Raw genomic sequence first — 115,343 nt, 5'->3', positions numbered from 1 at the left:
CGCATTAACCGCCTGTAAGGGAAGCAGTTGAAGACACGGAGAACCGGGTAAACGGTAAAAGAAAAAAACTTATATGAGCAAAGAGATTACAGCCCGGTCGGCAGACTATGCGCAATGGTACAATGACCTCGTTTTGAAAGGCGGACTGGCGGACTATTCCGCCGTGCGCGGCTGCATGGTGATCAAGCCCTATGGCTTTGCCCTCTGGGAGAACATGCGCGATGTGCTGGACAGGATGTTTAAGGATACAGGCCACCAGAACGCGTATTTCCCGCTTTTCATCCCCAAGAGCTTTCTCAGCAAAGAAGCCGCCCACGTGGAAGGTTTTGCCAAGGAATGCGCCGTGGTAACCCATTACCGCCTCAAGAACGACCCCAATGGCGGCGGCGTGATCGTAGACCCCGAGGCCAAACTGGAAGAAGAGCTGATCGTACGCCCCACTTCTGAAACAATTATCTGGAATACGTATAAAGACTGGATACAGTCTTACCGGGACCTGCCCCTGCTCGTAAACCAGTGGGCCAATGTGGTGCGCTGGGAAATGCGCACCCGCCTCTTTCTCCGCACCGCGGAATTTCTCTGGCAGGAAGGGCACACCGCCCACGCCACGCCAGACGAGGCCGTGGAGGAAACCCGCCGCATGCTGGACGTGTACGCCGATTTTGTGGAGAATTATATGGCCCTGCCCGTGGTGAAAGGGGTGAAATCCGCCTCCGAACGCTTTGCCGGCGCTGTAGACACCTATTGCATTGAAGCGCTCATGCAGGATGGCAAGGCCCTGCAGGCCGGTACCTCCCACTTCCTGGGGCAGAATTTTGCCAAAGCCTTTGATGTTCAGTTCTCTAACAAGGATAATAAACTTGAATATGTATGGGCTACCTCCTGGGGCGTGTCTACCCGCCTGATAGGCGCCCTCGTTATGGCGCACAGTGACGACGACGGTTTGATACTACCGCCCCGCATTGCGCCGTTACAGGTGGTAATTGTGCCCATTTACAAGGGAGCGGACCAGAAAGCTCCCATAGATGAGAAAGTGAACGCCATTGTGAAAGAGCTGAAAGCGGCCGGTGTAAGGGTGAAGTATGACGATTCGGACAATGCCCGCCCCGGCTGGAAGTTTGCCGAATATGAAATGAAAGGCGTGCCCGTACGCATCGCCATCGGCTCCCGGGACCTGGAGAATAATGTGGCGGAAGTAGCCCGGCGGGACACCCGGACCAAAGAAAGCATGTCGCTGGACGGCCTGGCTGCCAATGTGACAGCCCTGCTGGAAGAAATCCAGCAAAACCTTTACAATAAAGCCCTGGCGTACAGGAACGAACATATTACCCCGGCAGGCACCTGGGAAGACTTTGAGCGGCTGCTGGATGAAAAAGGCGGGTTTGTTTCGGCCCACTGGGACGGTACCCCCGAAACAGAGGCTGCCATCAAGGAAAAGACAAAGGCCACTATTCGCTGTATCCCTTTGAACAATCCGCAGGAGGCAGGCGTTTGCATACTTACAGGCAAACCCTCCAGAGAAAGGGTATTGTTTGCAAGGGCTTATTGATTTAAAGCATAACTACAGACATGCACCGTTGATGCGAGCCATCCGTTACATAATATTCCTGCTCCTGGGCCTTGGAGCGTACGGTACCGTGCGCGCGCAAGGCCTGGTGATCCGCAATTATAATGTAAAGGATGGGCTTGCCAACGCTACCGTATACGGCGCCGTGCAAGACCCGGAAGGCTTCATCTGGTTTGCCACTCCCACCGGCGTGAGCAAGTTTGACGGCCGGCGCTTCCGCAACTACACCAAAAAAGACGGCCTTACAGACAATGACGTGATCAAGCTGGCCGCAGACTCCCGCGGCAGGGTGTGGTTCTTCACCAACAACGGCAAACCTTCCTTCTACTACCGGCATACGCTGCATAACGAAGACAATGATACCAGCCTGCGGTTCAACAGCCGCAGCCATTACATGCAGTACGCCTTTGAAGACAGGGCGCGCGCCGTATGGTTCCTCAACACCGCCGGCCGCATTGTACAGTATAACAGCCGCCAGCTCATTTATGACAAGCTGGGCGCCAAACAGGCCGATGTGCTCTGGCTGCTGAGTAAAGACAGCATCTTCAGGCCCCTGCAGCGGTATTTTAACCTGCAGGGCATCAAAGACAGCAATAACCGTAACCAGAAGATCTTCCTCACGCCGCCCTACCCGGTCTCTGACCCGGAGTTTGCGGACCGTATCCGCAAATATCCCATACTGCTCAGTGAGAACGTGGCTTATTCCTATACCTCCGGAGAGGTCATTCCCTTTCTCAAGGGCGCGGAATGGGGCATCCATGAGGAAATGAGCAGCATCTGCACAGACCGTAACAACCTCTGGATAGGCACCCAGCGTGCCCTCTATTACATCCGTGACTATTTCAAAGGAGAGCGGAAAGTTAGTAAATTGCTTGATAACCACTACATTACGGGCATCCTGAACGACCGGGACGGCAATATCTGGATCACCACCTACGGTGACGGGGTATACCACATCCCGTTCAAGCATTTTTATTTCGGCTACCTGGACAATACCAACGGCCTCTATTCCCACTCCGTGTACAGCGTGTTCAAAGACCGGCGCAACGGCCTGCTCTACATCGGGGAAAACGCCGGTATGCTCAATACCATGGACCGCAACGGCGCTATCTCCCGCCTTTCGATGGATTCCACCATTGGCCGCAACAGCGTGTTCGGCATTTTGCCGCTGCCCAAAGGGGAAGAGGTAGTGATCGGCACAGAAAACGGCGTTTACGAATATGTTCCCGGCACCCGCCGGCTGCGCCTGCTCTACACCATGCGCGGTATCAAAGACATGGACATTACCCCTTCGGGCAAGGTGCTGGTGGTGAGCCGCAACCGGCTGCTCAACGGGCTGGAAGGGAAGAACGTAACAGACCTCAGCGGCCTGGAAACCCTGGTGTCTTCCGTATCCTGCATCGGGGACTCGGCGTATTACCTGGGTACCGGCGGTGGACTGTATTTCAGCAAAGACGGGGGGCCGCCCGAGCCGGTTTTGGGAGACCCACGGCTGGGCCTGAGCATCAAAGACCTGCAGTGGATCAACGGCTACCTGTGGGTAGGCACCAGCGATGAGGGCATTCTTGTATTGAAAGACAACCAGGTAGTGCGGCATTTCCGCACCACCGACAACCTGGTGAGCGATATCTGCCAGCAGTTGTACTACGACGGCAAAGACCGGCTGTATGTAGCCACTAACCGGGGCATGTCTGTTATAGACGCCCGGGAAAAAGTGCTGGTACGCAACATCACCTCTAATGACGGGCTGATGAGTGACGACATCCGGGGCCTCTGCCATTACGGGGATACCCTGTACGTAGCCACCTCCAACGGCCTCTGTTATTTTTCCGGGGACCACATCCCCGTAGATACCGTGCCGCCCACGGTATACCTCAACGCCATCCGCTACGCAGACAGCACGTTCCCGCCCAAATCGTACTTTTCCCATCTTTACCAGCGCCGGGGCGCGCTGGAGGTGGAGTTTGGCGCCATTGCCTTTGACCTGCCGGAACTGGTGGAGTACCAGTACAATTTTTCGGGAGACACTACCTCCGGCTGGGTAACCACCATGAGCAACATAGTGCCGTACCCCCGCCTGCTGCCGGGAGACTATACCCTGCTGTTCAGGGCACGCAAGTACAAAAGTGGCTGGAGCGCCCCCGTATCCCTGCGCATTTCCATCTTGCCGCAATGGTACCAGGAGTGGTGGGCGCGTGGCATCCTGGTATTGCTGGGGCTACTGGCTATATTGTTGATACTCAGGTATATAGTAGGCCGTATCAAGGGCGGGGAAAAACGGAAAACGGAATATAACCGCCGTATTGCTGAGCTGGAGGCCAAGGCCCTCACCAACCAGATGAACCCGCATTTCATTTTCAACTCCCTCAACTCCGTACAGCACCTGATACTGGAAAAGGAGGAAAAGCAGGCCCTCAACTTCCTGGCGGACTTTGCCACCCTGATGCGGCAGATGCTGAACAACTCCCGGAAGTCATATATTTCGCTGGAAGACGAGATCGCTTTCCTGACGCGGTACCTGGAGCTGGAAAAGATACGTTTTGCCAATTCTTTCGTATACAAGTTCGATCTGAGTACGGAATTGAAAGAATATACCGTTTACATTCCCCCCATGCTCATACAGCCCATTCTTGAAAATGCGGTGAAACACGGCCTGGCGCCCAAAAACGGCAGCGGGCACCTGCTGGTGCGGCTGGAAATGCATGGGGACCTGCTGTACTGCGCGGTAGATGATGACGGAATAGGCTGGGAACATGCCAACAACATCAAGAGCGGGAAGCTGGCCAAGCACGAATCAACGGCCCTTAGTGTTATTAAGGAAAGGCTCCAGATTATCAAATCTTTTAATGGAAGCGTTGGAAAGTTGGAAATTATTGATAAATTTAAGTCTGGATTCGGCAACAAGGAAGGAACCTTGGTTGAAATCCTGATCCCGATTGTAAAGATGTTATGAGTAATATAAAAGCTGCCATTGTAGACGACGAGGTCCGCAACATTCATATCCTGCGAAACATACTGGAGAATTACTGCAAGGATGTAAAAGTGATAGGAGAAGCGCAAAATATCCATGAGGCCGCTGAAATGATCAAGAATAACCCTATTGATGTATTGTTTCTGGATATTGAGATGCCCCCACATAACGGTTTTCAGTTACTGGAAATGTTCCCTGTCCTTAACTTTGAAGTAATTTTCATTACAGCGTTTCAGGAATATGCGCTTCAGGCCATAAAATTTGCGGCGTTAGACTACCTGCTCAAACCTATCAAGGTGAGCGAGGTGGAAGATGCATTGGAGAAAGTGAAGCGCAGTAAAAAAGGCCGCCTCAACGAACTGGCCTCCATCCTGAAGGATTATGTAAAAAATAATGATAATGCGTTCTCCAAGATCGTAATACCGGTGAACGACGGGTATAATGTAATTGACCTGAAAGATATTATCTACTGCGAAGCGTTTGACAGTTATACCAAAATACAGTTGATCAATAATGTATCCCACCTCATTTCCAAATCCCTCAAGGAGTACGAGGAAATGCTGTCTGACAAGGGCTTTTACCGCGTACACAAATCGTTCCTGATCAACATCCACCACATTGTAAAGATCATCAAGGGATTAGGTACCGCCGTGATCATGAGCGACCAGAAGAACATCCCTATTTCGTCCCGCAAAAAAGACGAGTTTTTCACCCAGCTCAAGGGTGTGATCAACCTTTAGTTACTTGCCTTTCGTGCCCGCCCGGGGCGCCCGTTTTATTTTCACCTATCTTTTATTACCGTTAACGGACTATTTTCCTGCGTTCACCAAATGACAAATTGCAATACCGGTTATAATCCTACATTAGAGTAGGGTTTTCATAGGATATATGGTCATTCCTGTAAGCCTTTTACTGTAATGGCCATAAAAAAAGCCCTCCGCCAGGAGGGCTTTTTCAATATATGCCGGTGTTAAAACAGGAAGGCCACCCGAGAAGCGGGCGGCCTTCAATCCTAACCTATAAAACCTATATGAAAACACATGTTAAAAGTCAACGCTGGTATGGGCGCTGCTGAGGTCCAGGTCGTAATACAGGATATTACCGTACTGGTCATTGGCGTTGAAACCTTCCAGCCGTACCTTGTCTTTTCCTTCAAGGGCCTTTTTCAGCACGTCTACGTTGGTCACTTTGGTAGCGCCGGCTTTCAGTATCACAAAATACGGCCGCATGTTGGTCTGTTTCTTGATCAGCCCGCTGTTGATATTGGTGACAATGACGCCGCCTTCTATCCCCATTTCTTTTGCGTACTTCGTATTGAGTGTTGAAAACTCGGCCCCCAGGTAGTCGAGTACACTTGGCTTTACAATGTCCGTATTCCCGTCGAGGTTCTTCAGAATTGCGTTGGCCGTGTACTCTTTGTTGTTGCGTAAATAGTTCACGCTCACTTTATCACCTGGTTTGTACCGGCCGATCTGCTCCATCAATTCCGGAATTGAGGAGGTTCTCACACCGTTTATCTTTGTAATAATATCTCCTTCCCTGATGCCTGCCGCGGCGGCTGCGCCGGTGGTAGGCACGTTCATCACCTTGATGCCTGCCATGTCTCTCGTCATGCCGGCGTCTTTCAGTTCCTGGTCAGACATCACGTTCGGGTTCATGTACTCAATGCCCAGGTAGGCGCGTTGTACGTTGCCGAACTTCATGAGGTCGTTCACGATCTTTTTCACCAGGTTCACGGGGATGGCGTAGGAATAACCTGCGTATGCGCCCGTGGGGGAGGCAATGGCGGAGTTGATGCCTATCAGCTCGCCCGCTGTATTGATCAGCGCGCCTCCGCTGTTGCCCTGGTTCACCGCCGCGTCTGTCTGTATAAAAGACTCTATGGCGGAGCGGCGGTTGCGGGTGTTGATGCCGATGGCGCGGCTTTTGGCGCTCACAATACCGGCGGTAACGGTGGTTTCCAGGTTCAGGGGATAACCTACCGCCAGCACCCACTGGCCTACCTGTACATCGTCTGAGTTACCGTACAGCAGGTACGGCAGGCCTTTGGCGTCTATCTTGATCACGGCCAGGTCTGTGTTCGGATCGGTACCGATCACTTTGGCCGTATAGCTTCTGTTGCTGCTGAGGGTCACGGAAATTTCGTCTGCATCGTCTACCACGTGGTTATTGGTCACAATAAACCCGTCGTCAGAGATCAGCACGCCCGAGCCGGAGGCCATCTGGCCGGGAGAATAATACCGGCGGCGGCTTCCTTCGTCCTCAAACTGGTCCCCGAAAAATTCTTCCAGCAGGCTCCTTCTTTTCTGGATGTTGCTGGGCAACTGCTTCGGGTTGATCTTTGTTTTTATATGCACCACCCCCGGCGTGCCTATTTTGGCGGCTTCCGTAAAGTCTGTAGGCGGGGTCAGGTTGCTGTTACCCGCGGTGCCCGGCATGTAACTGGTGTAGTTCACCGGTACTGTCATGGAACCATTCTGGAACGTGCCCTCCTGCCTGTGTTGGGGCTGAAAATATTTGCTGTAAACAAATATGCTCCCGAAGGCGGTGGCCGCGCTGATCAGAACAGTGGCCGCAACTTGCCTGAATTTCATATTTGTGATGGTTTTAAAGGTTATCGGGTAAAAATTTATCCGGGTGTTCCAGATCAATTTGTATGCCTGTTACTTACAAATTTAACCGTGAAACGGGATTAGAAGTTATAACATCGAAGTATTTAACAGATTTTTATACCAATCGTTAAAGCCGCCTTAAATGGCCCTTATATAAACGGTACAGGCACTGCCAAAAGTATTGGCGGTGCCTGTCAAGATAACAAAGAGGAATGACATTTTGTTAAAGCGGGCCGCAAGCTGGTGGCACCCGGCGGGGCATCAAGGCAACCGCCTCCTGTTAAAGCGGGGAGCAAGCTGGTGGCACCCGGCGGGGTATCAAGGCAACCGCCTCGTGTTAAAGCGAAGCGAAGAACGCCGCCGTATCTGCCCCGTCCGCATAATCTGTCAGCGAAGGCCGCTGCGCCTGCCCGAAAGGGATGGCGTCTGCGGCCACAAGGCATTGCAGGTAAGGGTTGGCCTTCAGCTGCTCCTCCAGCTCGCCGCGGTGGCGGTAGAAACCGTAATGCAGCACGCTGAGCGGGGAGAACAGGGATTCGCTCTCGTGCAGCAGCAGGCTGTTGTTGGTAAGATAGGGGGAGGAGTTGAGGAGGTAAAGGGCCAGGTTGTAATCGTAATTGTTCTTGTACTTGTGGTGCTCTGCCAGGTAGTCGTATTTTTCCAGCGCTTGTAGCAGCGGCGCAAAATCATACCCTTCCGGCACGTATACCTTGGTAACGTTGCGGCAGCCCAGCCCGAAGTAAAGCATCACATCATCTGCCAGCGCCTCCAGCTGCTGCGGCGTTTCGCTGCCGGTGAGCACGGCGGCGGAGGTACGGTTGCGGCGGATGATGTGGGGGTATTTGGCGAAGTAATAGGAAAAATACCGGGCGGAATTGTTGCTGCCGGTGGCAATATAGGCATCACAGTCTTTCAGTATTTCCTGCACGCTGGTGATCTCCGCCGCCTCCGGCGCCCATTCCGCCACTTTTTGCAGCAGGTGGGGCAGCAGTATATTGTCTTTCGAGGAAAGTTTGATCCGGATGGCATGGCCGCTGAGAAAACCCGTCAGCCAGTCGTGAAAGCCTACCAGCGGAATATTGCCGGCGGCCACAATGCCCACTTTTTTGGGAGCGGCCGGCTGCCCGAAGCCGGGGTATTGCGCCAGCCACTGCTCCAGCGCGGGGCGGCTGAGAAAGTACGTGCGGATGTTGTGGATGGCCAGGTTGATGAACCCGGGCGTGAACCAGCCGTTATGCTGGTACGCCAGTTGTTTGACCGTTTCCAGGCTTTCTCGCTCTTCTTCCGTGCCCCCGCCGCCCAGGTAAGCGCCCAGGCGCTCCAGTACGGCTATTTTCTGTGATATGTCTGTTTGCATGATGTTTGTCTTTTCCCGGCCCATTTTCACATTCAGAATGCTCCCGAAAATTATTTGAGTATTTAAATTGAAGATATTCTATTTTTGAAGCAAAATTAATGGCTTACATCCTAAACAAAAAGTTTACAACATGGCAATTAAGATAACAGACGAATGTATTAACTGCGGCGCGTGTGAACCGGAATGCCCGAACAATGCCATTTATGAAGGCGGTGTGGAATGGGCAATGGCGGACGGGACAACCGTAAAAGGCTCCTATACCCTGATGGACGGCTCTGAACTGGACGCTGACCAGCGGAACGCGCCCATAGCTGTGGATACTTATTATATTGTACCGAATAAATGCACGGAATGCCAGGGTTTTCATGAAGAACCGCAATGTGCGGCCGTATGCCCGGTAGATTGCTGCGTGCCTGACGAAATGTACCAGGAAACGGTAGACGAGCTGATGGCCAAGAAAGCCAAGCTGCACCTGTAATCCTCATAAAAAGTTAAAAATTGCTATAAGTGAAAAGGAAGGGCCGGCAATTGTTGGCTCTTCCTTTTTAATTTTTTACTTTTCCGGTCATTTTATAAACCCTTATGAAGAAAAACATTGCCCTGGTAGCCGGCGGTTATTCCGGCGAGTACGTGATCTCGGTGCAAAGTGCCGCCGTGATCGAAAAAAACATCGACCCTGCCCTGTACAACGTGTACAAGATCGTCATTACCAGGGAAAACTGGCAGTATACCGCGCCGGACGGCGGGGTACATGAAGTAGATAAAAACGACTTCAGCCTGCTCCTGGACGGCAAAAAGGTAACGTTCAACGCCGTTTTTATCGGTATTCACGGTACGCCGGGAGAAGACGGGCGCCTGCAGGGCTATTTTGAAATGCTGGGCATCCCCTATACCAGCTGCGGCATGGTCACCTCCGCGCTTACCTTCAACAAAAGCTATTGCAACAAGGTGGTGGCCGCCCTTAACGTGGTGAACGTGAGCCGTTCCGCGCATATCTTCCGGGACAAGCCCTACGATGTTAAAGACATCCTGCAGCAGCTGCGCCTGCCGGTATTTGTGAAACCGGCGGAAGGGGGCAGCAGCATCGGCATGAGCAAGGTGAACAAGCCGGAAGAGCTGCAGCCGGCCATTGAAAAGGCGTTTAAGGAAGATAACCAGATACTCATAGAAGAGTTCATCAAAGGCACGGAAGTGACCTGCGGCATGTTTTACGCCGGGGGTAAACTGAACGTGCTGCCGCTCACGGAGATCCGCAGCACCAAGGAGTTTTTTGACTATGAGGCCAAATATACCCCGGGCATTACCAACGAGGTAACCCCGGCGGAGATACCCGAAGCTGCCGCCGCGCAGATACGCGCCGCCGGGCAGGAGCTGTACGTACGGCTCAACTGCCGGGGCATTGTGCGGGCAGACTTTATACTGGAAGAGGGCACGGGCCAGGTGTATTTCCTGGAAGTGAACACCATGCCGGGCCAGAGCGAGAGCAGCCTGGTGCCCCAGCAGGTGCGCGCGGCCGGTTTAACCCTGCAGGCGTTTTACGGCATGCTTCTTGAAGAATGCCTCAGCAAAAATTAAAAGGAATTATTATACATGAAACTATTCCAGAACATCACAAAACGCTCCTTCGGGTTTAACCTGCTTTTCATCCTGGGCGCGGTTGTGCTCGTATTTATCATCTTTTTCAGCTCGCTCGGTTTCCTGACCCGCCACGGGGAAGAGGTAACCGTGCCCGACGTAAGGGGCAAAACCATCGAGGACGCCTCCACGGCGCTGAAAAAGCTGGGTTTTGAAGTGGAAGTGCGGGACTCTATCTATATAGATACCATGCCTGCCCTGCTGATATATGAGCAAACCCCCGAGCGCGGCGATGTGGTGAAAGTGAACCGCACTATTTACCTCACGGTCAACAAAGTAGTACCGCCTATGGTGCCCATGCCTGACCTGGAGGGCCTGACCTACCGTTCCGCGGAAATGACGCTGCGGGCGCGCCGGCTCAACATAGGGGATACGATCTACAAGCCTGATTTTGCCACCAATACCGTACTGGAACAATTGCTGAACGGCAAGCCCATCAAACCCGGCAAGGAAATACCGGAGGGCAGCAACATTACGCTGGTATTGAGCAGCGGTACGGGCAGCATGGAGAACCCGGTGCCTGACCTGATCGGCGCCACCTATTTTGAGGCCCGTGAGATACTGGCGGCCAGCAACCTGAACGTGGGCACGGTGCTGATAGACGGCGGCGTCACAGATACTCTGGGCGCTTTCATCTTCAAACAAACGCCGGCCCGCCGCAATGCGCTGGGCGAGCTGAACCTGATACGCGCGGGAGAAAGCGTGGACCTCTGGCTAACGGCCACCAGACCGGTCAAAGACAGTACGGCCCTACCCCCGCCGGCGGCCCCTGTGCAGCCTGCGCCGGCAGAATAATTAATACTAACTTTGTAAAAATATTCGCAACATGGAAAATATCACTGCGGAAGAAGTTAAACAACGGCTGGACAAGGGCGAAGCCCTCCACCTGGTAGACGTGCGCGAACCGCACGAGAACGCCGAATTTAATATCGGCGGCATTCTGCTGCCCCTCGGAGACATCCGCGCCATGCAGACAGACGCAATTGAGGACCTGAAAGACGAAGAGGTGATCGTGTACTGCAAAAGCGGCAACCGCAGCGGGCAGGCCGCCATGCTGCTGGAGACCTACGGTTTTCAGAACGTGAAGAACCTTACCGGCGGCATGATGGGCTGGCAGCAGCAGTTTGGCCAGTAAGCCGTGGCGTATAAAACATTGGAAGGGCCGCTCCGGTTGGGGCGGCTTTTTTGTGCGCATAGGCGCCCATGGTGGAAGAGGCTGTATTAAACTCCGGCAAGCGGTGTTCCTGTGCCCGCCGTTACCCCTTCAGCGCCGGCACCACGGCTGTGGCCTCAATTTCCACCAGCAGCTTCGGGTCAATGAGGCGGCTCACCTCCACCATGGTGGTGGCGGGGCGGATGGCCTGGAAAAACTCCCCATGGGCGCGGCCGATCTCTTCCCATTTGGAAATATCGGTCACATACATGCGGGTGCGCACCACATCGTGCAGGGAAGCGCCGGCCTTTACCAGCACGGCCTCAATTTTGGCCAGGATGTGTTTCGTTTGTTCATAGGCGTTACCGGGGCCTATCACTTTCTCGCCATCTACCGAAACGGTGCCGGAAACCTCCACCACATTGCCAATGCGCACGGCCCTGGAATAGCCCACTTTGGATTCCCAGGGGGCGCCGGAACTGATGTTTAAGCGTTGCATATATTTCGGGTTGTTTATTCAAAGAAACAACTGCTGCCGCCCACCCAGTCCATATCACGGTTAAAGTTCACGCCTATCATCTTTCCCTTGCTCAACCGGGCCAGGTTATGCGCCAGTATGGGCGCGGGCGCATCATCCGGCCAGCAGTACATCAGCCTGATCTCGCATTTGGCCAGGCCGGTAGGGGTCTCTATGACGGGGGCGTAGTCTACTTTCTGTTGCAGTATCCAGTTTTCCGGGTCGGCAATGCGGTCAACGTCTTCCGGCGTGGGATCTATGATAACGCCCTGGCCCGCAAAAGAAAACAGGGGTTTGAGCACGTAGTGGTGGAGGTCTTGCGGCAGCACGGGTATTTCATGCAGGAACCAGGCCTTGGGGGCAAACGGCCCCTGGATGTGCGGCAGCAGGAACTTGCTGATGCGGTAATACCAGTTGGGATGGGTGGCCCATTCCACGTCCAGCTCATGCTGGAAGTTGACCATATCTCCCAGCAGGGCGCGGTTTTTCTCTATGTCTTCCGCTATCATGCGGTTATAGATGCGGCGTACGGGCAGCAGCTGGCCGTTGCGGCGGTAAAAGAGCTTTTTGCCGTCCTGCACCAGGTCTGATACGCAAACGGTGGGGATGCCCAGCATTTTTTCCGTGCATACAAAGTCTATGAGCGTTTTTTGCTGCTCGGGCAGCACTTCCAGCAATATGACGGAGGCGGGGTCGTGCCCGGCCAGGATGGTGCGGCGCAGCAGTGCCGTGTAGCCCTGCGTGTCCAGGCCGCTGCCAAAGTTGTTCATATCGGGCGGAACGTCCATATACCGGCGGTAGTGGCGGGCCAGCAGCTCCTGGAAGCCGAAGAGGCTGGGAAAGCCCTGCAGCTCAATGAGGCGGGGCGCCAGCTCGCCGTTCTCGTTGCGGGTAACGGCAAAATCTGTGATGATGAAATTGGGATGCGCATCTTCCCGCGGTACCAGCTGGTGTTTAGGGATAGCCGCTTCCGTTAGTTCCCGGAAGCCGGGCCGGGCAATGAGCGCGTTGATGGCGTTGCCCGCATCCAGCAGCTGCCGGTGAAGGGCCGCGGGTACGAACACCGGCGTTTCCGCCACCCTGAAATCCGGCGTAATGCCGGTTTCACCGGCGAGGCCCTGGAGCAGGGCGTTGTACCGTGCGGTGGAAAACTGTTTGTTATATGCCTGGCGTATGGAGGGAACCATAGAATATTTAGAATTAGGTGTACTGATATTCCCGCTGGTGCTGCAGGGCATCTTGCAGGAAGTTGGGCAGCAGCGTGTTGTGCGTGAGCGGTATTTTATCCGCCTCCATCAGCAGTTCCAGCATGCTGTTGTATTTTTCGGCGCCATGCTCCGCAATGACCCGCTGTTTTTTGGCCGGCAGCAGCAGGTGCTTGCGCATGCCCGGTGCGTCTGCCTCCGGGTGAAACTGGGTACCTATCATATAATCATTGAACCGGATGGCCATGGTGGCGCGCTCCAGCGGTACATGCGGCCGTTCCTTTTCTATAGCCAGTATGCTGGCGCCCATGGCGGCCAGCTTGTTTTCGTTGGGCTGCACTACCTGCCAGTTGCGGCTGTCTACAATATAAAACGGGTCAGGCAGGCCGTTGAAGAGCGGCTCTTCCATGCCTTCGGCCGTTTTGTGTACGGGAAACACGCCAAAAGCGGCGGATTTGCGGCGGCATACCTGGCCCAGCTCAAAATGCCGGCATACTACCTGGAAGGAATGGCAGATGAGGAACACATATTTTTTGCGTTTGCCGGGCGCTTCGTTCCAGGCCAGCACGCTGTTGAGCCATTGGAAATAGGCCGCTTCCCAGGCGCTGCCCGCACTGTCTACCGGGCTGCCGGGGCCGCCGGAGGAGATGTACACGTCGTAAGACAGGTCTGGCACCTTCTGCAGCCGGCGCACGTCAAACTCATTCATTTGCAGCGGTATCTGCTCTGTTTCCGCAAACTGTATCAGCAATTCGCGGATGCAGCGCATCCCTTCGTTCTGCACGCCTTCGTATAGGTCTAATACGGCTACCTTCATACTGCAAAATTACGCCAGAAACCGGGATTGTATGAAATCAGTTACGGAAACAAGGTCGGCCGTGTCTTCAAACACCTTCAGTTGCTTGTCTGCCCCGGTGCCTTCGGCCAGTATGCGGTGGGTACCGTCTACCGCGGCGGAGCGGGAGCCGAGGTCGTCCAGCACATCGTCCACAAAGTCCAGCAGCTCGTACACAAGGGCGCGGGTGTTCACTTCCATTTCTTTCCCGAAGTCTATCAGGTTGCCGTCTATACCGTACCGGGAGGCGCGCCATTTGTTTTCGTTCACCAGCGCGCGGTTGTAGATAATGAAGTTGAGGTTTTGCATGCGCAGCTTGTATATTTTGGCGCATACCGCCTGGAAAAGGGCGGCCAGGGTGATGGTTTCCTGTACGGTGAGGGGCACATCGCAAATGCGGAACTCTACCGTGTCAAAGAAGGGATGCACCCGGAGGTCCCACCATATTTTTTTGGCATTGTCTATACAATTGGTTTTTACCAGCAGTTTGATGTAGTTGTCATATTCTTCTATGCTGGCAAAATAGTCCGGTATGCCGGTACGGGGAAATTTGTCGAACACCTTGGTGCGGAAAGACTTGAAGCCGGTGTTGCGGCCTTCCCAGAAGGGGGAGTTGGTGCTGAGGGCAAAGATGTGGGGAAGGAAGTACCGTACGCTGTTGGCAATGTGCAGGGCCATTTCGCGGTTTTCCATGCCTACATGCACATGCAGCCCGAAGATGAGGTTGGAGCGGGCGGCGTCCTGCATTTCGTTCACCAGCTCAAAGTAGCGTGGGTGGTCTGTAATGAGCTGTTTTTCCCATTTGGAGAAGGGGTGGGTACCGGCGGCGCCTATACTGAAACCCAGGTCTCCCGCGATCTGGGTGATGGTTTTACGCAGCAGCAGCACGTCTGCCTGTGCTTCTTCAATGTTGGCGCAGATCTGGGTGCCTACTTCCACTACGGCCTGGTGCATTTCGGCCTTTACTTTGTCTTTGATCACTTTTTGCGCCTGCTCTACAATTTTCTGCTCGTGGGAGCGCAGCTCGCGGGTCTGGGGGTCCAGTACCATGTATTCTTCTTCAATTCCGAGGGTAAACGCTGAGAAATTCATGCAAGATCGTTTATGAAGGGCCTGTTTTTTCCTGTTTTTGAACGGTGAAGGTCGTATTTATTTACAAGTTTGGATGCGGTGCCTGTGTTGCCCGCGCCGTTTACCGTTGCCTGTGAAGTTCGCATTTATTTTGGTCTAAAGGTAGCGGGCAGCTGCGTAGCCTATTTGCGTGGCCGAACCGCACGTTTTCTGGCGCCCTTGCTAACAAATGTTCCCCAGGTAAGGTTGTCCCGCCCGAAGCGCTGGGTATGCGCGCGTTCTATGGCGTAGCGGGCCATGGTGTCTACCACCCATTCAAAATTTTCCTGGCCAACGGAGGCCGCGTCCGCATCCGGGGCGGGGTTGCAGAAGTCGATGGCATAGGGGGTGCCGTTGCGCACGGCCAGTTCTACCGTATTAAAATCATAGCCCAGCGCCCGGTTAAGGGTGAGGATGGAATGCTCCATAGCCGCCAGCAGCGCCGGAGAGGGGCGGAAGCCCGCGTTGTACCGCTCCGCGGGCGGGTTGCGGGGCTCGTAGGGCATAATATGCACATGCTGGCCGCCAATGCAGTAGCAGCGGTAGTATTCGTCAAACACAATTTCTTCCTGCAACATCATGGTTTCCCGGCCGGTTTGGGCGTGCTTGGCAAAAAAGTCTTCTTTGTCCGTTACGCGGTACACGTCTTTCCAGCCGCCGCCGGCGTAGGGTTTCATGTAAGCGGGGAAGCCGGTGAACTCGAAAATGGCATCCCAGTTCATGGGGTAGCGCAGGTTGCGGAAGGAGCGCCCGCTGGTATCTGGCGGCAGCTCAAAGCTGGGCAGCAGGGCGGTTTTGGGCACGGGCACGTCCAGGCTGAGGGCCAGGGCGTTGTTGAAGAACTTTTCGTCCGCGCTCCACCAGAAGGGGTTGTTGATCACGGCGGTGCCGGTGAGGGCGGCGTTTTTGAGCCAGGCGCGGTAAAAAGGCACATCGTGCGAGATCCTGTCTACGATCACGGCATATTCTCCCGGCTGGCCCTGGAGGGCCTGGTCTATCATTACAAATTCCGCGCAAACGCCGGGGCCGCAAAGGTGGTTGACCCGGTCTGTGAAGGCCTGGGGGAAGGAGTTTTCCTGTCCGAACAAAATTCCGATCTTTTTCATCCGGGTGAATGGTTGAAGGTGAAAAGGAATACGTTTAGTCAGTGTTATAGTGGCCGCGCAGTGTTCCGGCTGCGCCGGTGGCGCCTGCGTTGCAGTTAGCTGGTTTTGCGGCTTTGGCAGCGCCCTGTTCACGCGGCGGTGTGGCCATGTGGTGCGCGCCGCGCCTGCCTCACGGCTTCAGCAGCGACAAATAATGCGGCAGCATTTCCCGCCATACGGGCCAGTCGTGTACCGCATTGGGCCGCACGTCCAGCCAGTGTTGTATGCTTTTCTGGTGCAGAATGCCGGAAAACTGCTCGTTCTGCCCTCTGCTCACGTCTGTTTCGGCCGCGCCCAATACAATGCCCATGCGCCAAAGGTCGGGGTGGGCATTGTCCGGCATATAATCCATCGGGTTGTTGAAATACACGTTATCGTCATAATGACCGTCTGTACGGGAGCGAATGTCGAAGAGGCCGCTCATGGAAAAGAGGTAGGCCACCAGCTCAGGGTGGCGGAAGGCGAAGTTGGCGGCATGGTAGCCGCCGAAGCTGCACCCCGCCACGGCTACCCGCTGGTAACCCGTTTCGGCCACGGCGCGGGGCAACACTTCCTCCCGGATCAGTTCATCGTACAAAATATGATTGTGCGCCCTTTCAGCGGGATGTGCGTTTTTGTTGTACCAGGTGAGAATGTCCAGCCCGTCAGGACAATAGACCTTTACGAGCCCGTTGCGCACAAACCAGCCAACCGCCTCAATGAGGCCGCGGTCCTTACTTTCGTAATAACGGCCCATGGACGTGGGGAACAGGATGAGCGGAAAGCCGCCCTCGCCGAACACCAGCATTTCAAAATCGCGGCCTATGCGCGGGGAATGCCATTTATAGTAGTTTTCAGTCAACGGACAGGTTTTAGGTGATTGCTTTCCAGGTCCAGGATATGCTACGAATTTCATGAAAAAATACGGGTTGGCAAAAAAGTAAAAGAGCGATAGCCTGTTTGGCAGCGGCATGTCTGGCGGCGCTTTCCGGCGCTCCATATTCCGGCGGTACCTGTGCCCATGGCAACTTGCATGCCTGCTGGCGCGGGAGTATCCATACCGGCAATGCTGTTGTTCCGGGCCCCCGCGGCGCCATTACTCCAGCGGCGGCAGGGGAGCGTTGCCGGCCAGCACGGGGTACAGGTACTTTTGGTACACGTCCCACTCCGCATCCGCCCGCATGTGTACCTGCCAGGCGTATTGCGGGAAGTTTTGCCGGTAAAAGGTTTCCAGCACCGTCCGTACATCCGCCGTATCGCGCAGGTAATAGTAGCTCCGTTGATTGCAGTTATAGGTAAAACCGGCCGCTTTCACGGCTATGCCCAGCAGTTCCAGCTGGCGGGTGGTGGCGTCATCTATGGTTTGCAGGGTTTCCCGGAAGCCTTTTTTGGGCAGGCCCTTGCCGTCACATTCCGGGAAGGTGATGCCGGTGATCAGCAGAAAGGTTTTCCCCGCATCGGGGGCGGTAGCTTTCAGGGAACCATCCAGGTACATCAGGCCTGTTTTACCGTTGTATTTCCTGGTATGGACGGAAGGCCCCTGCGCCATGGCATGGCCTGCCAGCAGTAACATCATCAAAAGCGGCTGCATCATTTTCATCTTCGTAATTTAACAATTATTCACGGCAACTCTGGCGCTATTTTTTTAACTTTAGCTACAACCCGTCTGCTTATGTTTCCCAGAAAAGAATCTTATGGACAGTACTCGCTTTTCCTGCAAAGGGAAGTGACGTTTGACGTGTACCAGCCCGCCAACACGCGGGACACGCCGCACCTGCTGCTGCTGAATGACGGGCAGGACCTTGACGGTATGGGTTTCCCTTCCATGCTGGAGCATTTGCACAACACCAGCCATCCATCCCTGTGGGTGGTGGCCATTCACGCCGGCCCGCAGCGCCTGCAGGAGTATGGCACCGCGCGGCATATGGACTACCAGGGCCGTGGCTGCAAGGCCGGGCTGTACACCCGTTTCATTTTACGCGAGCTGCTGCCTTTCCTGGAAAGCCGCTATCACCGGCAGTTCCCTGACAAAACGTTTGCCGGTTTTTCCATGGGCGGCCTTTCCGCGCTGGATATTGTGTGGAACCACCCGAAGGAGTTCCACAAGGCCGGCGTGTTCTCCGGTTCCCTCTGGTGGCGCTCCGCCAATGATGTGCCGCAGCAGCGCCGCATCATGCACCGGCAGGTGAAAGAAGGGCGTTTTCACCCTGACCTGCGTTTCTTTTTTGAGGCCGGTACGGAAGATGAAAAGGAAGACAGGAACGTGAACGGGGTGATAGACGCGGTAGATGATACGGAAGAGCTGATGGAGCTGCTGGAAGAAAAAGGCTATGAAAAAGGCAAACATATCCATTATACCCTCGTAAAAGGCGGCCGCCACGATGTTGCCACCTGGGCCGGCGTAATGCCGGAGTTCCTGGACTGGGTGGTGAAAGCGTAAAAAAGGCCGCCATGGCGGCGGCCCTTTACAACAGATGATAATATTGGTTTAAAAACTGTACCGGATGCCTAACTGGCCTCTCCAGCGGGAGGTGAAGTTATTGATGAAGTATGCCGTTTGGGTACCGTCAGAGTCATTCAGCCTTCTCCTGTCATACTGGAACAGGGGGCCGGCGCCTTCATTCCTGCGGAAGGTAATGGGCGTGGCCACGTTGTTGCTGATGAAGTGGGTGCGGCCCCATTTATGGTTCAGCAGGTTGCCCACGTTCATCACATCAAAGGTCAGTTCTATTTTATGGCCTTTGATGATGGGGATGACCTGCATCAGTTTGAAATCGAACACGTTCTCAAAGGGTGTGCGGGCATCATATTTTTCAGCGCGCTGGCCGCGGTGTTTGGAGAGATAGCTGTCTGTGCTCATCAGCTCTTCAAAATCCGCCCGTTGTTCTGCTTCGGAGCGGGTGTAGATGATAGCGCCGGTGGCGGCGTCCCTGCTGGTGATGGGGTCAAAGCGCATGGTGGCTACCTCCGCGGTAGTGGGAATGTACAGCAGGTCGTTGTTGCCGCTGCCGCCGCGGTCGTCCCCGGTGGGGTCTACCGAGTTGAAGTATACCCAGGTGTATGGCGTACCGGACTGGCCGTTGTAGAACAGGCTCACGGTGGTGGCCCATTTCTTGTCGCTGCCGCCGTAGCGGAAGGTTTTGGCAATGGCTGCCAGTATGCGGTGGCCCATGCGGAACTTGGAATAACCCAGGTCCAGCTCGTTCAGGCCATTCACGTTGGGCGGAAAACGCCAGTTGGAACCGGCGGTAGAAGAAGCGCCGTCATTCAGGGAATAGGATTCGCCGAAGGAGTAGCCTATTTTGGCAAAGAGCCCGTCTGCCGTGCTCTTGGTAAACTCGGCGGAGAGGTTGTAGGTGTACCCTTCGTTGGTATTTTCCAGCAGCAGCACCTGGTCATAGTTGCGGTACACGGTATCCCATACCGGGCGCGCATCGTTACCGCCCAGGGTGATGGTGTTATTGGTACGTTCTACGTTCAGGTTGGTCCAGATAACGTTGTTGATGGTTTTGGAGTAATTCAGCTCCAGGGTGCTGATGATGCCCCAGGGGAGCTGCTGGTCCCAGGCCAGGTTGGTCTTGAACACCTGCGGGAACTTGAAGTCACGCGCTGTGATGTTGATATTGGTAGGCCTTGACACGTTGGCGCCCATGGCGGCCAGGTTGGCCGCGCTGTATTGGTCAAAGAAAGGCGCGTTCTTGTCAAACCGCATCCGGAAAGAGGCGGGCAGCGCATTGCCGGAGAGGTTCACGTTCGTATACAGGTTACCGGTAGTATTGTACTGGTTGGATATCCATACAAACGGCACGCGGCTGGTGAAGATGCCCACGCCGCCGCGGATCTGCGTTTTCCCGTTCTTCATCACGTCCCAGTTGAAACCTACGCGTGGCGCCCAGAGCGGTTTGGACTTGGGCAGCATAGAGGTGGAATAACCCGGGAAGTCTTTGCTGAACGCAGGGTTGTCAGGCGGGTTGGTGGGGAAGATGGGGAAGTCTACCCGCAGGCCGTAAGTGAGCCGGAAGTTGGAGACCACGTCCCACTCGTCTTGCGCGTACAGGCTCAACTGCGCGGCGGAGAATTTCACGCCGTCACGCGCCAGGGTATCGTTAGTGGTATAGTTGATCTGGTATTGGTTAGGTTTGGCATCGGTCAGGAAATCGTTCAGGGAGTTGAAGGTGTACGCCCCGAAATTGGCCTGGATGAAGTCGTTCTTCATGTTGTAGAAGTCGTTGCTGGTACCGATGGTAATGGTATGCTCGCCTCTGTACAGCGTGAAGTTGTCTGTAAGTGTAAAGATGTTCTGCTTCAGCCCGTTCACGGTAGAGGAGAACTCGCTGCCGATGTTGAAGGTGCGGCCGGCGTCATTGATCCTCACGTTGGTAAATGGCTCGCCTTTATAATTGCGGTTGTCTTTTACGATGTTCATCCCTATTCTCAGCTCGTTGCTCATTTTATTGGAGAAGAGCGAGTTCAGCTCAATGGTGGCCGAGTGGGTTTTGGACGGGAAGTCGTAGTAGCTGTTAAGGTAGTACGCCTGGTCCCGGGTGCGGCTGGTGCCCAGCATGTTGTTGCCGTCCAGGTAGCTGTAGCGCAGCGTCAGTTTGTGTACGCTGTTGATGTTCCAGTCTATGCGGCCGAGCAGGGAGGTAGACTCCTGCGTTTTGCTCTGGGCGGTGTAGGTGCCGAGGTCTACCTGGTAGTCTGCCATTACTTTATCATAAATGCTCTTCAGTTCGGCAGAGGTGTAGTTGGTAGCGCCGGTGCTGGGGTCATCAGGGTTAAAGTCTATGGGCGCGCTTCTTTTTGTTCTTTCCGCGTTCAGGTAGAAGAACAGCTTGTTCTTGATGATGGGGCCGCCAATGCCCACGCCGTAAATATCGTTGTTGAACTTGCCGTATTTGGCCTTCAGATCGTTGGGCGACTTGCCTACCAGGGCTTCGTTCTGGAAGTAATAATAGGCCGCGCCATGAAAATCGTTGGTGCCGCTTTTGGTGATGGCGTTCATGCCGCCGCCGGCAAAGCCGCTCTGTTTCACATCGTAAGGGTTGAGCACTACCTGTATCTGGTCAATGGCCTCAATGGAAATCGGGTTGGCGCCCGCCTGCCCGCCGTTGGTGCCGGATGCGGCCAGGCCAAACACGTCGTTGGCCATGGCGCCGTCTATGGCAAACTGGTTGTAGCGGTTGTTCTGCCCGCCGAAGGAAATGCCCAGGGGAGACCCGTCGCTGCCGTTGGAGAAGGTGCTGGCCTGTGCGCTGAGGCGTGCAAAGTCTTGCACGGAGCGGGTAACAGTGGGCAGGTTCTCTATCTGGTTACGGGAGATGTTCACCGCCGTACCGCTGTTGTTAGGGTTGATAATGCCCCCGCGGTTACCGGTTACGCTGATCTCTTTGAGCTGTTGGGCGCCGCTTTCGAGGGTAGCGTCCAGCTTGCGGGTGATACCCAGCTGCAGGTAGATATCGTTAAAAGTCTGGCCGGTGTACCCGATGAAGGTCACCTCTATTTTATAAGGGCCGCCAGCGCGCAGGTTGGGGAGGGTATAACGCCCGTCTTCCTGGGTGGTAACGCCGTATACTGTGCCGGTAGGCAGGTGGGTGGCCTTTACGGTAGCTCCCGGCAGGCCTTCCTGCTGGGCATCTTTTACAGTTCCGTTCAAGCCGCTGGTAGTCACCTGTGCAAACACGCCACTGACCCCCAGCATACATAAGCATGTAGTGAGTAACTTTTTAAATCCCATAACAACATATTTGATGATAGTGCAAAGATGAAGAAATATGCTATTCGAACTTTAACTTCAAATTAACAAATTGTTACAAGTTGCGTTTTTCAAAGAATTTGGCCCTGCTGATTTTGATCGAATAACTGTAGAACGGTTTTTAATAGGAAATTGTTCGGTCAGGGGGAGAGAATTTCCAAAATATCAAATGCAAATAAGTATAATATGGCAAGTTATGCACCCTGCGGGGGCAATACCCTCAAAGCTCGGTTTTATGTCATAACTTTGCACATTCTTTTATCTAACCGGAAAGACATTATGCTGGATACCATAGAGGCCGCCATTGAGGATATAAAACAGGGAAAACTCGTGATAGTGGTGGATGATGAAGACCGCGAGAACGAAGGGGATTTTATCACCGCCGCCCGGAACGTAACACCAGAGATCATTAATTTCATGAGCATGCACGGCCGCGGCCTCATTTGCGCCCCGCTGGTGGAAGAGCGTTGCGAGGAGCTGGGGCTGGAACTGATGGTAAGAGACAATACCGCACTGCACCAAACGCCCTTTACCGTGTCTGTAGACCTGCTGGGGCACGGCTGCACCACCGGTATTTCGGCGCATGACAGGGCCAAAACCATCCAGGCCCTGATAGACCCGGACACCCGCCCGGAAGAGCTGGGCAAACCCGGCCACATCTTTCCGCTCAGGGCCAAAAAAGGTGGTGTGCTGCGCCGCACCGGCCACACGGAAGCTACCATAGACCTGGCCCGCCTGGCCGGCTTTGAGCCCGCTGGCGTGCTGGTAGAGATCATGAATGAAGACGGCTCCATGGCCCGCCTGCCCGAACTGCGGGAAATAGCCAAAAAGTTCAACCTGAAGCTGATCTCCATCAAAGACCTGATAGAATACCGCCTCCGTACGGAAACCCTCATAGAAGAAGAAGTACGGGTGCAGATGCCCACCAAATACGGCAACTTTGAGCTGGTGGCGTTCAAACAGCTCAACTCCGGAGATATTCACATGGCCCTCAAGAAGGGAGACTGGGAAGCAGGGGAGCCGGTGCTCACCCGCGTACACTCCAGCTGCTTTACCGGAGACATTCTCCATTCCCTCCGCTGCGACTGCGGGGAGCAGTTACAGGCAGCCATGCAAATGGTGGAGAAAGAAGGTAAAGGCCTCATCCTGTACATGAACCAGGAAGGGCGCGGCATTGGCCTCATGAACAAACTGAAAGCCTACAAGCTGCAGGAGGAAGGCCGGGATACCGTAGAGGCCAACCTGGAGCTGGGCTTTGGCATGGACGAACGGGATTATGGCGTAGGCGCGCAGATACTCCGCCACCTGAACGTGACCAAGATCCGCCTCATCACCAACAACCCGCGCAAGCGCGCAGGCCTCAGCGGTTACGGGCTGGAAATTGTGGAGAACGTAGGCATCGAGATATGCCCTAACCCGCACAACGAATTTTATCTCAAGACCAAGCGAGACAAGCTGGGGCATGAGATCATGAAATAACTGCAAAAGGCCGGAGCGATCCGGCTTTTTTTATTCCCCCAACGCAAACGCCACATAACTATCCCCCGGCTTAGTGCCCAGCTTGCCGCCGCCGCAGGCAATTACAATATATTGTTTCCCGCCAGCCTCATATACCGCCGGTGTGGCAAAGCCCGGCGCGGGCAGCGTGGTTTCCCAGAGTAACGCCCCGTTGCGTTTGTTGAAGATGCGCAGCTGGCTGTCTGGCGTGGCGGCAATAATGAGCAGGCCGCCGGCCGTTACTACGGGCGCGCCGTAGTTTTCCGTGCCGGTGTTGCCGAGGGCGGACGTTCCCAGCGGTACCTTCCAGCGGTATTCTCCCGTGTTCAGGTCAATAGCGCTCAGGGTGCCCCAGGGCGGGGTAACGGCGGGATAACCTTCTTTGGTCTGGAATTTTTTATAACCCGCCATGTTGTAGGGCAGGTTGCGGAAGCTGTCTATAGGCGTGGAGGGGCCGGTATATGGGCCGGCGGCGGGCATGTTGAGGATGTATTGCGTTACGGCCTTCCGTTCTTCCGGGTGGAGGTAGCTGAACGCGGGCATCATGCGGCGGCCTGTTTGCAGCAGGTCCAGCACGGCCTGCGCCGTGTAGCGTTTTTCAGCATCCAGCAGGGAAGGGTAGTTGCCGCCGCCTTTCCTGTCCCCGCCGTGGCAGCTCATGCAATGTTGCTGGTACAAGCGCCGGCCCGCGGCCAGCATGGTCTCGCCGCCATGGCGTTTGGCGGTAACGTCTACCATTTGCAATATCCACGGCACTTCATTGGCGTTGATGTACAGCATGCCGGTGGCCGGGTCAAAGGCCGGGCCGCCCCATTCTCCGCCGCCGTCAAAGCCGGGGAACATGAGGGTGCCTTCTTTGGAGGGCGGTTCAAACATGTGGCTTTTGCGCAGGGCGGCAAAGCGGGTCTTGATATCCTGGTAAGAAGAGTCCGGTATCTGCGTGAGGAGATCTGCCTCCGTCATTCCCTGGCGCACAAAGGGCTTTGGATGCAATGCGTAGGGCTGTGTGGGCGAAAGTACTTCGCCGGGCAGGGGGCTTTGATGCGGTACGTCCTTTTCCACTACGGGGAAGAGGGGTTTGCCGCTTTCGCGGTCCAGGAGGAAGAGGAAACCCGTTTTGCTGGTTTGCGCCACGGCGTCTGTGGGTTTTCCTTCGTACGTAACCGTTACCAGGGCGGGAGGAGCGGGAAGGTCGCGGTCCCACACATCGTGATGGATGCCCTGGAAATGCCAGAGGCGCTGGCCGGTATTGGCATCCAGCGCCAGCAGGCAATTGGCGAAGAGGTTGGTGCCCAGGCGCCGCGCGCCGTAGAAGTCGAACGCGGCGGAACCTACGGGGGCAAAGAGGATACCGCGTTCTTCATCCAGGCTGAACCCGGCCCAGGCGTTGGCGCCGCCTATGTGGCGGTACGCCTGGGGGTCTTTCCAGGTCTCATGCCCGAACTCTCCCGGCTGCGGGATGGTATGGAATATCCATTGCATCTGGCCGGTATGCACGTTGTAACTGCGGATGTGGCCGGGAGCGGCGTCTGCGCCTTCAGATACGCGGGTGCCCACCATGATCTGGTCTTTATAGATCATGCCGGGAGAGGTGGAAGTGACGTACAGGTTTTTGGCGGCTTCCCCGAGATGATCGTGCAGGTCTATGCGGCCGTTGCTGCCGAAGGTTTGCACCGGCCGGCCGTTGGCCGCGTTGATGCAGTAGAGGAATGCCCCCGCCGTATAAAAGAGGCGGGCGCTGCTGTCTCCATCCGCATAATACGCCAGGCCGCGGGCGTTGTTCACATTGGCCGCCTCACTTTTCTCAAACGGGTCAAACACCCATTGGGGCGCGCCGGTGGCGGCCTGCAGCGCAAAGAGCTTCAGGCGGGGAGAGATGCCGTACAGCATGCCGTTCACCACCAGCGGGTTGCATTGTATCTGCGAGCCTTTGGCCGTGTCCGCATCTCCGGTGCGGTATTGCCAGGCTACCCGCAGGTGCCGCGCGTTGGCGGTGTCTATCTGTTTGAGCGTGGAATATTTTTGAGCTTTGTTGCCGCCGTTGTAGGCGGGCCATTCTGTGCTGCCCGTGGAATGGCAGGCGGCCAGTAACAAGATAAAGGGAACGATACTGTAGCGCATATACTTTAAATGTAAAAATTTTACGCAGTTTTTCATAAATCATTCCATGAGCATCGATCACCTGCAGGGCTGCTCCGGGCAGCATTGTGAAACCATTGCTACCGGCACGTTGTTGCCGCGGCATCGGCGGCCATGGGTTTGCCGGCGGGTGTGTAGAGAAGGGGCGTTTTACACCTGGCTATACCACATTTCCCCCACCGCTTAATATTACCGTAACATTGGAGCGTTTTATTTGTGGTATGATGTTGTTGTACCGCACCTTTCTGACGTTGCTGCTGGCCGGCTGCTGCGTTGCGCTCCGCGCGCAGGAAGAAAAAACGCTGATCATCCACCAGCCGGAGCAGGCCCGCCCGCCGGCAGACACCTCCTTCCTGGCCTGGAAAGACGCCAGTAACAAGGCCCTGGAACAAAAGGACTGGCTGCAGGCCGCCCGCTGCTTCCGCCAAATGGGGCGCATCTGTTATCACCGGGGGCATTACCCGCAGGCGCTGGACTATCACCTGCAGGCCGGCCGCCTTTTCCACCAGCAGGGAGAAACGTTGCTGGAAGCAGAGAACCTGAACGACATCGGCACCCTTTATTATTATAACCGCCAGCCCGCGCAGGCCCGCCGGGAGCACAATGAGGCCTTTGCCCTCTACAGCCGCCGCCAGCACCGGGCCGGCATGGCCTTCACCCACGGCAAAATAGGCCACCTCTACGAAAAGCAGCAGCAATATGACAGCGCCTTCTACTACCAGCGCCTGGCCCTTGATCAATACCTGCAGATAGATGACCGCCGCGGCATGGCAAAGATCTACGAGAACATTGGCAGTATCTATGAAGACCTGGCCCGCTATGATTCCGCCGCGCCTTACTTCCGCCGGGCCCTGGCGCTCAACGAACAAACCGGCGATTCACTGGCCTGCATAGAAGTGCTCAACAACCTGGGAGACGTGCTGCGCAAAACAGGCCGCTACGGCGCGGCCCTGCGGCAAACCCGCGCCGCCCTGGCCATGGCGCTGCGGCACAACGAGCAATACCAGGCGTGCAGCGCCTACCGGGATATTGCCAAAGCCTTCAACGGGCTGGGGCAGAACGACTCCGCCTACTATTACCTGGAGCTGAGCCGCCACCACCTGCTCCAGATCTATTCACAGGAAAACGGCCGGCAGGTAGCGCTGCTGCAGACCATGTACGATATAGAAAAGAAGAACAACGAAATAGGCCGCCTTCGTAATGCCCGCAACATTACGCTGGCGCTGGTGGTAGTGGGCCTGCTGCTGGTGGCGGTGGCCATGCTGGTTATCAGCCGCCAGCGCCTCAAGATCCGCAACGCGCAGTTGCTGAACGCGCAGGAAAAGCGGCATTACGAGATCGGGAAGGCCCTGATGGAATCGGAGATGGAACATAAAAAGCTGCAGGAGCATTCTCTCAAGCAGGAGCTGGAAGTGCGGTCAAAAGAACTGAGCACGCACACCCTGCACATCATCCAGAAGAACCAGCTGCTGGAAAACCTGCATGACCGGCTGGAGGAAATGGTGAAAGAAGACCGGCGTGACCAGAAGAAGCAGCTCAAACAGCTCCAGCTCCAGATCAACCGGAACTTTAACCAGGACCAGCATTGGGACGAGTTCAGGGGCATCTTTGAGCAGGTACACCAGTCTTTTTTCGACAAGCTGAAAAGCTGCTGCGAGCACCTTACGCCGGGAGACCTGCGGCTGATTGCCCTGCTGCGCATGAACCTGCCCTCCGGCGATATTGCCACCTTGCTGGGCATTTCGCAAGACAGCCTGCGGGTGCTCCGCTACCGCCTCCGCAAAAAACTGAACCTGCCGCAGGGGGAAAGCCTGGCGGTTTTTATACAGTCCCTCTAGTGGTAACGTTTTCTTAACAGGCATTTTGTAACGGATGCAACAACTGATAACCAGTAAGTTAATACCTGTTTGTTGCCCCTTTGTTCACGCTGCCGGAAAGGCCTGTAGCCTTTTTGTTCACGCCGGAAGTTTGCCAAACGGCCCTGCCGGGGCACAACTTTGTGCCGTCTGAAAAAAAGACGTACCGCATGAAAACACTTTTATCCTTTCTCGTTTTTTCCTGTTTAAGCATTGCCGCTTATGCGCAGGGCGCCGGCCTGGTTACCGGCCTGGTGATAGACAAAAACCAGCAATTGTCCCTCCCTGGCGCCACGCTGCGCCTGCGGCCGGGCAACCACTACACCGTGTCCAACCAGCAGGGCCGGTTTGAATTTCTCGGCGTGCCCGCGGGCAGGTATACGCTGGAAGTGACCTACATCGGTTACGAAAAAGCCGCTACCGACGTAGACGTAAACGCCGGGGCCAATACCGTTGCCAACTTTGGGCTGGAAGCCGGCGGCATCAGCGGCCGGGAAGTGCAGGTGCTGGGAGACCGGCTGCGCGGCCAGGCCAAGGCGCTCAACCAGCAAAAGAACAATCCCAACGTAACCAACATTGTATCCGCGGATCAGATAGGCCGTTTCCCGGATGCCAACATTGGCGATGCCATTAAACGCATACCCGGCATCACCATGCAGAACGACCAGGGCGAGGCCCGCAACATCATCATCCGCGGGCTGGCGCCGGAGCTGAATGCCGTAACGCTGAACGGAGACCGTATCCCTTCCGCGGAAGGAGACAACCGCCGGGTACAGATGGACCTCATTCCTTCAGACATGGTGCAGACCATTGAAGTGAACAAAACGCTCACGCCAGACATGGACGCAGACGCCATTGGCGGTTCCGTGAACCTGGTAACCCGCGCCGCGCCCAACGGCCCGCGCGTGTCCGCCACGCTCTCCGGCGGTTTTAACCCCATCCGCAACCGCCCGCTGTACAACGGGTCTCTGGTGCTGGGCAACCGTTTCTTCGGGCAGAAGCTGGGCGCCGTGGTGAGCGCATCTTACAACAACAACGACTACGGCTCTGACGATGTGGAAGCCGTATGGGCAATGGATGATAAAGACAGGGTGTTCACCGAAGAGCTGGAAATACGGAAATACTACGTGCAGCGCGTGCGCAGAAGCCTTTCCGCCGCGCTCGACTATAAGCTCAATTCCAAAAACACCCTGTACGCCAACGCCATGTACAACTGGCGGGACGACCGGGAGAACCGCTACCGTGTTGGCATCAAGGACATAGAACCGGAATATGACGGTAACGACAACCTCTCCGGTTACACCGGCACCATATCCCGCGAGACCAAGGGCGGCATAGACAACAGCCGCAATAAAAGCCGCCGGCTGGAAGACCAGCGCGTGCAGAACTACTCCCTGCGCGGAGAGCACCTGATAGGCAGCAAGGTAGACCTGGACTGGGCCGCCAGCTATTCTTCCGCCAGTGAAGACCGGCCTAACGAACGGTACATAGAATTTGAGCAGGAGGGCGTACCCGTTTCGCTCAACCTGGCCAACCCGCGCTTTCCCGTTGCTACCGTGCCCGGCAGCAGCAACGATGATCTTGCGTTCAACTCCCTCTCCGAAAACCACGATCATACCCGTGAAAACGAACTGGGCCTGAAGCTGAACTTCCGCTTTCCGCTGAGCGTGGTGCCCGGCCAGAAAGGCCGCCTGCGCGTGGGCAGCCGGCTTCGCCTGAAAGACAAAAAGCGCAACAATGATTTCTTTGCGTACGAGCCTGTTACGCCCTTCGGCAACCTGTCTGCCATTCCCCTGTACACCGCAGACGGAAAAGGCTTTCAGCCCGGTGAACAATACAACCCCGGCTCTTTCGTATCCAAACAGTTTTTAGGCAGCCAGGCGTTGAACAACAGCGCGCTGTTTGAACAGAACGCAGATCCGTCAGAGTACCTGGCCGTCAACTTCACGGCCAAAGAAACCATCACCGCCGGGTACATCCGCTGGGACCAGGACTTCTCTTCGCGCTTTTCCATGATAGCCGGTGTGCGCCTGGAAAATACGCAGATAGACTATGACGGGAACATAGTAGAGGAAGAAGAAGAGCTGACCGGTAAACGCAGTGTAAAGAGCAGTTACCTGAACGTGTTGCCGGGCCTTACTTTCAAGTACGATGTAAATCCTAACACCATCCTCCGCCTGGCCGCTACCACGGCTATTGCCCGCCCCAACTATTACGACATTGCGCCTTTCATCAGCAGTGTTGCGGACGATGAGGAGCTGGCAGCCGGTAACCCGCACCTGAAGGCCGCTTACGCATGGAATTTTGATTTCATGGCCGAACATTACTTCAAATCCGTAGGCATCCTCTCCGGCGGCGTGTTCTACAAGCACATCCGCGATTTCATCTACATGTACAACGACCAGCAGTACACCACGGAAAAATTCGCCGCCGAATACCCCGGCGAAAAAAATCCCGTACCGGCAGGTGAAAGCTGGACGTACAAGCAGGCCCGCAACGGCAACCAGGTGAAGGTATACGGTTTTGAGGTGGCCGTTCAGCGCCAGCTGGACTTTTTGCCCGGCGCCCTGAAAGGTTTGGGCGTTTACCTGAACTACACCTATACCAAATCATCCGCCGAAGGCGTGTACAATGGCGACGGCGAAAAACGCACCGGCGTAACCCTGCCCGGTACGGCGCCGCACATGTTCAACGCATCGCTTTCTTACGAAAACAAACGCTTCTCCGCCAGGCTTTCCGGCAACTATGCCGCCGCTTACCTGGATGAGCTGGGCGGTTCCGCGTTTGATGACCGGTACTATGACCGCCAGTTCTTCCTGGATGCCAACGCATCTTTCAAACTGACCCGCCAGCTGCGCATGTTCGGAGAGGCCAACAACCTCACCAACCAGCCGCTGCGTTATTACCAGGGCGTTGCAGACCGTACCATGCAGGCGGAGTTTTACCGTCCCCGCTACAATTTTGGATTTAAATTTGACTTATAACAATGACTGGAAAATACATGATATGCCTGGCCGCGGCTGCGTTGTGCAGCGCCTGCCAGCAGCCCGCAAAAGCGCCCGGCGCCCTGGAGCCCGCGGTGATCACCGAACAGGTAACACATGATACGGACGATCCCGCCATCTGGATCAACCCGGCAGATACGCTGCAAAGCCTCATCATCGGCACAGACAAGGATAGCAACGGCGCGCTCTACGCTTTTGACCTCAACGGCAAAATAGTACGTAAAACGGAGCGCCTGCAACGCCCCAACAATGTAGACATTGCGTGCGGCCTGCTGCTGGGCGGCCAGCGGGTAGACGTGGCCGTGGTCACTGAAAGGGAAACCAACATGCTGCGGGTGTTCAAACTGCCCGGCCTGGAGCCGGTAGACAACGGCGGCATCCCGGTATTTGAAGGCGAAACAGAACGCGCGCCCATGGGCATAGCGCTCTACACCCGCCCTGCGGATACCGCCATATTTGCCATTGCCGGCCGTAAAAACGGCCCGGTGAACAACTACCTCTGGCAATACCGCCTGCACGATAACGGGCAGGGCCAGGTAACCGGCACACTGGTGCGCAAATTTGGCCAATACAGCGGCAAAAAGGAGATTGAGGCCATAGCGGTAGACCATGCGCTGGGTTATGTATACTGTTCAGACGAAACCGTTGGCGTCCGGAAATACAACGCTAACCCTGATGATACCGCCGCGCCGGAGCTGGCCCTTTTTGGCACCACCGGTTTTGCGTCTGATCACGAAGGCATTTCTATTTATCCACTTACAGACAGCACCGGGTACATCCTGGTGTCTAACCAGCAGGCCAACACTTTTATGGTGTACCGGCGGGAGGGTGCGGCCGGCAACCCGCACCAGCATACGCTCGTAGCCGAAGTACCGGTGTCTACCATAGAAAGCGACGGGTCTGAGGTAACCGCCGTACCGCTGGGCAGCAGGTTCCCGAAAGGAATGCTGGTAGCCATGAGCAACGGGAAAGTGTTCCATTATTACTCATGGAGCGATATTGAGGCGAAGATCAGGCAGTAGGCGATTGTGTAGCATGATGGTGTATATACTATTGTGAAAGCCGCGCCCGTATTGAGGCCCCGCCTGATGGCGGGGCTTTTTTTGATAAATTATACTGTCAATCGAAGCCACTTTCGTGAACTTTTAAGAGGAGTGCATCTGCGTTTAGATATTATCTACCCGCGGCCGAAGCGCCTTTCGTAATTTTTAAATCCGCTTAACAACCGTAGTGCCCTGTTTCCCATAACTTTAGTAAAAACGATCTACTTATGGGCAAGCAAACAGGGCTTATTAAATTTACCGGCAGGGTAGGAGAGCTGATAGGCTACCGCGTAGGGAAGCAACACTACGTGCGCTCCATGCCCGCTGAAGTGCGGCAAAGCCCCCGCACAAAGATCAGCAGCCGGTACTTCGGGAAAGCCAGCACGCTGGGCGCCGCCATGCGGCATGCCGTGGGCGGCCTGCTGGACATCCGTTGCGAACGTGCCATGGGCAACCGCCTGAACAAAGCGCTGTTGAACGTGTTGCGGGAAGATGACCTGCACCGGCAAAAACGTTTTGTTCCCCGGCACTTCCGCGGGCTGGAGGGTTTTTCCCTGAACCAGCATGCAGACCTTTCCCGGGTGCTGACGGTAACGCCGTCCGTTTCGCGTAACTACCAGGGGAACATTGAAGTACATCTCCCCGCCATGGAGGTATACACCGCCAACCCGCTCGCCACCCACCTGAGTATTAAAGCAGTGGCCATCTGCGTACAGCCGGGCTTTACGGCGGCCACCGCCGTGGCCTCGGAGCCGGTGCTGATAGATGTCAGCCGGCCGTCTGCGGCGCTTACGCTGGCCATACCGGCGGAGAAAGGCGCATTGTACTGCGTGGTGCTGGAGGTGATGTGCTGCATAGCGCAAAGCGGGCGGATGCACCTGCTGTACAACCGCAGGTACTCCGCGGCAGACGTGGTGGCGGTGATGCCGGGGCAGGAAGAACGGGTGCCGAGGCCATACACGGTAGCTGTTACGGAAGAAGCCATTCCTTTTGTACCGGGGCTGGTGGTTAACTTTCATCAACGGGAATAGGGATGACGTTTTTTGTATGCCGTGTATTTTTTTAGTGTCAGTTTAATTGCGATCTTCCGGGTTGACGGGAACCTGTGCGTTGTTACCCCATTTTTGTGTTTGTTACGCCGTTCTTTCTCTTCTTTTTTCCTGTTTTTACAGTTGGGCGACTCAAAAAGTGTTATGCAACACCCGTTTACGGCATGTTCACACGCGGTACGGGGTATTTCCGGAGCAAGTCCACATACCGTAGTAGTTCCCTATAGTGTTCCTGGTATTGTCCAGGGAGTTTGCGGTATGGCAGGGGCCGTTCTACCGCCAATCCTCTTCTTCCAGCGTAAAGAGATCATCTGCCTTGCAATCCAGCACCCGGGCAATTTTAAAGGCCAATATGGTAGAGGGAACAAATTTGCCCGCTTCAATGGCTATGATAGTCTGCCGGGCCACTTTCACTTTTTCAGCCAGTTCCGCCTGCGTCAGGTTTTTTCTTGCCCGTTCCACTTTTATAAAGTTCTTCATTGCCCTTCATTGAATGTTATCTGGCGTTTCAGGTAATAAAAGTAGCCCGTAGCGATCAACAACGTTATGGCCAGGAACTGGTAGGCGGAGATAGACAGTATGACGTCATGCCCCCGCTCCAGGCGCCAGTTGAGAAAAACATAATTATAAAGATGGGTCAGCGAGAACGAGACGATCACGGCTACCGCCAATGCTTTGAACTTCAGGCTCCGGACCATTTCATCGTCCGTTCTTTCTTTTGAGAAGAAAATAAAAACAAGCCCCCAACTGAGGCCTACCGCCAATTCATTGAGATCATAGACCCCCTTTTTATAGTGTTGCTGGAAAAAGCTGAAAATACCGGCAAGGATCAGCAGTACCCCTAATATTTTGGCCCAGTAGGCGTATGGGAAAGGATTTTGGCTCATATGTGTAATGTTTTCATTACTAAATGTAATGTATACTTTACATTTTGCCAAATAAATAGGAGCTAATGCTGTTGCTCACCCTGCAGTTTGCCCGGTACCAAACGGCCGGGAATCAATACTTCCGTTAAATGTTCGATATAGTCCCGGTGATAGTTCCCGATCCGCTCCGGTGTACCGTTCTTTTCGAGATCGTGAAAATGGTACCCTGCTGTCATTTCCATTCCCACAAACTGGTTCATTTTATGAAAACCGAACAGTATGCCATCGTCCACCGGGGTTTGATCAAAAAATTCGCCCGGCAGTGTGAAGGCCGTGGCAGGAGCGTTCCAACTGGTAGTGACCATGTACTTTTTTCCCTGCATCAATCCACCTGTTCCGTAATTGACAGCCGGGTTGTTTCGGCTTCTTCCATCACTGGCATACATGCCATTCTGATGGCCGGCGGTAAACACCTCATCTATATATTTTTTCAAGCGGTTGGGCACCTGGAACCACCAGACAGGGGTGTGATAAATGACCATGTCCGCCCATTTGAAGTTTTCCACTTCAGCCTCCGCATCAAAATCGTTGTTAATATCCGTAACGCGGAACTCAAACCCTTTTCTTTCGAGGAAGCCGGTTGTCCAGCCCGTTAACAGCTCATTGAACTTGCCGCCCGCATGCGCAAAAACCTGTCCTCCGTTGATAATGAATACTTTCATTTCTATAAGTTTAATTATTGATACTGCAAATTTCTATCAGATTTTTATATTATTGTAATAATTTAAATTGTACATTTGTATCATAATAATTATAGTTATGTCATGGAATCTGGAGTGGCTCCGTACATTCAGGGCCATATACGAAACCGGCACACTGTCTGCCGCCGCGCAGGAGCTGTTTATTTCACAACCGGGGGTGAGTTTGCACCTGAACTCGCTGGAAGCATTTACAGGCTACCGGCTATTTGACCGCTCGGCCAGGAAAATGGTACCTACGGAAAAAGGGAAGATATTATACAACTACATACTGGAGCCTTTGCAAAAACTGGAAACAGGAGAGCAGCATTTTCATAAACGTTCACAAGATGAACGGGCAACGATCAGCGTAGGGATGTGTTTCGAGACTTTCCAGTATACTTTGGAAGAACATATTGCCGGTTTGCCGTTTAACCTCATTATCAAATTCGGCGAATACCCGCAAATGCAGCAGGACCTGGATAATGGTTTGCTAGACCTGATCATCACGCCACAGAAAGGCAGCCAGCAGAATTTGCAATATCAGCCGTTCTCCAAAGAGAAGCTGGTGCTGATAGCGGGCAGCCAAACAGATACCGCGGCGCTGGAAGCATTGCTGCGGCAAGACGATATCAGGGAAGCGGCTAATCTATTAAAACAGCAAATGTGGTACAGCACCGCCGCAGATATGGAGCACCTGAAGAATTTCTGGCTGAAGCACGTTGGAGAACATCCCGGTTTCAGCCCCAACTATATTGTCCCGAACATCAGCTCCATTATCCGGTGCCTCAGCCATGGCGCGGGATTTTCAGTAGTGCCCGACTTTCTTTGCGCCGAGGCGATTGCGTCCGGGAAAATAAAACTGGTATGGGAAGGGAAGACCCCGGTGGAAAACATACTTTATTTCGGCACCAGGAAAAAGACCATGTACCAGGAAGAGATCAGGCGGCTGGAGCAGTTGCTGAAAGAGAAATGGGAAACGGCCGCGGTATAGTTTTGTCCGGACCAGCCCGCGGTAAAGTCCAATTAGCCCCCTGTGAAGGACACCTTTAGGCCTTAATTTTGTTATGGCCGGTATGGCCATGGAATAATTAAAGCTAAAGAAAATGAACACAGCCAATTTCAGCACATCTTTTTTAGTAGACCAAACCCCTCAGGAAGTTTTCAATGCCATCAACAACGTACGCGGATGGTGGTCTGGCGAAATTGAAGGCGACACCGCCGCGGCCGGCGGCGAATTTACATACCGCGTGCCCGGCGCGCATTACTCCCGGCAAAAGATAACGGCCTTCATTCCGGGTCAAAAAGTAGCTTGGCATGTACTGGACGCCGAGCTGGCCTTTGTGCAGGATAAGCGCGAATGGAAAGGCACCGATATTATTTTCGAGATGGCGGAGAAGGGGCACCAAACGGAAGTTCGTTTTACACATATAGGCCTGGTGCCTGCGTTTGAGTGTTATGATAGCTGCTCGAACGCGTGGGGCATGCTGGTGAACGGCAACTTGCGGAATTTTATTGTTACGGGGGAAGAGCAGGGGAGCCCTTGGGGGTAGGGGGGCGGTACCCTGCCACGAACTCCGCATTTTTGAAACTTACACAGTTGATGAGATAGTCCCAACAGGAGCTGCTTTTACATGCATTGTATGTCGTTGTGACTTGCTTTCAATTATTGAGTACCTTAGGTCTTTCACAACATTATCAGGAAATGGACACAACTGCTTTAAAAAAAGGCCGGGTAATCACTCCCGGCCCCGTCATTGAAACAAGTCACAAAATGACTTATCATGCCAAAGGTACATAAAAAAAACAACCGAGGCGGCGCACGGCCAGGTGCTGGAAATAAACCCGGCCTCACCCGTGTAGAGGTAAGGCGCATTCAGAAGCCGCTTACCGTTCTTCCTGACATTTACGAAGCCTTCTATGCCCGCTATGGCCGCTCCTGGTCACGCCGGGTAGAGGAGTTGATGAAACAAGATTTAGAGCGCAAATAGCCTGCGCACTGCCTACCAATCTTCACACTGCGTTATCGATACGCAGCCGGCGGCGTATGAAGGTCCCGGCTCAAGCACCGTCCAGTAGGGCGGTTCTTTTTGGCTTGAAGCACTAAAAAATTTAGTAATTTGCCATCATGAGCCAGTGGGACGAGATACAATTTTGGGCCAGCTTCGGCCATGAGAGGAGTTGTGACTTGCTTTCAATTATTCAGTACCTTAGGTCTTTCACAACTGAAACATTCCAATAGTGAATGTGAATGCAGTTGTGACTTGCTTTCAATTATTTAGTACCTTAGGTCTTTCACAACAATTTGCCCTGGACAAATCCTACTACCAGGGTTGTGACTTGCTTTCAATTATTCAGTACCTTAGGTCTTTCACAACTAGTACGAAGTTTAACAATAGCGCCGGTGAGTTGTGACTTGCTTTCAATTATTCAGTACCTTAGGTCTTTCACAACAAAAATTTTTCTCATAGTTGAAAAAGGATTGTTGTGACTTGCTTTCAATTATTCAGTACCTTAGGTCTTTCACAACAATCAGGTATAAATGCCTCTACACCGGTAGGTTGTGACTTGCTTTCAATTATTCAGTACCTTAGGTCTTTCACAACGTAACGATCATCGTCAACACCTCCGTTTGGGTTGTGACTTGCTTTCAATTATTCAGTACCTTAGGTCTTTCACAACAGGTGCTAAAAAAGAAGCCGAAAAATGGCGGTTGTGACTTGCTTTCAATTATTCAGTACCTTAGGTCTTTCACAACCCCTGCCAGTCGTTCAGTATCGCCGGACTCGTTGTGACTTGCTTTCAATTATTCAGTACCTTAGGTCTTTCACAACGGCAACAGAGGTTTTTAACCGATATATCCGGTTGTGACTTGCTTTCAATTATTCAGTACCTTAGGTCTTTCACAACAAAGAAAAGATCAGCCACAGTGAAGCTGCGTTGTGACTTGCTTTCAATTATTCAGTACCTTAGGTCTTTCACAACGGAATTTTATCGTGAATTACAAAGAAAACGTTGTGACTTGCTTTCAATTATTCAGTACCTTAGGTCTTTCACAACAGTTAAAACCGCACCCGCTACGGACACGGGTTGTGACTTGCTTTCAATTATTCAGTACCTTAGGTCTTTCACAACAGGAACGAAGGGAAAACAGCGGTGATATGGTTGTGACTTGCTTTCAATTATTCAGTACCTTAGGTCTTTCACAACCTGCATTGAAAATGGCCCGTGGAATGGTAAGTTGTGACTTGCTTTCAATTATTCAGTACCTTAGGTCTTTCACAACCCCTTCAGCCCGCAGCGCTACAGTGACGCAGTTGTGACTTGCTTTCAATTATTCAGTACCTTAGGTCTTTCACAACGCAAAATGCTGGAAGCCTTCATCGTTCTCAGTTGTGACTTGCTTTCAATTATTCAGTACCTTAGGTCTTTCACAACTAAAGGTTTCACACTATAAATTTAAAAGGCGTTGTGACTTGCTTTCAATTATTCAGTACCTTAGGTCTTTCACAACATGTCCTGCATAGCCTTTTCTGAATTTTCGGTTGTGACTTGCTTTCAATTATTCAGTACCTTAGGTCTTTCACAACTGACCGATCGGGAACTTGATGCCGAAATAGTTGTGACTTGCTTTCAATTATTCAGTACCTTAGGTCTTTCACAACATTCAAAGATAGAAAAGCAAATAGCTGATTGTTGTGACTTGCTTTCAATTATTCAGTACCTTAGGTCTTTCACAACGCGGAGGCGAACGTTCCGATTGAGGTAACGGTTGTGACTTGCTTTCAATTATTCAGTACCTTAGGTCTTTCACAACACTGCGCTGAAGGTACCGCGTGACGCATGGGTTGTGACTTGCTTTCAATTATTCAGTACCTTAGGTCTTTCACAACTAAAGCGTAAGGGGCTGGCCGCACGTCCTTGTTGTGACTTGCTTTCAATTATTCAGTACCTTAGGTCTTTCACAACGGGCAGCACCCGAGTACTGCCACATGTCTGTTGTGACTTGCTTTCAATTATTCAGTACCTTAGGTCTTTCACAACAAGGTGTTAGAGCGTAAGCCGACAGCCACAGTTGTGACTTGCTTTCAATTATTCAGTACCTTAGGTCTTTCACAACCGCGCCGTAAGCAGGAGCAGGAAGCTGCAGGTTGTGACTTGCTTTCAATTATTCAGTACCTTAGGTCTTTCACAACTTCAGAAGGATGTGCTTATAGGCATCAGCAGTTGTGACTTGCTTTCAATTATTCAGTACCTTAGGTCTTTCACAACTACCTCCGTTCATTGACAATCACTATGTTGTTGTGACTTGCTTTCAATTATTCAGTACCTTAGGTCTTTCACAACACGACACTACCTTTTTTGTCAGGTCGTGTGGTTGTGACTTGCTTTCAATTATTCAGTACCTTAGGTCTTTCACAACGTTTTACCGCTACTCCTATCAGCGCCAGCAGTTGTGACTTGCTTTCAATTATTCAGTACCTTAGGTCTTTCACAACGGTACCGGTAGAAACCATTGTCAGCATCATGTTGTGACTTGCTTTCAATTATTCAGTACCTTAGGTCTTTCACAACAAAAGCATAGGGCTGGTTATGCGGTGGCCGGTTGTGACTTGCTTTCAATTATTCAGTACCTTAGGTCTTTCACAACTTAAACAACGCCCGCCCGGCGTAAAGGGGGTTGTGACTTGCTTTCAATTATTCAGTACCTTAGGTCTTTCACAACTGTTGGAGAAAGAACCACGCCGCCTACGTGTTGTGACTTGCTTTCAATTATTCAGTACCTTAGGTCTTTCACAACAGATTCCTCTGAAGTGAAGGCCTATGGCCTGCTTACTGAACTTTTTAGGAATAAAAAAAACAGGCAAATGTCCTGTTTTTTTTATTCCTATCAGAAGAGTTCCAGTTGTTGCGGAGGGGGTATTGCAACGGCTGGTTCCCTGCCATGGAATAGTTCTATCATCCCAAATTGTTTGTCTGTAACCGTCAATATGCCAACGTGACCCTTGGGTGGCAGGATCTTTTTCACCCTTTTGGTATGTACGTCAGCATTTTCCCTGCTGCTGCAATGACGCAGATAAATACTGAATTGGAACATTTGGAAACCGTCGGCCAGGATTTGCTTTCTGAATTGGGCATAGATCTTCCGGTCTTTTTTTGTTTCGGTGGGCAAATCGAAGAATACAAGTACCCACATAACCCGGTATGCGTTTAAACGGTTAAACATTAATGTGTAAGTTCGGGATACAGTATTTTCCGGGAACTACCTTCGAAGCATTTGGACAGAGAGGAGGTAGTCCGTTGTACTGCATTCATCAATGGACTTTTTTGACCATCTATTGTTACGTCCATGGCCGGGATGCTCAAAAGCTGCTTTTTGAGGGTTGGTCCTAAATCCAGGAAACGGCCATTTGCCCGGATAATATCGCACACTACTTTGTCAACAAACGGGCGGTAAGGTTCCATAATGTCGTCTGCCAAACAATATGCGTTATACTGATTCCGGTGAAATATACCGAGCGTAGGGAGGAGACCGCTTCCTACCAGGCTTCTTGCCACTATTGCTCTTAGAATGGCATATCCATAGTTTAGCAGGCTGTTAGGCGGATCACCCTCTCTGTCACGGCGAAACGTGAGGAAATCAGGGAATACCTTTTTCCAATAGTAGCTGGCGGCTTTGGCTTCGGCATTATCCGCATCACCGCTTTTAACGTTTTTTGCCAGGGTGTCCAGGTATTTGTAGTCTTCCCGCTGTGTGCGCAACAGCATAGATTGGTTCGATATTTTGGCGATGACGGTCTGCTGCCATAACTGTTTCTTGAGCGGCATTGATGCTTCTACCTGCGCTTTGAACTTCTGGCTTTGCAAGGTGTTGCCGTCAAGATTAAAGAACAGCCCTACCGGATGATGTGTATGGTCGCAGGTCACCAGCGCTACATTGTTTTCCATTAGTTTGGCCAGCAGGGCTTGCGTAACGGTTATCTGGGCATTGTCCAATACCAATAGCCCTATGTCTTCAATGGGGACTTGTTTCACTTTCTCATCACCGGGCAGTTCAGCCAATAGTTGTTCCTGTCTTGTTTTCAAATAGGCCGGGTTCCCAAAATAAAGAGTGCGCTTGATCATGGCTCAGGCGTTGTTTCCGGTTGGTGAGAGGGGTTTATTTCTTGATGATGAATTACTTTTCTCCCATTTGCTTCAATAATATTTCCTAACCTGTCAACCTTTATTTTGATGCATGTATTTTTAATCATTTGACCGTCCCAGGCCCTTTCAGATTTGTTGTTTGAGCCAAGTTCCCGGTTTTTGTCGTCAAGCGGCCGGGCAATATGATGTGGCACAAAATGACACTCTTGCTTGGTAAAGCTAACAACCTTGTATATCCTTTGTTGTATTTTGGTTAGATTTTCCCATGTGATGTTGCTCACATCTTCTCCAATCTCAGGTACATACACAAGATCATTGGGAGAAAGGATAATAGGTCTATGGCCTTCAAGGGCTTCCGCTACCGGCCATTTATTAGCGAGCCGTTCAATGGCTTCCATTAATGGGACTGTACTCTTTTTGGTAAGAACTCTCTGCCCGGTGGAAGTATTTTCATATATCACAAAAAACAGGTTGGTGCCCTTGTCTCCCTCCAGCAGCTTCCCATGCAAGTCTATTTTTTTACCTATTTCTTCATAAATAGTTACTTTGTGAATAGGTTTTCCGGCCTTTCTGTTAAGCAAATCAAGCGCTTCACCTTTAAAGGCTAGATTCGGGTCTCCTTGATATTCTTCCAGGTGCTGCAGCAACAAATTGGCGAGCCATGAATTTTTTGCATAAGGTATCTTGCCGATCTTGTCGGCCGTAAAGGAGCTATCCAGTGTTACCCGTTTTGCCGCGTAATTGTTAAACACCGTCACCCGAATTTTAGAAAGCGCTTTTCCATCGCCATCCAATAGCGGGTATTTCTTGAGGTGTTTTTCTGCTTCCTTCAGGTTGTATGCACAATTTTTCAGCAATTCATTCAATTGTTTACGTAGTGATGCGTCAGCCACCTGGGAGACCTGATCCCGTGTGGTGCCTTGCAGTGCTTTCAGTTGCGTATCAACCGCCTGCTTCAGGGTTACATCTTTATACTCCCTCAATGTAATTTTACCGAGGGGTTCTTTGAACATAGATTTCCTTATGGCGGTAAGCGGCCCTTTTTCCTGTTTTACCAGCTGTTTCTTCCATGTTCCTTCCGGTGTTTGCACCCATTTGGAATACCTGTTCACCGCTTTGCTTAAAAGACGGTTCCGGTTCTTGTGAGATACTATTACCTGTTGCAGCTTTTCGCGGGCTTCTTTGGTGAAACTTTCCCAGGGCAACACAAAATCGCTGTACCTGGATTTAACCAGGTATCTGTATTTACCTGCTTCATCTGTTGCGTTCAGAGAGTTAAGGTATTGTATATGCTGGCGTGTGGTGCAGGCAATAATCAGCGCGTCCAGGGCGTGGTGCCTGTGATCAATACGTTTATAATCTGTTTTGAAATGGATGTTGTTGTGGGCAGTATCAAGTTGAATTAACGGTTCACCCGTGATCTGCTCCAGTCTTTCAAAGCGAGGCAGCAATATCTCTTTCCACACGCGGTTTAGCCCCCATTTGTCTTTTAATTCGCTGGTAATCTGCCCTATGGTGAACACAATTCCCTCTTTTTCCCTGGCAACAGGATATAGCAGTTCTGCCAGTTTTCGTGTGATATACCGCGTGTCGTTGATCTGGCGCTGGATGAAGTCATTGGGAATGTCTTCCCTCATCAGGTTCCTGTATTTGCCGCCCTGAAAGGTTTGCTGGCAGTGTGCGTAGTATGCCATAGTGTCCATCAGCGTAAATGTATGGCCCTTGTGTGTAATGGTACGGCCTCCGTCTGTTTCGATCAGCTGCCTGGCTGTCCGGTTGCCTTTAAAGTCATTTACGCAGGTTTCGCAGATAGTTTTGTTGAGGAAAGAATCATCAAAGAAGCGGGACCGCGGTATGATGTGTTCCACCTCGTATTCAGGTGTAAAAAGTTTGCTAAGGGGAATTACTTTCCCGGTATAGGGAGAGATATGATTTTGTTCTCCCCATAGTTTATACCGTTCTATCTCGCTACGGGTAGGCTCCTTTGAAAACCGGACGGCGGTAGAACGGGCTGTTTCATTCCCGGTGTTTTCCCATAGCCTGATCCGCTCAATGTCAGCAGGAGAGTTGGGATTGGCATTTTGCAATTCCCGCAGTATAGCGCGGATCCTTTTCCTGTCGGCTTCGTTCTCACGGTTCTTTTTGTCGGCCTTTTCCCTTTCTTCAGCGGTCTTTTTCAGTTCCCGGGCCAGTTCGATATGAATTTCGGCGGGTTGTCCATATTGGGCCCAAACGTCTTTTACCAGGCTCAGGCATTCTTTTATTACCTGCTCCACAACCGGGTTGCGCAGGCTGTTGTTCGGGATAAGCAATGGAACATTAATGTCATCAGGCGCCTCGTACTTTCCACTATTTTCACGTTCTGAATGCCGGTTATAGGCTACGTAGCTGGCTTTCGGGACAGAGAGACCTTTGAAATCTGCGTTTTCGCGCAGGTTAAAGCTGGCTATTTTGTCGCGCGCGTCATCACTGATGCCGAGGGCGTACTCACCGGTAACAATATGGTCGATGCGGGTTTTTACTGACACAGGAATGTTATCCCAATTAAAATATTGTCCGCAACGCATCAACGGAAGCATTTTCCTGATGGCTTTGGAGGAAAAGGCCGCGTATTGTTTTGGCAGATCTGGCAGCTTTGAGAGATGGGCAATGACGGCTTCTGGTAGTCCAAATGCGTGTTTGGGATTGGAAAGCGCGCTGGCAATTTCCTTCCTGCTGTTGAGTGAATACAAGATATGCCACAGCCGGTAGAAGGTATCTGCATTGTCCAGTAATGCATTACCTGCATCAAAGGCATGTTTTTTAAAGACCTTTCGGAAAACAGCCTTTGTCTCGTTGCCCTGGAAGTCCCTGTCTGACGGATAATTAAGCCGGTACCCGGAAGTGTTGAGGCCTAATTCCTTCAATATGGCATGATGAGACACACTCTCCCGGCTGTCAAAGAGCGCAAAAAGCAGTGCTTTCTTTTCATCTGTCAGGTGTTGTTCTGTTGCATCCACATCCAGCAGCGGTTTGCCCTCTGTTTCAGCAGATAATTCCAGGGCCTTCAGGTTATGGATGGTTTGCCAGATACGAAATTCCTGGAACTCCGGGCTCGACTTTGGTGCTACCTTTATGCCGTACCCATTCCCTTTTTTCTCGAGGCTGCAATGGCCCACGCTATGCTTTTGCGAGCGCAGGGGGCGTTGATAGTAGATAATGTCCCTGGAAAAGAGGTAATATAGATCATTTGCACATAGTTCTTTTTGCTTGGCCGCATTGTTTTTGTAGAGCAGGTCTGCAATAGCTGGCAATTTGGAGGTGTCGGCCAGCTCTGGATGGAATGTTGCCTGCTTTTTCCAGATAGCCTCAAATTCTCTTTCGTAAAGCGATCTGTCTATGATATTCTGGCGGATGCGATAATTTGGGTCACTGATAAGATGGTGAAAAAAGTACTCGCCAGGGTGATGCCCGGATTTAAGAATGCTTTTTTCGAGCGCTGTTTTCTTTTTCTCCCAGTCAGTGGGATCAGGCATGGCGAATGTATAGGTAACTTCACCGGCTTTGGTAGTTTTCCGGGTCACTTCCAGTTCCATTTCCTGGCCAACCCAATCGGGAATAGCCCTGCGTTTTATTTGACCGGTGATGTCCCCGGCGGTTACATTAAGGGTTTTAATGCCTTTTTCTTCAGATACCTCGGTGATTTCCGATACGGTAAGTATTTGCACCCATTTTTCAAAGAGAGGATATTTGATCTCATCCTGTTCTTCATCTTTTTCATCTTTTCTTGAGCTTCTGAAGCCCCTGCGCTGGTTCATCATATAGAGGATGCGCACCAGGCCGGAAAGTGGTATCGGGTGTTCAAGTGCTTTGGTGCGGAGGTAATAAACTATCCAGTCTTCTGAAATACTTTTACTGCCGAAGGCTTCCTGCGCTTCTGCTATTATGGATGCATCAAACGGCAGATATTGGCGCATAGAGAAACTTTTGGCTTCCCTGAAAAGAACAGGAAAGCCGTCTGGCATCCACCCCAGTGTTTTAAGTGCCGTAATTAAACGTGTCCTTCTCAGGCGGAACCGCTGTTTTAACCTGCGGGCCATTCTGGCCATCCGGCGGTCTGCAGTTTTGGATACGGTAGCGCCAGACTCAAATTTCTGCATGGCATCTCCGTCCATAGGGATAATACGGCTGCCCAGGCCTAAAATGGCGCCTTCCTGGCCGAATTGGTTTAGGGAGATAACGGCCCAGCCAATGGAGTTGGTACCGACATCAAGTCCGAGGATTTTTTTCATAGCGTAAAATGACTATCTTTACATTGAAGCAAGTCACAATAAGGATTATTCCGTAGTGCAAACTTTCACAGTAGTCCCGCCCAGTGCGGGATTGTTGGTTTTTATAAGGCTCCTTCACAGCTATACAGGGATAACGTTCTTCATATCGCGGTTGCTTTTTTACGTCCTCATTTTACAGCAATTATTACCCTTTTTTTGTTAATGGTTGGTTAATGAGACCCGTAGTCTCATCAAAACCGTCAATCCACACAAACCGGCACCCTCACCGTTTGCCCCGTGCCATCAAAGTTCCCGACATACTGCGGCCGCCACTCAATTTTTTTGCAGCGGCGTTTTGTATTGCTTGTACCGGTGGCAATATCCCGCCGGAGCACATAACGAAAAGTAAACTTTGTTCCTGCGGGGAGGCCGTTCTCCGCTGCTTTCAGGGTTTTGATCTCGGTGAGCAGTTCAAGCCTGGTATCCGCAATTTTCCCGGAAAAGGTGAATTGCTGCGGATAGACCGTTCCGCTCCCGGCAATAGCGCCATTTTCTTTCACACTCAATTGTATGCTGTCTGACTGGCATTTCCAGCTCTTCTGCGTAGCAACACCGTCTACTGCAAATCCCGCATCGCCTTTTTTGTTGCCGATAGCGCCAAAAACGATCATCTTGACCTTTCCGTTATCAGCGCTGGTAAAATGTGCGCTGGCGTCCCCGAAATCTGTTTTGACGTGGGTGCCGTTGGGGCGGATGATATCTACCTGAACGGTTCCCATGTAGGGCGTGCCGCCGTAGGCTTTCAGGAAGGTGTTATTTTGCTGTTGGGTGCTGCTGGTTACAAGCATGGGTAAAAGAAGCAGGCAGGTTGTGGTGATGCGCGGGTTAAGCATGGTTTTGTTGTTTTCGATTCCAATATTCTATGTGCCCCTACCAAAATTACGATTAAATATGGGCTGATGTAAAGTGTGTATTGATTTCAAAATCTCCAATTATCTCCTAAAATTGTAAAAATTAGGAGTTTTTGACTGTTGTTTTGAGGATAGTCTTCCAAAACTCCCAATATCTCCTAATTTTGCATAAATTAGGAGATATTATGAGATTACCAGAACGTACTCCTGTGATACCCAGAGACTTTGATTTCTCTGCGATGCTGACAACGCTGATCGGCCTTGAGAAATTTGAAGAATTCAGGATCCTTTTGAACGCCAGGTATTACTACTACGATAAATGGAAGTACCGTGCATCCGAATGGGGTGTTGATCCGCAACTACTTTGGGCGACAGTTAAGACCTATCGCAAAATATCCAACAAGAAATTAATACTTTCAGGGCACCAGGCGCTTACATTTCTTATTGACTCTCCATCGATGGTGCAACAATATCTACATGAGTTTGACTTAAACCTCGGTGGATCCTTACAAGGTGAAACGATTATTCCTTCAGAAGACAGGGACAGGTATTTGATCAGTTCCTTGATGGAGGAAGCTATTGCATCAAGTCAATTGGAAGGAGCGGCCACCACTCGCAAAATCGCCAAGGAAATGTTGGAGAAAAACCGCAAGCCGAAGAACAACGCGGAGCAAATGATCGTGAATAACTACAACGCTATGCAGTGGATCGTAATGAACAAAAATGCAGCGATAACGTCAGACAACATTAAGCAGCTTCATTCGATCTTGACCAGGTCTACCATGTCAGATGAAGAAGTTGGAGAATTCAGAAAGGGCGATGATGTGAATGTGGTTGACGTACAAACTGGCATCAGCATATACACACCACCAAAAGCCGATCAACTACACCAGATGATGGAAGCGTTTTGTGCCTTTGCCAACGACAAGGATAAAACTAACTTTTTCCTACACCCTATTACAAAAGGCATAATATTACATTTTTTAGCAGGCTATATTCACCCATTTGCAGATGGTAACGGACGCACAGCTAGAACTTTATTCTACTGGTACTTATTAAAACATGGTTACTGGTTGATAGAGTTCATGTCTGTTTCAAGGAGCATTCTGTCTTCAAAAGGACAGTATACAAGGGCCTATCTGCATACAGAGCAGGATGAAAACGATCTAACCTATTTTGTTATTTATAACTTAAAGTGCATTCAGATGGCACTTGACGACTTAAAGTTCTACATCAGACGTAAATCAGACGAAAAACAGCGTGCAATGGAAATGTTACGGTCGACAACACTGAATGAACGCCAGATAGTATTGGTGCAGGAAGTACTGCGGGTGCCGGCAACAGTTTTTACGGTAAAGCAAGTGGAGACGAAGTTCGGCGTAAGTAATCAAACTGCCCGCAATGATTTAAATGGGCTTGTCGCAGAGGGTTTTTTTGAAGAGCGAAGGGCTGGCAAAAAAAGTCAGTACTTGCCTGTCAAAGATATTGATCGCAAGTTAGGACGTAAGATGCCTTAGGATCCAATATTTTTGAAGGTGCTACCCTGTTGTCGGCAAGGCCCGACAATGCTGAATTTCTGAACCAGCCGTTAATTTTGGAAATTCCTTCTTTCTTCTACAAATTTACCACATAACCGATTTGCACCCAGGTCATCAAGGGCTGGCCAAAATTGTTGTACATGGGCTGACCCCAATTATTTCGTGCCTGAACATATTGCATGATTTGACCAGTATGCGCTATTGAATAACGCATGTTGGCATTGGGTACCCAGTAGGAACAGGCTTCCTGGGGAAAAGCAGGGGGGAGAATGTACCCAATATGGTGCCAGGCACCGTCTGCAGGATTTACGACGACGATACGGCTATAATTGGTCACCAGGTACATTACAGGGTAGAGATCCTGGGGGAAAATGCATCGGGAAACATATACCTCTGGGTTTTGTTGAGCCAGCATCTGTGTGCTACCCTCTAGCGTCATGTCAAATGTTCGGGAAGTTATGTAGGAAGCTGAAAACTGTATATTGTCCCCTGTAACCTGATTGGCACGACTTTGCGCATCTTTTTCGATAACGCGGCCCAGGTCTTTAATGTAGTTATATGCAAACTGCTCTACGCCCATTTGCTCGTACTGCATAATGTGAAAAATCTCATGGGCCCAATGATTGAGGCTGGAGCTACCAGGGTCAGAATTAAAGACGATTACATCCATGACGGTAACTGCATAACCGTCATTGCCCATAAACTTCTGTCCCTGTCCGATAAAATTAGGCAAGGTAATTTGAACATTTCCGGTTGTATACCTGGCCTTAGCCAGGATTGTGGCCGGGATATAGTTGCCCAATGCAGATTTTATATGATCTGGTAAAGGCAAAGAGCCAGGGTAGTGCCTTTCCCTGGCAGCCCTGATGCCAGCCGCAAGGGGAGCACCAAACATATAAAATGGGTTTTGTCCCTGCAGGAAGTTACCGGTTGATAGGACGGCCGAGTATCCAAGTTCGGAGCTGTACCTTTGAAAAAACGTGCCAACATCAAAAATGAAAGTGCCGGCATCGCCGCCGGCAGCGCCTGCAAACTGTTGCGCCTTTTGCATCATATATTGATGAGGTGCGTTGATCAACTGGGCACTTTGATTGAGTGCATTTCCACTGGCTGACGCAGCATCCACATAAGGCTTGTAAATATCTTTGATGTTACCATTGCCAGTTGCTGCTTGAGCTGTCTTGGCCATAGCTTGATAGGGAGCGGTAGTTACCTTAACTGCGGCGCCCGCTAAGTCTCCTACGGTATTGGTTATTTTCTTTAGTAGTTGAGCCTGCGTTTGAATGGTAAGAAGCAGTGCACTGAAAAAAATAATTTTTCTGCCTAAGTGATTCAACGTGGCTGGACTTATAATACGCAATATAAACGGAGTATTGAGCGTGGGGAGGGGAATAATGTATTTCATACGAAAAAGGGGTTTTGACTTCTGTAAAGAATCTATCGTACGGGCGGTCTGTTATTGAGGCTAATCTACGGTACAGGAGTTCCTAAATTTAAGTAAAAAAATAACTCCGTGCGTTCGGGGGCTTCCGTTATACATGTTTATCTTCTTTGCCATGGGAGGTGGTTTCCTATTATCTCCTAAGATTGTAAAAATTAGGAGATATTAGGTGTCAAGGGACATACTAAATGTAAGATTTCCAAGGCTTACTCCCATTTTGTTAGGAATATTTCAAAAAGCCTAACAGAGTTGGATGGTATAATATAACATGAAAGATTCATATAAGTAGCAACCTGCAAATTCTCATCACCACCGTGAAATGCCCCTCACTCCACCGGAGCAGCCCTCTTCAACAAATAACCCACGGTCAGCCCAAGATAAGACCCGCTGACCCCATATTTCCCTGTGGCCACCGGCTTGTCTGGTATGGAGAGCCTGTAGGTGGCGGAGCCATAGTCCGTGAAGGAAAGCGATAGTTTCAGGTTCACCCTGAGCAGGTGCCCCCAACGGAGTTTCCAGGCGTAGCCCCCGGCAAGCTGGTAGTTGAACCAGGGCCTGCCATGATTGTTGTTGTTCTGCTCTACGCGCATGTATTCATATATTCTTCCGTCGTGGACCACCGTACCGATGCTGGTGACATCCATTGGCGGGGCAAACAGCAGGCTGGCGCCTATATTGGCATTCCACATGTTCCCCCTGGATGTTGTCCACCGCCTTTCCAGTTCCAGTGGTACTTTGAGGTATATAAGGTCTCTTGCACGGGAGGCTGCGCCGTTGTTGAACAGATAGATGGCGGGGGGATTGAATGCATCACCCGGCAGATAGTAGTCAAAATTGTATGCGGCCACACCTCCGCCCAGCCCTGTTACAAGCCAGTAGCCTTCATCAAGTTCACGGTACAGGTTCAATGTTCCTTCAAAAAGGAGTTGCGGGGCGCTGGCAAGCCCATAGTCAGTTTTGCCGTCCCCTTCAATGCTGGCTTTTGAGCTAAGGCCGGTGGTAAGGTTAATGCCGGTATGCAGCTTTTGCCGGTACTGCGCGGACGCCTGAACGCACAGGAACAGCAGGGGGATCATCATGCTTGCAGTGACGCCGCGCAACAGGTATTTTTTCATAGCGGATCTTAAGTTAGGTTGATAGTGTACCGGGTTAATGCTTCAATTTATATCGAATGCGCGGGAAAATGGTACCACATATGTGCCATCTTCTATTGACGGAGGGTGTCAGGGAGAGGGGTGTTCGTACTATCCCGCCGCATCATCACCGCTCTCCGCAAGCTATCCTGCCGCCTGCGCAGGAACCGGTCCCGGAAAAGCTCGTTCAACTGGTTGTAGTCACGTACGTAGGAGATGCCGAGGCCGCTCCGGATGCGGTTGTTGAGGTTGTAGGCGTCGTAATCCGTTTTGCTGAACGCGTTGATGCGCACGCGGCCGTCTGGCGTGAGCAGGTATTCCACGCGGAAGTCCCCGGCAAAGTTCTGGGACGATGCGGTGGAGGATACGCGGCCCCAGTCATAGTCTCCGCCTACGTACACGCGTATGCGGTTGTTGTAGAAGTTTTTGGTGATGCCGGTGCTCACCAGGTTACGGTCGTAAGAACTGCTGGAGCCGCCGCCCAGGGCATAGGCCGTATAGTTTACGTTGAAGCCGATGCCGGCGTTTTTCAGGAAGGTATTGGAGAAGTTGTTCAGGATAGCGGAGGCCTGTGCGCTCAAAGCCTGGCCCACGCTGTTTTTGCCGGTAACGCCAATGTTGGCGCTGCCGCCGTCTGGCGGCTGAAACTGGCCGGTGGCCAGCAGGAAAGATATCTGGTAGAGGGCCTGGTTCTGGTCCTGGTTGATTTCCTTGAGGCGGGAGGCAATGCCGCTTTCATAGGCGAGGGAGCCTACGTCCGGCAGGGTGATCTCGTACGTGATGTTGGGCTGCATCAGGGAGTTGCGGAGGTACAGCAGAATTTCCACGCGCTCGGAGCGGTTCAGGGCGTCTGATGTAGTGCCGGTGCCGCCCAGTTGCGCGGCGGTAGACAGGTTGTAGAGGCTCACCCTGGGCATGGAGTATTTGGCGGTGATGTTCACCTTGGCCTCCGCGGGGTCTCCGTTCCAGGTAATGGTGCTGCCTTTGTCTATGTCAAACTTCCAGGTGGCCACCCTTTCAAACGTAAAATTGTATTTACCCTCGTTGATCACGTAGTTGCCGTACATGGTGAAATCCCCGTCCAGGTTCACGTTGATGGTGAGGTTGCCGGTGCCGTTGGCGGTGATCACGTCGTTGGTGGTGGGGTCCAGTATCACGTCTATTTCCGCATCGGGGTTGGCTACAATGTCCATCTTCACGTTCAGCTTCACGTCGCTCTTTTTCTTCGGCTCTTCCTTGATCACACCGTATTGTTTGAATTGGATGAACTCATGTTTGCCGATGTCTTTGCTGTCTGAAATAGGCAGGTAGAAATGCGTGCCCCGCAGGGGACGGGCCAGTACGCGCAGCTGCAGGTCGTTCAATTTGCCGGTGAAGTACACGCGGCCGGCGGCCAGCACATCGCCATAGTAGAGGTCGTTATCCTGCGCGCCGGTGTTGAGGAAGAGGAACTTTTGGCTCTGCACGTCAAACTCGAAGTTCATGTCGTAAAAGTTCTGGTGGCTGATAAAGCCGTTCACCCGCGCCGTGTTGTTGAACTTGTCTATGAGGGTGAAGGGCTGCATCTCTATCAGGTTATCGTCCATGTTATGCACGTGCAGCAGCGGTATCTTGTAATAGGTGCCGAGGTAGTTCACCTTCATGCCAATGTTCTCCACTTTCACGGAGCCGCGGAAGGAGGGCTTGTCTGTGGTGCCGGTAACGGTCAGTTTGCCGGTGGCGGCGCCGGTGAGGTTGCTCACGTATTCGCCCAGGTATTTGTCCAGCAGGCTGATGGAGGTGTTGTTCATGTCCGCGGAGGCGTTCACGGTGCGGTTGCTGTCACTCACGCCTACGCTGCCTTTGGCCTGGAAGTTGGCCAGCGCGTTGTCTGACCTTACGTCAAAGCTCACCTGGCCCTGGCGCAGGTTATAGTCTCCGGCCAGTTGCAGCAGGCCAAGCGAGTCGTTATCTATGCGGAGCTGGCTGGCCTTGATGTCTGCGTCTACGGTCAGGTTGTTGAACGGGTCGTTTACGTTGATGTTGCCGTTGGCCAGGCCTTCTACCCTGATGTCTGTAAGGCCGCGGGGGATCACGTCTGCCAGGTTGAGGTCTTTCAGGGTGATCATGAACCGGGACTCATCAGGGTTGAACTCGTTGGTCTGGATGGTAACGCTCTGGTCGTTCCGGGAAATGCGCAGGTCCTGTACGGTGAGGAAGTGCTCGCTCCAGTATACTTCGTTGCCGGGCGTCATGCTCCACTGGCGGCCGTTTACGGTAAAGTTGCTGTTGAGGAAGTGTATTTTCACGCCGTCTCCCACGGTAATGAGGCGGGCGTAAAAACCGTCCAGGTCGGTGGTGTCTTCCGCTTTGAGGTCCAGTTTGAGGAAAGACGTATCCCGCCCGGAGCTGGCCAGCAGCAGGGGATTGGTGAAGATGGTGCTGTCTTTGTACAACACTTCGCTAATGCTGGTGCTCACGTTGATCTTGTTGAAATCCCCGTTGGCCTTCAGCAGCAGGTTGCGCGCCCCAAAACTGCTGTAGGCGCCGTAGGGCACGGCGGCATTGAGGTTCACCTCTCCGCTGAGGGTGTTGAGCGCGCCTGATACCTGGGTGCCGTTCAGCCCTTTAATATCGTCTGTAAAGGCGCGCAATACCTTGTCTACTTCCCCGAAATCGAAAGAGAACGTGAAATCCTGCCCGGCATTGGCGGCTGGCGGGGATTTGAAGTAGCTGGGGTAATATTTGTTGAGGAACAGCCGGAACGCATTGGGCAGCTCCATAAAGCTGTAAGAGCCCTGTACATAGCCATCTACCTCGTTGCCCTTGATGCGCAGGGTTTTCCGGTCTTTTTCAATGGAGGTGATGATGGAGAGGGAGTCAAACTCCACGCGACTTTTATTCTTGAACAGCGATACGTCGTAGAGGCGGGCGGTGCCGTCAAAGTCATCTATGTTGCTGCCGGCAAAATTGAGGTCTGCCTTGGCCTGCAGGGTGATGGAGTCTTCCGTGAGGTGGAGGGCCTTCAGATCGCTGTTGCGTATTTCGGAATAGAAATTGAAAATGGGCAGGCGGCTGTTGAAATCGATGGTACCGGTGAAGTCCATATCCAGATTGGGATCTGCCACGGCCAGGGAACCATTGAAGAAGCGTTTGTTCATGTCTCCTTCCACGGCCAGGTTCTGGTACTCGTAGCCGTACAGGCCTATTTTGGCAATATCCGCCTCCATAGATGCCTTGAGGTGCCGGAAGTTGAAACCTTCGCCCTTGATGTTGGCCTTGAAGGTGGCGGTGCTGACAATGGTATTGTCCAGCAGGGTGCCCAGCTGGAAGTTATCTGCCGTAAGGCGCCCGGAGTATACGGGCACGTCTTTGCTGGTTTTGAAGTTAAGGTCGGAATCCAGGTTGCCCAGGTTGGTCTGGAATTTACCGTATGCCACAAAGTCGTTCACGAAGCCGATGAACGAGCCCTGGAAAGCCAGGCGGGTAATGAGGTCTGTGCGAACGTTCTCAATGTCTTTGAGCATGGGGAAGAACTGGCGCACGTCTTGCCCGCTGGTGACCAGCTCATGGGCGGAGAAGTCTATGAAGGTCTCATTGATGTCAGGCAGGCCGCGCATGTCTATGCTGCCTTTCAGGCGGGTGTGATAGCCGCCTTTGAGGTCAAGGCTATCTCCGGAGAGGTTGCTCACCGGGCCGTATACCTTGCCGTTTACGGACAGTTCCGTTTTCCAGGTAGAGAGGGGCGGGGCAAAATAGGCAATATCGTCTGAAGAGAGGCGGGTATTGCGGAAGTTGGCGCGCATGGTGACCGCGTCTACATAGTCGTTCAGGTCGCTCAGGTCTTCATACTGCATGGTATAATAATCCCTGATGTGGCTGTTGTTGGTGATGAGGTCGAGGTCGTTGAACTCCATTTCCACGGGAGACATTTTGAATTTGCTCCGCAGGTCTTTCACTTCAAACCCGCTGCGCTCCCGGGTGGAGAGGCGGAGGTCCGCAAAAATGCTGTCTTTCACCAGCCGGCTGTTGGAAATGGAGAGGTTGATGTTGCCGAAGCGGATGTGGGAGGGGTCGAACTGGCCTTTGGTGGAAGGGATGGAATCCTGCAGGTTGTCTACCCCCAGCAGCCCTTCGCGGATGCGGAGAGACCTTACCACCAGTTTCCAGTTGGCCGCATTCCAGCGGAGGGGAATGGGGGTGAGCGTGTCCAGCGCGGGCGGGGTAGCGGTGGGCAGCGGCGTAACCCGGGGCCTTTTGGGGCGGGTGGCGGCGTAGCTCTGCACAATGAACTCCGGCTTGTCCAGCATCAGCTGGTTGATGAGCACATCGTGCGCCCGCAGGTCAAGCCGCTCCGCGTCCAGGTAGATGCGGTTGGCGGCCACGTGCATGTCTTCCCCTATCCAGCCGTCCGTAATGTTGAAGCGGACCCGCTTCAGGTCTACCTTTTTAAGGTCCAGCGAGATGCCGGTCTGTTTTTTTGTTTTAGGCTGCGGGGAGGGGGAGCCGCCAAACTCGTCTATGATGAACTGGTAATTCCACACGGAGTCGAATTTGGGGCGGATGAGGTTCACCTGGGCGTCTTCCAGCCCTACAAATTTAAGCACCGGTTTTTCCTGTATGAAGAACCAGTCTGTAATCCGTACCTGCAGGGCGCCGGCATACAGCAGGGTATCATGCTTGTGGTCTTCTATCAGCGTACCTTCCAGGCGCATGCTGTTGAACAGCCGGAAGTTCACATGCCTGATCTCCACCCGCGTGTCCAGCTGCTTGCTCAGGCGTTTGGTCACCTGGTCTACCAGCAGGTTCTGTACGGCGGGAATATTGATGAGGATGCTGACCAGCAGTATCAGTCCCAGCACGCTCAGCAGGGCGATGGTCAATATTTTGCGAACTTTTTTCAGGGGAACGCTGATTTATCTGGCAAAAATAGGGATTCGCAAAATGTTTGCCAATTGAATCTGGGCGGCTGATGGGGCGTTTTAGTGTAACCTGTACCGTTAGGAGCGGGGGAGGAAGGGGCAACCGGGCCGGTCATGTATGGCATTATGCAGCCCGCTGAAACACCGGCGCCGCCGGTAACGCTTCTTGAAATAACGCAACGGTGCGCCGGGCGGGCAGCGCCGGCTCCTGGCCCGGGCAGGGCATTGGCCGGTTCCGTACCTGCCTTCTCCGATGGGTCCCCGGCCGGGGAAGGAACGGGGAACTTTGCTTGTATTGTCACCGTTTTGTCAATGACGACGTTTTTTCGTGGTTGTATATTCGCCGCCATCAATGCTATTTGAAGCGGGGGATGGTGTATATATCTGATATTATCAAGTATTTCCATTTGTAAGCAATTGAGATATGTTGGCTTGCCAGCCGCTTTTACCGCTTTTCACCAACCACGCCGGTTACCTTGTCTTTTGTAACGGGGTTATCATCATTTTTATTTCCCTTCTCCTGCCAAAACCATTCGCTGCTATCTTACCGAGGAACAGTGTACAACGAATTGCTGGCGGCATGCTACTCTTTATTGAAAAAAGGCGCACCCGGTGCGCCTTTCCTCTTATTTCCTGTTTGTCATGATCTTCCCCTTCATCAGGTTCATGAACCCTTCCCGGTAGGTATCCCCCACGGGCACGGTATGCGCCGTATGCTCCAGGTGTACCATATTCCCCTCTATCATCCTGATATACCCCGTGGCCAGCAGGTAGGATTTATGCGTACGGGCAAAATCTGCCGCGGGCAGGCGCTCTTCCAGGTCTTTCATGTTCAGCAGCGCAATAATGCCTTCGCCCTGGCGGGTATGGATCTTTACGTAATTCTTGAGGCCTTCTATAAAAAGGATGTCCTTGATATTGATCCTGATCAGTTTGCCCTTCTGCTCCGTTTTTACAAATATGAAATCGTCTTCGTCTTTAGCGGCCGTTGCCACGGTGGGCTGTATCATGGAAAGGGCGCGCTGTGCGCCTTTGATGAAGCGGGCAAAGGAAATGGGTTTCAGCAGGTAATCCAGTACCTCGTTCTCAAACCCTTCCATGGCGTACTCGCTGTAGGCAGTGGTGAGTATCACCTTGCTTTTGCCGTTAATGGCCTTGATGAAGTCTATACCGGTCATGGAGGGCATCTGCACGTCCAGGAAAATGAGGTCCACCTTGTGCTGGTGCAGCAACTGCAGGCCCTCCAGCGGGTCTGTGGTGGTATACAGCAGGTTGAGGAAGGGTGTTTGCCTGATGTGATGCGTCAGCAGGTCAATGGCATGTTGTTCGTCATCTATCACAATGCAGTTGATCATGGCTTATAAATTAATAGTGAGCTCGGAGGTATAGAAGTGTTCGTTGTCTGTGATGCTGAACTGATGTTTGTCTGCGTACATCAGTTGCAGGCGCTGTTTTACATTGTTCAGGCCGATGTTGGTAGACAGCTCCTTGGGGCCCGCTTTCTTCTTGTTGCGGATGTAGAACCGTATTTGCCGCTCGTCAGATTCCGTTCTGATCACCAGCGGGTTGGCGGGGTCCAGCAGGTCTCCGTGCTTGAACGCGTTCTCTACCAGCGTGATCAGCACCAGCGGGGTGATGCGGGCCTTCGGGTTATCCAGCTGCTCCGCGTACTGGATGCTCAGTTTGTTGTTGAAGCGCATCTGGTTGATCTCGATCACGTTTTTCATGTGGGTGATCTCCTTTTCCAGCGCCACCTTGCCTTCCGCGTCCTCTTCCTTGCCCAGGGCGTACCGCATAATGTCTGACAGCAGCAGCACGGCGTTAGATACTTCTTCGCTCAGCGGCACCGTTTTGCTGTAGATGAAGCTGAGGGAGTTGAACAGGAAGTGCGGGTTGATCTGGTATTTGATGGCAGACAGTTCGGCATCCAGCTTCTGTTTTTCCAGTTCCTTCTGGCGTTTGCTGCGGTGGTTGAAGTCTATGATCACCGCCACCACCAGGCAGGCCAGCAGCGTCAATACGTAGGCCACGCCCATGGAGATCAGGTAAAAGGCCATCTTATGGTTCAGGATAAATTCTGCCAGCCCCTTCTGGCTGGCGTCTACCTTGAAGTTCACGTTCTTGAACTCGAACAGGAGGGAATAGCCGGCCTTCAGCACAAACATACCTGCTATCAGCAGAAAGAAGCGGCCCACCTTGCGTTTTTGCAGCAGGGGCAGCCAGGCCAGCCAGATCAGCACGTAGTAGGTGATAGTGAACTCAATAATGCCCTTGGCGGCATACCTGAAAAAACCGCCCAGCTTCTGATAGGTGTCCTTAGCCAGCTCAGGGTCTACCTTGTATACAAAGGAAAAGGATAACACCTGGTAGGCAACGGCCACTATCATGAGTATGAGTATCTTTTTCCACTCGCGGCCAATAAAATCCTGGATCTTTCTGAACATCTTGTGTTTTTGCAGTTATGGCGAAAATAAAGAAAGTTCCCCGGTATGGCCCGGGGAACGGCTTTTTTTACATAGTGGTGGTGTTTGTTCTGCCGGCCTCCGCTTCTATGTTGTTTTTGCGGGCTTTGGTCTGTTTCACGTTCTTGTTGCCGAAGCGGTAGTTGAAGGTGAGGTTCACTACCCGCGTGTCCGTATTATGCTTGCTCTGGTTGTTCACGTTGCCGTACAGCACGTCAAAGCGGAACCGGCGGGTGTTGAACACGTCATTCACGCCGAGCTTGAGGGAGCCGTTGCCTTTCATGATGGTCTTTTTCAGGCCCAGGTCTACATACCCCATGCTTTTCAGGCTGGCGTAACCCATGGCAATGGGGCTTTGGAAGGCGCCGCCCAGCTCCGCGGTGAAGCCTTTGGGCAAGGTGTAGCTGTTCTGCAGGTTAAAAATGGCGGTCAGGTTATCTTTTTTGTACTCCACGCCGTCCAGCAGGGTGTTGATGTGCAGGTACAGGCCCACGGCGGTGAGGGTGGCGCGGAATTTGGACGTTACGGGCTTGCTCCATACCACGGTGGCGGAACCTACGTTCATGTTGGACTGGTTCTCGAAGCTCTGCACCAGTATCTTGGTGTCGGGGTCTTGCCGCACCACCACACTCAGGTTGTCTTTGATGCGGGTAAAGGCCAGTGTGGTAAACAGCTGGTATTTGTGGCTCCAGCGGGCTTCTACAGATTGCATGGTCATGGGCTTGATATCAGGGTTGCCCTGCATGTAGGAATAAGCGCTGCGGTAAGTAATGAAAGGATTGACAATTTCGAACCCGAAACGGTTGATGCTACGGCGGTAGGAGAGGCTGAACTGGTTCTGCATGTCTTTCATATAACTTACGCTGGCGCTGGGGAAGAGCTGTACGTAATCACGGGTGAAACGCTGGTCCATGGTGAGGCTGTTGCCTTTGGCATTGGTGTGCTCCGCCCGTAATACAGCGTTGAAAGTATATTTTTTGATGGTTTTGCTGAGGCCGAGGTAGGCGGCGTTCACATTTTCCTTGTAGATGAAGTGGTTGCTTTTACCGGGGTCGTTCTCCCATTTGCCGCTGTTCCTGTTCTCCCAGTTCAGCTCGTTGTCTGTTTCCGTGAACGTGGTTTTAATACCGGCTTCCAGCCTGGCAAATTTCAACTCCTGGGTGTAGTCCGCACTGAAAGCGTACAGGTTGATGCGGGAATCTGACTCGTTGCGCAGGCGGCTTTCATCTCCGGTGATCTGCCCGCTCTTGCTGTAGTACTGGCCGGCAAAGGCGTCGTTCCAGTCTTTATAGTAAGAAAAATAGTCTGCGTTGATGGTCAGCTCGTTCTTCTTTTTGGCATTGCCGGTCTTGAAATAAGCGTTCACGCTGGGGTTTACAATGGAGAGGGAACCGTTGGCCAGCTGTACGAAGTTGGAGTCTGCCAGGCTGGTGAGGTTATCCCCGTTGCGCCCGCGACTGGAGAACTGGCCTTTTACCAGCACACCGGCGGAGGTGTTTTTGGTGATGTCGAAATCGGCGCTGGCCTTCACGTTGTGGCTGTGGCGGTTTTCGCGGTTATAGTCATTGTCCGTGAGCAGGTACCCGCCGGGGAAGCGGCGGTCTGTAACGGTGCTGGTGAACTGCTTGCTGTACATATGGTCATACCCGCCGTAGAGGTTTACGCCCTTGCCGCGGTGGTTGAGGGTGAAGCCTTCCGTGGTGCGGGGGTAGCGCCCGAAGCCGCCGCTCAGCGTGAGGGAGCCGTTGGTGCCGAGGTCTTTCGATTTCAGCATTTTGATATTGATGATGGCGGCGCCCTGCGCGTCGTATTTGGTGGAGGGGTTGCTCATCAGCTCTATTTTATCAATGTTGCCGCCGGGGGTGGAGGCCAGCAGGTTCTTCAGATCGTCTCCGGTGAGGCGGCTGGGGCGCCCGTCTATATACACGGTTACGGCCTTGCCGTTGAGCTGTACGTTATTGGTATTGTCTACCACTACGCCGGGGGCCTTCTGCAGCACTTCCCAGGCGTTGGCGCCGGCAGCGGTGGCGGTCTGGCCCACGTTCATCACCATGGTGCCGCCCTGCATGGTAATGGGCGGCCGGGTGGCGGTAACGTCTACGGCCTTCAGCTGTTTTACGGTATCTTTTTTTTCCTGTGCGCCCGCGGCAACGGCGGCGGCCAGCAATATAGCGGTAAAGAGGGATGTACGAAGCGTTTGCATATAAGTATCGGTTTTGATACTGCAAACTTATTGTGAGGGGCAGGGGTGGGGAAATCCGTTACACCAACCAGCACATTGCGGGTATGAAACGGAGGTTTCAGGGGGAATGCTGGGTGTGAACGGGGTGTTTGGCGGTACCAAACGGGAGGTGCCGGAGTTCTCCTGTTTGCATGGCGGTATGGGGGGCCTTTCGCGGCCTGCCCGTTTACGGTACCGGCAGTCAGCCCTTCATGCCGGGCATCAGGCTGTTTCCACGATACCGCGGATTTACGGTACCGGCGTTACCTGGTACCCGCGGGCCTTCAGCAGCGCGGGCAGCCCTTGTTCCCCGCCCAAGTGCATGGCGCCGCAGGCCACCAGTACGGTACCCTGCCGCATGGCCTTTTCCATAACGGGTACCCAGTTGCGGTTACGGTCATATACCAGCAGGTCTTCAAAACCGGCCAGCTCGGGAGATGTTTTCAGCTCCTGGTGCATGGCGGCTACGTCTTGCCGTTTGTAAGCCGCCACCAGGCGGTTGAAGGCATGGCGCTGCTGCTGGAAGTTGTTGACGTATTCCATGATCATGCGGCATTCCGTACTGTCCGGGATGGCATCGAAGAGGGCCACCTGGTCTTCCACTTTTTCCAGCCCCTGAACGGGCTTTTGTTGTGTGGTGGCCATTTGCACCAGTTGCTGCTCATAGGAGGCGGGCAGCGGGCAGGTTGCCATGCGCTGTAGGATCATCATCTGCACCACCAGCGGCTTCATTTTCCGGAAAGGCGTGATGTCTGCCCGCAGGCTGTCTTTCATAAAGGCGGCCAGCCGGTCAAAGTCGCCGGGTTTGAAATGCTGCGCCAGGTCGTAGCCTTCAGGGGTCTTCAGGGCTTCTCCCATGGTGGCCATCATGGCCGGATCGTCCATGTCAATTTCCAGGTACAGCTCGCGGGCGGCGGCCATGGCGTCTTTGAGGGCGGGAGAGAGGTAGAGGTCTTCCGGGCAAATGAGGTGGATGGTACCATACAGGTAGCTGGGCTGTTGCAGGCCGTTGCCGCTGATCTTGTACAGCAGCGCGTTTTGAGACCGGGCAGCGAGAAATGTGAGGGCCAGCAGCAGGGTGGAGGCGAATTTTTTCAGCATAAGCGGGTATGTTAAGTATTGAGGCGGCGCGGTTTGGGCTTGTTTTTTTGTCCGCCCCCTATCAGGGCGTTACAGCGTAAAATTGCGCCAGCTGGGAGGCCAGCACTTCAATGTCTTGCCGGGTGTGCAGGGCGGACAGGATGACGCGGTTGATCTTTTTACCCTGCGGGTCAGGGTAGGCAAAGGAGGAAATAAAAGTGTCACACCCTAACAGGTAGGCATACACGCTTTCCGCCGTGTCTTCCAGTATGAACACCGGCAGCTCGTGCGGGTGATGCATGGCGGCTATACCGGCCGTTTGCCGTTTGAAGCCGGTGATATTGTCCCGCAGCTTTTTGCGGGCGGCGGCAAAAGCGCCGGCGGCGTGCAGAAAGGCGTATGCATTGGCCGGTACCATGGGCGTGCTGGCGGTAAACAGCGGGAGGTGGCGGATGGCGGCAACATCTGCCGCGTGGCCGGCCACCATGCCGCCTTCGAGGCTGTAGGCCTTTGCCAGTGAGGCGGTGACCAGGTAATGCGCGGCGGGGTTTTGCGGCAACTGGTGTACAATGCCTTCGCCCTCCGGGCCCAGCAGGCCAACGCCGTGAGAATCATCTATCAGCACCAGGGCCTTTTTCTGCAACCCGGCCAGCGGTGAAAAATTGTTGATGGCGGCGGTGAGCGGGTTCACGGCGTCAGACACCAACACGTACTGATGGTCTTGCCCGAGGTTGGCCATGTCTATGACCGTGGCCAGCCAATTGTCCCAATCTCCGGCAGGTACTTCCGCGCCGGGATACCGCAGGGCGGGGTGCGTACCGGGGGCAAACAGCACCTGCCCGCGCGTGGCGGCGTAGGTAATGGCCGCCTGAGAGGCCAGGTAACCGGAAGAGAAGCAGGCGGCGGACTGCTGGCGCAGTTGCGTGGCCAGCGCGTGTTCCAGCTCATCGTACAACCGCAGCTGCAGGTTGGAAATGCGGGAGGAGGGGTACACGCTGCCAAACCGGCCCTGCCCTACGGCCAGCAGGTCCCTGAAGGTGTGCGAGGCGTGCATGCCCAGGTAAGAGAAGCCGGAGAAATAGAGGCAGTTCCTGCCGTCTACCTGGGCCGTTCTGCCGGGCGTGGTGTCTGTGATCTTTATCATGCTATTGTTTGCGGGTATGCAGAATAAAATGATAGTCGCCCGATTTCACTTTCATATCAAATTCATCTTCCGTCAGGGCCGTTACCTCTACCAGGTGTTCCGAGCTGCGGGAGCCGTTGGCGGAGGTGATGGAAATAATGCGGCCGTTGCTCAGCAGCTTGTACCGCCCGCTGTCCGGCTGACCGGCAATGGTGGCAATAAACAACCCATTGTCCAGGAACTGGTAGCAAGCATCGCTGTAATACCCGCTCTTCAGGTCTTTGGCCTGCGTCACCTGCGTGTTGTTGTAGGGGGCTGAAGCGGGAACGGTTACATCGTACACTTTCCATTTCTTGTGCTGCAGCAGGGCGTCTGTTTTGCCGGAGCCGCAGGCCGCCAGCAGCAAAGCCAGTACAGGCGCTGTTAAAAGATATTTCATTTGCCGGAGGCTTTTTGTTCATTGAATTGCCGCGAGCCGCCTTTGGGAATGGAGAGGCTCTGCCAGTTGTCTGCCTTCATCACCTTGCCGAGGTACACGATCTGGCCAACATGGTAGGGGTAATGGGCCAGTTGCCGGTTCAGCGCGTCTATGACCAGGTGCGGTTCCGTTCTGATGTAGATGGTTTTGCCGAGGTCTGCTTCCTGCAGGGCGTTCAGCGTGTTCAGCAGGAAATCCCATCCTTTGTTCCACATATCCAGCAATTGCGCTTTGGTGGCGCCGGGGTCGTCCCGGAACTCGTCATCGCGCTGGCGCCAGGGTTTTTCGCCATCGGTGGTGAGAAAGTCTGTGAAGCGGGACAGCATGTTGCCGCTCATATGTTTTACAATGATGTAAATGTTGTTGGGCTCACCGGCGGGTTGCCAGTGCAGTTGTTCGTCATCCAGCTGCGCGAACGTTTTTTCTGCCAGCTCTTTGTAAGTGAGCAACCGTTTCTTTAAGCTCTCCAGGTACATGGTCTATTGCGGATTGTTCTGTTGCGAATGTACAAAATCATCAGGGATGCGTTGTTCTGGCAAGGCTGCTTTACTATTGCCGGGTTGCATGCCGCTGCTGCGCCTTGCCACCGTAACCTATTCTCCCGCCGCGCTGTCATCTCCCCGTTTATCTCCCACCGCTTCAATCTTCCCGTCAGGATGTATCTTGATCACCTCTGTTCGGCTCCAGGGGCCGCTCTTCACGAATTTGTAACCCATTTTCTCCAGTGCGGCGCGCGTGCTGTCCGGAAAGTCCTGCTCTATTCTCACTTCATCCGGCAGCCACTGGTGGTGGAACTTGGGCGCGTTCACGGTAGTTTGCGCATCCAGGTTGAACACCAGCGCGTTGAGAATAGTCTGGAACACGGAAGTGATAATGGTGGAGCCGCCCGGCGTGCCGGCAATCAGCACGGGGCGGTTGTGTTGAAGCACAATGGTAGGCGTCATGGAGCTGAGCATGCGCTTGCGCGGGGCAATGGCGTTGGCCTCCGCGCCAATGAGGCCGTACATGTTGGGCGTGCCGGGCTTTACGGAAAAATCGTCCATTTCATTATTGAGCAAAAAGCCTGCGCCGCCTACTACCACCTTGCTGCCGTAACCGCCGTTGAGCGTGGTGGTAACAGACACGGCGTTGCCGTCCGCATCCAGCACGCTGAGGTGGGTGGTCTGCATGCTTTCCTTTACAAGGCCTGCCTGTACGGCTTCGCTGGGCGTGGCCCTGCCGGGCGTGAAGGTCTGCATACGGGTTTTAAGATAGGAGGGCTGTGTAATGGCGGCCAGCGGGGGCGATGTAAAATCAGGGTCTCCCAGAAATTTGGCGCGGTCCGCGTACGCGCGGCGTTCCGCTTCTATCATTACCTGTACGCTTTGCACGCTGTGAAAGCCCCACTCTTCCAGCGGGTAACTTTCCACCATGCCCAGCATTTGCTGTATGCCCACGCCGCCGCTGCTGGGAAGGGGCATGGTCAGGATATCGTATCCCCTGAATTTGAACTGCAGCGGCTGGCGGGGTTTGGCGCGGTAACCTTTGAGGTCTGCCGCTGAAATAATGCCGCCGCCGCGCCGCATTTCCGCTACTACTTTCTCCGCCGTTTCCCCTTCATAAAAACCTGCGGCCCCTTTCTGCGCAATGAGCCGCAGGGTGCGCGCCAGGTCTTTCTGCACCAGCGTATCGCCGGCCTTCCAGGGGGTATCTTTTACAAAGGCGGTGGGCATGGTATTGAGGCGTATAAAATCTTCCTTGCGCCGGTTGAGGCCGGCGGCCTCCCTTTCAGTGATCACGAAACCCTTTTCCGCCAGTTTGATGGCGGGGGCCACCAGTTTGGCAAAGGGCAGTTTGGCGTATTGATGGGAAGCAAACAGGCCGGCTACGGTGCCGGGTACGCCGGCGGCCAGGTGGCCGTCCAGGCTCAGCCGCGTTTGGGCGTTGCCGTTACCGTCCAGGTACATGTCCCGGTGCGCTTTCTGGGGCGCCATTTCGCGGTAGTCTATGGCGAGAGATTGCCCGTTGCGCAGCCTTGCCACCATAAAGCCGCCGCCGCCGAGGTTACCGGCTTCCGGGTATACCACGGCCAGGGCCAATTGTGTGGCAATGGCCGCATCCACCGCGTTACCGCCTGCTTTCATTACCTGCGCGCCGGCCTCGCTGGCCAGCGGGTGGGCAGATACCACCGCGTAGCGCCTGGGTGTCATGTACTTGGTGACCTGGTAATTGTAAGGGCTGCTCTGGGCCAGTGCGGCGCCGGTATACAACAGCAGCACGCTTATTAACGGAAAACGCATGGGCAACTTGTTTGGAGGTTAAAAATAAGATTTATTGGAAGGAATAACAGCATTTCATGCCGGCGGGGCCTTTGGGGCATTGTCGGCGGTGCTGCAAGCAATTTTCATGTACTCCGCCGGTCGTTGCAAGCATCTTCGTGTACTTCGCCGGTGGTTGCAAGCATCTTCGTGTACTTCGCCGGTGCTGCAAGCATCTTCGTGTACTCTGCCGGTGGTTGTAAGTATCTTCATGTACGTCGCCGGTAGTTGCAAGCATCTTCGTGTACTTCGCCGGTAGTTGCAAGCATCTTCGTGTACTCCGCCGGTCGTTGCAAGCATCTTCATATATCTTACCGGCGGGCGCCGCCAGTGTCTTCCTGTACCTCTCCGGATGTATGCTGCCGGTAACTTCCAAAAACCGGTTTCCGGTGATCCCGTACCGGAAACCGGACATGCTTTTGCGGACAGGCCCCATTTCTTTATCTTAGAGGAATACACCCAACGTTATGAGGTATCTGTTCCTGGTTTGCCTGTTTTTCCTGATGATCTGTACACACGCCGCCGCGCAAACGGCGCCCTCCCAGTTCCTGCAATATGAGCTGGGCACGCGTTTTACCCCGCACTATAGGGTGGTGGATTATTTCAGGCACATAGCCGCCACCGTTAAAACGGTGAAGCTGGAAACCTACGGCGAATCTTACGAAGGCCGGCCGCTGCTGCTGGCTATTGTTGCCTCACCGGAAAACATGGCGCGGCTGGAGGCCATCCGGCAGCATAACCTGGATGTAGTAACGGGCAAAGCGGAAGCCGCCGCGCAGCCGGCCATTATCTGGCTGAGTTATAACGTGCATGGCAATGAGGCCGTGTCTACCGAAGCGGCCATGAAAACCCTTTACACGCTCATCACTACCCGTACAGAGCTGTTGCAGCACGCCGTGGTGATCATAGACCCCTGCCTGAACCCGGACGGGCGGGAACGGTACGTGAACTTTTACAATGCCGTACACAGTAAAATACCAGACGCCACTCCCTACGCGCGGGAGCACTATGAGCCCTGGCCGGGTGGGCGCAGCAACCACTATTATTTTGACCTCAACCGGGACTGGGCCTGGCAGACCCAGCAGGAGAGCAGGCTGCGGATCATCCAGTACAACCGCTGGATGCCGCAGGTGCATGTGGATTTCCATGAGCAGGGCGTAGACGCACCGTATTATTTTGCCCCCGCCGCGGAACCTTTGCACGATGCCATTACAGCCTGGCAGCGGGATTTCCAGACGCAGATAGGCAAACACAACGCCACCTATTTTGATGCAAAGGGCTGGCTGTATTTTACGCGGGAGCAGTTCGACCTTTTTTACCCGAGCTACGGAGATACATACCCTACTTACAACGGCGCCATTGGTATGACCTATGAGCAGGGGGGAAGCGGCCGCGCCGGGCTGGCCATCTTTACCCGGCAGGGAGATACGCTTACGCTCAAAGACCGTATTGAACATCACTTCACCACCGGCCTGGCTACCGTAGAAGTGTCTGCCGCCAGTGCGGGCCGGCTGGTGAACGAATTTGCCGCCTACTTCCGGCAGGCGCGCCAGCAGCCCGGCGGCGACTATAAAACGTTCGTGATCAAGGCGGACGGCAACCGGGAAAAACTGCAGGCACTGGCGGAGCTGCTGCGCAAAAATGAAATTGCGGCGGGCTTTGCCAACAGCAACACCGGCAGCAGTGGCTTCAACTATTTTACCGGCAAAACGGAAAACTTCAATATAGAAAAAGAAGACCTCGTGATCAGCGCCTTCCAGCCGCGCTCCAACCTGGTGCGCGTACTGTTCGAGCCGGTGGCACGCCTTACAGATTCCGTTACCTACGATATTACCGCCTGGGCGCTGCCTTACGCCTACGGCCTGCCCGCTTACGCGCTGAAACAGAAGCTGGGCATTGCGCTGCACGACAGCCTTGAGAAGCCCGTACCCGCCCCGCCCGCGGCCGGTAATACCTACGCGTACCTGGCGCCGTGGAACAGCCTCAAAGACCTGAAGTTCCTGGCCCACCTGCTCAACCGCAACATCAGGGTGCGTTTTACTGAAGCGGCCTTCACCATCGGCCAAACCAATTATCCCGCCGGTACCCTGGTGATCACCAAAGCCGGCAACGGCTTGCTGGACGCGCTGCCCGCGCTGGCACAGAAAATGGACATCAGCCTGGTGAAGGTGCCCACCGGTTTTGTGGAGAAAGGGGCGGATTTCGGTTCAGACAAACTGCGCCTGATACGGAAACCCAAAGTGGCGGTACTGGCCGGAGAAGGCGCCTACTCCCTGAGCATGGGCGAAATATGGCATTTCTTTGAACAGCAGATAGACTACCCGCTGACGGTGCTGAATACGTCAAGCCTGTACGGCGTTAACTGGAAAGACCTTGATGTGCTCATTCTGCCGGCCGGCAACTATATTGCGCTGAACGACAAGGCGGTGCTGGAGCGCATCCGCGACTGGGTGAGCAACGGCGGTAAACTCATTGCCATGGAAGAGGCCGTTACCCAACTGGCGCAGGCGGAATGGGGTTTTAAAATGAAGAAGGAAGACGATGCAAAAGACAAGGAGAAAAAAGAAGAAGATGAAAAGAAAGATCCCTATGAAGCGCTGAAACCCTACGGCAACCGCGAAAGGGAAAGCGTAACGCAGTTCATCCCCGGCGCCATCTACAAGGTACACCTGGATAAAACCCACCCGCTGGCTTTCGGCTACCCGGATTACTACTATACCCTCAAACAAAGCGACCAGCTGCTGGAGTTCATGGAAAGCGGCGGATGGAACGTAGGCGCGCTGAAGAAAGATGATTACCTGACGGGCTTTGTAGGCGCGCAAACAAAAATGAAGCTGAAAGACGGGCTGGTGTTCGGCGTAAAGGAATTGGGCGCCGGCTCCATTGTGCTGCTGGCGGATAACCCGCTCTTCCGCAGTTTCTGGGAAAACGGCAAGCTGCTGTTCGGGAACGCGGTGTTCCTGGTGGGGCAGTAGCGGAGACTCCCATGCACCTCAGAAACAGCTGGCAACAGTGCCGGTAAAATGGCATGTGCTGGTCAATACCGGGAGCATGCCAGCCTCGCTTTTATTTTTATGTGGTGTTCCGGGGAATTACATCTTCCGTTTAATACCGCACCCTACAGAAGCCGTAGCGGTCACTTCTACCGCCCTGCCGGCCAGCATGGCATCTACCGCGTTGTGGAGGTATTTGATCTTCACACCGGCGGCGTTGCCGGGGTTGTCATCAATTGCGCCCTTGTAAACAAGTGCAGCATCTTTATTGAACAGGTAACATTCCGGCGTACGGTCTGCCGCAAAAGCATCGGCCAGTTCATTGTTCTTGTCTACCGTGTAAGACCACTGGTAATTCTGTTTTTTGGCATAGGCCTTCATAGCGTCAAAAGAATCGCCGCCGGCGCGCTCCGCTTCGTTAGAGTTGATCAGTATCACGCCAATGTTATGCTTCAATGCGTATTGTGCTATCTGGCGGGTACGCTCCTGGTTGCGCTGCACGTAAGGGCAGGTGTTGCAACTGAACATCACCAGCAGGCCGTTTGCTTTTTTAACATCGTTGAGAGAAACTTCCCTGCCTGACACATCTTTCATTTTTACATCCGGCTTCGGCATTTTAGCGCCTACTTCCAGCGCGTCAGGATTGCGGAACGCTGCGAGCCATACGGTAGCAAGAAGTAATAAAACAAATTGCTTTTTCATAGGGCATTAGTTTAAAGGTTGAATATGAAATTACGGTATTTCAGACGCATTTAAAAGCAGTTACGGCTGTTTTCCATTTTCTTTAACTAAAAGCTGATAGGATTTTAACGTAGAATCAGGAAAGTCCCTGTATTTCAGGTTCTTCACCGGCTTCCCGTTCCCGCGCAATTTCGCGGATGGTGCTGATGCTGGTGTTCAATTCAAAGCCGATCAGCAGTATGAAGGAGTTGAAATATACCACCAGCATTAATATCAGCACAGTGCCGATGGAGCCGTAAATTTTGTTGTATTGTGCAAAATTGGTGACCCAGAAAGAGAACCCTACGGTCACCACGATCATGGAAACGGTGGCAAAGGTGGCGCCGGCGGAAATGAACTTCCATTTCTTTTTAGTGGCCGGCCCAAAACGGTAGATCACGGAAATGATGGCGAAGAAAAGGAGTACGATCAATGCCCAGCGCGCGGCTACGAGTGCAAATTGCGAAAAAGAATCGCGCAGGCCCAGCTCCTCAAATATCCATCTCATCACAGTGCCCTGCATGATGATAAGCGCTACGGTGGCCAGCAGCAGTATTACCAGTATAATGGTGAGCTTCAGCGCGGTGAGCCGTGTTTGCCACCAGAGGCGCTGGTTGAAGCCGGGCAGCAGCTTGTCAAACGAGCGCAGCATGCCCATTACGCCGTTGGAGGAATAGTAGAAGCTGAGTATGAAGGCGAAAGACAGCAAGGTATTGCGATGGGTATACAAAAAGTCATGGATCATTTCCCGGACGATCTGGTAAGAGTTCTCGTTAGGTGTAACGGCCTTGGCCAGGTCATACAACGTGGGCTCAATGTTCTGCAGGGGAATGAAGGGCACCAGCGTGAACAGGAAGATGAAAAAGGGCGGGATGGCCAGCAGGAAGTTGAACGATATGGCGGCGGCCCGCTCTACGAGGCTTTCCCGCGCGGTCTCCTTCAGGAAGAAAACGATCACATCGTACAGGGGAATCCCCTCAAAGCCCGGCAATACCAGGCTTTTACTTTTGTGTACCAGCCATTGTACGGGTTTTGATTCAAGAACGAGTTTTTCTACATCAACCATCAGGGGATTATTGGACTGCCGTAAAAATACAAAGAATGTATTACTTCACCCCCCTTGCGTTCAATGCCTTTTGATAGGCGCGTGCATTTTCCAGGTGTTCCTTGTAGGTGGAAGCAAAAGCATGATAGCCGCTGCCGTCTGCCCTGGCGCAGAAATAGAGGTACTCCGTATCTGCCGGCGTCAGCACCGCGTCAATGGACCTGGCAGAGGGCGTGCAGATGGGGCCGGGCGGCAGGCCGCTATAACGGTAAGTGTTATACGGAGAATCATATTCCAGGTAGCTGCCCCATATCCTTCTCAGGGTAAAATTCTTCATGGCGAATTTTACGGTGGGGTCCGCGCCCAGTTTCATGCCCTTGCGCAGGCGGTTGAGGTATACGCTGGCAATGGCGGGCTTTTCATCGTGCCGGTTGGTTTCTTCTTCCACAATGGAGGCCAGGGTGGTCACTTCCGTGCGCGTAAGGCCCAGCGCGGAGGCTTTGGCCCGGCGGTCGCCGTTCCAGAAAGTTTCGTAAGCATCTTCCAGTTTGCTGAATACCTTGCCGGCGCTGGTGTTCCAGTAAAACTCGTAGGTATTGGGCATAATGGCGCACATCACGGTGTTAGTGTCCAGCCCGAACTGCCGCAGGTGTACCGGGTCTTCCAGGATGGCCCTCATGGCCACGGAGTCTGCCTCCAGGTTGGTGGATACCAGGCGGATAAAGTCTTCTTTCAGGCGCAGTTTGTTGATGACCAGCTTTACGGGAGACTGGCGGCCGGAGCGCAGTATCCTCACTATGTCCAGGTTGCTCATGCCTTTTTGGATCTCGTAGCGCCCGGCTTTTACCCGGGAGGGATAATCCAGCCGGCGGGCCACCAGGTTGAAGGTAGACACGGAGCGAACGATGTCTTGTTCCTGCAGCCCTTTCAACACGTGCTGATAGGTGCTGCCCGTGGGCACGTAAAAGTATTTTTTGTCCCCGAAAGATTTGGTGTTGGGGCCCATCAGCAGGTAGGCGGCCAGTACCATGCCGCCCGCCAGCAAACAGGCGGCTATAACGGCAATGCGGCGTATCCAGGGAGAGTTGGTGTTTTTCGCTTTGTTTCTTTTCATGAAAATGCGGAGGTGTTGCAATAAAAAACCCCGCTTTTAACGGCGAGGTATTTATAAATATTATAACGAAATAATATTATTTACGGTTGAGCGGGAGCTGCGGGAGCAGGCTGTTGCTGTGCCGGTTGCTGCTGTTGGGGCGCCGGTAAGGGCGTGCTGTTGGCAGGGGCCGGAACGGCCGGGCCGGCAGATTGTTCAATAGTGCTGGAACCTTTCTGCACATTGCCGCCGCCTTTGCCGATGAACATGGCGGAGGTAAGGCAGAGCACGGCTATTACAGCCGCCAGTATCCAGGTGCCTTTTTCCATGATGTCATTGGTTTGACGAACGCCCATCACCTGGTTGCCAAAACCACCGAAAGTACCGGAAAGACCGCCGCCCTTAGGATTTTGCACCAGCACGAAAAAGCCGAGTAAAATACAGGCTAAAACGATCAATACTCCAAAGAAAATCAACATGTGTGTTGTTATTTTTATTTATTGTTGTCAGTTAGTAATTGCAGATCTTTGATCTTTTGCGCAAAATAAGCGTTTTTGTCGGGATTAAGCAAACTTAATTTTTGATATACGGCAATGGCTTTCCCGTGCTGGTGCTGGCGTACCCAGATCTCGGCCAGGGTTTCTGACACGATGTCATCATTGAGCGTAATGGAGTCTATGGCCATTTTTTCCACTACTTCAGATACTTCCGGCTCATCATCTTCATACAGCCTGTTCAACTGCTGGTGATACCAGTCTTTCGTGGCCTTACCGGCGAAGGAATCTTTCAGTTCCCTGAGCCAGTCGGTAAAGCTTCTCATTTCTGCTGCGGCTTTTTCGGTCATCATTTCTGCGGAGTTCGGGTCTTTCAGCTTTTTATAAGCAAAATAATCTTCTGTAAACAGCGGCTGGAAGGTGAGTACGGTTTCTTCCGCGGGTGTATCCATCGGGTGTATCCTGATGGGGGCTTCTTCCGGTGTTGCGGTGGCAGGCTGGGGGGCGTCCGCCTCACTGAGGGGCGCTTCCACTTCGGGCACGGCCGCGGCCGCGGGCAGGGTGAGACCGGCGCCCTCAGCGGGAGCGGCGGTTTCCACCACGATCTCTTCTTCTTCCGGTTCCGCTTCGTATTGATCCTCTTCGCGGATGGCGTCATAGTCTATGGCTATGATCTCGTCCGGGGCGGTGAGGTTGCGGGCGGCCTCAAATTCGGCTTTTTCCTGTTCGGCTTCGTAGTCGATGGCTACTATTTCGTCCGGCGCCGCTTGTGTGCGGGCCGTTTCAAATTCGGCCTTTTCCTGTTCGGCTTCGTAGTCGATGGCTACTACTTCATCTGGCACCGCTTGTGTGCGGGCCGTTTCAAATTCGGCTTTTCCCTGTTCGGCTTCGTAGTCAATGGCTACTATTTCGTCCAGCGCCGCTTCCGTTTGAGCAACTTCAGGTTCCGGCGCGGCGTTGGCGGCCTCGTCAGCAGGCGTTTTAGCCTCGTAGAGGAACTCGTCGTATTTGGCGGCTATAGCTTCGTCTTCTGCGTCTGGTGAGGGGGGAGCGGGGAGGGCGGGGAGGGCGTCATTTTCTTTCGCCTCCACTTCAGCAATATCTTCCTGTTCCACATCTGCCAGCGTTTCTTCCGTTTCTATTTCCGCAACATCTTCCACTGTTTCTTCTTGCGCAGCGGCTACAGGCGTCTCTTCCGTCTCCACTTCCACAACATTGCCCAGCATATCTTCCTGTTCCACATCTGCCAGCGTCTCTTCCGTTTCTATTTCCGCAACATCTTCCACTGTTTCTTCTTGCGCAGCGGCTACAGGTGTCTCTTCCGTTTCCACTTCCACAACATCTGCCGGCGTCTCTTCCGTCTCCACTTCCACAACATCTTCCACCGCTTCTTCCGTTCCCACTTCCACAACATCTTCCCCCGCTTCTTCTTGTGCAACGGCTACATGCGTTTCTTCCGTTCCCACTTCCGCAACATCTTCCCCCGTTTCTTCTTGCGCAGCGGCTACAGGTATCTCTTCCGTTTCCACTTCCACAACATCTGCCGGTGTCTCTTCCGTCTCCACTTCCACAACATCTGCCGGTGCCTCTTCCATCTCCACTTCCGCAACACTTTCCACCGTTCCTTCCTGCTTCACGTTCACTGCTGCAACCGCAGCTGCCGCATTCCGGGCATCTTCCGCTGCCAGCTCATCCAGGATGGCCTGGTCTTCGGCAGACAGGGCCGGTTCCGCGGGCGTGTTCTCAACTTCAGTGGGGGGAGCAATTGTTTCGGGAAGGGGAGTGGTAACGAACTGATGTACCTGCTGGGGCGTATTGCTGTACAGTTGCGCTTTTTTCAGGGCAGGGGCCGTCAGGTCTTTATTTTCCGCAAATTCTTTCCTGGCCAGGAGCATCCGTGCCGCTGCAAAGTACGGGTACTTTTCCACCAGTTGCTCCAGGTTTGCCTGGTCTACCTGCCGGAGGTCCGGTTCGTTAAAAATATGGTGAATGATCCTGTTAGCGGTCATAGGTGCTAAAATATGAAAATAATATATAAATCAAATAGCCCGTTACTACCAGTTAGCAAAGGCCCGGTTGAAGATATCGTCTACCAGGTTAGGCACAATCTCTTCCAGCAGCCGCGGTTCCGCCTCGTTAATGGTCTGGCTGGCGTTAAAATCCGCGGAGCGGGAGAACGATTGGTTGGTAAACCCTTTTTTGTCACCAATACGCTTGATGAACGTGATGTTCACAGTAATGGTCAAACGGGCGGAGGCGGGTTTGTCTATGTCCGTTACGGCGGCGTTCGAAATGGAATAGCCGGTAATGGTGCCTTTGAACTCATAGTCGGCCCCCTGGTCGTTGGTTTGGGTAAGGCGGGTTTGCGCCAGGATCTTGGTGCGTAGCTTTTCCGTTACCTGCTGGCTGAGCTGCGGGTTGTTTTGCGGCGCCCGGTTCTCAATAAAGCGTACCAGCACGGTTTTGGCGGCAGGGTCTATACTGGCGCCGCTGGCGGAATATTTGATGGAGCAGGCAGACGAAAAGAGCCACAGGCTTACGCTGGCCAGCAGAAAAATGTATTTTGACATAGGGAGCTTACTCATTGATATTGTATTCCTTCAGTTTTCTGTACAAAGTCCGTTCCGAAATCCCGAGATCGAGCGCGGCGTCTTTTCTTTTGCCCTTGTGTTTTTTCAGCGCCTTTTCGATCAATTCCTTTTCCTTGTCGGCTATGGAGAGGGTCTCTTCCACTTCTTCATGATGGTCTATTTTGTTGCTGTCCTGTATAATATAGGGCTGCGAGGGCGCAATGATGTTCGGCTGCGCAGGCGTTTCCGCGGGCTGGAAGTTATGCATCATGCCGCCGTCCTGGAAGGCAGGCGTATTGGCCATGGAAGGGTTTTGCAGAATGTCGAAGAACATCTTCTTCAGTTCTGTTACGTCTTTCTTCATGTCAAAGAACAGTTTGTACAGGATGTCCCTTTCACTGGCAAAATCCCCGTTGCCGCCCTGGTGCTGTGCAGGCGCCAGTACCGGCAGGCGGTTTACCACTGGTTGCTCCGGCAGGAAGCGGCGCAGTTCCGTGGCGGTTACCAGTTTATCTGTAGCCAGCACGGAAATTTGCTCCGCGATGTTCTTCAGTTCGCGCACGTTACCGGGCCAGGGATAATTGACCAGCAGCTCGCGGGCTTCTTCGTCCAGTTGAATGGACGTGGTCTTGTAGCGTTCGGCAAAATCTACGCAGAACTTGCGGAACAGCATGGGAATGTCTTCCTTCCTGTCACGCAGCGCCGGCACGCGGATGGGTACGGTGTTGAGCCGGTAATAGAGGTCTTCCCGGAATTTGCCCTGCTGGGTGTTTTCCAGCAAGTCCCGGTTGGTGGCGGCAATTACGCGCACGTCTGTTTTCTGCACTTTGGAGGAGCCTACCCGTATGTATTCCCCGGCTTCCAGTACACGCAGCAGGCGGGCCTGTGTGCCGAGCGGCATTTCACCAATTTCGTCCAGGAAAATGGTGCCGCCGTTCACGGTCTCGAAATAACCTTTCCTGCTGTCTACCGCACCGGTAAAGGAGCCTTTTTCATGCCCGAACAGTTCGGAGTCTATGGTGCCTTCCGGAATGGCGCCGCAGTTCACGGCTATGAAGGGGTTATGTTTGCGGGCGCTGAGCGCATGAATGATCTGAGAGAATACTTCCTTACCCACACCGCTTTCGCCAGATATCAGCACGGTCAGATCGGTGTTGGACACCTGCGCGGCCACCTGCAGGGCATAGTTCAATGCCTGCGAGTTGCCGATAATGCCGAAGCGGTTCTTGATGCTTTGAATATTGTCCATAATTCCTTCCTTTGTTTTATCAACGGCCTTCCACCACCTGCCCCAACAGGGTACCGGCGGTACAATCTTCCACTTTTACCGTCACGTATTCCCCTTTCCGGTGGTTGCCGCGGGGGAACACTACTACCTTGTTCTGGTCATTGCGGCCGAACAGGTCGTTTTCAGAGCGTTTGGAAATGCCTTCAATCAATACTTTAAATGTTTTACCCACATCCTGCTGCATACTTTCCAGGGTATGGCGGCGGTGGAGGGCCACCACTTCGGCCAGCCGCTGTTTCTTCACGGCTTCAGGCACATCGTCCTGGTAACGGCGGGCGGCCAGGGTACCGGGGCGTTCTGAATAGGCGAACATATAGGCGAGGTCATAATGGGCGTACTCCATCATGGCCAGGGTGTCTGCATGGTCTTCTTCCGTTTCTGTGCAGAAGCCGGTGATAACGTCTGTAGAAAGCCCGCAGCCGGGCAGTATTTCCCTGATGCGGTCTACCTTTTTCATGTACCACTCGCGTGTATAGGTGCGGTTCATGAGCTGCAGGATGCGGTTGCTGCCGCTTTGCACCGGCAGATGGATATAATTGCAGATGTTCTCATGGCGGGCCATGGCGAACAGCACGTCGTCTGTAATGTCTTTCGGGTGGGAGGTGCTGAAGCGTACGCGGAGCAGGGGGTTGATGGCGGCCACTTTTTCCAGCAATGTGGCAAAGGTGATGGTTTCCCCGGCGGCCTCATCCACAAAATAATAGGAGTCTACGTTCTGTCCCAGCAGGGTTACTTCGCGGTAGCCGCTTTCAAAAAGGTCGGTGGCCTCTTCCAGGATGGAATGAGGGTCCCGGCTGCGTTCGCGGCCGCGGGTGAAGGGCACCACGCAGAAGGCGCACATATTGTTGCAGCCGCGCATAATAGACACAAATGCTGTAACGCCGTTGCTGTTGAGGCGAACGGGGCTGATGTCCCCATAGGTCTCTTCGCGGCTGAGCAGTACGTTAATGGCTTTCTGGCCGGTTTCTGCTTCTTCTATAAGGGCGGGGAGGCTGCGGTAGGCGTCCGGGCCTACTACGAGGTCTACCAGCTTTTCTTCTTCCAGGAATTTGGCCTTCAGGCGTTCGGCCATGCAGCCCAGCACGCCTACCAGGAAACCCGGACGGTCTCTTTTGGTCTTTTTGAACTCGGTGAGGCGCTTGCGTACGGTCTGCTCTGCCTTTTCGCGGATGGAGCAGGTGTTGAGCAAAACCAGGTCAGCCTCTTCGGCATTGCGGGTAGCCCCGAAACCTTCTTTATTGAGGATGGACGCCACAATTTCACTGTCGTTGAAATTCATCTGGCAACCATAACTTTCGATATAAAACTTTTTTAAATAGGTACGGGTATCTCCCTGCAGCGGGGCAACGGCCTCGCCCTGACGGCTTTCATCATGTACTTTATCAACAATTTCCAGCATGTCCGGTCACAATTTAAGGAAGCAAAAATACAAAAAAATGCCAGAATGACAGGGGAAATGTACTCATAGCTCCGGATTTGGGAAATTATAACGTAAATGTTATAAAATATTTGGCAGCTTATAACGGGTATGTTATATTTGGGTATGCAACCATTGTTTGTAATTGTTAACCACTGGAAAATGAAGTTTTCAGAATTGTACCGGATGCTGGAGCGGGACGGGTGGTATTTAAAGCGAACGAAAAAGCATCACTATTATGTACACCCCCAAAAAAGCGGTAGGGTGGCAGTAGGTAAACATGTTAGCAAGGAGGTGCCCACGGGTACCCTGCAACAGATCATTAAAGTGGCCGAACTAAAAAACCGAGGCCGCAGCTTAAAACGATATTTATGAAAAAAAGAAAGATCACCGTCATTATTGAAGCATCCTCTACCGGTTTCGGCGCCTTTACAGAAGATGACTTTCCCTGTATAACCGGGTATGCCAATACGGTTCCCAAGGTAAAGGCAGACTTCCAGGAGGCCATAAAGGGATATCTTGAAATGGACCACGAAGAAGGCGTCAATGACCCCCGCCTCAACAACGGTGAACTCGAATTTGTCTACAAATATGATCTCGAAAGCATTTTTGCCCACTTCGGGATGCTGGAGATCACCGCCTTTGCAAGAAGGGTAGGCATGAACGAGTCCCTGATGCGGCAATACAAGGCCGGTCTGGCCAAAGCCTCGGACAAGCAGAAAAAGAAGATAGAGGACGGGCTGCATGAGCTGGGCAGGGAGTTGCAAAGCGCACGGCTGGTGTATAAAAAGAAGAAGTGAAAGATTCCGCTTTTTTTAGCGCCATAAATTAGTTAAAATTGGCGCAATGACAGACCACGAGCTGATCAAACAATTACGCGACGGGGATGAACAAGCCTTCAGGGAATTGTATGCCCGCCATAGCCGGGAGGTCTTCGGTTTTGCCTATCACCTGACCCACTCCGCCACGGATGCCGAAGATATTTTGCAGGAAACCTTTCTCCGCCTCTGGACCGGCCGGGAACAACTGCCGGACATCCAGCACGCCGGTAACTACATTTTCATGATAGCCCGCAACAAAACGGTAGACTACCTGCGCAAAGTATCCCGGCAACAAAAGCTGATCAACCAGGTATGGAGCAATATGTCTGCCACCGTGGCCGGGCAGGCCGAAGAGCCAGACGGGCTGCTGGATGCCAAGGAATACCAGCGGCTGGTGAACGAAGCGCTGGCGCAGCTATCTTCCCAGAAACAGGACGTGTACCGGCTCAGCCGGCAGCAGGGCCTGAGCCATGAGGAAATAGCCGCGCAAATGGGGCTGTCCAAAAGCCGGGTAAAGAACCTGCTGGTTGAAATACTCAAACACATCCGCTTTTTCCTGGCCCGCCATTCCGTACTGATGGCGGTACTGTTTCAACTGTTGACTGAAATGCAGGCGACGAGATAAGCTGCTGCCCCCGGTACCATCTACCCGTACTGGTGAACAACTGGAGCATTCTTATTGCCGGAGCTTTCCTTTTTTGCCTGAAAATCAACCTTCCCCAAAATATTTTCCTTCCCCGCGGTCCCTCCGCTTTGCACAAACGTCTTTACGTTAGAGCGCAAAATCTGCATTATGCCACAAGACCTGTCAAGAATCAACATACTGCTGCAACGTTATGTGCAGAAAACCTGCACCCGGGAAGAGCTGGATGAATTGTTTGCCCGCATTGCGGAAATGCCGGACAACGACACCCTGCAGCAACTGGTAGAAGAAGCCGGCCTGCATATGCCGGCAGCGGCGCAGCTGCCGGAGGTAGATTATGAAAGCGTTTACAACAGCATCATACAACGCCCGCCGGCTAAACGCCGCAAGCTGTTCACCTTCAGCAGGGTAGCGGCAGCGGCCGTTATTTTGCTGCTGGCCGGCGCGGCCTACCGCTGGTGGCTGCCCCGTGAAACCCGGCAGGCAACGCCCCCCGTCGTGCAGCAACTGCTGGCAGATGTGGCGCCGGGCGGCAACAAGGCCACCCTTACGCTGGCAGACGGCTCCACCGTTACGCTCGACAGTACGGGCCAGCGCGAGATCAATACCGCGGATACGCGCGTTACCCAGCAAAACGGGCAGTTGCTGTACGGGGAAGATGCGGAGGCCCCCGGCCTGCAATACCACAAGCTCAGCACGCCCCGCGGCGGGCAGTTCAAGGTAACCCTGCCAGACGGTACCCGTGTGTGGCTCAACTCCGCCTCCTCCCTGCGTTACCCCACCGCCTTTACAGGAAAAGAAAGAACAGTGGAGCTGGAAGGCCAGGGATACTTTGAAGTGGCGCAGAACGCCACACAGCCTTTCAAAGTAATGGTACAGGGCATGGAAGTACAGGTGCTGGGCACCCACTTTGACGTGATGGCCTACGGAGATGAAGCTACCATCAACACCACCCTGCTGGAAGGCGCTGTAAAGGTAAAGGCGGGAGAGAACGTTCGCCTGCTGCAACCGGAGCAGGAAGCCGTGCTGGACCGCCAAAGCCGCCGGGTAACCGTGCAGCAGGCAGACGTGAAAAAGGTGATGGCCTGGAAGAACGGGCTGTTCGTGTTCAACAACATGGCCCTGCCGGCCATTCTGCGGGAAGTGGCCCGCTGGTACGATGTGGACATTGTATACCAGGCAACGCCCAGCAGTGAACTGTACGGCGGGGGCATATCCCGCAACCTGCATTTGTCTAACGTGTTGCACCTGCTGGAAGCCAGCGGGTACAATCATTTTAAAATAGAAGGGAAAAAGATAGTTGTGCTGCCCTGACGCAGCAGGTATATACAACCAAAATTACCGGAAGCGGCCCGGAACTGCAGTCTGGCCCCGTTTCCGCCCAAAGGGTGCGCAAATAAAAACCGGAAGTGCGGCAACACTCCCGGCTGGCATTTGGCACGCTTAAAGAATTATGCTGATAGTTCATTTAAGGTATCACCAAACACCACAAAAGTATGCAATTCAGTTGTAATGTAGCTGCCCGCCCTCGCCGCGGGCTGTCAACCAAAATTATGCTGGTTATGAAACTGACCACATTCCTTGTACTCGTTACCTGCCTGCAAGTGAGCGCCACGGCTTACTCCCAGAAGGTTACACTGTCCGTAAAAAAGATGCCTTTGCAAAAAGTGCTGACGGAGATCATCACACAAACCGGCGTTTCCATTGTGTATTCAGAAAGAGTGCTGGCGTCTGCCAGCCCTGTTTCCATACGTGTTAAAGACGCGCCCGTGCAGGAGGTGCTGGAGCTGTGCCTGAAAGGCCAGCAGGTCACCTATGCGCTGGAGGGCAACAGTTTTGTGATCAGGATGCGCCGGGAAGCCGCTGCACCGCCCGCCGCCGCGGCAGACAGCCTGGTAACGGTTACCGGCCGGGTATCTTCGGCAGACGGTTCGCCGCTGCCCGGCGCCACGGTAATGGTGCGGGGCACCCGCAAGGGCACGCAAACCACCGAGCAGGGCATGTTCCGGTTAACGGAGGTGCCGCCCGGCGCCGTGCTGGTGATCAGCAGCATTGGCTACAGCACGCGGGAGGCGGCCATTCCCGCCAACGGTGGCGCCATGAACATTACGCTGCTGGAAGATACCAAAAGCGTGAGCGAAGTGGTAGTGGTAGGGTATAGCAATAAAAAGAAAAGCGAGCTGACCAGCGCGGTGAGCACGGTTTCTTCGGAAAAATTGAAAGACGTGACCACCAACGATGTAGGCTCCATGCTGCAAGGCAAGGTAGCCGGCCTGCAGGTGGTGAACAGCTCGGGGGTACCGGGCAGCGCGGCGGAGATCAGGCTGCGCGGCGTCAGTTCCGTGAACGCTTCGCAAAGCCCCTTGTATGTGGTAGATGGGATCATTGGCGGCAGCTTTGACCCGAACGATGTGGAGAACATTTCCATCCTGAAAGATGCGGGCGCCACGGCCATGTACGGCTCACAGGCTAACGCCGGGGTGATCATTGTGACCACGAAGAGGGGGAGCGCGGGCAAAACCCGCTTTGAGGCCAAAGTGACATCGGGCCTGCGTACTCCTGACTTTGGTAAAATGGACATGATGAACGGCCCGCAGCTGTACGAACGGCATAAGGAGTTTTACCGCGACTACATTCCCGGCGCGGCGGATAACTCTTACAAAATAGACCTGCTTAAATTTTATGCAGAGCGCCCCCGTACCTTGCGGGACCAGAACTACAACTGGCTGACCACCATGTTCAAGCCCGCCCCCGTGAACAACGTGTTCATTTCCGCCAGCGGCCGCAACGAAAAAAATGAATACTATACCAGTATTTCCTATTACAACGAAAAAGGCACTTTTCAGAATACGGGTTTCCAGCGGCTCAACCTGCGCGGCAATTCCACGCACCATTTTTCCAAAAGCGTGAGCGTTACCAACAACGTGAACCTCAGCGCGGCCACGGGCAAGAGCTTCAACTATGAAGACGTGTTTTACGCTTACCTGAACATGCCCTGGGATAATCCGTATGACAGTACCGGGCAGCCGATCTATGTAGACGGCAATTCTCCGTTCCGCTGGTGGTCAAGGGACAAAACGAACCCCATGCACACCATCCGCAATTCCCATCATACCTACAAAAGCTTCAGCGCCAACTATGATCTGAACCTGGAGGTGAAGATCACTGACTGGCTGTCTTTTTCCAGCACCAACCGCGCGGCGGTGAACTATAATAAAGGCACAGATTATTACGCTCCCGTGGTGGCCGGCCAGTACAATGGCACCGGCTTCCTCAACGAACTGGGCACGCTGGGGTACGGCATTATTTCCAATGACCTGTTAAAGTTCAGCTTCCGCAAAGGGGACCATTCCATTAGCGGCCTGGCGGGCATTGCCATCGAAAACAGTAAAACGGAGGTGGTGGGCGCTTCCGGCAGGGGATTGCCTGAAGGGCTTTCCGTGCTGAACGTGGTGGCCAGCAACCAGCTGGTCAGCGGGTTCAACGACGCGGCCATCATACAATCATTTATTTCACAGGTAAGTTATGGCTACCGGGACCGGTATTTCCTCACCGGCTCTTACCGTGTAGACGGTTCCACCGCTTTTCCGGCCAGCAACCGCTACGGCTCGTTCCCGGCGGTGTCCGCGGCGTGGCTCATCAGCAATGAGCCGTTCCTGCAAGACCATCCTGTTGTCAACAACCTGAAACTGCGCGCCAGTTATGGTGTAACCGGTACGCAAGACATCGGCTCCTCCCGTTACCTGGGCCTGTATTCCCTCAGCAGCCAATACAACGGCTCCTCCGCGGCCACGCCTTTGCAATTACCCAGCCCCAACCTTACCTGGGAAAGCAAACACCAGGTGAACGCCGGGCTTGAGCTGGGCCTGTGGCAGCGCGTCAACCTCACGCTCGATGTATACAATAACGTGACCAGGAACCTGCTGCTGCAGGTATCGCAACCGCTCTCCGTGGGCTTTGAGCAGCGCTGGGAGAACGCCGGGGAAATTGTGAACAAGGGCGTGGAAGTAACGCTGAACACGGTGAACATCAAAACGCGCAATTTTGAATGGAGCACGGATTTTAACATCAACTTCAACTCTAATAAACTGCAGCGCCTGCCTAGTGATATTACCCGTACGCAGCCTACCTGGAGCATTTCACAGATATACCGCAACGGGGGCAACCTGTACGAGTTCTACATGCCCAAATGGCTGGGCGTAAATGCGGAAACAGGCGCCCCGCAATGGGAAGTGATCAACCGGGATGCGGACGGGAAAGAGATTTCCCGGGAAGCCACTTCCGAATATGCCCGCGCTACCTACCAGGAAGTAGGCTCCGCGCTGCCCAAACTGCAGGGCGGCATTACCTCCTTCTGGAAGTACCGCAACTTCTCCCTGAGCGTGAATGCCTATTTCCTGTCCGGCAACAAGGTGTTCAGCAACGCGCTGCGCTTTGTGATGAACGACGGGCTGGAGCCTTATTACAACCAGATCGTGCTGCCTAAAGGCTACAGTACCTGGACGAAACCGGGAGACGTGGCCACGGAGCCCAGCCCGCAGCACTCCGCTAACGCTACGGAAACGTCTACCCGCTTCCTGAAAGACGGCAGCTTCCTCGCCATCCGCAATATTGCGCTGGCATGGGCGCTGCCCACTGAATGGACAAACAGCATAGGGCTGGATGCGGTAACGCTTTCCCTCACAGCAGACAATGTGTACACCTTCACCCGCTTCCTGGGGCAAGACCCCGCTACCACCATTACCGCGGGGAGCTTTGTGATGCCCGGCCTGTCTGACTTCAAATATCCCAACAACCGCCAGTACCTGTTTAACATCAACATCCGGTTCTAGCTAAAAACTGAAAGATCATGAGAACGAAACTTATCCTCAGCATATTGGCAGTATCTCTTTCTTTTACAGGCTGCCTGAAAGATGTGAACCCGAGCGACGCGCTGAACACCGGTACGCTCACCGGCTCTGAGAACGGCCTGAAGCAGGCGCTGAACGGAGCTTATGCGCTGTTCAAAGACCATGTGTCTTTCAACGGCACAACAGATGGCAACAACATGTACCTGCGCCAGTATTTCCAGATGAGCGATTTTGCGGGAGATGATATTGTATGCGGGCAGACCACCACAGATCCGCTGTATTACAGCTTCTCGCTTGACCATACGGCCACGCAGACCAACAGCCGCTATTTCTGGTACATTTCCTACAAGATCATCAATGACGTGAACACGGTAATAGAGTCGGCTGAAAAAATAGCCAACCCCTCTGAAGACGTGCGGCAGCTGATAGGGGAATGTTATTTCCTGCGGGCGTTCTGCCACTTCAACCTGGTACGCTTTTACGCGCGGCCCTATACCCAGAACCCGGATGCCCCCGGCATTATACTGCGCACGGCCGTGAGTGACCCGTCACAGAAAGCAAGGGCCACCGTGAGGGAAGTATACGCCTCCGTAGTGGCAGACGCCATTAAGGGCGCGGAGCTGATGAACCAGCCGAGAGGCGTGCAGTTTGCTTCTAAAGAAGCGGCCTGGGCGTTGCTGTCAAGGGCGTACCTGTATAAAGAAACGAATGACAGTACGGCGTACTATGCAGACAAGGTGATCGGCTCAGGCCGTTTCACGCTGGAAACAGCGGCCTCCTTCCCGCAATTGTTCGCCAACGCCGTTGCCGCCAAAGAGACCATTTTCTGTGTGGCTTTTACGGCGGTAGATGATTACGGAAAGGCCGGTTCTATTGCTTCCATGCTGTATTCTGACGGCAATTCGGGCTGGGGTGAAGAGTTTGCCTCACAGTCCCTGCGGGATACCATGGCGGAACATATGGAAGATGTACGCTGGTCTTACATTGTACCGCTGAAAGACGGCGGCGGCACGGTGCAGAAAAAGAACGGCATCGAGATCTATTACATCTCGAAGTTCTCCTTCCAGGGCGGCAGTCCTACGCTCAGCTCCCCGATCATGTTCCGCCTGGCGGAAATGTACCTCAACAAGGCGGAGGCGCTGGCCAAATCAGGCAACACGGCCGATGCGCTGGACAATGTGGACATGGTCCGCCAGAACCGAGGCCTGCAGGGCGCGCTGTACAACCGTCAGTTACCGGCCGGTAAAACCGCGCTGGACGTGGTACTGAAGGAGAGGAGGATAGAGCTGGCATTTGAAGGGCACCGCAATTTTGACGTGTACCGCAATAACCGGGAGCTGAACCGCCGCTACTGGGGGTACCACCTGCCCGGGCTGAAAGAGTCTGACATCAACCTGGCCGCGCAGCCTGCGGGGTATGCCAATATGGTAGTACAGCCAGCCGCCAGCCGTGTGATCTATTACATACCCATAGATGAGGTGCAGACCAACAAGCGCTGTGAACAAAATCCCTGATCGTTTCATTTCAAGCCGTACAACATGAAAACATCCAAATATATTCTGCAATACCTGCTGCTGGCCTGCGTTGCTGCCGGCTGCAAGAAAGATGACGCCAAGCCGGAACCGGACATTTTTTACCAGGTGAGCATTGAAGACAGAACCGTTACGTTCACCAATGAGACCACCGGCGCCGTATCTTACCGCTGGGATTTTGGGGACGGAGAATCTTCCACGGAAGAAAGCCCGGTACATACCTATCCCGGCAAAGGCAAATTTGTGCCGGTACTGTACGCCAGAACGCAAGACGGGCGGGAGTACGAAGGCGCTACCGTTATCTACATCGCCAAAACATCTCCCGTGAAGCTGAACGATAACTCGCTGGCAGACTGGGATAACGTAACGCAATACGAATCCGTGACCGGCGCTGGGGAAAAGTTTTTCCGCCGCGCCAAGGTGGACTATGATGCGCAATACATCTACCTCTACCTGGAAGTGGAAAGCAAACAGTCTAACGGCGACATTTACGACATTTACCTTGACACGGACAACAACCCCGGTACCGGCTACCAGATGGAGATTGCCGATGCCGGTTACGATGTGCTGCTGGAAGGCACCATCCTGGGCGACTGGCTGGACGCGTTCAACCACAAGGGCGCGCAAAATGCTTTCTCCTTTGATGCCGCCGGCGCCACGGAATTTTACACCGTGGGTACGGTAGAGGAAAGCGGCGGACTGATGAAGTTCGAGATGCGGCTGGTGCGCTCCAAGCTGAAGAACCTGGCCACCACGCAGGCATTCCGCCTGGGCATCATGGCCACTAAAAACGATTGGTCCGCCACCCTGGGCCGCCTGCCTGAAGCAGGCAAGCCGGCCCTGCAAATCAAGTTCGAATAGCCGTTATGATGCTACCTAAGCAGGAAGGCAGGTTACTCTCGCTGGACGTGATGCGGGGCATCATCATGCTGCTGCTGGCCGGCGAGAGCTGCCGTTTGTATGAATCCTTGTATGAACTGGAGTGGGGGCACGCCTGGAAAACCTTTGTAGGCCAGTTCTTCCACCATCCCTGGCATGGGCTGCGGTTCTGGGACCTGGTGCAACCCGCCTTTATGTTCATGGCCGGCGCCGCCATGTACATTGCCGTGGAGCGGAAACGGAGCAAAGGCGTGCCCGAAAGCAGCAATTTCAGGCATATTGCCTTGCGCAGCCTCAAATTGTTTTTGCTGGGCACGGGGCTGCACTGCGTGTACCAGGGCAAGCTGGTGTGGGAGCTGTGGAACGTGCTCACCCAGCTCTCCTTTACCACACTGGTAGCTTATTTCCTCATCCGCCGCTCTTTCCGCACGCAAATAACCGTTGCGTTGCTGATGATCCTCCTGAACGATGCGCTGTACCGCCTGGTGCTGCTGCCCGGTTTTGACCAGCCGTTCACGCAGGGCCACAACTTTGGCACGTATATAGATACGCTGCTGATGGGAAAGATCAACCCAGACGGGTGGGTGGCCTTTAACTGTGTGCCCACCGCCGCGCATACCATATTGGGCGTGAGCGCCGGCAAGCTGCTGATGGGGCCTTACCCTAAAATAAGGATACTGGCCATTGCGGGGTTGGCAGCGCTGGCCCTCGGCTATGGGCTTGACTGGACGGGCATTTCACCCATCATCAAAAGGATCAGCACCGGCGGTTTTGTGTTCGCTTCGCTGGGGTGGGTATTACTGATACTGGCCGCGCTCTACTGGTGGATAGATATCAAAGACCACCGGCGGTACACCTGGGTGGCGGTAGTGGTGGGCATGAACTCCATTTTCATTTATATCTTCTTTGAGACCCTGGGCATACAATGGCTGAACGGTACCGTGGGCATATTTGTGAAAGGCGTTACCGGCTGGCTGCCACAGGTATACCAGCAGGTACTGACGGCGGTGTGTACGCTGGCGCTGGAATGGTACCTGTGTTACTGGCTGTACAGGAAGGGGATCTTCTTTAAGTTGTAGGGAGGGTATTATGCAAAGCCCCTCAGTTTGTGAAGCTGGGGGGCTTTGAATTATTCTGAAGAGGTATTTCAATGGGCATAGCTCCTTAGTTCCCATTATCAATCTTATATAGTAAAAAGTGATCTTGTTAACGATCTCACTTTTTTTTGGTGAAATCAGAAAATAAGCTATTTTCGATCCGCCTAACTAACAGTTGAACAATTAACAGACCCTGGAGAAATTGCCAGAACAGCCTACGGAATTACCCAAAAGATAACCTTGTATATTGTTTCCTCCCACTAAAGCACTTTGTTATGACAAAGCATGTTCTACTCTTTTTTTGCATAATTGCTTTCTCTGCTTTTTCTATTATCGTTTCATGCAATAAGCAGCAACCGGCGCCTCCCGAAGCCACAATAGACCTGCAAAGCAAATTTGACAAATTTAAAGATGTAAAGATTTGGACAGAAAGTATGCTCTCAGAAATCGAAGCATTTGCCGGATCTGTTCCGGAACTAAAACTTGAAGACCGACGTCTTTTATGGGATCAATTAATTAAATATAAGGAAGGTAATGATAGCATATTCCAGATCCCAATTAAAAGTAAAACTGCAAGATTTTATACAGCCCGAACGCCGGGACAAGAACGTAAAATGCCAGATAATGGTAGGGACGATCTTGGATATAGTTATCTTGTTGTGACGAAATATGGAAACGGACGTATGGATTTTGCCGTGATGACAATTCAAGGTAATGATGAGTTTATCAGAAGGTCTGGTAATAATTTATCCGGGTATAACTATAGAAATGTAAAGTCCGATTTTTCAGGATTTGTACTTTTTCATACCTGGACGGGTCTATTTCTTAATGGTTGGCAATACTCAAATGGCAGGGTTACCGGAAAGATTACTGCACCATCTGGAAGCTCTGCCGGCAGACGACTGGAATGTACCACTGTAACGCTTGACTGGTATTGTCAGGTTTGTAAAGATTGGTATACCAATGGCACCTATACACATACCCAATGTGGAGATTGGTATTACTGTGGCCCTGCCGCCGAAATGTTCTTTTGCGTGGATTTTGAAGAGCCTGGAGACCCCTCTAGCGGTGGTAGTGGAACACCGCCTGCCGGCAGTTATTTAAGTCCCTGGAAAGGTGCTGCTGGTGCGTCGTATCTTTGTGAGGCAAATTCGATTCCGATGGTTAAGGTGGGTAATAGCTGGACGGGTCAAATTGATTATGTAAGACCTCGATTTGTCTATGAGCACGTTGATCCGACGAAACGCAGGGATTATCCATTATCACAAGGGCAGATGTGCATTACCATTCCCTATGCATCAAATGCTGCATTTGCGTCTGAACTTTTCAGGACAGCCCATAACCAAGCTATTGATATTACTATAGATAGACTGAATCAGTATGGAGAGTTCGCAACGGCCACTATGGCTCAGAACTTTTTTAGAGAAGAGGTGGAGGAATTGCTTAAATTATGGCATCCAAGAGCGGCCGTTACATGGGGAGGGCCTTGCCAGGGTGGGGTTCCTAGAACTGAAGCAAAGTATGGATCAGCTTGCAATTAATAACCGCAAATATTATTTGTTGTATTTTTATGAACTATGCAAAGAGAAGATTTTTATACACTTATGCAAGCAATTGCAAAGTATTATCCTGTGGGAATAGATATTGATCCCAAGAGCTACCCAGGATACGATTACTGGTGTAAAGCTGCGGAAGGTAAAATCAATCGAATTATTGCAGGTGACCGTACTCCTTGGAGGGGTTTTTTATCGATACTTCAGACAGTAATGCAATTTACTGGAGATGATCCTGATTGTTCATTCTGGCAATTCCCATCCCTTTCTTTTAGACTGGAATTGCAAAAGGTTGAAGATGAATACTATTCAAGGGTGCAAACATTTTGTTTTGACATATCTCTTTTGACGGAAGTATACACTATGTTCGTTGAAGATAGTATTTCGACCAAGTTTGTGAATGGAGGTATAGCCGGTAAGCATCCTGCTTTTTACATTGTATCAACTCAAACGAAAGAAAGTGATATCTTCCAGCGATATTCAAAGGCAGTTTCGGATAATATCGGTGAATTTTTTCCAAACCACAAATTCATAGGGCACTATGGGGTTTTCGAAAGAGAAGTAGCCTCTTGTGTACCTTATCATATTAATCATTTTCCAGGTGCTCAATATTCCATATACGATTTCTTGTTTTCTTCAGCTTATACAAGCTTGAGACATAAATTAAATATTGAACTGTAATATGGAGAGGGAGTATTTAGCGTATTCCCTCTCTATTAACATGTAGCTGGACATCCATTATGAAGATATTAACTTATGCTTGCCTGGGAGTGTCTGCCAACAACCATTGGGTAGCTTATTAATAAGAACCTTTTACTAACGCTTCATAAAAAAGCCCACGAAGCGAAAAAGAGATAGGCGATATGTTGTTGAGTATCAACAGGTACTCCTTGAGCGGGAAACCGGGCTCGAACCGGCCACCCTCAGCTTGGGAAGCTGATGCTCTACCAAATGAGCTATTCCCGCAAAAAATCCCCGGAGGGCGGACAAATATACAAACTGTCCGAATTATTCAATGAGGGCGGGCGAAAAAAAATTATCGCCCTCCTTACCGGTAAAAGCAGGGAATGGCCTTCTAATCGGGCCACCGGGTTGCTGCTCACAAAAAAAGCGGCTCACCGCCGCTTTCCATTATGATTTAATGTCATGTTATGCCGTTTGTCCCAATTTCTGCATCAGCCAGCTTTCTTTCAGCGGTATCAGCCAGTGGTTTTCCAGCTCGCTTTTGGTTTGTACGGTATTGTTGAGGTAGAGCGTGTCCCTGGAAATGTACCCCTTCTCCAGCGCGTAGCCTACCTGCGCCATGGGCAGCAGTTGCAGCTTGTCTTTCACCAGGAAGCCCAGCAGCAGCCGGTCAAACAGGTTTACGTTGTACTGCCGTTCCAGGCTTTTGATGATGCGCACGGAGCTGTCTGTGCTGCAGCCGCTTACTTCTGATTCCGTTTCGTCCGCCATGAGCACTATCACCTGATCAAACAGCAGGCGGCCCCAGCCTTTTACGGGTACGCCGTGGGAGTTCCACTGCGTGGTGAACTGATGTAACTGCTCCTCAATTTCTTCGGCTTCCCTTTCCCCGAAAGGGCGGTTGCTCTGGTATATCCACACCCTGGAAGAGGGTGAAAAATCTGCGGGTAATATATGTGTAATATCGGTGTTCATACTGCAAAGTTAAAGGAATTATCAGATACCGGCACTGCCGCCTGTCATTACTGGCGCCGTCTGGATAAGATGGCTACTGCTGCATGTCTGTGGCAATAATTTCGGCAATGTCCAGCACCTTTACCTCTTCTTCTTTTCCGGCTTCCTTTACGCCATCTGTCAGCATGGTCATGCAGAAGGGGCAGTTGGCGGCAATCACGGAAGCGCCGGTGGCCACGGCCTCGCGGCCCCGTTCAAAGTTCACGCGGGTAGTGCCTTTTTCTTCTTCCTTGAACATTTGCCCGCCGCCGGCGCCACAACACAGGCCTTTGCTGCGGCAGCGTTTCATTTCTACCAGGTCGGCGTCAAGCATTTCCAGTACGGCGCGCGGGGCTTCGTAAATATTATTGGCACGGCCCAGGTAGCAGGAGTCGTGGTAGGTGATCTTTTTACCTTTAAAGCTGCCGCCTTCCTTTATTTTGATGCGGCCTTCGTCTATCAGCTGCTGTAAAAAGGTGGCGTGGTGTATTACTTCGTAGTGCCCGCCCAGTTCCGGGTATTCGTTGCGCAGGGTATTGAAGCAGTGGGGGCAGGCGGTCACGATCTTTTTAACGCCGTAGTTGTTCAGCACCTGTATGTTGTTGTACGCCATCATCTGGAACAGGAACTCGTTGCCAGCGCGCCGGGCGGGGTCTCCGGTGCAGGCTTCTTCCTTGCCCAACACGGCAAAGCGGATGCCTGTGCGCTCCAGTATCTCCGCAAATGCACGGGTAATTTTCTGCGCACGCTGATCAAAGCTGCCCGCGCATCCTACCCAGAAGAGCACTTCCGGCGTTTCGCCATTGGCAAAATATTCGGCCATCGTTTTTATCTGCATACAATTCTTTTTTCGGTTAGTGAGCCCAGGCGTCACGGTCATCAGGGCTGAATTTCCAGGGGGCCATGTTGTTCTCGATATTGGAGAACATCATGTTCCACTCCGCCGGGGCGCTGGACTCTTCCATCACCAGGTGGCGGCGCATCTGCAAAATGATGTGCAGGGGATTGATGCTCACCGGGCATTCTTCCACGCAGGCCGCGCAACTGGTGCAGGCGCGCAGCTCTTCTTCCGTAATATAATCGCGCAGCAGGCTTTTGCCGTCTGCTTCCCCGTTCTTCTGTTGGCCTACTTGCTCCAGCCGGTCCCGCGTTTTCATCATAATGAGCCGGGGAGAAAGCGCCTTGCCGGTTTGTGTAGCGGGGCAGGCGGCGGAGCAGCGACCGCATTCGGTACAGGCGTAAGCGTCCAGCAGGTTTTTCCAGGTAAGGTCCTGCACGTCTTTGGCGCCAAACTTGGGCACCGTGTCTGACGCGGGCGCATTGGCGGCCAGTTCCGGCTGCATGGCGTACAATACTTCCTGCTGGATGGCGGGCATGTTCTCCATTTTGCCTTTGGGCCGCAGGTCTGAATAATAAGCGTTGGGAAAGGCCAATATGATGTGCAGGTGTTTGGAAAAAGGGAGATAGTTCAGAAAGGCCAGCACACCCAGTATATGCAGCCACCAGGCGCCGCGCTCAACGGCCAGCAGCGCGCTGTCTGACAGGCCGGACAACAACGGGGCAAAGTGGCCGGTGACCCAGAAAGGGCCCGTTGCGTAGTAGTGTTCCGCGCCGCGGCTTTGCAGCACCTGGTCTGCCGTGTTCATGGTCAGGAACAGCAGCATCAGGATGATCTCTGTGAGCAGGATGTAATTGGCGTCTGAGCGCGGCCACCCGTTCAGGTCTTTGCTGATAAAACGTTTCAGTTTCAGCAGGTTGCGGCGTACCAGGAAGATGAGGCAGGCGCCGGCCACCAGTACGGCCAGTATCTCGAAGCAGCCGATCAGCACGCTGTACAGCGCGCCCATGTAAGGCGCAAAAATGCGGTGGGTGCCGGCCATGCCGTCAATAATGATCTCCAGTATCTCGATGTTGATGATCAGGAAACCCGCATATACGAAAAAGTGCAGTACGGCCACCAGGGGATTGCGGAACATTTTTTTCTGCCCGAAGGCCAGCAGCAACAGGTTCTTCCAGCGTAGCGCGGGCTGGTCATTGAGCTGCACGTCCCTGCCCAGTAATATATTCCGCCTGATGCCCAGCGCCCTGCGTGAAAATATATATATTGCCACGCCAAGGGCAATGAGGAAAAGTAACTGACTGACAATTTGCATATCCTTGATTTGACCGGTTGTTATCGCAATTTATGTATTTTTGGCTGCACAAAACCGCAATATGGAAAATAAGAACGTTATCCTGACGCAAGAGGCAATAGAAAAGAAGATAGAACGGATTGCGTATGAAATATATGAACACAATTATGATGAGCCTTCTGTGATACTGGTCGGCATCTGGGACCGCGGCTCCATTCTCACCAACAAGATTGCCGCGCACCTCCGCCGCATTGCCACTTTCAACATAGAAGTGATGGAGATCAGGCTGGACAAACAGGCACCGCGCGAAGTGACCATTTCCCAACAGGCGGACTTTACCGGCAAAGTGATAGTACTGATAGATGATGTGGCCAACTCCGGCCGTACCATGCTGTACGCGCTGAAACCCTTCCTGCAATACCTTCCCAAGAAAATACAGACGGCCGTGCTGGTAGACCGCCGCCACAAATCATTTCCGTTATACGTTGACTTTGTGGGCTACAGCCTTTCCACCACCTTGCAAGACATGGTGATGGTAGACGTAGACGGGGAGGAGATACGTTCTGCTTACCTGGTGTAACGCACCGTCAGAATTTCAATGCATGTAATTTCAATTGTCCAGCGCCGTTCACCTCCAGCGCAGGAGCCGGTACTTTGATCATGTTCAGTACCTGGAAGAGGATCTTTACGCCCTTATGGCGGGTGGGTATTTTGGTGAAGTCCACATCCGGTGAAAGAAACACCCGGCGGGTACGGCGGATGTGGGAGTAGCTGTATAGTACGTCTTCGCCATCTTCCCAGTTATTGCCCCTTGCGCCATACAATCCTTCCACGCCATAACCCACCGCCACGTTGAGCCAGCGGGGCATGTTCTTTTCCTGCAACAGGCTGGAGATGTTCATGGAGAGCCAATAGGTTTGTGAATTGTAATCCTTGAGCGTTCTTTCTACCAGGCGCGTACCAAACTGGTCAATAGCGCGCGCCCTGAGCACGGGGTCCCGGTAATGCACCGGCGTGGAGGAAAATTTAAGCTGGAAGCGCTGCTCGTTCCAGGCCAGCTCCTGGCCGATCATGATGCCGGCGCCGAGGGCATTGGCGCCCATGTCTCCCCAGGACCAGCCCCATTGCGCGGAATGCGCGTCAAGAAATTCTATGACGGACTGGAAGGCAAACCCGCTCAGGCCGCCTATCCATATTTGCTGCTTGCGCGGAAGCCCGCTCCAGCGCCATATTTCACGACTGTATTTGGAGAAAAGATAAGCGCTGTACACATGGCCGAACTTGTCCATTTGCAGCCATTCCCCGAAATCGTTGATGGTATGCAGGCTGCGTTTGGGATAGTCTTTATACCAGTACTTGTTCAGCACCAGCAGGGAGCCGGTATAGGCGGCCGCGGAACCGGCGGCCAGGGTCCACACCCGGGCGGGCATAACGGTATCAGGCACATCAAAGAAACCTTTTTTGGCGGTGTCTTGCGCCCCGGTGGCGTTGGCCCAAAATAAAAATGCACACAGGCATAAGGTATATGAGGACCCGCCTGTGTGCATTTTTTTTACTCGAAATAGGATCATCCAAGTTTCATATCGTGAATAATATTGCTGACTTTGGTATCCAGCAACTGCTCCACTCTTTCCACGTCTGCCACGCTATCCAGCGGCTCGTGTACGCTGAAGTAGAATTTGATCTTCGGCTCCGTGCCGGAGGGGCGCGCAGAAATGCGGCTGCCGTCTTCCAGCAGGAATTGCAATACGTTGGATTTAGGCAGGTCTATCGGCGTTTTTTCGCCGGTAGCCAGCGTGGTCACGTGCTGCAACTGGTAGTCAAAGATCTTCACCACCGGGGAGCCGTTGATGGCGGCAGGCGGCTGCTGGCGGTATGCCGTCATCATGGCCGCAATTTCTTCCGCTCCCTTCATGCCCTTTTTGGTGATGGAAATGAGGGACTCTTTATAAAAACCGTACTGGAGGTACACGTCAATCAGTTGCTCAAACAGTGACTTGCCCTGGTTTTTGGCGTAGGCCGCCATTTCGCAGATCATGGCCACGGAGGCAATGGCGTCTTTGTCCCGCACGTTATCGCCGATCATGTAACCATAAGATTCTTCCCCTCCGCAAATGAAGTTCTCTTCCCCTTCCTTGCGGCGGATGAGGTCGGCTATCCATTTGAAGCCTGTAAGGGTGTTGTAGCAACGGATGTTGTTGCTGGCGGCAAACACGTCTATCAGGTCTGAGGTTACCACGGTTTTGCAGATGTAGTCGTTCGGCCGGGCAAGGCCTTTACGTTTGCGCGCTTCAATAATGTAATTGAAGAGCAGCACGGCCGTCTGGTTCCCGTTCAGGAGTATCCATTTGCCGGTATGGTCTTTCACGGCAATGCCTACACGGTCCGCATCAGGGTCTGTACCCAGCAGAATGTCCGCATCCAGGGCGGCGGCCTTCTTGAGGCCTATGCTCATGGCTTCTGCCTCTTCCGGGTTGGGATATACTACCGTGGGGAAGTTCCCGTCGGGTTTGGCTTGTTCTTCCACAACATGTACGTTGGTGAAGCCGAAGCGTTTCAGTATTTCCGGTACCAGGGTGATGCCGGTGCCGTGAATGGGGGTGTACACGATCTTGAGGTCATGCTGCGCCGCCACTATTTCAGGATGTACGCTGAGGCCCTTGAGCATTTGCAGGTAGGCCTCGTCCATATCTTTACCGATGAGGGTGATGTTCTGTTCCCAGCCCGTCCATTTCACTTCGCCAATGCCGGCGATCTTCTCCACTTCCTGTATCACGTTCTTGTCGTGCGGGGGCACCAGCTGCGCGCCATCGTTCCAGTATGCCTTGTACCCGTTGTATTCACGGGGGTTGTGAGAGGCGGTGACCACTACGCCCGCCTGGCACTGCAGGTGGCGGATGGCGAAGGAAAGCTCCGGCGTGGGGCGCAGGCTTTCAAACAAAAACACCTTGATGCCGTTGGCGGCCATTACGTTGGCCGTTACTTCGGCAAAGAAGCGGCTGTTGTTCCGGCTGTCATGCGCAATGGCCATCTTGATCTCTCCTGTAAAGGATTTTTTGAGGTAGTTGGCAAAGCCTTGCGTGGCTATTCCCACGGTGTACTTGTTCATCCGGTTGGTGCCGGGGCCCATGACGCCCCGCAGGCCGCCGGTGCCAAATTCGAGGCTGCGGTAAAATGCGTCGGTTAACTCTTCCGGGTTTTCCTGCTGGAGTTTCCGTACGGCTGCCACGGTTTCTGCGTCAAAGCCGCCATCCAGCCATTGTTCTACTTTACTGAGAATATTTGCGTCCATAGATTAATATACTGTTTACAGGGCACTAATGTATAATCGGGAGTGTAAATTAATGAGAAAACCAATATCATGCCGGATTCATTCAGAATGATTTTGTTATATATTCCGTTGCCTGGGCCTGCGTTTTTACCGCAAAGTTGCTGTAGCGCCCGTGTACGTCAATGATTTCTACCAGCGCATCCTGCACCAGGGCCTGGTTTTCCCAGGTCTTGAGGGCGGCCACCACGGTTTCCAGGCAGCCCTTTTTATAGGCTATCTGCCCCAGCACGTGCACCAGGGTGTTGCGCACGCGGGCCGTCTTGTCGTGCTGCAGGCTTTCCAGCAGGGGCAGAATGTCTTGCGGGTGCGTTCTTCCCCTCAGCTCAATACCGTGGCATATTTCCCGCCGTATCTCCTTATCCGGGTGCCGGAGGTAGCCCTTTGCCCAGGCCAGTACGGGCACGGGGTTCTTTTCGCCCATCTTTTTCACGGAGCCGATCACTGCGTTGCGCACTATATGGTGTTCATCCAGCAGGCCTTTATCCATAACGGCGCTGACCACCTCAAAATTGCCGCGGCCGATCTCGCCGGCGGCGTTTACGGCCGTCTGCCTCACTTTCGGGTCCGCTGCTTCCAGGAGCCGAGCAATGGCCTCCAGCGCCTGTTGCGGACGATCGGCGTACAGGCGGCCCAGGGCCTGATAGGCGCTTTTGCGGATGTAGGTATCCTCATCGGCCGCATAGGCCTCTAAAGGGGCCAGGCGGCCTGACCGCAGGGCTTTGCCGATGGTATCTTCCATCTGTTGCACAAGTGCCGCGCGGGCTTCTTTTGACAGGTCGTAAAATGCCATGTAACAACTTTGAAAATCGCTTGTAATAGTTAATTTTGCGCCCATGAGGCGGTACGAAGATAACTATAAGCAAAAAGGATTACGCAAACAATTGGTAGACAACATCAGGCAGAAAGGCATTACGGATGAAAATGTACTGGCGGCCATCAACAACATTCCCCGGCATTACTTCCTGGACACGGCTTTTGAAGGGATCGCATATGAAGACAGGGCGTTTCCAATAGGGGAAGGGCAGACCATATCGCAGCCGTATACGGTAGCATATCAAACCCAGTTGTTGGAAGTCAAACCCTTTGAGAAAATCCTTGAGATCGGCACCGGCAGCGCTTACCAGGCATGTGTACTGGGAGAGCTGAAGGCGAATGTGTATACTATTGAAAGGCAGAAAAAACTGTTTGACCTTGTAAAACAGTTCCCCTTCAAGGCAAAGTACCCCACTTTGCGGTTTTTTTATGGGGACGGGTATGAAGGCCTGCCCACTTTTGCGCCGTTTGACAAGATACTGGTAACGGCCGCCGCTCCCCAGCTGCCGGAGAAGCTGCTGCAGCAGCTGAAAATTGGCGGGAAGATGGTGATACCCGTAGGCGGGCAAGACGTGCAGCGCATGTTGCGGATCACCAAAACAGGAGAAGACGAGTTTGAACGGGAGGTGTTTGATGATTTTTCTTTTGTGCCGATGCTGACGGGGAAGAAGGGGTGAGGAGAAGATATTTTGAAAGGGCTGGCCGGTTATCGGCCAGCCCTTTTTTTATCTCCTGGTGATGCTTTTCCGTTCCCACAGGTTGAACAGGGGAATATCGAAGAAGATGCCGCCGTAGAGGCGGAAGGTGTTGAACTGCCTGTCAACCGCCGTTTCGCCTGTTACAGCTTCCACCCGCCTGAGCTGCGGGGTGAACACGAACCCCGTGTTAATTACCAGCGGCGTACCGGGAATGCCCCACCCGGCGTGAATACCGGGGCTTACCAGTTGGTCCCATTTAAATTCCTGCGGCCGTACGGATTCTGTATTGGTAAACCGGTAGCTGACCACGGCGCCGATATCTACCACGCTTAGCGTGAAGCTGAAGGTATGCCCGGAGGGTGTATACCAGCCAGACCGTTTGTTTTTGAGATTGCCGTTTTTGGAGATAGTTCGTTCTGCTGCTTTCTTCCCGATGGTGCGGCTCCAGGAGATGCCGATGGGGGCGCTCAGGCCCCACACGCCGCCGCCCTTCACATTGGTAGCATCCCTGTTGAACGTTTTTACAGGAAATTCGCCGCCGGCGTAAGCGCCAACAAATGCATTGAGGTCAAGGGAGTACCACACGTTCCTCTTACGTTTGTAAGAACCGGGAGGCATGGCGTATGACTCTATGACGCGGGCCAGCTGTTTGCTGTCCCCGGCCAGGGACACATCGTTCAGAAAGCTGGCAATGCGCAGTGCGGACTGGCGGACATCGTAATATTCCTGCTTGTGCTGGAGCAACAGGTTGCCGGAAAAGGTTGTAACAACTTCTGCCGCCTTGGCAGCGTTGTGCAAGACCGCCGCACAAATGTAATCTTCAAGTGCTTTGGCATTGGCAAAGACGGTGTCTTTGACCATGTAGAGCGCGGGAATGTTGCCTACCTTTACGCTGCTGTCTGTTTCAAAGTGAAGCCCCACTGTATCTATCCTCCCGTGAATGAGGGACATAAGATTACTGAGGCCGCCATCAGACAACGTTGTTTTATAAATGGACACCACTTTTTGATACGCCCCGGCAAGACTTTTGGGCAGGTCATCTTTCTTCCCTGTAACAGTTTCTGCCAGCAATCTCATATTGGCAGGCCCGTCTGCGGCAGATTCCATGATGGCGTCCAGCACGTTGAAGGTAGCGCCTATAGCGCCGCTGTAGTTCTTTTTTTCCAGCAGCTCATATATTTCCTGGGCTTGCGCAAGGTATTGCAGCGATTTGCGGTAAGTAGATATGCCCGGCCCTGTAAGCGTGCTGTCTGGCAATGCGTTCCTCATCAGCTCTTCAAAAAATTTCCATACCGAGTAATGCGAAAACGTAAAATTGCTGATATCAGGTTTGTTGTTGAGCGCACTGATGGCTTTATCCAGTTCCTTCCGTGCAAGCTGTATCTGGTTGATCGTGAATTGCAACTTGCCGATCCATGTTTTGAGTTGCTGTACCTGCCCGGCCGCCAGGTTCTTTTCTGCCGTTTTCCAGCCAGTAAGGCCTGCCACGCATTTGTGGTAACGGAGGTCTATCAGTTCAAGCATCACCATAAAGGTGTTGTTGTCCATCCGGTCAAAGTCTTCAAAGGCCAGGCTCCTGTGCCCGGTACCCGTTTTTACCAGCAATTCGTACTGCAAACCGTACAGCAGGCTGACAATGTGCTGGCTCATAGCAGGTTTGCCCGGTGAGCTGGACAACATGTCCATGTACAGGTACCGCACAATATCGTTGTAGCTGTATTGCTGCTGCAACAGCCTGGCAATGGTAACGCCGGTACGGAGGTCGTTGAGAATGTTCTGCCCGCTTTCCGGAACATATGCTTGCAGCCATTTGCTTTCAAAAGCATGTTGCGGAAAGGAAATAAAGTCTTTTGACAGCGCGTAACGCCAGGCGGAGCCCATGTTGGGGGTTTCATAAATTGCGCCACTTTCCAGCAATTTTACCGTTTCTGGAAACCCTTCCCTGATCAACTCATTGGCATCGGCGCTTCTGCGGAGCGTTTCAAAAAACCACAACACGGTTTCCTGCTTTACTCTTTTGGCAAGGTAAATGGCCAGCGCCTCTATCATATCCGCCTGTGACGGCATTTTGAAAGACAGCGGGGTGAGGCCGGCCTGTTCGCTGTTGATGACGTACTGCTCGTAGGTAACGGAACCTTTGCTTATTTCTTTTAGTTCGTTTTGCAGTTTCTCCGTATCACTCGCGGAAAATGAAACGCCTGTAAACACGGGGCTGAAGTTTGCCGCTTTGAACGCATCGTATTCGGGCTTTTCCAGTAGTTTCCAAACCGCTATCCTGGCGTTCTTTAACTTCTCGGCCTGGCCGGCCGCTGCTTTCTCAAGCCTTTCATATTCCTGCAGGTCGGCGCTGAGTTTCGGGATGAGAGAATCCCGGGACCTGGCCAGGGAGCTGCTGTCTTTCTCCGCGGCGTCAATGATAGATCTGTACCCATCTATCCGTGTTGGGTCTGTAATGGATGCCAGGTCTTTCCGGTTGGACCGCAACACATTTTCCTTGTCAACCAGTGTGTCTTTGGTATGCAGCAGGTGCCGCTCCGTGGTATCTATCTCCCTTTTTTTGTTATTCATTTTCAGGCTATCCGCCGCGGCGGCCCTGCCCGCATCCCAGGCCTTTTTCAATGCATCCAGCAGCGGGGCCTTATGGCTGGGGGCCTCCTGGTAACGTTCGTTAAATATTGTTTCTGTCCAGGAAAAAATACCGTCCGGGTTAACGATGTTGTTCAGGAGCGCGTTCACCTTCATGGCCAATATGCCATATTCCGAACGTTTTATTTTGTCAGGAAGCTCCCGGGGCTCTTTTACGCCCGCGTACCAGGCCAGCGCCGCCAATGTGTTGATGATACTGTCTTTGCCTGTGGGGCCGTAATGGGTGGTGAGGCTGAGGGCAATGTTATAGGCATTTTTAAACTCAGGTACCGGTTGCTGGCTGGGTTTGCCGGTAGTATCTGTGCCCGGCGAGCGGGCGTTTATCAACAGCGGCATCAGCAGCAGCATAACAATGCCGGCCATGGGGTTGCGTTGCATACAGGGAATTTTAGTTGATAAAGGTGATAGGGACTTCAAAAAAAGTATGATTAAAACAAACAGTGCTTAAACGGTATCAGGGGTCACGCTCTGCATTTCGGGGCAAAAGTAAACCACATGGATGAATTGGGGAATACCCACATGTGGGTATTTAGAAAGAGAAAGGCCAACCAGAGTAATCCGGTCGGCCTTTGCGCTATATAACTGATAACTAAAACTTGTATTAGAACCCTCCGCCGGTGTCCATCTGCATGTTGTCCCCGCCGCTGCGGTTGTTCCTGCGTTTGAACAGCTGGGCGTCAAACTTGCCGAAACGGTAGCTGAGGTTGAGGCGCAGTATCCTTGATTCGCGTTTGCGCACCATGTCTTGCAGGAAGTAGGGAGACTCCTGGTCCATGCCGAACTCGCGGGTGTTGAACACGTCGCTGAGAGACAGGGTGGCGGTGAGGGCCTTGCTTTTCAGGAAGTCTTTCCGCAGCGCCAGGTCTACGGAGCTGAGGCCTTTGATGGTGCCCTGCGCGGAAGTAGGTATCATCATAAAACCGCCGCCACGGCCGCCGCCGCTGCCTGCGGGCAGGGTAATGGCCGGCGCCTGGTAGTTGGCCGTTACCTGGAAGGTGAAGTTGGCCGGCAGCTTGGTCTCTGAATTGATCTTGGCCATCCAGCTGAAGCCGCGGTTGGTATAATTCTCTTTCTCATTGCGCACCTGCAGCTCCGTTTGGTAAAGATTCACGTTGGTGGTGATGTCCCAGCCCCTGATGATCTGGTTCTTCATGGTCAGTTCCGCTCCGTAGGAGAAGTTCTTGTTGGCGTTCACAAAGGTGGTGAGCAGCGTGTCCGTACCGGCGTGAATGGGCTCGTTAAGGGTGCTGATGAGGTTGTTGGTATTGCGGTAGTACAATGAACCGAGGAAGTTATGGTTCTTCCAGGTTTTCATGTAAGAAAACTCCAGGCTGTTGGTATACTCCGGTTTCAGGTTGGGATTGCCCTGCCGGTGGTTCAGCGGGTCTGAAAAGTCCCGGTAAGGGATCAGCTGGAAGAAGTTGGGACGGTTTACCCGGCGGGAATAGTTCAACTGCACTTCCTGCTCCTTTTCCAGCTTGTAGGACAGGTATACGCTCGGGAAGAAACCGGGTACCGCCTTGGTGGGCTTGAATTTCATGCCTTCGCTGGGTATTTCGCCGGCGTATACGTACTGTTCAGCCCGCAGGCCTACCTGGTAACCGAAGTTCTTGATGGCGTTGGAGTAGTTGACATACGCGGCATAGATCTGCTCGTTGTATTTGTAGTCGTTGGAAAGGCTGTCTATTTTCTGCTTGCCGTTGTTATTGCCGTCAAATACATCGTATATGCTGGTGTAATTGCGTAGGGTACCTTTCACGCCTGCTTCAAACTTGCCGGTTTTGCCTACGGGGTCTACATAATCCGCCTGGAAGGTGTAGAAATCTGTATTGCCCTTGCTGTAGTTGGACTGCACAAAACGGTCGCCCACGGGGTTGCCGGCAAGGTCTTCTCCCTGCGTGCTGAACCCGCCGTTGCGGTTGTTGTTGCTTTTGTTCATGGACACGTCTGCCGTCAGTTCCTTGTTGGCTTCGGCAAACAGGTGTTTGAAGCCCAGCGTGGTGGTGTAGTTGTTAAACCCGAATTTGTTGTCTGAATACCGGGTGTTGCGCCGGGTCATGTCTTTGTGCTCGTCCAGGTAAATGCTTCCCAGCGTTTCCCTGTTCTTGAAGGTACCGCCTACAATGTTCTGCGTTAGTGAAATGGTGTTGCGGTTGTCCAGGTAATAGTCCAGACCGATGCGGCCAAACTGGAACAGGCCGCCGCTGCGGCTGTCGCTGTTCTGGTTGATGTAGTTCAGCTCGGAAGCGCCGGGCACGGCAAAGTTGGTACGTTCTGTTGTGCCTTTGCCCCAGTTGCGGTTGGAATTGTAGTTGTAGTTGGCGGAAAAGTTCACCTTGCCCTGGCGTACGTTGATGTTGCCGCCGGCGTTGTATTTGTCTCCCGTACCAATGCCGCCCATCAGCATACCGTTAAAGCCGGCTTTTTTGTTCTTTTTGAGCACAATGTTCAGGATGCCGCTCATGCCTTCCGCATCGTATTTGGCGGAGGGGTTGGTGATCAGCTCCACGCTCTCAATGGCGTCTGCCGGTATCTGGTCAAGGCTCAGGGTGCTGGGCTTGCCGTCAACAAAAATGGTGGGAGAGGAGTTCCTTACCTGCACGTTACCGTCTATGTCCACGTTCACGGAAGGAACGCTTTTCAGTACGTCTGTTGCCGTACCGCCCACGCTGGTGAGGTTACGGTCTACGTTGAACACTTTTTTATCAATGTTCATCTGGAAGGCGCTGCGCTGCCCGGTCACTTCCACTTCCGCCAGGGCTTTGGCGTTAGCTTCCATGCGGATGTTGCCGAGGTCTTGCGAAACGGACTGCGGCGCAACGGTTACTTTTTTATAGATGGTATTATAGCCCATGAAATTGATACGGAGGAGGAAGGGGCCGAAAGGCAGGTTTTCCAGGTTGAAATCCCCGTTGGGCTTGCTCAGCATGCCCGTTACCACGCTGGAGTCTTTTTGCCGCAGCAGCGCTACGGAGGCATACTCCACGCCTTTTTTGGTTTGAGCGTCTACCAGTTTACCGTATATCTGACCGATCTGTGGCATATTGGCTCCTCCCGGGCGTTGCTGGCCTGCGCCTGCGGGCCTTCCTTGCGGCGCCTGCGCAGCAGCATGCAACTGCAAGGCCATCAGTCCCAGGAATAATGCGTTCACTTTTTTCATCTTCTTGACTTTGAAACTTTAACTCAGGATTTAGACGTTGTTTTTAATAAAGACCTTTACAGGTAAAGGTAATTTGCAGCACAAAAGTAGGGGCTGGACAAAATGCCCGGAAAAAATAGTGATAAAGGGATTGTTTCCCGAGACGAAAGCGGGTAAAACCGGGGTAGAAGGCATTAACACTTTTTAACAGATCAGGCCAGTGCCAGCAGCATTTGCAGCAGGCCTATGATAAAGCCCAGGGCGGCGCCCGCCCAGCCTATTTTTGACAGTCCGCCTCCCAGCTGGCGGCGCAGGGCCTGCTCCACTTCTTCGGAAGAAAGGGCGGCTACTTTGGCGGAAACAATGGCGCGGAGGTCCAGCTCGTTCCTCACATTATCAAGGTACTGGCTGATGAGTTTCGGGAATAGCAGGTCCAGCTCGTTGGCCAGGGTGGTCTTGATCTGGAGAATGGTGCTGTCTCCGATGAACATGGAGATCATGGGCATGGTCTCCGGCAGCTTTTTGCGCAGGAAATGCTCCAGGTGTTCTTCCACATAAGGTTTGATGGCGCTGATCTTTTCAGGGTCTGTCAGTTTGCCGCGGATGTTCTCGAAAGAGAAGAACTGCGTGGCCACCATGTTGCCTAGTTGCTCCCCCAGTTGTTGCCGGCGGGCAGGGAAAATGCCCTGCAGGGTGAAAAGCCCCAGGTTCACCGGCTGAACCGGGCGGAACAACAGCCAGAAGGCGGCCCTGATCACCAGCCAGCCTGTAAAAGCGCCTAATATGGGAATGAGGTAGAGCATGGGTAATTGCGGATTTTTGGATTGGGCCGGTGCGCCGGAGCCGGGTTTCAAACCGCCGTTCCAAATCCAGGTAAAAACGTTCCAAATCCAGGTAAAAAGAGAAATGGCCTCTCTTTGAAAGGCCATTTCATTGTCCGGGTGACCAAGGGGTCTCGAACCCCCGACCCTCAGAACCACAATCTGATGCTCTAACCAACTGAGCTATGGTCACCATGTGTGTTTTGCGGAGTGCAAAGGTAATGGAAAACCATTGCATTTTCCAAACGCGCGCATAAATATTTTTGAATTATAGCCGAATTTTTTGTGCAGGGTAACTGCCTGATGGTAAGCACCCTAACATATGAAAGATGGAAATCTATCAGAAAGCCCGGTTATGCACATGATTTCCACAAAAAATGCCTTATCTTTGCCATTCGCAAATACCCAATCAACTTACTAGCCCAGCATGCGAAGTGCTGGGCTTTTTATTTTTATAAACCAAGAAAAATTTATATATAAGTCTGACATACAAGTAATTATGCATATGGATCAACTGAAACTGAAATTACAGCAGTATTATCAACAGTACCAGAAGCTGGAGAAACAACCGTCCGGAAAGGCGGTAGAGAAGGAGGAGGATTCCGTGCAGGAACTGGAGAACGATATCCTGACCCAATTCGGCTTACCGGTATCCAAACGGTTCGTACAGATCCTGCACGATTTTGTGAATCACAGCGTGGTGAATGAGCAGTTGCTGGATTACGTAAGCAAGAAATTACGGATGGCCGCGAGAAAGTATTTATTGTCACCGGTTATGAGCGATATCGAATTGCTGACACAGGCCCGCGATCAAAAGCGGAGCCCTTACGATGTACTGCCGGAGCTGGGTTACCCTGCGCATGAATATGCCATCTTCCTGGTAGGGGAGCTGATGTACCGCAGGAACATGGCGCCGCAAGACATCCTGGACGAGCTGAAGAACGTGCAAAAGCACAAAAGCTGGGGCGATCTGTCCGTACTCAGCAAAGTGCATAACTATTCCAGCCACGAGCTGTACGCCAAACTGAAAAAACAGCAGGTACGTTTTGTGGACGATTTTATCCAGCAGCTGCGCCGGCAGGAAGTGGCCAAGCCGCAGAACAAACGGCTCACGCCGGCCGAAGAAGGTTACAAACCCAACTACAAGACCATTTCCAAGATACAGGTGGAAGACATTGTGTTTGACGACAATACCACCCTGTTCGGCAGGGTCAGGAACGGCAGGAGCTATTCCCGCATCACCATTGGCCTGGAATTTTCCGAGTTGAACCAGTTGCTGATGAACGGCGGGGAACTGGGCGTGGAGATCAGCAACGCCATCAAAAAACGCCTCGCCAACCGCACCGCGGAAAAGCCGCTGGTCATAGATATCAAGGCGGAATTTGGGGAAGCGCTCAAGCTGGACAACTGCTACCTGGAGGTATATAAACCCCAGCACAGGGAAGGAGATAAGTGGCTGGAAGATAAAGACGCTTTTTATTTTGTAGACAAGATCCTCTCCAAGAAAGAATTTGAGAAAAGAGCGAAGGAAGAGGAAGTGAAGGTAAAAATACAGGAATGCCTCGAACTGATAGGCGGCTCCTATGTGTATTACCAGCGTTTGAGAAGGCTGGGCATTACCGAAGAAGAAGCCAAGCTGCGGGCAGGCCTGCAGGATGAACTGCTGTTCAAACTGAGCTTTTACCTGAGCAAGTTGAAAGAGTAATTTTTATAGCATTGCAATGGAGGGGCTGCATCAATTCTTTTGGTGCAGCCTTTTTCTATTGGTCCCTTCCCGGTAATTCTCCTGTTTTCGATTGATTTTCATTGTATTGTGGCAGCGTTTGCCATGTCTATACGGAAGGGCATGCCGGTTTGCCCAGTAAACCTTTATCAGGATTTTATCACTAAAGGCGTAACCTATTTTAGGACAAGGCAAAGGTAGGCTGGTACTGGGTTTCGAATAGGATATCTTACCCATATCATACCCATGTCCCAAGGATATCCCATCCATATCCCATCTCTATATAGAGGTAACTTATCCATGCCTTATCCAGGGCTTAACAGTAAGCGTACCATAGTACACCTTATCTGCCTGCGGGAAGCATGCGTCGCCAATTCACGTGACGGCGGCGGCCTGTGGGACTTTGCAGAGGTAACGCTGAAAGATAATCCTGATGACCTGGGATACTACCTGAAAGGTTTCGGTCAGGATATTGAAGGGGAGGTGTACCTCACGGTAGCAAGCGTGGCAGGGCCGTCAGGCACTACGGGCAAGGTATTCAAGCTGGTGCAGGAGAGAGGGCATGGGCATAATGGAGGTGGAAGGGATTATTAGGGAGGGATAAAAAACACGAGGGAGCATGTATCCCATCCTCCCTCGTGCAAGTATGTACTAAAGTTATAAAAAACGTCAGAACGTTTTCACCATCCTGCCAACACGGCCATACTGGTCCATGGCTTCCACCACTACGCGGTAGTTCTTCGTAAAGTCATTGTTATAGAAAGTGAAGCGCGTGGTCTGGTTAGTGGTGTCCAGCCGCAGGCTGGCGTTCCAGTAGAGCGTAAGGCGCTTGTCTGGCAGGGCGTGTACGGCTTTTTTGACGGCGTAGTCAGGGCTGTAAAACTCCTTGATGATCTTGTAGCCGCCTTTCTTCACGAGGTCCATGCCTTTGGCGTTCGGATCGCCTTTGTAATCCCCGCCGCGGCGGGTCCAGATGGCAATGGCGCCGTTACCGCCACCCATACCGCCCATAAACGGCGGGCGGAACACTTTGATGAGCGCTACGTCTGCCATGGGAATAGAGGCTACCATGCTCACGTCTACCGGCATCTGGTCCAGGTACACGCCGGGAGCGCCGCCGCGCCAGCTGAGGCTGGGATTGCTCAGGTCCCCGCCAATTTGCAGGCCGGGCACGCGTGACTGGAGGTACTGGAATACGTTGAACGAGGTGGGCGGCTCTTCGGTGAGGTCAAAAGTATAACCGTCCCCGCCGCTGAACATACCGCTGGCATACCGTTTTTCCGTGGTTTCGGCCACGGTGGGTTTGCGGGCGTTGATGTTCACTTCTTTCAGCATAATGGGGCGGTTGTTGATCATTTTATTGACGCCTATGCCTTCATTCACGGTGGCCAGGTAGTTTTTCAGCACCTGGTTGTTCATGGGCGGGGGCGGTAACAGGGGAACGGGCGTTTTAACCGTGGTGTAAATGTCAAAAAAGTGGCGGTCAAACTTCACGTCTACGTCTTTCCATTTTTTGTTGGCCATATTCCCCTGGAAGTATATGTTGGCCGTATCGCTGAACAGCAGGTTGCTGAGAGAAAACCGGCCCTGGCCATCTACCGGGGCGGAGGCAAAGGCGGAAGAACTGTCTATGGGTATGCGGATCAGGAAGCTCACGTTGCCGTCCGTTACCAGCTGGCCGCCGGCGGTGCGGGCCGTGCCCGTAATGTTAATGCCCTGCTCGTAAGGATAGGTGAGCTTCGGGAACTTATCCTGGAGTATCTCCTGCCAGGAAAAACGCCGCCAGCCATTGGTGAGCATCACCAGGTCAAGCGCGGCCAGGGTGCTGGTGCTGTCATTCTCGAAATACCAGTACGGGTTGTGTACATAGCCGTGAATGTCTGAGGTGAGCAGGGTATTGGAAATGATGTTGTTGGCATACGGGTCTTGCGCCACCTGGTCCGCATCCGTTACGGATACGCTGATGCGGCCTCCCTTCATGCTGTCAGGCACTTGCAGTACCAGTTCCGTCCGGCCGCGCGGTTCTTTGTTCAGCTCGTTGGGGTCCAGCATAAAGTCAAGCAGATCGTTTTTCTGTTTCAGGTATACGATGCGCTCGCTCAAGGGGCGGCCCTGCATGTCAAACAGGGTGAGCTGCAAAATGCCGGAAGGTAGTTCCGCGGCGGGAATGAGGCCGCTCACCTGGCCTTCCTCCACGTTGAGGTTGGCGCGGTATACTACCTGGTTCTGCATTTGCGCTATCAGCAGCATTTTGTTCATGCTGGTGTCCAGCCCGTTGAAGCCCGCCAGGTAAAATACCCGTGCGCCCCGGTTGTATACTTTGAGCACTGCGCCTTTTTGTTTGGCTGCCGGCAACTCGAACGTTTTCTGCTGGCCGGTGGCGGACTGTATCACGGCCTTGTACGTTTCACCCGGTTCGGGTTTCAGCTCAAAGCTGCCCATGCCATCGTGTACCGTTTCAATGAGCCCTACCTGTTTATCTTTACTGTCCCGCACGGCGCCTGCCACTTTCATGGGGTAGCCGTTCTGGTCAATGGCCTTGAAGGCTACCAGGCTGCTGACGTTATGGATCAGGTCTCCTCCTTCCGGGAAGAACTGTACCGAAAAATCTTTGGCTGCCGGCGTTTCACCTGTTTTGCCGGTTTTCGGGTCCATGATCTGGATGTTCTTATAGAAGAGGAAAGCGCTGTCAAAGTTGAGCATCCAGGCCGTGTAGGCGCGTACCTGGTAGAGGCCGGGCTTCATGTTTTCCGGAAGGGTAAATTCGCCCGCGGCGCCGCCTTCGTTGGCTACCACCAGTTGTTTCTGTACAATGGCGCCCTTGGCATCGCGCAGCTCCGCGTAGAGGTTGCGTGCGCCCACGGCGGGTTGCTCGTTGAGGGTGATGTAAGCGGAATACCACATGGTTTCTCCGGCGGAGTAATAATCCCTGTCAAAATGCAGGTAAACTTTCTCTTGCGGGTAGTTGTTGGTGAATTTTTCCAGTGCTTTCAAAATGCGTTCCGTCCAGTCATCGGGTCTCGTAAAACCCAATGCACTTACAATGCCGGTGGCAAACAGGCCTGCTATCAACAGAGCACGGAACTTCCTCAGGGATGTACGTTGCATGGATTGCTGTTGGTTTATAATCTTCCAAGATAGTGAATTACGAATAATTAGTAGATAAAGTTGACCATATTTTAACATTTCGTATTTACCACATATTTGCGAAATTCGCCGCCATGGATTCATGGCATCAGGGAACGAACAGGCTGGTGGTGATCGGCGGCGGGGCCGCCGGCTTCTTTTGCGCGGTAAATGCCGCCCGCCTGCACCCGGGGCTGGAAGTGGTGCTGCTGGAGAAAACCGGCAAGCTGCTTTCCAAGGTTAAAGTGTCTGGCGGCGGGCGCTGCAATGTGACCCATGCGCTGGACAGTATTCCTGAAATGATAAAACGGTACCCCCGTGGCGGCCGTTTCCTCAAAAAGTCTTTTACCCGTTTTTTTACGGCAGATACCGTACGCTGGTATGCCGAAAGAGGGGTGCGCCTGAAAACGGAGGAAGATGGCCGGATGTTCCCGGATACGGACAGCTCGCAGACCATTATTGACTGCCTGCTGCGGGAGGCGGACCATTACGGGGTGCAGGTGCTGACCCATTCGGATGTGGAAAAAGTGGAATACCATATGCCGCAAACGGGGCATGGTCAAACGGAGAGGTCGGAACAAGATAGGCCCCCGACCGCAGCTTCCAACGGCCACTGGCTGGTGCATATGGCAGGTGGCCGCAGCCTGCGGGCGCGTTATGTATGCATTGCGGCCGGCGGCTACGCACAGGCGGGCAAATACAGCTGGCTGCAGGCGCTCGGGCATCATATTGAGGAGCCGGCGCCATCGCTCTTTACTTTCAACATGCCGCAAAACCCTGTTACGGCCCTCATGGGCGTAACGGTACCCAGAGCACAGTTAAAGATAGCCGGCAGCAAGCTGCAGGAAACGGGTCCGCTGCTCATTACGCACTGGGGTATGAGCGGCCCGGCCGTATTGCGGCTGTCTGCCTGGGGCGCCCGTTACCTGCAGGAACAGCAGTATACGTTCACGCTGCTGGTGAACTGGCTGCCGGACCATCACGAAAATTCCCTGCGGGAAGCCTGGGCGGCGCTGCGGCTGGAGATGGGAGGCCAGATGGTCCACACCCGCAATCCCTTCGGGTTGCCGCAGCGGCTCTGGCAGTTTTTGCTGCAACAGTCAGGCATACACGAAAATGCGAGATGGGCGGAGTTGCCGGCCCGCGAACAGAATAAATTGATCAGGCTGCTCACGGCCATGGAGTTTCCGGTAAAGGGGAAAACCACTTTCAAGGAAGAATTTGTGACCTGCGGCGGCGTGCAACTGGCCGAAATAGACCCGCTTACCATGTGCAGCAGGGCGGCGCCCAACCTGTATTTTGCGGGAGAGGTGATGGATGTGGACGGTATTACGGGCGGCTTCAACTTCCAGCACGCGTGGACGAGCGGGTGGATCGCGGCGCAGCTTGGCAGAGGCGGTTAAGCAGCTCCTGCAGGTTGCGCCAGCCGTACGTGCCATGAAAGGCGCCATTTTTGTCAAACAGCTTTTCCGCGCCCAGCGTTTCATAAAACCGGCAAGAGGCGTTGCCGGGGTCGGCAAACAGCAGTATGTTATGGATGTTCCGCTGTAAAAAATGCTGCACTACTTTTTCCAGTAACCTGCTGCCCAGCCCCAGGCGCTGGTATTCGCGCAGCAGGTAGATCTTGCTTAGTTCACCATTAAAATCAGGCTGCGCCGCTGCTTTGAAAGGCGTGCCTTTGGCAAAGCCAACCAGTTGCCCGGCACTGTTCTCCACTACAAAGCAGCACCAGCTGCCGTCTGTTACCTTGAACTGTTCTTTCCATTGGTATTCCCGCAATTGGGCCGTGGGCGGATGCACTACCCGCGGATAGGTGTTGCTCCAGGTTTTTGCATGCAAGGCGCCCAGGGCGGGAATGTCTGTAGCCCTGGCTTCCCTGATGGTGATGGTATCAAGGCTTTCTCCCCGCCGCTGCATCCTTTTGATGTTGGCGCGCCGGGAGGGCGGGCGGAGGGTGCGCAAAACGCGCAGGGCGGTACGCAGCCATGCTTTCATACTACCGGTTTGAGGTATGCCCAATTTACAAAAAAAGTGATCAGAACAACGTGATACCAGCCTGCCAGCCGAGCCAGCCGGTAAAGCCATCGCCATTGGCGAATGACGGGTAGCCTTTTCCCGGCGCGGGCTGCTCAATGCTGTATTCCCCGATGGAAAGCGCCGGCCCGGCCTGTATGGCCAGCCAGGGGGTGAGGCGGTAGTTCAGCAGCGGCAGCAGCCGGCCTACGGTAGCGTGTATTTCCCAGGCATTGCCAAATACCGTTTGCTGCACCAGTTCTGTGGTAAGCAGGAGGTTTTTGTATAACGTAAATTCCCGGCCTATGCCAAAACCCAGGCTGTGCTGGTGTCCGTCCTTGCCCGCCACAAGCATGGAATAGAACTGCCGGCGGCCGGTTTTGACAGCTATCTGCACAGGCAGCAGGTCACTGGAGGAAAGGGTTACTTTATAATAGCCGTTCTTACGCACAATGTTCACCAGCCCGATGCTGGTGCCTGTGGATGAATCTGCCACATTGATGAGCCCGAACTGGAGGCCCCCGAGGTGGCGGGCGTAGTTGAACAGGCCGAGTTGCATGCCGCGGCTGCTGCCGTTAATGCGGTTGGCCGCACCGGCGAGTTGAAGGCCGCCAAGGTCGCCGCCGGAAGAGTTATAGATACCGGCAATTTGCAGGCCGCTCACCTGGCCTTTGGTGTGGTTGAGCCCGCCGGTGACCTGGATGCCGGTCAGCTGCCCTTCGTTGAAGTTGCTGAGGCCGGATACCTGCGCGCCGGCCGCCTGGCCGCGGATGGTGTTCAGCCCGCCGGCAGCCTGCATGCCGCTGAAATCTCCGTAACTCACATTGGCAAGGCCGGCAACCTGCGCGCCTTGTGAGTTGCCGCCGGACTTGTTGATGCCGCCCGCCGCCTGGGCGCCTGTAAGGCTGCTGTCAACAATATTGGCTATGCCGGCGGCCTGGGCGCCCCTGGCAGATTTCATGATCCTGTTCATACCGCCGGTAGCCTGCGCGCCTTTCATGTGGCCGCCTACCATGTTGAACAGGCCTGCTACCTGGGCGTATTGCACGTCTTTTTTGTTGATATTGAAGCCGCCGGCTACTTCCACGCCGTCCAGGCCGGCGGCATAGCCGCCCACAATATTCAATGAAAACTTGTTCACCACCTGCCCGGCCATTTTACCATGAGAGCCCAGCGAGGGCACCAGGGAAGATTGTATGGGCTTTTCAGCAAAAAAACGGGAGATGTTCTGGGTTTGCCTTCTCAGGGTGCTGGACAGCAGGCGCTTGCCCAGCCAGGTTTTTTCCACGCCATCGGTAACGGTGAACTCCCGCAGCTGTACCGGCGGCGCGGGTGCAATGGAAACGGATATTTCCCGGTCAAAGCCGGGCATCACGTAAAGGGCGGTATCCAGGTAAAATTCCTTGCTGACCGTTAGTTGTACGGAAGGGAGCCGCCCGCGGTCTCTCAGCCGCAGGTGAAACCGCCCTTCACCGTCTGTAAAGGTGGAGGTAAGGTTGCTGTGCTCGTAAATACTGGCATTTTGTATGGCCACGCCGCTCCGCCTGTCCCGCACCGTGCCGCTGATCACATAATGCCGCTCCCGCTGCGCTTCTGCCCGCTGGAGAATGATATTGTCACCGCTTTCCACATACTGCATGCGGCCCTGGAAGAGCTGGTCCAGCACCTGTTTAAGGGGTTTGTTCAACATGGTGAGCGTAACCAGGCTGTCTCTGCGGAAGGGGCTGCCGATGTAGGAAATGGCCCCCTGGCTTTGCCGGCTGAGCATGGACAGCACGGTGTCTACCGGCTGGCGCACTACTTTGACAGACACGGTTTTGCTGAGCGGCTGCTGGGCGTACAGGCCGGGGGCGGAGCAGATACTCGTGAAAAGGGCCAGGAGTATAAAACAGGTACGTGGCAAAGTGTTACAGGGTTTGTGCATGGCGAACGCCGGGCCTGCGTTTGCAGTTCCCGGCGGCCAAAATTAGCGTAAATAGCGCAAAAGGATAAGGGGCTTTCTGTACAGGCGGTTAGAAGATGCCTGCTTTAATGCCCAGGTGGAAGGAGGGGAAACTCAGCTTTCCGTCTGTAATGGGCACATTGCCGGCGCCCAGCACCTGCCGGTAAGTGCCGCCCGCAATCACGCGGATGTAGGGGGTAATATTCATCTCCGCATTCACGAACGGCTCCGCAACAAATACGGCGTTGGAGGTGTATACACGATCCCGGTCCTTATCGTGGCGGTAGCTGCGCTCCCGCTCGGAGATGCCGCCCCCGCCTACCAGCATGCCGGCAGACCAGTGGAACAGTTTGTCTGTATTATGCACATATTCAAATACCCCGCCCGTGTACCAGAAGCCTAGCTCCCGGTTGTCTGTATTGTTCAGCCTGATGCGGTTGGCGAGGGAGTAGCCGCCGGCGCCCAGCAGTATTTTCTTGTTGAGGAACACCCCGCCGTAGCCGCCGGTGATCACGGCCAGTTTGCCGTCTATGGCGGTCAGCTTGCCCTGGAGCGCGCCGTAGGCGGCCAGCTTGCCGGGGCCGCTGCGGTGGCCGGAGAGGGTCTCAATTTGCTGTGCCTGTGCAAGGCCGGCTATGCTACATACCGTTACAAGCAGTAATAATCGTTTCATGATATGCTGTTTTTGTGGTTTCTGCTATTATGACCGGCTAAGGGGCTGCCGCCCCTATACAGGGTTAAAATTTTTTAACATTTCTGAACAGACTGAACAACAGCAGGAATAATGAACAAAAATGACAAGCGGTAGCATGCTGGTTTTGGAGTAAATTCAAAGGCACCAAAAAATATATTCTATGGACCACAAACAATTTGGCTGCGAAGAACTGGACGCAGCCGCGTTGACAGACATCCAGGGCGGTGGCTATGTGAACAACATCCTCACCCTCGTCAAAGCCGCCTATACCCTTACAAAAGGGTTTGCGTTGAATGTTCCGCTGGCGGGGCCATTGGCAGTTTCCCTGTTGACCTCCTTTGTAGACCCGGTAATTGACGCCGCGTAGTGCTCTGATGTACTGAGGGTGGCCAATTGCTGTTAACGGTAAGTGGCCTCCCTCACTATTGATGCCTGTTCATTTGAATGTGGAAATGTTCCTTTCTGCCCGGCACGTTTCCTGGGCACACCCGGCCGTTGCAACCCCACCCGTGCGCCGCTCAGAGATAGGTCACCCCGGCCGGAAAGTCCTTGTCCAGCGCCGTCAGTAACGCATTAAAGTCGTTTTCGCTCCGTAAAAAGTCCATTTGGGTAGTGTCTACCATAAGGGTGCGCACAGCGTGCTGGCGGAGGTATTGCATGTACATGTCATGCACTTTCAGCAGGTAGGCATCCGGTATTTGCTGTTCATAGCTGCGGTTCCGTTTTTTGATGTTCTTTTGCAGCAGGCTCACCGGGGCATTGAGGAAGATCAGCAGTTCCGGCTGGGCCAGTTGTGGATTGATGATGTCGAACAGTTTCTGGAAAAGGGAAAACTCGTCTTCCTGCAGGTTCATTTTAGCAAACAACAGGCTTTTGATGAACAAGTAATCGCTGACGGTGTAACTGGCAAAGAGGTCTTGCGCCATCAGCTCTTCCTTTAACTGCTTGTACCGTTCGGCCATAAAAAACAGCTCCAGGGGAAAGGCGTATTGGTCCGGCTGTTCATAGAATTTGGGAAGAAAGGGGTTGTCGGCAAACTCTTCGAGGATGAGCCGGGCCTGCAGGTGCTCCGCCAGTTTCAGGGCCAGGGTGGTTTTTCCCGCGCCAATATTGCCTTCTATGGTAATAAAGCGGTAATACATGTTCAGGGGGTGGCGGCAGCCAGTTTATGGGCGGGCAGCGTATCTGTACAGGCCTCCAGCAACTGGCTGACGGTGAGCTGCAGAATGGGATGCACCCAGTCCGGAACGATCTCCTGCAACGGGGCCAGCACAAAACGGCGGTTCTGCATTTGCGGATGGGGGATTTTCAACTGGGGCAGGGTGATCACTTCGCTGTTAAAAAAGATCATATCAATGTCAATGACCCGGGCACCCCATTTCAGGCGGCGTATCCGGCCTATCTCTTTTTCCGTCTGCAGCAGGGTATCCAGCAACTGTTCCGGCCCCAGGGGCGTTTCCAGCACCAGGGCCTGGTTAAGGTAGTCAGGCTGCTGCACCCCGCCCCAGGGGGCGGTTTCATAAAGGGCTGATTTGCGGGTAATATGCCCGGCCCTGGCGGCAATAAGCTCCGCTGCTTTTTGCAGGTTCCGGGGCCTGTCCCCGATATTGCCACCTATAAGTAATATTGCAGTATTCATGTATTTTGACGGCCCAAAAGTAGCCATATTCCGTATTTTTGAAAAAAATAATGAAGATTTCGCATTTTGGGGCCGGTATCTTTACCCGATCCAGAATCTAAACTAACAAAACGAACATGCGTAGTTTCCTAAAGTTTTTCCTCGCTTCCTTTGTAGCCCTTATCGTTTTTTCCATTGTCGCTTTTTTGTTTATGCTGATGATCATTGCCAGGGTAGCTGCCTCCGGCGATAAGGTGACCGTTGGGCCTAATGCCGTGCTGGTGATAGACCTCAGCGAATCGTTCAACGAACAGCGGAAAGTGGAAAACGCGGTGGTGGCCTACCTGTCTGACAAATCTGCCGAAAAGCCCGGCCTGTTCGACGTGGTGCGCCTGATCAACAAAGCAGCGAAAGACGATAAAGTGAAAGGCATTTACCTCAAGGCGGAAAGCAACGGCAACGGCTACGCCGCCAGCGAAGAGCTGCGCCGTGCCATCTCGGAGTTCAGGCAAAGCAAAAAGTTTGTGGTGGCCTATGCCGAGCAGATGTCGCAAAACGCTTATTACCTCGCTTCCGCAGCGGATAAAGTATACCTGCATCCCAAAGGTATGATAGATTTCAGCGGGTTTTCCATTACCATGATGTACCTGAAAGGCACCCTGGAAAAGCTGGAAATACAACCGCAGATCTTCTACAACGGTAAATTCAAAAGCGCCACGGAACCGCTGCGCGAAACGAAAATGACCGAAGCCAACCGCATACAGACCACTGCCTTCCTCGGCGAACTGTACGGAGAGTTCCTGCAGAAGATCTCCGCCTCCCGCAAGATAGATACCGCTACGCTGCACGGCTATGCCAACCAGGGCCTCATACAGGAGCCGGCAGACGCGGAAAAATATAAACTGGTGGATGCGCTGAAGTATAACGACCACGTGATGGACGATATCAAGCGCCAGCTGAACCTGAAAGGGGACGAAAAGGTGAACTTTGTATCCCTGAACAGCTATGACAAGGCCAACAACCTCTACGAGATGAACGGCAACATTGCGCTCATCTACGCGGAAGGAGACATCACCGGCGGTCATAATGAAGAGCCAACCGGCATTGCCAGTGAAGATTACATCAAGATCATCCGGGAAGTGCGGCAGGATAAAGACATCAAGGCCATTGTGTTCCGGGTGAACTCTCCCGGCGGCAGCGCCCTGGCGTCTGAAGGCATCTGGCGGGAGCTGAGCCTGGCGCGTAAAAGCAAACCCGTAATTGTGAGCATGGGAGATTATGCGGCGTCTGGGGGGTATTACATTTCCTGCATGGCGGATTCCATTTTCGCGGAGCCCAACACGCTCACCGGCTCTATTGGCGTATTTGCCGTGCTGCCCAATATGCAGGGCTTTTTCAATAACAAGCTGGGCATCACCTTTGACGGCGTGAAAACAGCGGAATACGCAGACCTCGGCAGCGCCAGCCGCCCGCTCACAGAGAAAGAAAAACAGATCATCCAGCGCTCAGTAGATACTATTTACGCTACTTTCAAACACCGCGTTACCGATGGCCGCAAACTGGATGCCTCCGTGGTGGACAGCATTGCGCAAGGCCGGGTGTGGACGGGCATACAGGCCCATAAAATGGGCCTGGTAGACCGCCTGGGCGGTATCAAGGACGCCATTGCCTGCGCTGCCCGTATGGCCAACCTGCCTGAGCACAAACTGGCTACCTATCCCAAGGTAAAAGACCCCTATGCCCGCATCATGAAGAGCCTGGGCAGCGAAATGCGCAGCCGCATGATACAGGAAGAGCTTGGCGAGCAGTACAGCCTGTACAAGACCATCAGGGAGTTGAAGCAGATGACAGGAGGGATACAGGCCAAGCTGCCGTACAACATGGTGATCGAATAATGATCAGCGTTTTTTCTAGAGGCGGCCGGCCAAAAAGCAACATGCTTTTTTGCCCGCCCCGCGGT

General features: G+C 53.2%; 87 protein-coding genes, 2 tRNA genes and 1 CRISPR repeat array. Of the genes, 35 read left to right on the top strand and 54 right to left on the bottom strand.

The window, feature by feature from the left end:
* Positions 1–73: 73 nt before the first annotated feature.
* Genes proS through D3A97_RS18160 form a run of 3 tightly spaced genes read left to right on the top strand, consistent with a single transcriptional unit; the run spans position 74 to position 5,278 of the window.
* The gene (gene proS, locus D3A97_RS18170; RefSeq protein WP_119079940.1) at positions 74–1,549 is read left to right on the top strand and encodes a proline--tRNA ligase; all 1,476 of its coding nucleotides are present in this window, start codon (positions 74–76) and stop codon (positions 1,547–1,549) included.
* Between the two features lie 31 nt (positions 1,550–1,580).
* Entirely contained in the window at positions 1,581–4,520 is a 2,940-nt protein-coding gene (locus D3A97_RS18165) for a sensor histidine kinase (protein WP_119079939.1), read from the top strand.
* On the top strand, positions 4,517–5,278 hold the full coding sequence (locus tag D3A97_RS18160; RefSeq protein ID WP_119079938.1) for a LytR/AlgR family response regulator transcription factor: 762 nt from the start codon (positions 4,517–4,519) through the stop codon (positions 5,276–5,278). The genes D3A97_RS18165 and D3A97_RS18160 overlap by 4 nt, the downstream gene beginning before the upstream one ends.
* Before the next feature lie 303 nt (positions 5,279–5,581).
* On the opposite strand, the gene D3A97_RS18155 is transcribed toward D3A97_RS18160, so the two are convergent.
* Together D3A97_RS18155 and D3A97_RS18150 are read right to left on the bottom strand one after the other, a co-directional pair.
* Entirely contained in the window at positions 5,582–7,132 is a 1,551-nt protein-coding gene (locus D3A97_RS18155) for a trypsin-like peptidase domain-containing protein (RefSeq protein WP_119080172.1), read from the bottom strand.
* A 355-nt stretch (positions 7,133–7,487) separates the two neighbouring features.
* Positions 7,488–8,507, bottom strand: coding sequence for an acyl-CoA reductase (locus D3A97_RS18150; protein WP_119080171.1), 1,020 nt, complete (start codon positions 8,505–8,507; stop codon positions 7,488–7,490).
* Positions 8,508–8,637: 130 nt separating this feature from the next.
* Here D3A97_RS18150 and D3A97_RS18145 point away from each other — a divergent pair, with 130 nt between their 5' ends.
* The 4 genes from D3A97_RS18145 (at position 8,638) to D3A97_RS18130 (ending at position 11,277) form a co-directional block, all read left to right on the top strand.
* On the top strand, positions 8,638–8,985 hold the full coding sequence (locus D3A97_RS18145) for a 4Fe-4S dicluster domain-containing protein (RefSeq protein WP_119079937.1): 348 nt from the start codon (positions 8,638–8,640) through the stop codon (positions 8,983–8,985).
* Between the two features lie 104 nt (positions 8,986–9,089).
* Positions 9,090–10,082, top strand: a complete 993-nt coding sequence (locus D3A97_RS18140) for a D-alanine--D-alanine ligase (protein ID WP_119079936.1) — start codon at positions 9,090–9,092, stop codon at positions 10,080–10,082.
* 15 nt (positions 10,083–10,097) lie between these two features.
* Entirely contained in the window at positions 10,098–10,937 is an 840-nt protein-coding gene (locus D3A97_RS18135; protein WP_119079935.1) for a PASTA domain-containing protein, read from the top strand.
* Between the two features lie 31 nt (positions 10,938–10,968).
* Positions 10,969–11,277 (top strand): rhodanese-like domain-containing protein, encoded by a 309-nt coding sequence (locus D3A97_RS18130; RefSeq protein WP_119079934.1) that lies wholly within the window; start codon positions 10,969–10,971, stop codon positions 11,275–11,277.
* Positions 11,278–11,398: 121 nt separating this feature from the next.
* On the opposite strand, the gene D3A97_RS18125 is transcribed toward D3A97_RS18130, so the two are convergent.
* The 7 genes from D3A97_RS18125 to D3A97_RS18095 all read right to left on the bottom strand — a co-directional run bounded on the left by D3A97_RS18125 (position 11,399) and on the right by D3A97_RS18095 (position 17,686).
* Positions 11,399–11,794 carry a RidA family protein gene (locus tag D3A97_RS18125; protein WP_119079933.1) on the bottom strand — a complete coding sequence of 132 codons (396 nt, stop codon included), beginning with the start codon at positions 11,792–11,794 and terminating at the stop codon, positions 11,399–11,401.
* A 14-nt stretch (positions 11,795–11,808) separates the two neighbouring features.
* Positions 11,809–12,999 (bottom strand): hypothetical protein, encoded by a 1,191-nt coding sequence (locus D3A97_RS18120; protein WP_119079932.1) that lies wholly within the window; start codon positions 12,997–12,999, stop codon positions 11,809–11,811.
* A gap of 13 nt (positions 13,000–13,012) precedes the next feature.
* Positions 13,013–13,834 carry a type 1 glutamine amidotransferase gene (locus tag D3A97_RS18115; RefSeq protein WP_119079931.1) on the bottom strand — a complete coding sequence of 274 codons (822 nt, stop codon included), beginning with the start codon at positions 13,832–13,834 and terminating at the stop codon, positions 13,013–13,015.
* Positions 13,835–13,843: 9 nt separating this feature from the next.
* A complete protein-coding gene (locus tag D3A97_RS18110) occupies positions 13,844–14,944 on the bottom strand; it encodes a carboxylate-amine ligase (RefSeq protein WP_119079930.1) in 1,101 nt (366 codons plus the stop codon).
* 161 nt (positions 14,945–15,105) lie between these two features.
* On the bottom strand, positions 15,106–16,068 hold the full coding sequence (locus D3A97_RS18105) for an ATP-grasp domain-containing protein (protein ID WP_119079929.1): 963 nt from the start codon (positions 16,066–16,068) through the stop codon (positions 15,106–15,108).
* A 169-nt stretch (positions 16,069–16,237) separates the two neighbouring features.
* Positions 16,238–16,948 (bottom strand): esterase family protein, encoded by a 711-nt coding sequence (locus D3A97_RS18100; RefSeq protein ID WP_119080170.1) that lies wholly within the window; start codon positions 16,946–16,948, stop codon positions 16,238–16,240.
* Positions 16,949–17,182: 234 nt separating this feature from the next.
* Positions 17,183–17,686, bottom strand: coding sequence for a DUF695 domain-containing protein (locus tag D3A97_RS18095; protein ID WP_119079928.1), 504 nt, complete (start codon positions 17,684–17,686; stop codon positions 17,183–17,185).
* A gap of 72 nt (positions 17,687–17,758) precedes the next feature.
* On the opposite strand from D3A97_RS18095, the gene D3A97_RS18090 reads away from it, so the two are divergent.
* Positions 17,759–18,526, top strand: coding sequence for an alpha/beta hydrolase (locus tag D3A97_RS18090; protein ID WP_119079927.1), 768 nt, complete (start codon positions 17,759–17,761; stop codon positions 18,524–18,526).
* Between the two features lie 48 nt (positions 18,527–18,574).
* On the opposite strand, the gene D3A97_RS18085 is transcribed toward D3A97_RS18090, so the two are convergent.
* Positions 18,575–21,787: a TonB-dependent receptor gene (locus tag D3A97_RS18085; protein WP_198674055.1), complete on the bottom strand. Its 3,213-nt coding sequence runs from the start codon at positions 21,785–21,787 to the stop codon at positions 18,575–18,577.
* Between the two features lie 300 nt (positions 21,788–22,087).
* Between D3A97_RS18085 and D3A97_RS18080 the strand changes: the two genes are divergently transcribed.
* Complete coding sequence (locus tag D3A97_RS18080; RefSeq protein ID WP_317126383.1) at positions 22,088–23,320, top strand: bifunctional 3,4-dihydroxy-2-butanone-4-phosphate synthase/GTP cyclohydrolase II; 1,233 nt, start codon at positions 22,088–22,090, stop codon at positions 23,318–23,320.
* Positions 23,321–23,350: 30 nt separating this feature from the next.
* Here the strand turns inward: D3A97_RS18080 and D3A97_RS18075 are convergent, their stop codons facing one another.
* On the bottom strand, positions 23,351–25,459 hold the full coding sequence (locus D3A97_RS18075; protein WP_232826009.1) for an outer membrane protein assembly factor BamB family protein: 2,109 nt from the start codon (positions 25,457–25,459) through the stop codon (positions 23,351–23,353).
* A 239-nt stretch (positions 25,460–25,698) separates the two neighbouring features.
* Here D3A97_RS18075 and D3A97_RS18070 point away from each other — a divergent pair, with 239 nt between their 5' ends.
* The 4 genes from D3A97_RS18070 (at position 25,699) to D3A97_RS18055 (ending at position 32,412) form a co-directional block, all read left to right on the top strand.
* Entirely contained in the window at positions 25,699–27,315 is a 1,617-nt protein-coding gene (locus D3A97_RS18070) for a tetratricopeptide repeat protein (protein ID WP_119079923.1), read from the top strand.
* 188 nt (positions 27,316–27,503) lie between these two features.
* The gene (locus D3A97_RS18065; RefSeq protein WP_119080169.1) at positions 27,504–30,317 is read left to right on the top strand and encodes a TonB-dependent receptor; all 2,814 of its coding nucleotides are present in this window, start codon (positions 27,504–27,506) and stop codon (positions 30,315–30,317) included.
* A gap of 2 nt (positions 30,318–30,319) precedes the next feature.
* Complete coding sequence (locus D3A97_RS18060) at positions 30,320–31,360, top strand: phytase (RefSeq protein ID WP_119079922.1); 1,041 nt, start codon at positions 30,320–30,322, stop codon at positions 31,358–31,360.
* Between the two features lie 248 nt (positions 31,361–31,608).
* Positions 31,609–32,412, top strand: a complete 804-nt coding sequence (locus D3A97_RS18055) for a hypothetical protein (RefSeq protein ID WP_119079921.1) — start codon at positions 31,609–31,611, stop codon at positions 32,410–32,412.
* Between the two features lie 291 nt (positions 32,413–32,703).
* Here the strand turns inward: D3A97_RS18055 and D3A97_RS18050 are convergent, their stop codons facing one another.
* The 3 genes from D3A97_RS18050 to D3A97_RS18040 form a co-directional block, all read right to left on the bottom strand.
* A complete protein-coding gene (locus D3A97_RS18050; RefSeq protein ID WP_119079920.1) occupies positions 32,704–32,910 on the bottom strand; it encodes a helix-turn-helix transcriptional regulator in 207 nt (68 codons plus the stop codon).
* A complete protein-coding gene (locus tag D3A97_RS18045) occupies positions 32,907–33,317 on the bottom strand; it encodes a hypothetical protein (RefSeq protein WP_119079919.1) in 411 nt (136 codons plus the stop codon). The genes D3A97_RS18050 and D3A97_RS18045 overlap by 4 nt, the downstream gene beginning before the upstream one ends.
* 62 nt (positions 33,318–33,379) lie before the next feature.
* Positions 33,380–34,018 carry an NAD(P)H-dependent oxidoreductase gene (locus D3A97_RS18040; protein WP_119079918.1) on the bottom strand — a complete coding sequence of 213 codons (639 nt, stop codon included), beginning with the start codon at positions 34,016–34,018 and terminating at the stop codon, positions 33,380–33,382.
* A gap of 97 nt (positions 34,019–34,115) precedes the next feature.
* On the opposite strand from D3A97_RS18040, the gene D3A97_RS18035 reads away from it, so the two are divergent.
* The 3 genes from D3A97_RS18035 to D3A97_RS18025 all read left to right on the top strand — a co-directional run bounded on the left by D3A97_RS18035 (position 34,116) and on the right by D3A97_RS18025 (position 36,024).
* Complete coding sequence (locus tag D3A97_RS18035; protein WP_119079917.1) at positions 34,116–35,027, top strand: LysR family transcriptional regulator; 912 nt, start codon at positions 34,116–34,118, stop codon at positions 35,025–35,027.
* 112 nt (positions 35,028–35,139) lie between these two features.
* Positions 35,140–35,586, top strand: a complete 447-nt coding sequence (locus D3A97_RS18030; RefSeq protein ID WP_119079916.1) for an SRPBCC family protein — start codon at positions 35,140–35,142, stop codon at positions 35,584–35,586.
* A gap of 231 nt (positions 35,587–35,817) precedes the next feature.
* On the top strand, positions 35,818–36,024 hold the full coding sequence (locus D3A97_RS18025) for a hypothetical protein (RefSeq protein ID WP_119079915.1): 207 nt from the start codon (positions 35,818–35,820) through the stop codon (positions 36,022–36,024).
* 189 nt (positions 36,025–36,213) lie between these two features.
* A CRISPR array of direct repeats spans positions 36,214–38,834; the repeat unit is 46 nt; unit sequence GTTGTGACTTGCTTTCAATTATTCAGTACCTTAGGTCTTTCACAAC.
* A gap of 90 nt (positions 38,835–38,924) precedes the next feature.
* Here the strand turns inward: D3A97_RS18025 and cas2 are convergent.
* The 4 genes from cas2 to D3A97_RS18005 all read right to left on the bottom strand — a co-directional run bounded on the left by cas2 (position 38,925) and on the right by D3A97_RS18005 (position 45,278).
* Complete coding sequence (cas2, locus tag D3A97_RS18020) at positions 38,925–39,230, bottom strand: CRISPR-associated endonuclease Cas2 (RefSeq protein WP_198674054.1); 306 nt, start codon at positions 39,228–39,230, stop codon at positions 38,925–38,927.
* 29 nt (positions 39,231–39,259) lie between these two features.
* Complete coding sequence (cas1, locus tag D3A97_RS18015) at positions 39,260–40,159, bottom strand: type II CRISPR-associated endonuclease Cas1 (protein WP_119079913.1); 900 nt, start codon at positions 40,157–40,159, stop codon at positions 39,260–39,262.
* Complete coding sequence (cas9, locus tag D3A97_RS18010; protein ID WP_119079912.1) at positions 40,156–44,451, bottom strand: type II CRISPR RNA-guided endonuclease Cas9; 4,296 nt, start codon at positions 44,449–44,451, stop codon at positions 40,156–40,158. Before cas9 ends, cas1 begins: the two co-directional genes overlap by 4 nt.
* A 239-nt stretch (positions 44,452–44,690) precedes the next feature.
* On the bottom strand, positions 44,691–45,278 hold the full coding sequence (locus D3A97_RS18005) for a hypothetical protein (RefSeq protein ID WP_119079911.1): 588 nt from the start codon (positions 45,276–45,278) through the stop codon (positions 44,691–44,693).
* A gap of 248 nt (positions 45,279–45,526) precedes the next feature.
* Here D3A97_RS18005 and D3A97_RS18000 point away from each other — a divergent pair, with 248 nt between their 5' ends.
* A complete protein-coding gene (locus D3A97_RS18000) occupies positions 45,527–46,858 on the top strand; it encodes a Fic family protein (RefSeq protein WP_157986616.1) in 1,332 nt (443 codons plus the stop codon).
* 97 nt (positions 46,859–46,955) lie between these two features.
* Here the strand turns inward: D3A97_RS18000 and D3A97_RS17995 are convergent, their stop codons facing one another.
* From D3A97_RS17995 to ggt, 11 genes are all read right to left on the bottom strand, one after another.
* Positions 46,956–48,284: a hypothetical protein gene (locus D3A97_RS17995; RefSeq protein WP_119079909.1), complete on the bottom strand. Its 1,329-nt coding sequence runs from the start codon at positions 48,282–48,284 to the stop codon at positions 46,956–46,958.
* Between the two features lie 362 nt (positions 48,285–48,646).
* Positions 48,647–49,435, bottom strand: coding sequence for a hypothetical protein (locus tag D3A97_RS17990; RefSeq protein WP_119079908.1), 789 nt, complete (start codon positions 49,433–49,435; stop codon positions 48,647–48,649).
* Positions 49,436–49,527: 92 nt separating this feature from the next.
* Positions 49,528–54,315: a translocation/assembly module TamB domain-containing protein gene (locus D3A97_RS17985; RefSeq protein WP_119079907.1), complete on the bottom strand. Its 4,788-nt coding sequence runs from the start codon at positions 54,313–54,315 to the stop codon at positions 49,528–49,530.
* Positions 54,316–54,980: 665 nt separating this feature from the next.
* Positions 54,981–55,709, bottom strand: coding sequence for a LytR/AlgR family response regulator transcription factor (locus D3A97_RS17980; protein WP_119079906.1), 729 nt, complete (start codon positions 55,707–55,709; stop codon positions 54,981–54,983).
* Between the two features lie 3 nt (positions 55,710–55,712).
* Complete coding sequence (locus D3A97_RS17975; RefSeq protein WP_119079905.1) at positions 55,713–56,798, bottom strand: sensor histidine kinase; 1,086 nt, start codon at positions 56,796–56,798, stop codon at positions 55,713–55,715.
* A gap of 67 nt (positions 56,799–56,865) precedes the next feature.
* Positions 56,866–59,019 carry an outer membrane beta-barrel family protein gene (locus tag D3A97_RS17970; RefSeq protein ID WP_119079904.1) on the bottom strand — a complete coding sequence of 718 codons (2,154 nt, stop codon included), beginning with the start codon at positions 59,017–59,019 and terminating at the stop codon, positions 56,866–56,868.
* Between the two features lie 267 nt (positions 59,020–59,286).
* The gene (locus tag D3A97_RS17965; protein WP_119079903.1) at positions 59,287–60,138 is read right to left on the bottom strand and encodes a TraB/GumN family protein; all 852 of its coding nucleotides are present in this window, start codon (positions 60,136–60,138) and stop codon (positions 59,287–59,289) included.
* A 61-nt stretch (positions 60,139–60,199) separates the two neighbouring features.
* A complete protein-coding gene (locus D3A97_RS17960) occupies positions 60,200–61,261 on the bottom strand; it encodes an aminotransferase class I/II-fold pyridoxal phosphate-dependent enzyme (protein ID WP_119079902.1) in 1,062 nt (353 codons plus the stop codon).
* Position 61,262: 1 nt separating this feature from the next.
* The gene (locus D3A97_RS17955; RefSeq protein ID WP_119079901.1) at positions 61,263–61,679 is read right to left on the bottom strand and encodes a hypothetical protein; all 417 of its coding nucleotides are present in this window, start codon (positions 61,677–61,679) and stop codon (positions 61,263–61,265) included.
* A complete protein-coding gene (locus D3A97_RS17950) occupies positions 61,676–62,194 on the bottom strand; it encodes a DUF1572 family protein (RefSeq protein WP_119079900.1) in 519 nt (172 codons plus the stop codon). Before D3A97_RS17950 ends, D3A97_RS17955 begins: the two co-directional genes overlap by 4 nt.
* 117 nt (positions 62,195–62,311) lie before the next feature.
* Complete coding sequence (gene ggt, locus D3A97_RS17945) at positions 62,312–63,997, bottom strand: gamma-glutamyltransferase (RefSeq protein ID WP_119079899.1); 1,686 nt, start codon at positions 63,995–63,997, stop codon at positions 62,312–62,314.
* Positions 63,998–64,482: 485 nt separating this feature from the next.
* Here ggt and D3A97_RS17940 point away from each other — a divergent pair, with 485 nt between their 5' ends.
* Positions 64,483–66,990 (top strand): M14 family metallopeptidase, encoded by a 2,508-nt coding sequence (locus tag D3A97_RS17940; RefSeq protein WP_119079898.1) that lies wholly within the window; start codon positions 64,483–64,485, stop codon positions 66,988–66,990.
* 117 nt (positions 66,991–67,107) lie between these two features.
* On the opposite strand, the gene D3A97_RS17935 is transcribed toward D3A97_RS17940, so the two are convergent.
* The 8 genes from D3A97_RS17935 to miaB form a co-directional block, all read right to left on the bottom strand.
* On the bottom strand, positions 67,108–67,710 hold the full coding sequence (locus tag D3A97_RS17935) for a thioredoxin family protein (RefSeq protein WP_119079897.1): 603 nt from the start codon (positions 67,708–67,710) through the stop codon (positions 67,108–67,110).
* Between the two features lie 115 nt (positions 67,711–67,825).
* Complete coding sequence (locus D3A97_RS17930; RefSeq protein WP_119079896.1) at positions 67,826–68,794, bottom strand: YihY/virulence factor BrkB family protein; 969 nt, start codon at positions 68,792–68,794, stop codon at positions 67,826–67,828.
* A gap of 40 nt (positions 68,795–68,834) precedes the next feature.
* Positions 68,835–69,887, bottom strand: coding sequence for an endolytic transglycosylase MltG (gene mltG / locus D3A97_RS17925; protein WP_157986615.1), 1,053 nt, complete (start codon positions 69,885–69,887; stop codon positions 68,835–68,837).
* Between the two features lie 80 nt (positions 69,888–69,967).
* On the bottom strand, positions 69,968–70,345 hold the full coding sequence (gene secG, locus D3A97_RS17920; RefSeq protein WP_119079894.1) for a preprotein translocase subunit SecG: 378 nt from the start codon (positions 70,343–70,345) through the stop codon (positions 69,968–69,970).
* Between the two features lie 14 nt (positions 70,346–70,359).
* Positions 70,360–72,369, bottom strand: coding sequence for a DUF8458 domain-containing protein (locus D3A97_RS17915; RefSeq protein WP_157986614.1), 2,010 nt, complete (start codon positions 72,367–72,369; stop codon positions 70,360–70,362).
* Between the two features lie 45 nt (positions 72,370–72,414).
* Positions 72,415–72,930, bottom strand: a complete 516-nt coding sequence (locus tag D3A97_RS17905) for an LptE family protein (RefSeq protein ID WP_157986613.1) — start codon at positions 72,928–72,930, stop codon at positions 72,415–72,417.
* A gap of 7 nt (positions 72,931–72,937) precedes the next feature.
* The gene (locus D3A97_RS17900) at positions 72,938–74,179 is read right to left on the bottom strand and encodes a sigma-54 interaction domain-containing protein (protein ID WP_119079890.1); all 1,242 of its coding nucleotides are present in this window, start codon (positions 74,177–74,179) and stop codon (positions 72,938–72,940) included.
* A 19-nt stretch (positions 74,180–74,198) separates the two neighbouring features.
* Positions 74,199–75,617: a tRNA (N6-isopentenyl adenosine(37)-C2)-methylthiotransferase MiaB gene (gene miaB / locus D3A97_RS17895; protein WP_119079889.1), complete on the bottom strand. Its 1,419-nt coding sequence runs from the start codon at positions 75,615–75,617 to the stop codon at positions 74,199–74,201.
* 129 nt (positions 75,618–75,746) lie between these two features.
* Between miaB and D3A97_RS25375 the strand changes: the two genes are divergently transcribed.
* The 10 genes from D3A97_RS25375 to D3A97_RS17845 all read left to right on the top strand — a co-directional run bounded on the left by D3A97_RS25375 (position 75,747) and on the right by D3A97_RS17845 (position 87,691).
* Complete coding sequence (locus D3A97_RS25375; protein WP_369073542.1) at positions 75,747–76,010, top strand: type II toxin-antitoxin system HicA family toxin; 264 nt, start codon at positions 75,747–75,749, stop codon at positions 76,008–76,010.
* Positions 76,007–76,435, top strand: coding sequence for a pilus assembly protein HicB (locus D3A97_RS17885; RefSeq protein WP_119079888.1), 429 nt, complete (start codon positions 76,007–76,009; stop codon positions 76,433–76,435). The genes D3A97_RS25375 and D3A97_RS17885 overlap by 4 nt, the downstream gene beginning before the upstream one ends.
* Before the next feature lie 46 nt (positions 76,436–76,481).
* On the top strand, positions 76,482–77,081 hold the full coding sequence (locus D3A97_RS17880; RefSeq protein ID WP_119079887.1) for an RNA polymerase sigma factor: 600 nt from the start codon (positions 76,482–76,484) through the stop codon (positions 77,079–77,081).
* A gap of 168 nt (positions 77,082–77,249) precedes the next feature.
* A complete protein-coding gene (locus D3A97_RS17875) occupies positions 77,250–78,413 on the top strand; it encodes a FecR family protein (protein WP_119079886.1) in 1,164 nt (387 codons plus the stop codon).
* A gap of 248 nt (positions 78,414–78,661) precedes the next feature.
* Complete coding sequence (locus tag D3A97_RS17870; RefSeq protein WP_119079885.1) at positions 78,662–81,931, top strand: SusC/RagA family TonB-linked outer membrane protein; 3,270 nt, start codon at positions 78,662–78,664, stop codon at positions 81,929–81,931.
* Positions 81,932–81,948: 17 nt separating this feature from the next.
* Complete coding sequence (locus D3A97_RS17865) at positions 81,949–83,463, top strand: RagB/SusD family nutrient uptake outer membrane protein (protein ID WP_119079884.1); 1,515 nt, start codon at positions 81,949–81,951, stop codon at positions 83,461–83,463.
* A 24-nt stretch (positions 83,464–83,487) separates the two neighbouring features.
* Complete coding sequence (locus tag D3A97_RS17860; protein WP_119079883.1) at positions 83,488–84,342, top strand: PKD domain-containing protein; 855 nt, start codon at positions 83,488–83,490, stop codon at positions 84,340–84,342.
* A 5-nt stretch (positions 84,343–84,347) separates the two neighbouring features.
* Complete coding sequence (locus D3A97_RS17855; protein ID WP_119079882.1) at positions 84,348–85,439, top strand: acyltransferase family protein; 1,092 nt, start codon at positions 84,348–84,350, stop codon at positions 85,437–85,439.
* A 293-nt stretch (positions 85,440–85,732) separates the two neighbouring features.
* Entirely contained in the window at positions 85,733–86,998 is a 1,266-nt protein-coding gene (locus tag D3A97_RS17850) for a hypothetical protein (protein WP_119079881.1), read from the top strand.
* A gap of 36 nt (positions 86,999–87,034) precedes the next feature.
* Entirely contained in the window at positions 87,035–87,691 is a 657-nt protein-coding gene (locus D3A97_RS17845) for a hypothetical protein (protein WP_119079880.1), read from the top strand.
* Positions 87,692–87,903: 212 nt separating this feature from the next.
* On the opposite strand, the gene D3A97_RS17840 is transcribed toward D3A97_RS17845, so the two are convergent.
* The 4 genes from D3A97_RS17840 to D3A97_RS17825 form a co-directional block, all read right to left on the bottom strand.
* Positions 87,904–87,976: transfer RNA gene (locus D3A97_RS17840), tRNA-Gly, on the bottom strand.
* A gap of 183 nt (positions 87,977–88,159) precedes the next feature.
* Positions 88,160–88,669 carry a hypothetical protein gene (locus D3A97_RS17835; protein WP_119079879.1) on the bottom strand — a complete coding sequence of 170 codons (510 nt, stop codon included), beginning with the start codon at positions 88,667–88,669 and terminating at the stop codon, positions 88,160–88,162.
* A 73-nt stretch (positions 88,670–88,742) separates the two neighbouring features.
* On the bottom strand, positions 88,743–89,525 hold the full coding sequence (locus D3A97_RS17830; RefSeq protein ID WP_119079878.1) for a (Fe-S)-binding protein: 783 nt from the start codon (positions 89,523–89,525) through the stop codon (positions 88,743–88,745).
* A 16-nt stretch (positions 89,526–89,541) separates the two neighbouring features.
* The gene (locus tag D3A97_RS17825; RefSeq protein WP_119079877.1) at positions 89,542–90,840 is read right to left on the bottom strand and encodes a 4Fe-4S dicluster domain-containing protein; all 1,299 of its coding nucleotides are present in this window, start codon (positions 90,838–90,840) and stop codon (positions 89,542–89,544) included.
* 61 nt (positions 90,841–90,901) lie between these two features.
* Between D3A97_RS17825 and D3A97_RS17820 the strand changes: the two genes are divergently transcribed.
* Positions 90,902–91,399, top strand: coding sequence for a phosphoribosyltransferase family protein (locus tag D3A97_RS17820; RefSeq protein WP_119079876.1), 498 nt, complete (start codon positions 90,902–90,904; stop codon positions 91,397–91,399).
* Positions 91,400–91,406: 7 nt separating this feature from the next.
* Here the strand turns inward: D3A97_RS17820 and D3A97_RS17815 are convergent, their stop codons facing one another.
* The 3 genes from D3A97_RS17815 to D3A97_RS17805 all read right to left on the bottom strand — a co-directional run bounded on the left by D3A97_RS17815 (position 91,407) and on the right by D3A97_RS17805 (position 94,940).
* Positions 91,407–92,264: a DUF2279 domain-containing protein gene (locus D3A97_RS17815; protein ID WP_157986612.1), complete on the bottom strand. Its 858-nt coding sequence runs from the start codon at positions 92,262–92,264 to the stop codon at positions 91,407–91,409.
* A 122-nt stretch (positions 92,265–92,386) separates the two neighbouring features.
* Complete coding sequence (locus D3A97_RS17810; protein WP_119079874.1) at positions 92,387–94,111, bottom strand: phospho-sugar mutase; 1,725 nt, start codon at positions 94,109–94,111, stop codon at positions 92,387–92,389.
* Positions 94,112–94,193: 82 nt separating this feature from the next.
* Positions 94,194–94,940 carry a HEAT repeat domain-containing protein gene (locus D3A97_RS17805; RefSeq protein WP_119079873.1) on the bottom strand — a complete coding sequence of 249 codons (747 nt, stop codon included), beginning with the start codon at positions 94,938–94,940 and terminating at the stop codon, positions 94,194–94,196.
* A 43-nt stretch (positions 94,941–94,983) separates the two neighbouring features.
* Between D3A97_RS17805 and D3A97_RS17800 the strand changes: the two genes are divergently transcribed.
* Complete coding sequence (locus D3A97_RS17800) at positions 94,984–95,640, top strand: protein-L-isoaspartate(D-aspartate) O-methyltransferase (RefSeq protein WP_119079872.1); 657 nt, start codon at positions 94,984–94,986, stop codon at positions 95,638–95,640.
* Between the two features lie 48 nt (positions 95,641–95,688).
* Here the strand turns inward: D3A97_RS17800 and D3A97_RS17795 are convergent, their stop codons facing one another.
* The 4 genes from D3A97_RS17795 to D3A97_RS17780 all read right to left on the bottom strand — a co-directional run bounded on the left by D3A97_RS17795 (position 95,689) and on the right by D3A97_RS17780 (position 102,460).
* Entirely contained in the window at positions 95,689–98,685 is a 2,997-nt protein-coding gene (locus tag D3A97_RS17795; protein WP_119079871.1) for a hypothetical protein, read from the bottom strand.
* A gap of 223 nt (positions 98,686–98,908) precedes the next feature.
* The gene (locus D3A97_RS17790; protein ID WP_119079870.1) at positions 98,909–101,467 is read right to left on the bottom strand and encodes a TonB-dependent receptor; all 2,559 of its coding nucleotides are present in this window, start codon (positions 101,465–101,467) and stop codon (positions 98,909–98,911) included.
* 191 nt (positions 101,468–101,658) lie between these two features.
* The gene (locus D3A97_RS17785) at positions 101,659–102,249 is read right to left on the bottom strand and encodes a DUF445 domain-containing protein (RefSeq protein ID WP_157986611.1); all 591 of its coding nucleotides are present in this window, start codon (positions 102,247–102,249) and stop codon (positions 101,659–101,661) included.
* Positions 102,250–102,386: 137 nt separating this feature from the next.
* A tRNA-His gene (locus D3A97_RS17780) sits at positions 102,387–102,460 on the bottom strand.
* Positions 102,461–102,772: 312 nt separating this feature from the next.
* Here D3A97_RS17780 and D3A97_RS17775 point away from each other — a divergent pair.
* Together D3A97_RS17775 and D3A97_RS17770 are read left to right on the top strand one after the other, a co-directional pair.
* Positions 102,773–103,972, top strand: coding sequence for a hypothetical protein (locus tag D3A97_RS17775; RefSeq protein ID WP_157986610.1), 1,200 nt, complete (start codon positions 102,773–102,775; stop codon positions 103,970–103,972).
* A gap of 318 nt (positions 103,973–104,290) precedes the next feature.
* A complete protein-coding gene (locus D3A97_RS17770) occupies positions 104,291–104,584 on the top strand; it encodes a hypothetical protein (protein ID WP_119079867.1) in 294 nt (97 codons plus the stop codon).
* Positions 104,585–104,659: 75 nt separating this feature from the next.
* On the opposite strand, the gene D3A97_RS17765 is transcribed toward D3A97_RS17770, so the two are convergent.
* On the bottom strand, positions 104,660–107,098 hold the full coding sequence (locus D3A97_RS17765) for an MG2 domain-containing protein (protein ID WP_119079866.1): 2,439 nt from the start codon (positions 107,096–107,098) through the stop codon (positions 104,660–104,662).
* A 113-nt stretch (positions 107,099–107,211) separates the two neighbouring features.
* Here D3A97_RS17765 and D3A97_RS17760 point away from each other — a divergent pair, with 113 nt between their 5' ends.
* Positions 107,212–108,519 (top strand): BaiN/RdsA family NAD(P)/FAD-dependent oxidoreductase, encoded by a 1,308-nt coding sequence (locus tag D3A97_RS17760; protein WP_119079865.1) that lies wholly within the window; start codon positions 107,212–107,214, stop codon positions 108,517–108,519.
* Here the strand turns inward: D3A97_RS17760 and D3A97_RS17755 are convergent.
* The 3 genes from D3A97_RS17755 to D3A97_RS17745 form a co-directional block, all read right to left on the bottom strand.
* The gene (locus D3A97_RS17755; protein WP_157986609.1) at positions 108,458–109,111 is read right to left on the bottom strand and encodes a GNAT family N-acetyltransferase; all 654 of its coding nucleotides are present in this window, start codon (positions 109,109–109,111) and stop codon (positions 108,458–108,460) included. The genes D3A97_RS17760 and D3A97_RS17755 overlap by 62 nt on opposite strands.
* Before the next feature lie 40 nt (positions 109,112–109,151).
* On the bottom strand, positions 109,152–111,032 hold the full coding sequence (locus D3A97_RS17750) for an LA_2272 family surface repeat-containing protein (RefSeq protein ID WP_119079863.1): 1,881 nt from the start codon (positions 111,030–111,032) through the stop codon (positions 109,152–109,154).
* Positions 111,033–111,141: 109 nt separating this feature from the next.
* Positions 111,142–111,744 (bottom strand): hypothetical protein, encoded by a 603-nt coding sequence (locus tag D3A97_RS17745; RefSeq protein ID WP_119079862.1) that lies wholly within the window; start codon positions 111,742–111,744, stop codon positions 111,142–111,144.
* A gap of 181 nt (positions 111,745–111,925) precedes the next feature.
* On the opposite strand from D3A97_RS17745, the gene D3A97_RS17740 reads away from it, so the two are divergent.
* Positions 111,926–112,132, top strand: coding sequence for a hypothetical protein (locus D3A97_RS17740; RefSeq protein ID WP_119079861.1), 207 nt, complete (start codon positions 111,926–111,928; stop codon positions 112,130–112,132).
* 151 nt (positions 112,133–112,283) lie between these two features.
* Here D3A97_RS17740 and D3A97_RS17735 read toward each other — a convergent pair whose 3' ends face one another.
* Both D3A97_RS17735 and folK read right to left on the bottom strand, forming a co-directional pair.
* Positions 112,284–112,907, bottom strand: coding sequence for a deoxynucleoside kinase (locus D3A97_RS17735; RefSeq protein WP_119079860.1), 624 nt, complete (start codon positions 112,905–112,907; stop codon positions 112,284–112,286).
* 2 nt (positions 112,908–112,909) lie between these two features.
* Positions 112,910–113,404, bottom strand: coding sequence for a 2-amino-4-hydroxy-6-hydroxymethyldihydropteridine diphosphokinase (gene folK / locus D3A97_RS17730; protein WP_119079859.1), 495 nt, complete (start codon positions 113,402–113,404; stop codon positions 112,910–112,912).
* Positions 113,405–113,520: 116 nt separating this feature from the next.
* Here folK and sppA point away from each other — a divergent pair, with 116 nt between their 5' ends.
* The gene (sppA, locus tag D3A97_RS17725) at positions 113,521–115,278 is read left to right on the top strand and encodes a signal peptide peptidase SppA (RefSeq protein WP_119079858.1); all 1,758 of its coding nucleotides are present in this window, start codon (positions 113,521–113,523) and stop codon (positions 115,276–115,278) included.
* The last annotated feature ends 65 nt before the right edge of the window (positions 115,279–115,343 follow it).

This window comes from Chitinophaga alhagiae, from assembly GCF_003568665.1.
In the GTDB taxonomy this organism is placed as follows: Bacteria; Bacteroidota; Bacteroidia; order Chitinophagales; family Chitinophagaceae; genus Chitinophaga; species Chitinophaga alhagiae.
Note: the sequence above shows the minus strand (reverse complement) of the source record. Positions and strands in the feature narration are given on the sequence as shown.

Excerpts from the sequence above, each read along its gene's own strand:
- proS (WP_119079940.1), top strand. The coding sequence starts at position 74 with ATGAGCAAAGAGATTACAGCCCGGTCGGCAGACTATGCGCAATGGTAC.
- D3A97_RS18165 (WP_119079939.1), top strand. The coding sequence starts at position 1,581 with ATGCGAGCCATCCGTTACATAATATTCCTGCTCCTGGGCCTTGGAGCG.
- D3A97_RS18160 (WP_119079938.1), top strand. The coding sequence starts at position 4,517 with ATGAGTAATATAAAAGCTGCCATTGTAGACGACGAGGTCCGCAACATT.
- D3A97_RS18155 (WP_119080172.1), bottom strand. The coding sequence starts at position 7,132 with ATGAAATTCAGGCAAGTTGCGGCCACTGTTCTGATCAGCGCGGCCACC.
- D3A97_RS18150 (WP_119080171.1), bottom strand. The coding sequence starts at position 8,507 with ATGCAAACAGACATATCACAGAAAATAGCCGTACTGGAGCGCCTGGGC.
- D3A97_RS18145 (WP_119079937.1), top strand. The coding sequence starts at position 8,638 with ATGGCAATTAAGATAACAGACGAATGTATTAACTGCGGCGCGTGTGAA.
- D3A97_RS18140 (WP_119079936.1), top strand. The coding sequence starts at position 9,090 with ATGAAGAAAAACATTGCCCTGGTAGCCGGCGGTTATTCCGGCGAGTAC.
- D3A97_RS18135 (WP_119079935.1), top strand. The coding sequence starts at position 10,098 with ATGAAACTATTCCAGAACATCACAAAACGCTCCTTCGGGTTTAACCTG.
- D3A97_RS18130 (WP_119079934.1), top strand. The coding sequence starts at position 10,969 with ATGGAAAATATCACTGCGGAAGAAGTTAAACAACGGCTGGACAAGGGC.
- D3A97_RS18125 (WP_119079933.1), bottom strand. The coding sequence starts at position 11,794 with ATGCAACGCTTAAACATCAGTTCCGGCGCCCCCTGGGAATCCAAAGTG.
- D3A97_RS18120 (WP_119079932.1), bottom strand. The coding sequence starts at position 12,999 with ATGGTTCCCTCCATACGCCAGGCATATAACAAACAGTTTTCCACCGCA.
- D3A97_RS18115 (WP_119079931.1), bottom strand. The coding sequence starts at position 13,834 with ATGAAGGTAGCCGTATTAGACCTATACGAAGGCGTGCAGAACGAAGGG.
- D3A97_RS18110 (WP_119079930.1), bottom strand. The coding sequence starts at position 14,944 with ATGAATTTCTCAGCGTTTACCCTCGGAATTGAAGAAGAATACATGGTA.
- D3A97_RS18105 (WP_119079929.1), bottom strand. The coding sequence starts at position 16,068 with ATGAAAAAGATCGGAATTTTGTTCGGACAGGAAAACTCCTTCCCCCAG.
- D3A97_RS18095 (WP_119079928.1), bottom strand. The coding sequence starts at position 17,686 with ATGAAAATGATGCAGCCGCTTTTGATGATGTTACTGCTGGCAGGCCAT.
- D3A97_RS18090 (WP_119079927.1), top strand. The coding sequence starts at position 17,759 with ATGTTTCCCAGAAAAGAATCTTATGGACAGTACTCGCTTTTCCTGCAA.
- D3A97_RS18085 (WP_198674055.1), bottom strand. The coding sequence starts at position 21,787 with ATGCTGGGGGTCAGTGGCGTGTTTGCACAGGTGACTACCAGCGGCTTG.
- D3A97_RS18075 (WP_232826009.1), bottom strand. The coding sequence starts at position 25,459 with ATGCGCTACAGTATCGTTCCCTTTATCTTGTTACTGGCCGCCTGCCAT.
- D3A97_RS18070 (WP_119079923.1), top strand. The coding sequence starts at position 25,699 with ATGATGTTGTTGTACCGCACCTTTCTGACGTTGCTGCTGGCCGGCTGC.
- D3A97_RS18065 (WP_119080169.1), top strand. The coding sequence starts at position 27,504 with ATGAAAACACTTTTATCCTTTCTCGTTTTTTCCTGTTTAAGCATTGCC.
- D3A97_RS18060 (WP_119079922.1), top strand. The coding sequence starts at position 30,320 with ATGACTGGAAAATACATGATATGCCTGGCCGCGGCTGCGTTGTGCAGC.
- D3A97_RS18055 (WP_119079921.1), top strand. The coding sequence starts at position 31,609 with ATGGGCAAGCAAACAGGGCTTATTAAATTTACCGGCAGGGTAGGAGAG.
- D3A97_RS18050 (WP_119079920.1), bottom strand. The coding sequence starts at position 32,910 with ATGAAGAACTTTATAAAAGTGGAACGGGCAAGAAAAAACCTGACGCAG.
- D3A97_RS18045 (WP_119079919.1), bottom strand. The coding sequence starts at position 33,317 with ATGAGCCAAAATCCTTTCCCATACGCCTACTGGGCCAAAATATTAGGG.
- D3A97_RS18040 (WP_119079918.1), bottom strand. The coding sequence starts at position 34,018 with ATGAAAGTATTCATTATCAACGGAGGACAGGTTTTTGCGCATGCGGGC.
- D3A97_RS18035 (WP_119079917.1), top strand. The coding sequence starts at position 34,116 with ATGTCATGGAATCTGGAGTGGCTCCGTACATTCAGGGCCATATACGAA.
- D3A97_RS18030 (WP_119079916.1), top strand. The coding sequence starts at position 35,140 with ATGAACACAGCCAATTTCAGCACATCTTTTTTAGTAGACCAAACCCCT.
- D3A97_RS18025 (WP_119079915.1), top strand. The coding sequence starts at position 35,818 with ATGCCAAAGGTACATAAAAAAAACAACCGAGGCGGCGCACGGCCAGGT.
- cas2 (WP_198674054.1), bottom strand. The coding sequence starts at position 39,230 with ATGTGGGTACTTGTATTCTTCGATTTGCCCACCGAAACAAAAAAAGAC.
- cas1 (WP_119079913.1), bottom strand. The coding sequence starts at position 40,159 with ATGATCAAGCGCACTCTTTATTTTGGGAACCCGGCCTATTTGAAAACA.
- cas9 (WP_119079912.1), bottom strand. The coding sequence starts at position 44,451 with ATGAAAAAAATCCTCGGACTTGATGTCGGTACCAACTCCATTGGCTGG.
- D3A97_RS18005 (WP_119079911.1), bottom strand. The coding sequence starts at position 45,278 with ATGCTTGTAACCAGCAGCACCCAACAGCAAAATAACACCTTCCTGAAA.
- D3A97_RS18000 (WP_157986616.1), top strand. The coding sequence starts at position 45,527 with ATGAGATTACCAGAACGTACTCCTGTGATACCCAGAGACTTTGATTTC.
- D3A97_RS17995 (WP_119079909.1), bottom strand. The coding sequence starts at position 48,284 with ATGAAATACATTATTCCCCTCCCCACGCTCAATACTCCGTTTATATTG.
- D3A97_RS17990 (WP_119079908.1), bottom strand. The coding sequence starts at position 49,435 with ATGAAAAAATACCTGTTGCGCGGCGTCACTGCAAGCATGATGATCCCC.
- D3A97_RS17980 (WP_119079906.1), bottom strand. The coding sequence starts at position 55,709 with ATGATCAACTGCATTGTGATAGATGACGAACAACATGCCATTGACCTG.
- D3A97_RS17975 (WP_119079905.1), bottom strand. The coding sequence starts at position 56,798 with ATGTTCAGAAAGATCCAGGATTTTATTGGCCGCGAGTGGAAAAAGATA.
- D3A97_RS17970 (WP_119079904.1), bottom strand. The coding sequence starts at position 59,019 with ATGCAAACGCTTCGTACATCCCTCTTTACCGCTATATTGCTGGCCGCC.
- D3A97_RS17965 (WP_119079903.1), bottom strand. The coding sequence starts at position 60,138 with ATGCTGAAAAAATTCGCCTCCACCCTGCTGCTGGCCCTCACATTTCTC.
- D3A97_RS17960 (WP_119079902.1), bottom strand. The coding sequence starts at position 61,261 with ATGATAAAGATCACAGACACCACGCCCGGCAGAACGGCCCAGGTAGAC.
- D3A97_RS17955 (WP_119079901.1), bottom strand. The coding sequence starts at position 61,679 with ATGAAATATCTTTTAACAGCGCCTGTACTGGCTTTGCTGCTGGCGGCC.
- D3A97_RS17950 (WP_119079900.1), bottom strand. The coding sequence starts at position 62,194 with ATGTACCTGGAGAGCTTAAAGAAACGGTTGCTCACTTACAAAGAGCTG.
- ggt (WP_119079899.1), bottom strand. The coding sequence starts at position 63,997 with ATGCGTTTTCCGTTAATAAGCGTGCTGCTGTTGTATACCGGCGCCGCA.
- D3A97_RS17940 (WP_119079898.1), top strand. The coding sequence starts at position 64,483 with ATGAGGTATCTGTTCCTGGTTTGCCTGTTTTTCCTGATGATCTGTACA.
- D3A97_RS17935 (WP_119079897.1), bottom strand. The coding sequence starts at position 67,710 with ATGAAAAAGCAATTTGTTTTATTACTTCTTGCTACCGTATGGCTCGCA.
- D3A97_RS17930 (WP_119079896.1), bottom strand. The coding sequence starts at position 68,794 with ATGGTTGATGTAGAAAAACTCGTTCTTGAATCAAAACCCGTACAATGG.
- mltG (WP_157986615.1), bottom strand. The coding sequence starts at position 69,887 with ATGAAAAGAAACAAAGCGAAAAACACCAACTCTCCCTGGATACGCCGC.
- secG (WP_119079894.1), bottom strand. The coding sequence starts at position 70,345 with ATGTTGATTTTCTTTGGAGTATTGATCGTTTTAGCCTGTATTTTACTC.
- D3A97_RS17915 (WP_157986614.1), bottom strand. The coding sequence starts at position 72,369 with ATGACCGCTAACAGGATCATTCACCATATTTTTAACGAACCGGACCTC.
- D3A97_RS17905 (WP_157986613.1), bottom strand. The coding sequence starts at position 72,930 with ATGTCAAAATACATTTTTCTGCTGGCCAGCGTAAGCCTGTGGCTCTTT.
- D3A97_RS17900 (WP_119079890.1), bottom strand. The coding sequence starts at position 74,179 with ATGGACAATATTCAAAGCATCAAGAACCGCTTCGGCATTATCGGCAAC.
- miaB (WP_119079889.1), bottom strand. The coding sequence starts at position 75,617 with ATGCTGGAAATTGTTGATAAAGTACATGATGAAAGCCGTCAGGGCGAG.
- D3A97_RS25375 (WP_369073542.1), top strand. The coding sequence starts at position 75,747 with ATGTTATATTTGGGTATGCAACCATTGTTTGTAATTGTTAACCACTGG.
- D3A97_RS17885 (WP_119079888.1), top strand. The coding sequence starts at position 76,007 with ATGAAAAAAAGAAAGATCACCGTCATTATTGAAGCATCCTCTACCGGT.
- D3A97_RS17880 (WP_119079887.1), top strand. The coding sequence starts at position 76,482 with ATGACAGACCACGAGCTGATCAAACAATTACGCGACGGGGATGAACAA.
- D3A97_RS17875 (WP_119079886.1), top strand. The coding sequence starts at position 77,250 with ATGCCACAAGACCTGTCAAGAATCAACATACTGCTGCAACGTTATGTG.
- D3A97_RS17870 (WP_119079885.1), top strand. The coding sequence starts at position 78,662 with ATGAAACTGACCACATTCCTTGTACTCGTTACCTGCCTGCAAGTGAGC.
- D3A97_RS17865 (WP_119079884.1), top strand. The coding sequence starts at position 81,949 with ATGAGAACGAAACTTATCCTCAGCATATTGGCAGTATCTCTTTCTTTT.
- D3A97_RS17860 (WP_119079883.1), top strand. The coding sequence starts at position 83,488 with ATGAAAACATCCAAATATATTCTGCAATACCTGCTGCTGGCCTGCGTT.
- D3A97_RS17855 (WP_119079882.1), top strand. The coding sequence starts at position 84,348 with ATGATGCTACCTAAGCAGGAAGGCAGGTTACTCTCGCTGGACGTGATG.
- D3A97_RS17850 (WP_119079881.1), top strand. The coding sequence starts at position 85,733 with ATGACAAAGCATGTTCTACTCTTTTTTTGCATAATTGCTTTCTCTGCT.
- D3A97_RS17845 (WP_119079880.1), top strand. The coding sequence starts at position 87,035 with ATGCAAAGAGAAGATTTTTATACACTTATGCAAGCAATTGCAAAGTAT.
- D3A97_RS17835 (WP_119079879.1), bottom strand. The coding sequence starts at position 88,669 with ATGAACACCGATATTACACATATATTACCCGCAGATTTTTCACCCTCT.
- D3A97_RS17830 (WP_119079878.1), bottom strand. The coding sequence starts at position 89,525 with ATGCAGATAAAAACGATGGCCGAATATTTTGCCAATGGCGAAACGCCG.
- D3A97_RS17825 (WP_119079877.1), bottom strand. The coding sequence starts at position 90,840 with ATGCAAATTGTCAGTCAGTTACTTTTCCTCATTGCCCTTGGCGTGGCA.
- D3A97_RS17820 (WP_119079876.1), top strand. The coding sequence starts at position 90,902 with ATGGAAAATAAGAACGTTATCCTGACGCAAGAGGCAATAGAAAAGAAG.
- D3A97_RS17810 (WP_119079874.1), bottom strand. The coding sequence starts at position 94,111 with ATGGACGCAAATATTCTCAGTAAAGTAGAACAATGGCTGGATGGCGGC.
- D3A97_RS17805 (WP_119079873.1), bottom strand. The coding sequence starts at position 94,940 with ATGGCATTTTACGACCTGTCAAAAGAAGCCCGCGCGGCACTTGTGCAA.
- D3A97_RS17800 (WP_119079872.1), top strand. The coding sequence starts at position 94,984 with ATGAGGCGGTACGAAGATAACTATAAGCAAAAAGGATTACGCAAACAA.
- D3A97_RS17795 (WP_119079871.1), bottom strand. The coding sequence starts at position 98,685 with ATGCAACGCAACCCCATGGCCGGCATTGTTATGCTGCTGCTGATGCCG.
- D3A97_RS17790 (WP_119079870.1), bottom strand. The coding sequence starts at position 101,467 with ATGAAAAAAGTGAACGCATTATTCCTGGGACTGATGGCCTTGCAGTTG.
- D3A97_RS17785 (WP_157986611.1), bottom strand. The coding sequence starts at position 102,249 with ATGCTCTACCTCATTCCCATATTAGGCGCTTTTACAGGCTGGCTGGTG.
- D3A97_RS17775 (WP_157986610.1), top strand. The coding sequence starts at position 102,773 with ATGGATCAACTGAAACTGAAATTACAGCAGTATTATCAACAGTACCAG.
- D3A97_RS17770 (WP_119079867.1), top strand. The coding sequence starts at position 104,291 with ATGCCTTATCCAGGGCTTAACAGTAAGCGTACCATAGTACACCTTATC.
- D3A97_RS17765 (WP_119079866.1), bottom strand. The coding sequence starts at position 107,098 with ATGCAACGTACATCCCTGAGGAAGTTCCGTGCTCTGTTGATAGCAGGC.
- D3A97_RS17760 (WP_119079865.1), top strand. The coding sequence starts at position 107,212 with ATGGATTCATGGCATCAGGGAACGAACAGGCTGGTGGTGATCGGCGGC.
- D3A97_RS17755 (WP_157986609.1), bottom strand. The coding sequence starts at position 109,111 with ATGAAAGCATGGCTGCGTACCGCCCTGCGCGTTTTGCGCACCCTCCGC.
- D3A97_RS17745 (WP_119079862.1), bottom strand. The coding sequence starts at position 111,744 with ATGAAACGATTATTACTGCTTGTAACGGTATGTAGCATAGCCGGCCTT.
- D3A97_RS17740 (WP_119079861.1), top strand. The coding sequence starts at position 111,926 with ATGGACCACAAACAATTTGGCTGCGAAGAACTGGACGCAGCCGCGTTG.
- D3A97_RS17735 (WP_119079860.1), bottom strand. The coding sequence starts at position 112,907 with ATGTATTACCGCTTTATTACCATAGAAGGCAATATTGGCGCGGGAAAA.
- folK (WP_119079859.1), bottom strand. The coding sequence starts at position 113,404 with ATGAATACTGCAATATTACTTATAGGTGGCAATATCGGGGACAGGCCC.
- sppA (WP_119079858.1), top strand. The coding sequence starts at position 113,521 with ATGCGTAGTTTCCTAAAGTTTTTCCTCGCTTCCTTTGTAGCCCTTATC.